The following is a 113202-nucleotide window of genomic DNA, read 5'->3' on the forward strand; positions in this document are numbered from 1 at the left end:
AGACGACGCCGTCGATCTCCGGCGCATCCGCCGCCGTGCGGCCGATGCCGCCTTCTGCGCTGACTTCGTCGATCAGCACCTTGAGGGTCTTGCCGACCTTGCGCTGGATGCGCTGCGCCGACACTTCCTCGGCGACTTCCATGAAGCGCGCGCGGCGCGCTTCGCGAACGTCGTCCGGCAGCGCGCCGTCCAGTTCGTTCGCGGTCGCGCCTTCGACCGGCGAATACGCAAAGCAGCCGACGCGATCGAGTTCCGCCTCGCGGATGAAGTCGAGCAGCGTTTCGAACTGCTCTTCCGTCTCGCCGGGGAAACCGGCGATGAACGTGCTGCGGATCGTCAGGTCCGGGCAGATCTCGCGCCACTTCTGCACGCGCTCGAGCACCTTCTCCGCGTTGGCCGGGCGCTTCATGCGCTTCAGCACTTCCGGATGCGCGTGCTGGAACGGCACGTCGAGATACGGCAGCACGTGGCCCTTGAACGGGCCTTCGGCCATCAGCGGAATGACTTCGTCGACGCTCGGATACGGATACACGTAGTGCAGGCGCACCCATGCGCCGTACTGCGCGGCGAGTTCGCCGAGCGCGGCGACGAGGTCGGTCATGCGCGTCTTGATCGGCTTGCCGTTCCAGAAGCCCGTGCGGTATTTCACGTCGACGCCGTACGCGCTCGTGTCCTGCGAGATCACGAGCAGTTCCTTCACGCCCGACTTGAACAGGTTCTCCGCCTCGAGCATCACTTCGGCGACCGGACGCGACACGAGATCGCCGCGCATCGACGGGATGATGCAGAACGTGCAGCGATGGTTGCAGCCTTCGGAGATCTTCAGGTATGCGTAGTGGCGCGGCGTGAGCTTGATGCCGGCGGCCGGCACGAGATCGACGAACGGGTCGTGCGGCTTCGGCAGGTGCGAATGCACGGCCTGCATCACTTCGCCCACCGCGTGCGGGCCGGTGACGGCGAGCACCTTCGGGTGGACTTCCTCGATGAGGTTCGAGCCGCTGGCGCTCGACTTCGCGCCGAGGCAGCCGGTGACGATCACCTTGCCGTTCTCGGTCAGCGCTTCGCCGATCGCATCGAGGCTTTCCTGCACGGCTTCGTCGATGAAACCGCAGGTATTGACGACGACGAGGTCGGCGCCGTCGTACGTGCCGGAGATTTCATAACCTTCGGCGCGCAGCTGCGTGATGATTTGTTCGGAGTCGACGAGGGCTTTCGGGCACCCGAGCGATACGAAACCTACTTTGGGGGACTGGGACATCTGGAATGTGGGGGCGTGGCGGCAAAAGCGTGAGTTTACAGCTATTTATGGGTCAGCGAGGCAAAACCGGCGGTCGCGACGCCGCGGATGGCGCCCCCAATATGCGGCGCACGCGATTGCATCGGGCCACTGCGGACTGTTGATCGTGCCCTTTCACGCCGGCGGCGATGAAGCGACCGATACGATCATCGCTGGCCACCGCGCGACAATCGCTCCGAAACCACCCCTCCGCCATGCGAAAATCCCGACATCCGCTCTCTTCACTTACCCAACGGGGTTCGCATGACCACGCACATCACGATCGAATTCACCGAGCACGCCACCGAAGCCATCGATGAGCAGACCAGCACCAGCTTTTCCTATGACCAGGGTGCCCATGTGCCGCAACCCGGCGACTTCGTCGAACTCGAGAATTCGCGGCAGACGTTTCTCGTGATCGGTCGCGTGTTTTCGCTCAAGGCCAACTACAGCGCCGTCAAGCTCGTGCTCGACCTGCCTCCGCACGACGACGAGCCGGGATTCCCGGCACTCTGACCCCATCCGGTCCGGTAACGTCGGCGTTGCCGCGGGCAATCGCAGACGTGCGGACCGCCTTGCGCGAAAATGCCCCCGCAACGGGAGCGTAAGCAAGCCCGCCGAATCGGGCTTCCGCGAATCCCGTCCGGCGCTCACGGGAACCGGGACGCTTGTTACGCGCTGATCCAGCGGCGCTAACTACGCACCAGCATGTCGCGGATGGCGACGCCCCGCCGAGGCCTTCAGCGCGCCGCCATAGCTCAAGCGCGTGCCGTCAGGCACGACATGTCCCGGTTGTGTTCGCTGCTGGTTGGAATTCGATCGACCGGACGACGGTCATGCCCGCCGCACGCGAGGGCACGGGCATTCGGTGCCGACGATCAAGAACGACCGTCGGCGACATCTTGCGGCAGTGAGCCACCAATCATCGTCGTGCCTGAGCACACGATCGGCCGCATCGCACCGCCGCACGCCGCGGCACCGGCCGTCCGGCGGCTTGCGCCGCGGCGGCCGGCTTGCCGCGCAAGCGTTACTTCTTCTCCGGCTCCGGCGCGCCCGGTTGCTTGAACGGGAACGTGCTGAACATCGACTTCGCCTGGTTCTGCATCTGCTCCTGCATCTGCACGAACATGTTCTTCGACTGCTCGATGTAGCTCGTCATCATCCCTTGCATCATCGGCGCCTGCATGTTCATGAACTGCGACCAGACTTCCGGATTCATCGCGTTGCCTTCGTACAGGTTCTTCGACTGATCGGTAAGCTTGTTCTGGATGTCGATGAACGCCTGGATGTTCTTTTCCAGGTACGTGCCCATCATGCCCTGCATCGCATGACCGTAGAAACGGATGATCTGCGACAGCATCGACGACGAGAACATCGGCACGCCGCCACTCTCCTCCTCGAGGATGATCTGCAGCAGGATGCTGCGCGTCAGGTCCTCGTTGGATTTCGCATCGACGACCTTGAAGTCCTCTTGTTCCAGCACGAGTTGCTTGACGTCGGTCAGCGTGATGTACGTGCTCGTCTCGGTATCGTAGAGCCGGCGGTTCGGGTACTTCTTGATGAGCCGCTCGGCCGTTTTCTTTGTAGTAGTCATGTAACGCCTTTGAGTGCAGCGTAGCGCAAGTGACAAATCCCCGCCTCCCGAATCCGGGAGGCGGGGGCTTTCGGAAACGCCAGGCCGCGCGGCCGAACCGGCCCGCGCAGCCGGACGTTCAGCCCATGTGCAGGCCGCCGTTCAGCGAGAAGTCGGCGCCCGTCGCGAAACCCGAGTCGTTCGACGCGAGCCACGCGACGATCGAACCGATTTCCTCCGGCCCGCCAAGACGACGCACCGGGATCGTCGCGACGATCTTCTCGAGCACGTCCGGACGGATCGCCTTCACCATGTCGGTGCCGATGTAGCCGGGCGAAACGGTGTTGACCGTCACGCCCTTCGTTGCGACTTCCTGCGCGAGCGACATCGTGAAACCGTGGATGCCGGCCTTCGCGGTCGAGTAGTTCGTCTGGCCGAATTGCCCCTTCTGGCCGTTCACCGACGAAATGTTGATGATCCGGCCCCAGCCGCGCTCGACCATGCCATCGATCACCTGCTTCGTCACGTTGAACAGGCTCGTCAGGTTGGTGTCGATCACGGCCGTCCAGTCTTCGTGCGTCATCTTGCGGAACACGACGTCGCGCGTGATGCCCGCGTTGTTGACCAGCACGTCGATCTCGCCGACTTCAGCCTTGACCTTGTCGAACGCTGCCTTGGTCGAGTCCCAGTCGCCGACGTTGCCTTCCGACGCGATGAAATCGTAGCCGAGCGCCTTCTGGTCCTCGATCCATTTCACACGGCGCGGCGAGTTCGGGCCGCAACCCGCGACCACCTTGAAGCCGTCTTTCAACAGACGCTGGCAGATGCTGGTGCCGATGCCGCCCATCCCGCCCGTTACGTACGCAATTCGCTGTGACATGAATCTCACTCCATTTTTTGGTTTCGAGAGCCGCCGGAGGCCCCTCTGACTTCACGTGGCGCCGGCCGAAGCCGCAATCGACCGGCGCACGGATTGGTTTGGCGTTGACGGACGGCCGGTTACGGACGTTCGACCGCGAGTGCAACACCCATCCCGCCGCCGATGCACAGCGACGCCAGCCCGCGCTTCGCATCGCGCTTGACCATCTCGTGCAGCAGCGTCACCAGGATCCGGCAGCCCGACGCGCCGATCGGGTGACCGATCGCGATCGCCCCGCCGTTCACGTTCACCTTCGACGTGTCCCAGCCCATCTGCTTGTGCACCGCCAGCGCCTGCGCCGCGAATGCCTCGTTGATTTCCATCAGGTCCAGGTCGCCCGGCGTCCAGCCCGCACGCTCCAGGCAACGGCGCGATGCCGGCACCGGCCCCATGCCCATCACGCTCGGATCCACGCCCGCATTCGCGTACGCCTTGATCCGCGCCAGCGGCGTCAGCCCCAGCGCCGCCGCCTTCTGCGCCGACATCACCAGCACCGCCGCCGCGCCGTCGTTCAGCCCCGACGCGTTCGCCGCCGTCACCGTGCCTTCCTTCGCGAACGCCGGCTTCAGACCCGCCAGCGATTCCGCCGTCACGCCGTGACGCACGAACTCGTCGGTCGCGAACTGCAGCGGCTCGCCCTTGCGCTGCGGAATCGACACCGGCACGATCTCGTCGTTGAAGCGGCCGGCCTTCTGCGCGGCTTCCGCCTTGTTCTGCGACAGGGCCGCGAACGCATCCTGCTCGTCGCGCGTGATCCCGTATTCCTTCGCGACGTTCTCCGCCGTGATGCCCATGTGGTACTGGTTGTACACGTCCCACAGGCCGTCGACGATCATCGTGTCGACCAGCTTCGCGTCACCCATCCGGAACCCGTCGCGCGAGCCCGGCAGCACGTGCGGCGCCGCGCTCATGTTTTCCTGGCCGCCCGCGATCACGATCTCCGCGTCGCCCGCCGCGATCGCGTTCGCCGCCAGCATCACGGCCTTCAGGCCCGAGCCGCACACCTTGTTGATCGTCATGCCCGGCACCGCACTCGGCAGGCCGGCCTTGATCAGCGACTGACGCGCCGGGTTCTGTCCCGAGCCTGCCGCCAGCACCTGACCCATGATCACTTCGCTCACCTGCTCGGGCTTCACGCCCGAGCGCTCCAGCACCGCGCGAATCACCGTCGCGCCCAGTTCCGGTGCCGCGATCTTCGCAAGCGAGCCGCCGAATTTGCCAACCGCGGTCCGCGCGGCCGATACGATCACTACGTCCGTCATTTCCCTTTCCTCCAGGCCCGCACGACACGGCGCATCGCTGCCGGCCCTGTTAAAAAAACTGCGGTGCACCGGACAGCGTGCGCTGCTGTCCGGCTTTCGTCAATCGCGCTGCAACACGTAACGGCCCGGCGCCGGCTCGATCACCGGGAACTGCGCGGAACCGGGTTTGGCGGGCGGCGCCACCTTGCGGCCGCCGTACTGGTCGAGCCACTCGACCCAGGTCGCCCACCAGCTGCCCGGCTGCTCGGTCGCCCCGGCAAGCCAGTCGTCCGCGGATTCGGGCAGGTCGCCGTCGTTGACCCAGAAGCTGCGCTTCTTCTTCGCCGGCGGATTGATCACGCCCGCGATGTGACCCGACGCACCCAGCACGAACTTCAGCGGCCCCGTCAGGATCGACGTCGACGCGTAGGCCGTCTGCCACGGCACGATGTGATCCTCGCGCGACCCGTAGATGAAGGTCGGCACGTCGATGCGCGACAGGTCGACGGATTCGCCGCACACGGTCAGCGCGCCCGGCACGCGGAGCTTGTTCTCGAGATAGGTATTGCGCAGGTACCACGCGTACATCGGACCGGGCAGGCTCGTCGAGTCGCTGTTCCAGTACAGCAGGTCGAACGCCGCGGGCGTGCGGCCCTTCAGGTAGTTGTCGACGACGTAGTTCCACACGAGGTCGTTCGGCCGCAGGAACGAGAACGTGTTCGCGAACTCGACGCCGCGCATCAGCCCCGGCGCCGTGCCGTTCTTGCCGCCGATGGTCTGCTCGCGCATCTGCACGTGCGCCTCGTCGACGAACACGTCGAGGATGCCGGTGTCGGTGAAGTCGAGCATCGCGGTCAGCAGCGTCATCGACGCGGCCGGATGTTCGCCGCGCGCGGCGAGCACCGCCAGCGCGGTCGCGAGCATCGTGCCGCCGACGCAGAAGCCGAGCGTGTTGATCTGCTCGCGGCCGCTGACCTGCTGCACCGCGTCGATCGCGGCGAGCAGCCCTTCGTTCATGTAGTCGTCCCACGTCTTGTGCGCGACCGACGCATCGGCGTTGCGCCACGACACGAGGAACACCTGATGGCCGCTCGACAGCGCATGCGCGACGAGCGAATTCTCGGGCTGCAGGTCGAGGATGTAGAACTTGTTGATGCACGGTGGCACGATCAGCAGCGGCCGCTCGAACACCTTGTCCGTCTTCGGCGAGTACTGGATCAGCTGGATCAGGTCGTTCTCGTAGACGACCGCGCCTTCGGTACACCCGAGGTTCTTGCCGACCACGAATTGCGATTCGTCGGTCTGCGAAATCTTGCCGCGCTGCATGTCGCCGAGCAGGTTCATCATCCCCTGCCGCAGGCTTTCGCCCTGCGTCTCGAGGATCGACTTCTGTGCATCGGGATTGAGCGCGAGGAAGTTGCTCGGCGCGGCGGCAGCCGTCCATTGCTGGACGGAGAAACGAATGCGTTCGCGCGTCTTCGGATCGGTCTCGAGCGCCTCGGCCAGTTCCTGCAGGTAGCGCGCGTTGAGCAGATACCACGCCGCCGCGAACGCATGCGCGGGCGAGGCCTTCCACGCATCCGAGCTGAAGCGGCGGTCCTTCAGTTCGGGCGACTCGAGCGTCGCGGCGGCCGCCTGCTGCATCAGCGTCACGCAGTCGCGCGCATAGTCGGCCTGCAACTTCTGGAGCCGTTCGGGCGAGATCGCGGCCGCCGGCAGCTTCAGCCCCGCGAACGGCGACGCCAGACCGCCGAAGCTGCTCAGATCGGGCATCGACGGCATCTGGAACGGAACCGAGGTCGGGAACTGGAATGCGGCGAACGGGTTCGCGGTGGTCGCCGCCGTTGCGGCGCGTGCCGGATCGGCGAAACCACGCCAGGCGTTCAGCCATGCTTCGAACATCTGCTGCATCGGCTGGACCGCCTGGCCGAATCCGGCGCTGCTTGCGGAAGTGCCCGCCTGAGCGGACGTCGACGAATTTTTCGATGCTGTCATTACCTGCCTTACCGGTGATTCGTGAGCGTCAATCGTGAAATCCTGCTCGCGCGCGGCGTGCCGGTGCGAGCCGGGCCGTCATGCTCTGGAGAGGCGTCTCCAGATTCTGCCGCAGTGCGGTACTTTTATCATTATCGTTTTCCCCATGTGAAGCCCTGCGTCAAACCACTGAACATTTCTGCTCGGAGATAATCCGCGCGCAACAGGCGGGACAAGGCTTCCGGCGAACCATAAAATATTTTGGTTGACTTGACTTCGGGATTATTCATTCGATTGTCCATGCAACGCCGCATTGCCGCGTCAATATCGAGATAACCCGATTTTGCAGCGCAACAAACCACGCGCGCAAGCGCGCGGTCAGTCGTCAATCGGCCAGCCAGATCGCCGCCGCCATGCGGCCGGTCACGCGGTCGCGCCGATATGAATAGAAGCGCGCTTGTTCGGTGACCGTGCAGGCGGACCCGCCGCTCACGTGCGCAACACCTGCACGCGCGAGGCGCAGGCGCGCGAGCGCATGGAGGTCGGCGAGGAACTTGCCGGGCGCGCCGTCGATCGCGACGAACGCTTGCCGCGTTTCATCATGCTCCGACTGCGCAGCCGTGTCGAGAAACGCGTCGCGCACGTCGGCGCCGACTTCGAACGCCTGCGGGCCGATTGCGGGCCCGAGGTACGCATGGACTTCATCCGCCCCGCCGCCGGCGAGCGCCGCGACGCGGGCCGCGGTCTGTTCAATGATGCCGGCCGCGAGCCCGCGCCAGCCTGCGTGCGCGGCGCCGACCGCCCGGCCGTGCGCGTCGCACAGCAGCACCGGCAGGCAATCCGCGATCATCACGACACAGACCGCGCCCGCACGGTCCGTCACGCTCGCGTCGGCCTGCACGGGCGCCGCGGCAGCCGACGCGGCCTCGATCACTTCGTCCGCGCGCACGATCCGCGCGCCGTGAACCTGCTCGAGCCAGGCCGCGCGCGACTGGCCGGCCAGCGCGAGCAAGCGCGCGCGATTCGCGGCGACATGGGTCGGATCGTCACCGGTATGCAAGCCGAGATTCATCCCGCCCGGCAACTCGGCGCCGTCCTGCCAGCGCCCGTAAGGACCGTCGCTCACACCGCCGTCGCGGGTCGTGATCAGCGCGCGAACGCGCGGTGACACCTGCCAGTCGGGCTGTACGCAGTCCTGCCACGTCAACGGCGCCAGGTTCGTCATCGGCACTCACTCCTCCTCGTCGTCCGGATCCGACTCGTCATCGTAATCCTCGTCGTGATCCTGATATTCGCCGGCGAAATCGTCATCGTCGTAGACGCCGTCGTCATCGTCGAATTCCTCGTCAGCCTGCCCGAAACCGAGGGCCGCGATCAGCGCGTTCATGTCGTCCGGCAACGGGCAGCGCCACTGCATCGTCTTGCCCGTGAGCGGATGCACGAGGCCGAGCCGCCATGCGTGCAGCGCCTGCCGCGCGAACCCGTCCGGCAGCGGCGCGACCGAGCGCTTGCCGCGCGCGCGCCCGTACACCGGATCGCCGAGCAGCGGATGCCCGATATGCGCGCAGTGCACGCGGATCTGGTGCGTGCGGCCGGTTTCGAGGTCGCACTGGATCGCGGACACCGGCTGACGTTGCCACAGGCATGTGTCAACCGTGCGGAAATGGGTGCGCGCGGGCTTGCCCGACGCACCGGTGACGACGGCCATGCGCGTGCGCTCGCGCGGGTCGCGGCCGATCGGCGCGTCGATCGTGCCGTCTTCGGGCATCGTGCCCCAGACGAGCGCGAAATAGCGGCGCTTCACCGTGCGCGCCTGCAACTGGCGCACGAGGTCGGTCTGCGCGGCAAGCGTGCGTGCGACCACCATCAGGCCGGACGTTTCCTTGTCGAGCCGGTGCACGATCCCGGCACGCGGCAGGCCGGCCGCGGCGTCGCCGTAGCGATGCAGCAGCCCGTTGAGAATCGTGCCGCTCCAGTTGCCGGCGGCGGGATGGACGACGACGCCGGCCGGTTTGTTGATGACGAGGAGCGCGTCGTCCTCGTAGATCACGTCGAGCGGCACCGGCTCCGGCGTGAACGCCAGTTGCTCCGGCAGCAGGTCGGGCACGAGCTCGATCCTGGCGCCGAGCGGCACCGGCTGGCGGATCTTCGCCGGCGCGCCGTCGATCAGCACGCGCTGCGCCTCGATCCAGCTCTGCAGGCGGCTGCGGGAGAATTCGGGGAATAGCTGGGCAAGCGCCTTGTCGAGGCGTTCGCCCGCGAGCGACAACGGCACTTCGACGACGCGCGGCGTCTCATCGGCCGCCGCGGACGGCACGACAGGCGGTTGCATCGCGCCTGCAGCCGGGCCGTCATCGGGAGAATCCCCCGATGCAGCGTCGGCGGGCCGATCGCTTGGGCTATAATCTTCGCGATTTGACTTGCCCCGCGGGGCATTCTGCGAACTTGAACGGGTCATTTAGACTGGGTCACCGAGACTTGAAGCTAGGACATGCGAGCATGATGAATTCGACCAAACGTACGGCCAAAACCGTCGCCGCCCGAGCTGCGGCGGTAGCGGCCGCGGCCCTCATCGCCGGCTGCCACGGCTTACCGCAGAAGCAGGACGAGACGGCTACCTGGTCGAACAACAAATTATACTCAGAGGCCCAGGACGCGCTGTCCGGCGGCGACTGGGGCAAGTGCGCGAAATATTTCGAATCGCTGCAAGGCCGCGATCCGTTCGGTCATTTCGCGCAACAGGCGCAGATCAACGTCGCGTACTGCAACTGGAAGGACAACGAAGCGGCAGCCGCCGACCAGGCCGTCGACCGCTTCATCCAGCTGCACCCGGATCACCCGGATATCCCGTACGCGTACTACCTGAAGGGGATGATCCACTTCAACGACGATCTTGGCCTGTTCGGCCGCTTCTCCGGCCAGGACATGAGCGAGCGCGATCCGCAGGCACTGCGCGAATCGTACGACGCGTTCAAGGTCGTCGTCGACCGCTACCCGAAGAGCAAGTATGCGCCCGACGCCGCGGCGCGGATGCGCTACATCGTCAACGCGCTCGCCTCGCACGAAGTACACGCGGCCGACTACTACTATCGGCGCGGCGCCTACGTCGCGGCAATCAACCGCGCACAGCTCGCGATCAAGGACTACAAGGGCGCGCCGGCGATCGAGGACGCGCTGCACATCATGATCCTGTCGTACGGCAAGCTGAACCAGCCGCAACTCGCGGAAGACACGAAGCGCGTGCTCGCGGGGACCTTCCCGGACAGCCCGTACATCACCGGCCACTCGCGCCCCGGCACGAAGAAGTCGTGGTGGCAGTTCTGAGCGACGCCCGCTGCACAAAAAAACCCGGCCATCGAGCCGGGTTTTCTATTGGCGCCGCCCGTAGCAGGCGGCGGTGCGTCACGCGCGCTTTTTCGCGCGATGTTCGTCGAAAAAGTCCTGCACGACCGCGATCTCGCGCGTGCGCTTGAACGGCGGCAGGCTCTGCCAGATCCGACGACCGTACGGCTTGTCGACAAGCCGCGTGTCGCAGATCATCAGCACGCCGCGATCCGTCTCCGCGCGAATCAGGCGGCCCGCGCCCTGCTTCAGCGTGATCACGGCCTGCGGCAGCTGGTGAACCGCGAACGGGCTCAAGCCCTTCTTGGTCAGCGCATCGAGTCGCGCGGCCAGCACCGGATCGTCGGGCGGCGCGAACGGCAGCTTGTCGATCACGACGAGCGACAGCGCATCGCCGCGCACGTCGACGCCTTCCCAGAAGCTCTGGCTGCCCACGAGGATCGCATTGCCGTACGAACGGAAGCGGTCGAGCAGCTCGGTTCGGCTGGCGTCGCCCTGCACCAGCAGCGGCGTGTTCCAGCCGCGCGACTCGATCACGTCGCGCAGCTTCGACGCGATCCGGTCAACCGCGCGCAGCGTCGTGCACAGCATGAAGACGCCGCCACCCGACGCCTCGATCGCCGGTAGCGCGGCATCGAATACGGCGTCGGTAAACGTCGGCGACGACGGCTGCGGCAGGTTGCGGGGCACGTACAGCAGGCCCTGCGTCTGATAGTCGAACGGGCTTGCGAGCGTCATCGAGCGCCGCGAGCTGAGGCCCATCTGGGCCGCGTAGTGCGTGAAGTCGCCGCGCACCGACAGCGTCGCCGACGTGAAGACCCACGCGCGCGGCACGCCGGCGCGCTGCTTCGCGAAGATCGGCGCGACCGACAACGGCGTCTCGTGCAGCTGGACGGTATGCGCGAACACTTCGACCCAGCGCACCTTCTCGTTCGGGTCGTCGGCAGCCGCCTTGTCGCCGGCCGCCGCGGCGTCGGCCTGCGCGGCCGCTTGCGCGGCACCGGGCGCGACCCAGCCCGCGAGCAGGTCCTGCAGCTCGCGCGCGCGCCGCAGGCACGCACCGAGCGATTCCGCCCGCTCGGCCTGGCTCGCGAGCGCCGATGCGAGCGCATCGAGCGCCGCTTCGAGCGCGTCGAGCGCGCCGAACATCGGGTGATCGTCGCCCAGTTGCGCGAGCGACATGCGCACGATCTGGTCATTCGCGAATGCGAGGCGCAGGTCGCGCGCCGCGCGTTCGAGATCGCCGCCGAGCTTCACCCACTCGACCGCATCACGCGCATGACTCAGGCCTTCGGCGACCGTGTCGCGTGCGAGTTCGAGGATCTGTGTGGTCGACAGCGTCTCGCCGAAGAACAGCGTCGCCGTCTCCGGCAGCTGGTGCGCCTCGTCGAAGATCACCGTGTTCGCGTTCGGCAGCAGCTCGGCCATCCCGGTGTCGCGCAGCATGATGTCCGCGAAGAACAGGTGATGGTTGACGACGACGACGTCGGCCTGCTGCGCCTCGCGCCGCGCCTGCATCACGAAGCACTCCTTGTAATGCGGGCACTCCTGGCCGAGGCAGTTGTCGCGCGTCGACGTGACCATCGACCACACCGGCGCCGTCTCCGGCACGCTCGCGAGCTCGGCCTTGTCGCCGCTTTTCGTGAGCTTCGCGAACCGGACGATTTCCTGCAGGTATGCGGTGTCCTGTCGCGACGGCAGGCGGCCGTTGTCGGCCGTGCGCTGCAGATAGTAATGGCACAGGTAGTTCGAGCGGCCCTTGAGCATCGCGACCGTCACCGGCACCGCGAGCGCGTTGCGCACGGTCGGGATGTCGCGCTGGAACAGCTGATCCTGCAGGTGCTTCGTGCCGGTCGACACGATCACCTTGCCGCCCCACAGCATCGCGGGCACCAGGTACGCATAGGTCTTGCCGGTACCGGTGCCGGCCTCGACGATCAGCGTGTTGTCGCCGGCGTCGCTGTCGGTGTCGGCCGCCGCACCGTCCGCGGCGGATTCGGCCGCCTTGTCGCCTTCGCCGAGACGGCGCGCCGGCCGCTTGCGGGTTTCGAAGATTTCCGGTTCGGGCAGACGGCGCGCGGACGCCTCCATCGCGGACGCGACCGCACGCGCCATCTCGATCTGCGACAGACGCGGATGATAGCCGTCGAGCGCGCGCGCAAGCAGTCCGCCTTCACCGAAGATCGTGTCGAGTTCGTCGACGCGCTTGCGGCTCAGCTCGAAGGTGCCTTCGGGCGCACGAACGCGCCCGGCAGACGACGCGTCACGCCGGGCATCGGGGTTGGCTTCAAGCGGTGAATTCAAGGCAAGCGTTCCTGTGTCCAGCGCCCAGGCGGCGCCGGCGCTTGCCAGGCCGCGCTCAGGCGCGCTTATCCGGTTCCAGCTGCGATTGCAGCAAAATGATTTTGTCCTTGGCCGCCAGCTTTTCCTTCTTCAGCCGGTGCAGCGTAATGTCGTCGATGTCGGAGTGTCCTTCCTTCAGCTCGATCTCTCGAGCGAGCTGCTGGTGCTGCTCCTGCAATGCTGCCAAACGGTTGTGCAATTCCTGCTGCTGTTCCGTGGGACGGTTTTGCATATGCGCCTCCTCATCGAAAGCAGCGCGCCGACTGGCGTGCCGGCACGCACGAGACTGGTCCGGATCAATCCAATACGTTACTGCCCCTGCTGCTGTTGCTGCTGCTTGGCCTTTTGGGCCGCTTCCTGCTGACGCCGCTCGACATCGGCCTTGTGCTGCGCGGCTTCCTTCTGCTTCTGCTCGTAGCGCGTGGCGTTGTCCGCCCGCTCCTGCGCCTTCTGCGCAGCCTGCTGGTGCGCCTGGTCGAGCTTGCGCTGGAAGTCGGCCTGCTTCTGGTCGTATGCCTGCTTGCTCGCGGCGTGCTGCGGCCCTTCCGCGCCGCGCTGCGCCTGCTTCACTGCATTCTGCTCCTGCTTGTCGCGGAATGCAGCCGCGTTCGCCGCATCGTTCGCCGCGCGCTGCGGCGCTTCCGCCGCATTCTGCGCCTGCTTCAGCGCCTGCTGCTGGTCGCGCTGCTGCGCCCGCACCGCACGCTGTTCGTCGTCGAGCGCGAGCTGCTCCTGGCGGATGCTCGCCCGCTCCTCGCGCATCCGGTCGCGCGCATTGCCGAGACAGTGATTGACGAAGAACTTGCTGTAGCAATCGTGCTCCGCCACGGCATAACGATAATCGTTTTCCGCGGAACGTTGATTGAGCACTTTTTGACGGGCGTCAAAATCCTGCGTGGCGGAGGCTGCGACGGGCACGGCGGCAGACGCGGTTGCGCCCGATGCCTGTGCGTACGCGACGGTGGACCCGGCGGACAAAGCCGCGGCAAGCGCTGCGCCGAGCGCGACGAGAGAAATGCGGGAAGTTGGCAACGTCGTAGGAAAGCTGCGGGACATGTGTCAAATTCTATCACCCCCGGCTGGACGCTCCGCCATTTATGGCAAAATGCCCCGCTTCACTCACCCGCGGCATCTGGTCCGGCGGGCCCGTCTCGCAGCCCGCCGCGCGCGGTCTGCCGGCCCGCGCCGCGATTTCAGCAGGCACATCATCCACGACATGACGGAAACCGTAGCACTCAAGATCGTACAGCGCATCGCCACCGAACTGTCCGTCCAGCCGCGCCAGGTCGCGGCGGCAGTGCAACTCCTCGACGAAGGCTCGACCGTTCCGTTCATTGCCCGATACCGCAAGGAAGTGACCGGCAACCTGGACGACACGCAACTGCGCCAGCTCGAGGAACGCCTCCTGTATCTGCGCGAACTCGAGGATCGCCGCGCGACGATCCTGTCGAGCATCGACGAACAGGGCAAGCTGACCGACGAACTGCGCGCCGCGATCGACGCGGCCGACAGCAAGCAGGTGCTCGAAGACCTTTATCTGCCGTACAAGCCGAAGCGCCGCACGCGCGCGCAGATCGCCCGCGAAGCCGGCCTCGAGCCGCTCGCGCAGGCGCTGCTCGCGAATCCGCTGCTCGACCCGCAGGCGGAAGCCGCCGCGTACGTCGATGCCGACAAGGGTGTCGCCGACGTGAAGGCCGCGCTCGACGGCGCGCGCGACATCCTGTCCGAACAGTTCGGCGAAACGGCCGAACTGCTCGGCAAGCTGCGCGACTACCTGCACAGCCAGGGCGTCGTGTCGTCGGCCGTGGTCGAAGGCAAGGAAAACGAGGAAGGCGAGAAGTTCCGCGACTACTACGACTACGCGGAGACGATCCGGACCGTGCCGTCGCACCGCGCGCTCGCGCTGTTCCGCGGCCGCAACGCCGGTGTGCTGACCGTCAAGCTGGGCCTCGGCGAGGAACTCGACGCGCAGGTACCGCATCCCGGCGAAGCGATGATCGCGCGCCATTTCGGGATCGCGAACCAGAGCCGTCCCGCCGACAAGTGGCTGTCCGACGTGTGCCGCTGGTGCTGGCGCGTGAAGGTGCAGCCGCACATCGAGAACGAACTGCTCACGCAACTGCGTGAAACGGCGGAAGCCGAGGCGATCCGAGTGTTCGCGCGCAACCTGAAGGATCTGCTGCTGGCCGCGCCGGCCGGCCCGAAGGCCGTGATCGGTCTCGACCCCGGCCTGCGCACGGGCGTGAAGGTCGCCGTGGTCGACCGTACCGGCAAGCTGCTCGCGACCGACACGATCTACCCGCACGAGCCGCGCCGCGACTGGGACGGCTCGCTCGCGAAGCTCGCGCGCATCGCCGCGCAGACGCAGGCGGAGCTGATCAGCATCGGTAACGGCACCGCGTCCCGCGAAACCGACAAGCTCGCGAGCGAGCTGATCTCGAAGCACCCCGAACTGCGGCTGCAGAAGATCGTCGTGTCGGAAGCCGGCGCGTCGGTCTACTCGGCGTCCGAGCTGGCCGCGAAGGAATTTCCGGAACTCGACGTGTCGCTGCGCGGCGCCGTGTCGATCGCGCGCCGCCTGCAGGATCCGCTCGCCGAGCTCGTGAAGATCGAGCCGAAGGCGATCGGCGTCGGCCAGTACCAGCACGACGTGAACCAGCGCGAACTCGCCCGCTCGCTCGACGCGGTCGTCGAGGATTGCGTGAACGCGGTCGGCGTCGACGCGAATACCGCGTCGGTCGCGCTGCTTGCACGCGTATCGGGCCTGAACGCCACGCTCGCGCGCAACATCGTCGACTACCGCGACGCGAACGGGCCGTTCCCGTCGCGCGACCATCTGCGCAAGGTGCCGCGTCTCGGCGACAAGACCTTCGAACAGGCGGCCGGCTTCCTGCGCATCAACGGCGGCGAGAATCCGCTCGACCGCTCGTCGGTCCACCCGGAGGCCTATCCGGTCGTCGAACGGATCCTCGCGAAGATCAGCAAGCGGATCGACGACGTGCTCGGCAGCCGCGACGCGCTGTCCGGACTGTCGCCGACGGAATTTGTTGACGAACGTTTCGGCCTGCCGACCGTGCGCGACATTCTGTCCGAACTCGAAAAACCGGGTCGCGACCCGCGGCCTGAATTCAAGACCGCAACGTTCCGCGACGGCGTCGAGAAGGTGTCCGATCTGATGCCCGGCATGCTCCTTGAAGGGGTCGTGACGAACGTCGCGGCATTCGGCGCGTTCGTGGATATCGGCGTGCACCAGGACGGTCTCGTCCACGTGTCGGCGATGTCGACGAAGTTCATCAAGGATCCGCACGAAGTCGTGAAGGCCGGCCAGGTCGTCAAGGTCAAGGTGCTCGACGTCGACGTGAAGCGCCAGCGCATTGCGCTGACGATGCGCCTCGACGACGAAGCGGCCGCGCCCGGCATGGCGCCGCGCAGCAGTCAGGATCGCGGCAATGCCGGCCGCGGCGCGGCCCGCCCGCAGCGTTCGCGCGAGCCGGAACCGGCCGGCGCGATGGCCGCGGCGTTCGCGAAGCTGAAGCGCTAAACGCGCGAAGGTCGTCGCCGCACGAAAAAAAGCCCGCCGACAGGCGGGCTTTTTCATGGCGTCGGCAAGCGCACTGCCGAATTGGGCCGCATCCGCGGCCCACGCGCGTCGGTCAGATCTCGATCTTGGTGCCGAGCTCGACGACGCGGTTCGCCGGGATCGAGAAGAAATCGGTCGGCTTCGCCGCGTTCTGATGCATCCAGGCGAACACGCGCTCGCGCCAGATCGACATGCCGGGCAGATGCGTCGGCACGACCGTTTCGCGCGCGAGGAAGAACGACGTGTCCATCAGCTCGAACGTCATGTCGTGCGAGCGGCCGAATTCCTCGAGCACGGCCTTCACGTCCGGTGTCTCGTTGAAGCCGTACTGGGCCTTGACGATGTACAGGCCGCCACCCGCATCGCGCGAACTCAGGCGCGTGTCGTCGCGCACGTACGGAATGTCGCGCGTGACGAACGTCAGGAAGATGGTCCGCTCGTGGAGCACCTTGTTGTGCTTCAGGTTGTGCAGCAGGCTGACGGGCACGAGCTTGTCGTTGCCGGTCAGGTAGATCGCGGTGCCCGACACGCGGTGCGGCGGATGCGCGAGCAGCCCCTGCAGGAACGGCTCGAGCGGGATACCGTCCGCGGCCGTGCGCTCCTTGACGATGTGGCGGCCCTTGTACCAGGTCATCAGCAGGAAGAACAGCAGCGCGCCGATGCCGATCGGCAGCCAGCCGCCCTGCGCGACCTTCAGCAGATTCGCGCCGAAGAAGCCCAGGTCGATCGCGAGGAACACCGCGATGATCGCGCCGACGAGCAGCCGGTTCCAGTTCCACACCTTCACCATCACGACGCACGCCAGCACGGTAGTGATGACCATCGTCGCCGTCACCGCGATACCGTACGCTGCCGCCAGGTTGTCGGAGCTCTTGAAGCCGATCACGATGCAGAGAATCACGAACAGCAGCAGCCAGTTCACCACCGGCACGTAGATCTGGCCGATCGCCAGCTCGGACGTATGCAGCACCTTCATGCGCGGCACGTAACCGAGCTGGATCGCCTGCGACGTCAGAGAATACGCGCCCGAGATCACGGCCTGCGACGCGATCACGGTCGCGACCGTCGACAGCACGACGAGCGGCAGCAACCCCCATTCGGGCGCCAGCAGGAAGAACGGGTTTTCGATCGCTTTCGGGTTCTGGATCAGCAGCGCGCCCTGGCCGAAGTAGTTCAGCACGAGCGACGGCATCACGAGCCCGTACGCGGCGAGACGGATCGGCTTCGCACCAAAGTGCCCCATGTCCGCGTAGAGCGCTTCCGCACCGGTCAGCACCAGCACGACCGAACCCAGCACGACGTAGGCCTGCAGCAGGTGGTCCGCCATGAACGACGCCGCGTAGTACGGATTGATCGCCGCCATGATGCCCGGCACGCGCACGATGTGGTACACGCCGAGTGCCGCGATCACGACGAACCACACGACCATGATCGGGCCGAATAGCTTGCCGACCAGTGCGGTGCCGTGGCGCTGGATCCAGAACAGCGCGATCAGGATCACGATCGTGATCGGCAGTACGAGGTGGGACAAGTGTGGCGTCGCGATTTCGAGACCTTCGACCGCCGACATCACCGAGATCGCCGGCGTGATCACCGCGTCCCCGTAGAACATGCACGCGCCGAATATCCCGAGCGCCATCAGCGCGCCCGCGACGCGGGTTTTCGAGTCGAGGGGCCGCAGCGACAGGGCCATCAGCGCGAGCACGCCGCCCTCGCCGTTGTTGTCGGCCCGCATCACGAACAGCAGATATTTGATACCGACCACCAGGATGATCGCCCAGAACAGCAGCGAGATCACCCCCAGAATCGAGCTTTCGGTCAGCGGGATGCCGTGTGCGGGGCTGAACGCCTCCTTCAGCGAATACAGCGGGCTGGTGCCGATGTCGCCAAACACGACGCCAATGGCCGCTATCGCAAGCGCCCGCATCGAGTGTTGGTGCGTCGAATGCGCATGGGCTGCGTCGGTCGCCTGGATCGTGTCGTTCATATGAAGCGTAATAATCGGGTCCGGTTCGGACAAAACGAGCGCTATTCTACTCGCGCCCCCCTGAAACACCGCCCTGCCGTGTTGCCCTGACACCACGTGATCCACGCCGCGCATGCAATCCCACGCAAGCTGTGGCAGGGCTGCCATCATAGCCGGGGCCGCGCCGCCTGCCTACCGCGAATGCCCGATCGCCGCGCCCGCCGGCGTGGCGCCCCAATGAAAAACGGCGCCGCAAGCGGCGCCGTAAAAGGCTTTCCTTCGATCGGCTGGGCGCTTACGCGCCCGAACCGTCGCGCTGCGAGCGACCACGCTTGATCCACGCCTCGATGTTGTGCGGACGAACAGTGTCCCACTCTTCGAACGGCTGATGAATCCACGGGTTCGTCGGCAGATACTGCGTGTGATAGTCGGGCTTCACCTTCGAGCAGCCCTTGTACCAGAGCACGGCCGAACGCACGGCCGTGACGGACGGATAGCGCTCCTTAAGGTGCTCCTGCACGCGCGCGAGCGTAACGCCCGAATCGACGAGATCGTCGACCAGCAGCACGTTGCCCGCGAGGTTGCCGCGCGTCATCGTGATGTACTGCGCGATGTCGAGCTCACCCTGCTCGGTGCCGGCCGCTTCGCGGTACGAACTCGTCGCGAGGATCGCGAGCGGAACGTCATAGATGCGCGAGAGCTGATCGCCGACCCGCAGACCGCCGCGCGCGAGGCACAGGATCTGGTCGAACTTCCAGCCCGATTCATGCACCTGAAGCGCGAGCAGCTCGATCAGACGATGGTATTCGTCCCAGCCTACCCACAGGTTCTTGTCGTCGTTGCGCGGATCGGTCATCAAGTCTGCCGCCGTCATCGTGATTTGCTGCGTCATGCTGAAAATTACACCTTGAACGGATGGCGGAGCAGGATCGTCTCGTCGCGATCCGGGCCGGTCGAAACCATGTCGACCGGCACGCCGGCCACTTCCTGGACACGGGTCAGGTATGCCTGCGCATTCGCCGGCAGCGCGTCCCACGTCTTGATGCCGACGGTGCTTTCCTTCCAGCCGGCGAAGGTTTCGTACACGGGCTCGCAACGTGCGACATCGGCCGCACCGCGCGGCAGGATGTCCACGTCCTTGCCGTCGATCTTGTAGCCCACGCACAGCTTGACTTCATCGAGGCCGTCGAGCACGTCGAGCTTCGTCATGCACAGGCCCGACACGCCGTTGATCTGGATCGAGCGGCGCAGTGCGGCTGCGTCGAGCCAGCCGGTGCGGCGCGGACGGCCGGTGACCGAGCCGAATTCCTTGCCGACGTTCGCCAGCGTGACGCCGACCTGTTCCTGACGCTGCGGGTTGTCCGCATCGTACAGCTCGCTCGGGAACGGGCCCGCGCCGACGCGCGTGCAATACGCCTTCGTGATGCCGAGGATGTAGTTCAGCTTCTGCGGACCGACGCCGGCGCCGGCCGATGCCGCACCCGCGACGCAGTTGCTCGACGTGACGAACGGATAAGTGCCATGGTCGATGTCGAGCAGCGTGCCTTGCGCGCCTTCGAACAGCAGGTTCTGACCGGCGTTGTTCGCGTCGTACAGGCGGCGCGACACGTCGGCCACCATCGGCTTCAGGCGATCGGCATAGCCGAGCATCGTGTCGAGCGTGGCCTGGAAATCGACGGCTGCGCCACCCAGGTACTGGGTCAGCACGAAGTTGTGGAAATCGAGGTTTTCGCGCAGGCGGTCGGCGAAGGTCTTCGCGTCGAACAGGTCCTGCACGCGCAGCGCGCGGCGGCCGACCTTGTCTTCGTACGCGGGGCCGATGCCGCGGCCGGTCGTACCGATCTTGCCCGCGCCCTTGCGCGCTTCGCGCGCCTGGTCGATCGCGATGTGGTACGGCAGGATCAGCGTCGTGGCTTCGGAAATGAACAGGCGATCGCGAACGTTCACGCCGGCTTCTTCCAGCTCGCCGATTTCCTTGAACAGTGCCTCGGGGGACAGGACGACGCCGTTGCCGATGTAGCAGGCGACGCCTTCACGCATGATGCCCGACGGAATGAGGCGCAAGATGGTTTTCTTGCCGCCGATGATGAGGGTGTGGCCGGCGTTGTGACCGCCCTGGAAACGCACGACGCCCTGAGCGTGGTCCGTCAGCCAGTCGACGATCTTGCCCTTGCCTTCATCACCCCATTGCGTTCCCACGACGACGACATTGCGCCCGGGAGTCACGTTCACTGCGCTGGCAGACATGTTGATTCGTTAGCTGGTTAAAAACGTATTCTACCTATGTTCGCGGGCGTTTCCGAATTTTTCCGTTTCGCTTCAACGATATGCACGCTGAACGACGGCCCGCGAACACCTGTTTAACGGGGTTCGACCACCCATGCGCCGTTGCGCTCGACGAGCGAACGGTCGCACGCGAATTCGTCGAGCACGTGGTCGTGCCCCGGCAATGCCTGGATCACCACCTCGCCCGCATCGCGCAGCGCCGCAACGGCCGCGCCCAGCGCATCGTCCTGCGCCCACGGCGCGAGAATCGCGGTGCCGCGCGCTTCGATCGGTGAAATGCGCGCGAGCTCGCGCAGGTCGAGCGAGAAGCCCGTCGCCGGGCGGGCGCGACCGTAAGCCTGCCCCACGTGGTCATAACGGCCGCCGCGCGCGATCGCGTTCGGCACGCCGTCGATGTACGCCGTAAACATCGCGCCGCTGTGGTACGCGTAGCCGCGCAGGTCGGCCAGATCGATCGCCACCTCGACGCCCTTCGCCTGGGCCGCGAGCTGCGCGAGATCGTCGAGCGCGCGCGTGATCTCGGGCAGCACCGGCAGCCGTGCGCGCGCCTCGTCGAGCACGCTCGCATCGCCGTACAGATGCGGCAGCGCACGCAGCGCCGCGCGCGTGTCGGCGCCGAGATCGTCGGTGAGTTCGTTCAGCAGCGGCACGTCCTTGCCCGACAGCGCGTCGTACAGCGACTCGCCACGCTCGGCGGCCTGCGCGTCGCGCGCGAGCAGCGCCGCGAGCACACCTGCATGGCAGAGGTCCAGACGGATTCGCGACAGCCCCGCGAGGTGCAGCGCGTCGAGCATCAGTTGCTGGATCTCGAGATCGGCTTCCAGCCCGGCATGCCCGTAGATTTCGGCGCCGATCTGAATCTGTTCGCGCGTCGCGTGCAGGCCGCGCGGACGCGTATGCATCACATGCCCCGCATAGCAAAGGCGCGTGACGCCCTGGCGGTTCAGCAGGTGCGCGTCGATGCGCGCGACCTGCGGCGTGATGTCCGCGCGCAGGCCGAGCGTGCGGCCCGACAGCTGGTCGACCAGCTTGAAGGTGCGCAGGCGCAGGTCGGTGCCGCCGCTCGTCAGCAGCGACTCGAGGTATTCGAGCAGCGGCGGCATCACCATTTCGTAGCCGTACGAACGGAAGCGGTCGAGCAGCCTGCGGCGCAGCTCCTCGATCTTGCGCGCTTCCGACGGCAGTACGTCGGCGATATTCTCGGGAAGTAACCAGGTCGACATCGGTACGGTCCTACGACGGGAAACAGGGCGCGACGCGCGCGCCACGAGATGAATCGGAAATCGGAATCGTGCGGAACGGACGGCGGATGCGCCGTCCGGTTCAGGTCTCCGTTCAGGTGGCGAGCAGCAGCAGGATGAGCCCCAGCGCCATCACGATGAGCCCGCCGATCCGGATATGATGCGGCGGCCGCTCCGCTATTCTACGAAACGTGTCGCGCCAGGCGACGGGAAACACGAAGGGAAACGCCCCCTCGATGATCAGCATCAGTGCTACCGCGAGCAACAACGAACCAGCCAGATCCATGCGAGCGACGGCGCCGCTCGACGCGGCGCCCCAAGGTCAGTGTTTGCGGGGAGCAGGTGCCGCCGGTGCGGCACCGCCCGTCGGGCTGCGCATGAAACGGAAAAACTCGCTGTCGGGATCGACAACGATGATGTCGTTGCGCTTGAAGGTATTCCGGTAAGCCTGCAGGCTCGCGTAGAACTGGTAGAACTGCGGATCGCGGCCGAACGCGTCGGCGGCGATCGACGCGGCCTTCGCATCGCCCTCGCCCTTGATCGTCTGCGCGGACTTGTACGCATTCGCGAGCACCGCCTGCTGTTCGCGTTCCGCATCGGCCTTGATCTGTTCGACATCCGCAGCGCCATCCGCGCGCACCTGGGCGGCCTGGGCGCGCAGCGCGGCAATCATCCGCTGATAGACGGCGTCAGCCTGCGCAGCCGGCAAGTCGACGCGCGTCAACTGGACATCGACCACGTCGACGCCGAAGCCGGATGCCTTCGCGCGCACCGCATCGCGAGCCGCATTGGCGATGTCTCGCTGTCCGCCGAGCGCGTCGTCGAGCGCGCGCTTGCCGAACGCGTCACCGAGCGCGCTCTTCAGCGCGCCGGCCAGACGCTCGGTGGCGGCGGCCGAGTCGCCGCCCGTTGCCGCGAAGTATTTCATCGGATCGCTGATCCGGTACTTGACCGCATAAGTGACGAGCAGATCGTGCTTGTCTTCGGTCGCCAGTTGCAGCGGATCCGATGATTCGAGCGATTGCAGGCGCGTGTCGATCAGCGTCGCCGTCTGCAGCGGCGGCGGCAGCTTGAAATGGATGCCGGGGCCCGCGAGTTCGGGCTGCGTGCCGTCGCGGCCCGACAGCACGGCCGTATGGCGCGGATCGACGGTCAGCACGGTCGACGACGCCGCGAAGGCGACGATCACGATTGCGACGACGAGCGCAATGATTCGGTTCATGTTCTGCGCTCCCGTTACTTCGTATCGTCTTCGCGCGAGCGGCTGCGGAACGCTTCGCGCGACCGCAGCACGTCGCTGCCCGGTGCGGGCGCCGCCGCGGCCGAAGCCGCGCTCGCGGGCACGCTCGCCGCCGCGGCGGCCGGAGCCGACGCTGCGTCGGGCGCAGATGCGCCGGCGGGCGTCGCGGCATTCGCGGTGCTCGTGGCGTTTTGGCGCCCCTGCTCGACGAGCTTGTCGAGCGGCAGGTACACGACGTTGCTGCCCTTGTTGCCGACAAACACCTTCGTCGCGTTCGAATAGATTTCCTGCATCGTCTCGAGGTACATCCGCTCGCGGATCACCGCGGGCGCCTTCGAATACTGCGCATAGACCTGCTTGAACCGGTCGGCGTCGCCTTCGGCCTCGGTGACCACGCGATCGGCATACGCCTTCGCTTCGTCGGCGAGTTTCGCGGCATCGCCCTGCGCCTTGGGCAGCAAGTCGTTCGCATAGGCCTGCGCGGTACGCTTGGCGGCCTCGCGGTCGTCGCGCGCCTTCGCGACTTCGGCGTACGCGGCTTGCGTCTGCTCCGGCGCCGCGACGCTCTGCATCGTGACGGCCGTGACCTCGAGCCCCGACTGATAGCGATCGAGATCGCGCTGGATCGCGGCGGACAGCTGCTCGCGCAGCGCGTCGCGGTCCTGGCTCAGCATGTCGGCTGCGCTGCGCGTGCCGACGATCGCGCGCACCGCGGCCTGGGCGGCCTGCGACACGCTGCGCTCGGGGTCGACGCTGCGGAACAGGTAATCGGTTGCCGAACGGATCCGGTACTGGACGACGAAACGCACGTCGACGATGTCGGCGTCGCGCGTCAGCATCGCGGCTTCCTTCACGTTCGCGAGACGCACGACGTTGTTGCGGCCGATCTCGATCGAACGAACCTGCGACGTGTCGACGATCTCGTGCGACGCGAACGGATACGGCGCGCGCCAGTGCACGCCCTGACCGACCGTGCCGGACAATTTGCCGAACTGCAGCACGACGCCCGTCTGGCCGTCCTGCACGACGAACAGCCCGCTGCCCGCGTAGACCGCGACCAGCACGCCGATCACGATGCCGACGCCGACGCGCGCGGCCCGGCCGTTGTCGGGCCGGAAGCCGTTGCCGCCCTTGCCGCCGAACAGGCCGCTCAGACGCCGGTTGAAGTTGCGCCACATCTCGTCGAGATCGGGCGGACCGTCACCGTCGCCACCGGGCGGACGCTTCGATTCGTTCGCACGCGGACGGGATGCGTCGTTGCCCTTGCCTTCGCCGCGTCCCCAGCGGGGATCGTTGTTCGACAGCAAGGCGCGCATCCGCCGCCAGGTACTCCGCTCGTTGTATTCGTTCACCAGAGTTTGTTCACCAGATGGGACGCCAGCGAACCGGCCGGGGCCGGTTAGCGCCCGTGTTCGGAAATCGTGTGGTCTTCGTGTGGTTCAGCGGGAGCGCCGTCGAGCGCGCCGTTGGGTAACGTCGCGCTGGAAAGGTGTTCCGCGGAGGCGATTTCGGCGATAGCGGCACGCAACGTGTCGAGACCCTGACCAGTGCGCGCGCTCAAAAAGACGCGCGAAATATTACCATACTCGTCGCGCTCGACCGCGTCGCCGCGGGCCGCCAGCTCGGGCACGGCGTCGATCTTGTTGAACACCAGCACCTGCCGGATCGTGTCCGCGCCGATTTCGTGCAGCACGCCGTTCACCTGCTCGATCTGTTCGAGCCGCACCGCGCTCGACGCATCGACCACGTGCAGCAGCAAATCCGCATGGATCGTTTCCTCGAGGGTCGCGCGGAACGCGGCAACCAGTTGGTGAGGCAGTTCGCGGATGAACCCGACCGTATCGGACACGACGATCTGGCCGACCTCGTCGCCCAGGTACACGCGCCGCGACGTCGTATCGAGCGTGGCGAACAGTTGATCGGCCGCATAGGCCTGCGCCTTCGTCAGCGCATTGAACAGCGTCGACTTGCCCGCGTTCGTATAGCCGACGAGCGACACCGACATCGTGCCGCTGCGCGCGCGCTGGCGACGCTGCGTGCTGTGTTGCCGGCGCAGCCGGTCGAGCCGCGACTTCAGCATCTTGATGCGCTCGCCGATCAGCCGGCGGTCGGTTTCGAGCTGGGTTTCGCCGGGGCCACGCAGGCCGATACCACCCTTTTGCCGCTCCAGGTGGGTCCACGCGCGAATCAGACGGGTCGACAGGTATTGCAGCTGCGCGAGCTCGACCTGCAGCTTGCCTTCGTGGCTGCGGGCGCGCTGCGCAAAGATATCGAGGATGAGACTCGTGCGATCGACCACCCGCCTGTTAAGCGCCTGCTCCAGGTTGCGTTGCTGAGCCGGCGCCAGTGCGTGGTTGAAGATGACGATTTCGACGTTGTGTGCGTCGCAGGCAAGCCGTAGTTCTTCGGCTTTGCCGCTGCCGATGAACATCTTGGCATCGGGACTGGCGCGACGACCCGTGAGGGTGACGGCGGGACGTGCCCCCGCACTTGAGGCGAGAAGACTGAGTTCTTCGAGACTGGCTTCGAAATCGGTCTTGCCGAAGTCGATGCCGACGAGCGCTGCGTTGATCAAATTATCGGGTGTCAAGATAAGGCGGCTGGCATCGGTCGCTCGCGGCGACCGGATGCCGGCCGCTGCGATAGGTTAGGACGTGGTGGCTTCCGCGTCCGGGTGGAAATTCACCGGGCGCGCCGGCACGACCGTCGAGATGGCGTGCTTGTAGACCATCTGGGTCACCGTATTACGGAGCAACACGACGTACTGGTCGAACGATTCAATGTTCCCTTGGAGCTTGATGCCGTTGACGAGATAGATCGAAACGGGAACGTGCTCTTTGCGCAGTGCGTTCAAAAACGGGTCTTGTAACAATTGCCCTTTGTTGCTCATGGCGTACTCCATCTTTTTTTGCAGGTTGATCTGAATTTGGCGCCGAAGAAAAAGAGATCCGGCGCCAATCGCTACACTATAGCTGATTTTGCCTGCCCCGCCCGGCAGCAGGCCATGCGGCCTATCCCTTGCGGGACGTGCGTGGCAGGCATGTTCAGCCCTTGTCCGCGTACGGATTGTTCGACGAACGGAACTCTATGCGCAATGGAGTCCCGGTCAGGGAGAAAGTTTCGCGGAATCGGTTTTCGAGGTAGCGCTTGTACGTTTCGGTCACCGCGTCGAGCGCGTTGCCGTGGATCACGATCAGCGGCGGATTCTGTCCGCCCTGGTGCGCGTAGCGCAGCTTCGGACGCACCGGACCGCGACGGCGCGGCTGCTGGAACTCGACGGCCTCGATCAGCGCGCGCGTGAGCTTCGGCGTCGGCAGTTTCGCCATGGCCGCCGCGTACGCATCGTCGACCGAGCGCATCAGCGCGCCGATGCCCGTCTTCTTCGCGGCCGAAATGTAGTGCGATTTCGCGAAGTCGAGGAATTTCAGCTTGCGGGTCAAATCCGCTTTCGCGCGATCGCGCGCGTGGTCGTCGAGACCGTCCCACTTGTTGACGCCGATCACGAGCGCGCGGCCCTGTTCGACGACGAAGCCGGCGATGTGCGCGTCCTGATCGGAAATGTCCTGCTGCGCATCCAGCAGAAGAATGACGACGTTCGCGTCGGAAATCGATTGCAGCGTCTTCACGACCGAGAATTTCTCGATCGCCTCGAACACCTTGCCGCGGCGTCGCAGGCCCGCCGTGTCGATCAGCGTGTATTTCTTGCCGTTACGCTCGAAGTCGACGTAGATCGAATCGCGCGTCGTGCCCGGCATGTCGAACGCGATCACGCGGTCCTCGCCGATCAGCGCGTTCACGAGCGTCGACTTGCCGACGTTCGGGCGGCCCACGATCGCGATCTTGATGCCGCGCGACGGATCGTCTTCGTCCGCTTCCTCGGGCTGGCCCGCGTACGCGACTTCCAGCGCCTCGTTGATCATGTCGGTCACGCCGTCGCCGTGCGCGGCCGAGATCGCGCGCGGATCGCCGAGGCCGAGCTCGTAGAAGTCCGTCGCGACCGCCGTGTACTTCATCCCCTCGGCCTTGTTGACGACCAGGAAGATCGGGCGGCCGGTCTTGCGCAGGTAGTCGGCGATCGACTTGTCCTGCGGCGCGAGCCCGTTACGGCCGTCGACGATGAATACGACCACGTCGGCTTCCTCGACGGCCTGCCGCGTCTGACGCGCCATCTGGTGCAGGATGCCGTCCTTCGCGACGGGTTCGAAGCCGCCGGTATCGACGACCAGGTACGGCCGTTCGCCGACCCGCCCTTCGCCGTAATGGCGATCGCGCGTGAGGCCCGGCAAGTCGGCGACCAGCGCATCACGCGAGCGCGTGAGCCGGTTGAACAGCGTGGATTTCCCCACATTGGGGCGCCCAACAAGGGCAATGACCGGTTTCATCTGTGTTTTCTACGGTGATGCGCAGCAGCGGGAGGCCCGCTGCTGCGGGCGGCTGCGCTGAATGAAAATATCACGAATTCGCGCCGCGCCGGATGCGCGCGCCGGGCGCGCGTTGCACGCCGTGGTCTTTCGTTTCGAACTGCCTTTCAAATACCGAGCGGCCGGGGACACCGGCCGCCTTCGTGTCGCGCGACCGCGGCGCGCGGGACCAGGCCCGTCGCGCCGCGATTGCGCCTGTTGCGTGCGCGTCAGCGCGGACGGAACCCGTACAGGCCGCCGTCCGTCGTCTGCACGACGAGCGTATTGCCCGCCAGGACCGGCGCCGCGGTAATCGCGCTGCCGTCGGTCTTCATCCGGGCGATGAAGCTGCCGTCCTCGCGCGACAGGAAGTGCACGAAGCCCTTGTAGTCGCCCATCACGACCGCATGGCCAAGCAGGTAAGGCACGCCGACGTCGCGGCTCTTCAGCTTGTCGTTGCGCCAGATCTGGTTGCCGCTCGCCGCGTCATAGGCCGTCACGACCGACCAGTCGTCGCCGCCGGCGACGACCGAATCGTCCTGCGCCAGGCCGCTGCGGCTCGAGAACGACTTTTCCCACAGCGGACGGCCCGAATTCGCGTCGAAGCAGCCGATCTGCCCCTGGAACGTAACCGCGCACGCTTCGGCACCCACGAGCGTCGGCGGACCGCTGACGTCGTTGATGCGCTCCACTTCGGTCACACCCTTCGGGAACGACACCGGAGTCTGCCAGAACGGTTCGCCCGTCTGCAGGTTGATCGCAACCAGACCGCCGCCGGGGAAGCCCGCCAGCACGGCCGCATCGCCCGCGAAGGTCATGCCGGCCGACACGCGCAGGTTCAGCGGCACCGCGCGGTTGCGGTAGTTCCACTTCTGCTCGCCCGTCTGCGCGTTGAACGCGATCACCTGGCCGTCGATCGTGCGCACGACCACGAGGCCGTTGCCGACCAGCGGCGGCGAGAAGATCTCGCCCTGCACGCTCGTCTTCCACAGCAGCTTGCCGTCGGGGCCGAGGACGAACACGCCGCCCTTGAGCGCGCCGACCGCGGTCAGGTTGCCGTCACTGCCGACACCGGCCGACAGGTCCGAACCGACTTTCGAGCGCCACAGCGTCTGGCCCGTCTTCGCGTCGATCTTCTCGACCGAACCGTTCTCACCCGCGGCATAGACGGCATCACCCACGGCCACCGGCGTGAACAGGTAGCGCCCGCCCTTGCCGACGCTCGCCTTCCAGACCTGTTGCACGTCCATGACGGGCTTGAACTCGGTGAGCGGCGTCGGCACGCGGCGCGCGTCCTTCGACGACGAGCAGGCCGCCAATGCCAGGACAGCCGCCGCGCAGGCTACGGGCACAGCGTAACGTTTCAGCAAATTCATCGGTTAGCGAAGCAGAGTTAAGAGGTTGAGGGGGCCGGAATCAGCCGCCGAGCGCGTCGAGCTTGAACTGCACGAGCTGGCGCGCGGACTGGTCGTCCTTCGACAGGCCATCGAGCGCAAGCTTGTACGCAGCGCGCGCGTCGTCGGTCTTGCCTTGCGCGGCCAGCAGATCGCCGCGGCGATCCGCCACGACGCCCTTGAATGCATCGACCGGCGTGCCGGACAGCAGCGCGAGGCCCGCATCGTACGCCTTCTCGTCGAGCAGCAGCGACGCGAGACGCAGCTTCGCGATCTGCTTGTACTCGTCATCCCTGGCGTGATCGACAGCCCATTGCAACTGTGCCTTCGCGCCGGCGGCGTCGCCTGCCGCGTAGAGTGTCTTCGCGGCCGACAGGGCCGTCATCTGCGCATACGGCGTGCGGCCGAACTTGTCTTCCATGTCGGCAGCCGCGCGGGCCATCGTCGCCTTGTCGTTCGCGGCGGCGGCCTTCTGGACCTGCTCGTACAACCCGGAAGCCTCGGCGGCCTGACGGCGCTGCCAGTAATTCCAGCCGTTGAAACCGGCCGCGACGACCAGCGCCGCGAGCACGATCCACGTGGTGAGGTTGCCCCAGCGGGCCCACCACGCCTTGACACTTTCAATCGATTCTTGTTCGTCGTGATAACTCATCGGCGAGCGATTCCTTCCTGTTCAGGCTTTTTCTTGTCGAGCGAATGCCAGCGCGATCAGTCGTCGCCGTCTTCGGCGGATGCAACCATCGCATTGATTAGGAATTCGGTCAAGCTTTCGACCGGTACGGTCTGCTGAACGTTCTTTTCCCCTTCCTCGCCTGCACCGCGCAGCGCTTTCACGCCCACCGTGCCGTTCGCGACCTCTTCTTCGCCGAAGATCACCGCGAACGCGGCACCGCTTGCATCGGCCCGCTTCATCTGCGACTTGAAGCTTGCCGGCGCGCCGTCGGCGCTGCAGTGGAAAATCACGTCAAGGCCCGTATCGCGCAGACGCTCGGCCGCGATGAACGCCTGTTCGCGCGCCGTCTCGCCCTGGTGCACCACGTACACGTCGACACCTTCCTGCTCGGGCACGAGATCCTCTTCCTTCAGCAGTTCGAGAATGCGCTCGATGCCCATCGCCCAACCGCATGCGGCGGTCGGCTTGCCGCCGAGCTGCTCGATCAGCGGATCATAGCGGCCGCCGGCCGCGACGGTGCCCTGTGCGCCGAGCTTGTCGGTCACCCACTCGAACACGGTCAGGTTGTAGTAGTCGAGGCCGCGCACGAGACGCGGGTTGATCTTGAACGGAATGTTGTTCGCGAGCAGCAGGCGCTGCAACCCTTCGAAGTGCGCACGCGATTCGTCGCCGAGGAAGTCGATCAGCTTCGGCGCGTTCTGCGCGATTTCCTGCAGCGCGGGATTCTTCGTGTCGAGCACGCGCAGCGGGTTCGTATACAGGCGGCGCTTCGCGTCCTCGTCCAGTACGTCAGCGAACTGCTCGAGGTACTTGATCAGTTCGACGCGGTGCGCGGCCCGCTCTTCCGCGAGGCCGAGCGAGTTGATCTCGAGCTTGATGCCGGTCAGCCCGAGGTCGTCCCACAGGCGCTGGCACATCATGATGATCTCGGCGTCCGCATCCGGGCCCGCGAAGCCGAGCGCCTCGACGCCGACCTGGTGGAACTGGCGGTAGCGGCCGCGCTGCGGACGCTCGTGACGGAACATCGGGCCGATGTACCACAGGCGCTTCGGGCCGTCGTACAGCATGTTGTGCTCGATCGACGCACGCACGACGGCCGCGGTGTTCTCCGGGCGCATCGTCAGGTTCTCGCCGTTCAGCGCGTCGGTGAAGCTGTACATTTCCTTCTCGACGATGTCCGTGACTTCGCCGATGCCGCGCGTGAAGAGCTGCGTGTGTTCGACGATCGGCGTGCGGATGTTCTGGTAGCCGTACGCGCGCAGCAACGATTTCACGGTAGCTTCGAAGAACTCCCACAGGCCGGCATCCTGCGGAAGGATGTCGTTCATGCCTTTGACACCGGTGAGCTTCTCGATCTTGCGTTTCTGTTCAGTCATCGTGTTGTGTGGACGAATTAATTCAGGGCTTCGGTGCGGCCGTAGTTGCGTGCGACGTAGTCGCTGACGATCTGCTGGAATTCCTCGGCGATCCGCTCGCCGCGCAGCGTCTTGACCTTCTCGCCGTCGATGAAGACGGGCGCGGCCGGGTTCTCGCCCGAACCCGGCAGGCTGATGCCGATGTTCGCGTGCTTCGATTCGCCCGGGCCGTTGACGATGCAGCCCATCACCGCGACGTTCATCTTCTCGACGCCCGGATATTCCTTGCGCCATACGGGCATCTGCTCGCGCAGGTAGGTCTGGATCTGCATCGCGAGCTCCTGGAACAGCGTGCTCGTCGTGCGGCCGCAGCCCGGACACGCGATCACCATCGGCGCAAACGAGCGCAGGCCCATCGTCTGCAGGATTTCCTGGCCGACGATCACCTCGCCCGTGCGCGGCGCGCCCGGTTCCGGCGTCAGCGAGATGCGGATCGTGTCGCCGATCCCTTCCTGCAGCAGCACGCCGAGCGCGGCCGTCGAGGCAACGATGCCCTTCGAGCCCATGCCGGCCTCGGTCAGACCGAGGTGCAGCGCGAAGCCGCAGCGGCGGCCGAGTTCGCGGTACACGGCGATCAGGTCCTGCACGCCGCTGACCTTGCACGACAGCACGATGCGATCACGGCCGAGACCGAGTTCGACCGCGCGCTCGGCCGAGCCGATCGCCGACTGGATCAGCGCCTCGTACATCACGCTTTGCGCGTCCCACGGCTGCGCACGCGCGCCGTTCTCGTCCATCATGCGCGCGAGCAGGTCCTGGTCGAGGCTGCCCCAGTTCACGCCGATCCGCACCGCCTTGTCGTACTTGGCCGCGGCTTCGATCATCAGCGCGAACTGCGTGTCGCGCTTCGCACCCTGGCCGACGTTGCCGGGATTGATCCGGTACTTCGACAGCGCTTCCGCGCAGCCCGGGTAGTCGCGCAGCAGCAGGTGGCCGTTGTAGTGGAAATCGCCGACGAGCGGCACGCTCACGCCCATCCGGTCGAGCTGTTCGCGGATCGCCGGCACGGCGGCCGCGGCCTCCGGCGTGTTGACGGTGATGCGGACCAGTTCGGAGCCCGCGTTCGCGAGTTCCTTGATCTGGATCGCCGTGCCGATCGCGTCGGCCGTGTCGGTATTCGTCATCGACTGGACGCGCACCGGCGCATCGCCGCCGATCGTCACGAGCTGCCCGCCCCAACGAACATCCACCGCATGCGACACGCGACGCGGCTGATGCCCGCCGAATACCGGCTCGGTTGAACAAATCTGACTGCTGCGTGGGGATTGAGCTTCGGATTGCATCGATAGATCCATTTACGCGGAATGCGCCGCGAAGCGGCGCATGAATTGAAAAAGCGCCGTGCCCTCGCGGCCTGTCCTGGACAGGCCCTCGCCACGGCGCTTGACGTCAGGGCAACGTGAACCGCGCCACGTTACCCCGCGCTGCCGAATATTTTGCCGGATCGACAGGTTTTCCGTCGAACGCGACCGCGTCCATGCCTGCCTTGTTGCCGATCGTGACCTTGAACGGCCCCTCGCCGGCGACCTGCTTCGTCTCGCCGGCCCGCACCAGCGCCGAGAACAGCTCCTTGCCGTTCTTGTCGCGCACGCTGAACCAGCAATCCTGCTTGACCTTCAGTTCGACCATCGACTGGCCTGCCGCCACCACGACGCTCGCGGGCTGGGCCGGCACGGCCGCGCCGCTCGCTGCAGCCGTCACGACGGGTTGCGATGCAGGCACCGCGACCGGCGGGGCCGGAACCGGCGCCGGTGCAGCCGATGCAACGACCTGCGGCGCCACGGCGGATGCCGCAACCTGCGCCGGGGCAACGTTGCCGGCTGCCGCCGACGCGCCGCCCGCGGCGGCCTCTTCGACCGAAGACGCCGCCGGCGCGCTGGCCGCCGACGCATGTTCGGTGTCGCTGCCCTTGAAACGCGCGAGCCAGCTCGACGAATCGCCGCCAGTGTGCCACATGAGCACCGCGACCACCGCGACGACGACGATCGCCGTCCCCCACAGCCACGGATGGTGGCGCGACGAGCCGCCGAGCGGAATCGACACACGGCCGCGCGGCAGATCCGTCCCCGACGACGCGGGCATCGACAGATCGACTTCCGGCACGCCGCGCTCGCGGCGCAACGCCTGTGCAAACGGCTCCGGATCGACGCCGAGCATCTTCGCGTAGCTGCGCACGACGCCGAGCGCGAACGTCACGCCGGGCAAATGGCTGATGTCGCCTGCCTCGAGCGCACGCAGCTTCTGCGGGGCGACCTTGAGCCGCGCCGACACGTCGTCGACCGTCCAGCCCTTCGCCTCCCGGAGCTGCGCCAACCGGCTGCCGACGGCCGCCAGCGTTTCCAACTCCGCCGGTGCCGGCTTCGCGGCATCCGTCTCTGCGCCGTTTGTCGGCTGCGGCTCACTCATCCTTGTCCTCGCGTCGATTCTTCTTCACTGGCGAGCGCCGCCGGCTCCCGCCGGCCGGCACCCGCAACTGTCCATATCATGCGCGGCGCCAGGGCGCCGCGACCGATCGCTATTCGCGTGTTGTACCGCCAAGAGGTTCGGGCCTCCGCGGCCAGGCCGCCCCGACCTGGCATCCCCGTCAAATCGCCCGAACTTCGATGATTTTTGCTGCTGCGCCCGTTCGCTCCGCCAGGCGCGTCCGGTCCTTCACGGCGCCGGCCAGCTGGCCGCACGCGGCGTCGATGTCGTCGCCGCGCGTCTTGCGCACGGTCGTGACGACTCCCGCGTCGATGAGGACCTGGGCAAAGCGCTTGATCTGCTCCGGCTTCGAGCGGATGAGGCCCGATTCCGGAAACGGATTGAACGGGATCAGATTGAACTTGCACGGAACGTCACGCGTGACGGCCAGCAGTTCGCGCGCATGCGCTTCGGTGTCGTTGACGCCGTCGAGCATGCAGTACTCGAAAGTAATGAAGTCGCGCGGCGCGACTTTCAGATAGCGCTGGCACGCGGCCATGAGCTCGCGAAGCGGATGCTTCTTGTTGAGCGGCACCAGCTCGTCGCGCAGCGCATCGTTCGGCGCGTGCAGCGAAACGGCGAGCGCGACCGGCAATTCGGCGCCGAGGCGGTCCATCATCGGCACCACGCCGGACGTCGACAGCGTGACGCGGCGGCGCGACAGGCCGTACGCGTTGTCGTCGAGCATCAGACGCATCGCGGGCACGACCGCGCTGTAGTTCAGCAGCGGCTCGCCCATGCCCATCATCACCACGTTGGTGACGACCCGTTCGGCCTTGCCGTTCGGACCGGGCGCGCGACCGAGCGACGCACGCAGTGCAAATTCGGCCATCCGGAGCTGGCCGATGATTTCGGCTGTCGACAGGTTGCGGGAGAAGCCCTGCTTGCCCGTCGAGCAGAAGCGGCAGTTGACCGCACACCCGGCCTGCGACGACACGCACAGCGTGCCGCGCGTCTCTTCCGGGATGAACACGGTTTCGACCGCATTGCCGTTTCCGACGTCGATCAGCCACTTGCGCGTGCCGTCGGTGGAAACGTGATCGCTGGCGATCTCGGGCATCACGATCGACGCACGGCCCTTGAGCTTTTCTCTCAGGGACTTCGCGAGATCGGTCATGCCGTCGAAATCGCCGGCGTTGTACTGGTGGATCCAGCGCTGCAACTGCTTGGCGCGGAACGGCTTCTCGCCGAGGCTGCCGCAGTACGCGACAAGACCCTCGGCATCGAAGTCGAGAAGATTGACGGAAGTTTCGCTCGTCATGATGTGCTGCCTTGCCGCTTGCGCTGAATCCTGCCTACTTGTTGCCAGCCAGGGCTTAGCGCGAGTAGACGTTCATTTCCGGGAAGAAGAACGCGATTTCGACCGCGGCCGTTTCGGCAGCGTCCGAGCCGTGCACGGCGTTCGCGTCGATGCTGTCGGCGAAGTCGGCGCGGATCGTGCCCTTTTCCGCCTTCTTCGGATCCGTCGCGCCCATCAGGTCGCGGTTCTTCAGGATCGCGCCTTCACCTTCCAGAACCTGGATCATCACCGGGCCCGAGATCATGAAATCGACGAGGTCCTTGAAGAACGGACGTGCTGCGTGAACCGCATAGAACTTCTCTGCGTCGCCACGCGACAGGTGAGCCATGCGCGATGCGACGATCTTCAGGCCGGCGCCTTCGAAACGGCTGTAGATCTGACCGATCACGTTCTTTGCCACCGCATCCGGCTTGATGATCGACAGGGTGCGCTCGATTGCCATAAAAACTCCAAAAAATTAAGAAGTTACAGGTTCAAATGAATCCGCTATTGTAGCACGATCCCGTGTATCATTGCGATTGAACCCTTACACGAATGAAAGGTTTCGAATCCATATGTTTTTGCGCCGCCCGCCATTGAAACCTCGCGGCGCGGAACGTATCTTAGCCATAGCTGCCCCGGTTTGCTGCGCCGCACACCGCGCGCGCCGAACCGGCCCCGGACGCCCACGCGTTCAATGTTAGGAGAAACCATGAACGACTATCCGTACAATTTCGGCCGCGGCGGTTCCGTCAGCACCGCCGAAGTTCGCAACCGCGTGCTGCGGAACACGTACTGGCTGCTCGCGCTGTCGATGGTGCCGACCGTGCTGGGCGCCTGGGTCGGCGTCGCGACGGGCTTCTCGCTGTTCGCGGCCACGAGCCCGATGATGAGCCTGCTCGCGTTCTTCGCGATCGCGTTCGGCTTCATGTTCGCGATCGAGCGGACGAAAAACAGCGCGGCCGGCGTGTTCGTGCTGCTCGGCTTCACGTTCTTCATGGGCCTGATGCTGTCGCGGCTGCTGAGCTTCATCCTCGGCTTCTCGAACGGCCCGTCGCTGATCATGCTCGCGTTCGGCGGCACCGGCATCATCTTCGCCGCGATGGCGACGATCGCCACCGTCAGCAAGCGCGACTTCTCGGGGCTCGGCAAGTGGCTGTTCATGGGCGTGATCGTGATCCTGCTGGCCTCGGTCGCGAATATCTTCCTGCATCTGCCGGCGCTGATGCTCACCGTATCGGTGCTCGCGATCGCGATCTTCTCGGCCTACATGCTGTTCGACGTCCAGCGCGTCGTGAACGGCGGCGAGACGAACTACATCTCGGCCACGCTCGCGATCTACCTCGACCTGTACAACGTGTTCACGAACCTGCTCGCGCTGCTTGGCATCTTCGGCGGCAACCGCAACTGACGTTCGCCGCACCCCATGAAAAACCGGCCCGCGGGCCGGTTTTTTTACGTCTGGCGTCCGCCCGCTCAGTCGCGCTCGAACAGCGCGATCGATTCGACGTGCGACGTATTCGGGAACATGTTCACGACCCCGGCGCCCTTCAGGCGGTAACCCGCCTCGTGCACGAGCAGGCCAGCGTCGCGCGCGAGCGTCGACGGGTTGCACGACACGTAGACGATACGCTTCGGCAGCGGGCCTTCGCCGCTCTGCGCGATTTCGGCCAGCGCCTTCGACACCGCGAGCGCGCCTTCGCGCGGCGGGTCGATCAGGAACTTGTCGAAGGCGCCGAGCGCACGGAGGTCGTCGCCCGTCACTTCGAACAGGTTCCGGCACGCGAACGTCGTGTGGCCATCGACGCCGTTTTCGCGCGCATTCGCCAGCGCGCGCGTCGTCAGCGTTTCGCTGCCTTCGATGCCCATCACCTCGCGCGACAGTCGCGCGAGCGGCAGCGTGAAGTTGCCGATCCCGCAGAACAGGTCGAGCACGCGATCGTCGCGCGACGGCGCGAGCAGGCGCAGCGCCCGGCCCACCAGCACGCGGTTGATCTGATGGTTGACCTGCGTGAAGTCAGTCGGCTTGAACGGCATGCGGATGCCGAACTCCGGCAGCGTGTAGTCGAGCGGCACGTCGAGTGGATAGAACGGCGTCACCGTGTCCGGGCCCTTCGGCTGCAGCCAGAACTGCACCTTGTGCTCGTCCGCGAACGCGCGCAGCAGCGCTTCGTCGTCCGCATTGATCGGCTCTAGCACGCGGAGCACCAGCGCCGTGACTTGCGAACCGACCGCGAGTTCGATCTGCGGCATCCGGTCGCGGATCGACAGCCCCTCGACCAGCCGGCGCAGCGGCACGAGCATTGCCGACACGTGCGGCGGCAGCACTTCGCAGCTCGTCATGTCGGCGACATAGCTGCTCTTCTTTTCGTGGAACCCGACCAGCACGCCGCCCTTCTTCGCGACGTTGCGCACGGTCAGGCGCGCACGATAGCGGTAGCCCCACGACGGGCCGTGGATCGGCGCGAACATCGTCTCGGCGCGCAGCTTCGACAGGTGCCACAGGTTGTCCTCGAGCACGCGCTGCTTGATCGCCACTTGCGCGCGCATGTCGAGGTGCTGCATCGAGCAGCCGCCGCAGGTGCCGAAGAACGCGCATTTCGGCTCCGTGCGCAGCACGCTCGGGCGCAGAATGTCGACAACGGTCGCCTGCTCGTAGCTCGGCTTGCGACGGTAGCTCGAATAGGTCACGCGCTCGCCGGGCAGCGCACCCTCGACGAAGATGACCTTGCCTGGCGTGCCGTCCTCGGTGACCGTGCGGCCGACACCGCGCGCTTCCATGTCGAGCGATTCGATCTCGAGAACCGGGGCAGGCCCGGGCGCGACGGGCGCATTTTTCGACTTGCGCGCAGAAGTGGGGACGGCTTCGGACACCAGCTTTTCCTGACAAACGTTGAAGAAGGCGAGATTGTAGACGACGACAGCCCGCATCGCCCGCTTTCATGGCGCAAGCGTCGATACGGATGCATCCACCGCGCCGCATCATGCACAAATGGGCCGCAGCCGGCCCGCAGGCGCGGCGTCTTGCCAGCCAACCGGCGGCACACGTTCTGCTCGGAGGACACTCTCTGCTCGCAGGAGACTCGACCATGCGACTGATCGACTGGAACATTCAATGGGGTCGGGACGCGGATGGCGTCGTCGACCTCGCGCGCACCATCGCCGCCGCCCGCCGGATCGGCGACTTCGACGTGCTGTGCCTGCAGGAAGTCACGAGCGGCTTCGGCGCGCTGCCCGGCCAGCCGGGCCCCAACCAGTTCGCCGAATTGGCGGCGTTGCTGCCCGGCTATACGATCGTCGATGCGATCGGCGCCGACTTGCCGCCGCTCGAACCCGGCGCGCCGCGCCGGCAGTTCGGCAATGCGATCGCGACACGGCTGCCGGTCGGACGCGTGCTGCGCCAGTTGCTGCCGTGGCCGGCCGACGCCGGCGCGCCGTCGATGCCGCGCGTCGCGCTGGAAGTCGAGCTGACGACGCCGTCCGGCGCGCTGCGGATCGTCACGACGCACCTTGAATACTATTCCGCGCGCCAGCGACTCGCACAGGTCGATGCGTTGCGCGCCCGGCACCGCGAAGCCTGCGCCCACGCCGACCAGCCCGCCCCGGCGGAGAATGCCGCGGGACCGTTCAGCGCGACCGGCCAGCCGCGCGACGCGATCATCTGCGGCGATTTCAACAGCGCGTTCGACAGCGATGCATACCGACGCCTGCTGGAGCCGATCGCGGACGCGCCGTCGTTCGTCGATGCCTGGATCGCCCGACACCCGGGCCACACGCCGCCGCCGACCGCCGGCGTCTACGACACGGTGCAATGGTCGGAGGGGCCGCTCGCGTGCGATTTCGTGTTCGTGACCGATACGCTGCTGCCGCGCGTCACGCGCTGCGAGATCGACGGCGACCTGCGCGAGTCGGATCACCAGCCGGTCGTGCTCGAACTCGAGGTCAATTGATCGCGGCCGCGACGCGGGCCGCCCGCGTCACGCGTCGAAGCCGGCCAGGTATTCGGCCCAATGCGACGCGGGCTCCTGCGCAAGCGAGTTCTTCACGAGCAGGATCTCGTCCGCATATTCGCTCGGCGTCAGGCCGCCGCGCATCAGCTGGAACCGGCAATACAGCAGGTAGGTGTTGACGACGTCGGTTTCGCAGTAGTTGCGGATTTCCTCGATCCGTCCGTCCTGGAACGCCGGCCACACCTGGCTGCCGTCCATCCCCAGCTTGCCCGGAAAGCCGCACAGCTTCGCGAGCGCGTCGAGCGGCGCGTTCGCACGCGCCTGATACATCGCGAGCACGTCCATCAGATCGGTATGCCGCGAGTGATAGCGCGCGATGTAGTTGTTCCACTTGAACTCGCGGTCGTCCTCGCCCAGGTCCCAGTAGCGCGTCGCGGGAATCCCGTGCACGAGCGCACGGTAATGGAGCACCGGCAGATCGAAGCCGCCGCCGTTCCACGACACGAGCTGCGGCGTGTATTTCTCGATCACGCGGTAGAACGACTGGATCAGCGTCGCCTCGTTGTCCTGGGGCGTGCCCAGCGAGCGCACACGGAAACCGTTGTTGTCGCGGAACACGCAGGAAATCGCCGCGATGCGCTGCAGGTGATGCGGCAGGAAATCGCCGCCGGTCTTCTCCCGGCGCGCGGCGAACGCATGTTCGGCCACCGCGGCGTCGTCGAGCGTCGCGGGCAGATCTTCCAGACGGCGAATGCCGTCGACATCGGGAATGGTCTCGATGTCAAAAACGAGAATCGGAGTCATCAGTTACAGAACGGCGTCCTTGCGCACGCCATTGGAGGCAAAGAACCGCTTGAGGCGCACCAGCGCTTCCTGCTGGATCTGCCGCACGCGCTCGCGCGTGAGCCCCATCTCGTCGGCCAGCTCCTCGAGCGTGGCCGGTTCGATGTGGTTCAGGCCGAAGCGGCGCTCGATCACGTGGCGGTGCTTGTCGGACAGACGTGACAGCCACGCGCGCGTGAGCGTCTCGAGTTCGCGGTGCTGCACCTCGGCGTCGGGCGACTGGCTCTGGTCGTCGGGCAGCAGGTCGAGCAGGCTGCTCGCGGGATCGAGGTCGAGCGGTGCGTCGAGCGATGCGGTGTGCTCGTTGAGCGCGAGGATGTCGGTGACTTCCTCGGCGGTCTTGCCGGTGAGATAGGCGATGTCGTCGATGCTGGCTTCGCGGCGTTCGGCCGCCTCGCCCGTCGACATCGAATTCTTTTCGAGGTGGCGCTTCGCGCGCAGCACCTGGTTCAGCTCGCGGATCACGTGCACGGGCAAGCGCACGGTGCGGGCCTGGTTCATGATCGCCCGCTCGATGCTCTGGCGGATCCACCACGTCGCATAGGTCGAGAAGCGAAAGCCGCGCGTCGGGTCGAATTTCTCGATCGCGTGCATCAGGCCGAGGTTGCCTTCCTCGATCAGGTCGAGCAGCGGCACGCCGCGGTTCAGGTAACCCTTCGCGATACTGACGACGAGACGCAGGTTGCGCTCGATCATCACCTGCCGCGCCTCGAATTCGCCGGCCTTCGCGAGACGCGAATAGCGCTGCTCCTCCTCGACGGTCAGGAGCGGCTTCACGCTGATGCGGTTCAGGTAATGCTGGATCGTGTCGGCCGTGAGCTCGGCCTGCAGCAATGCGCGGAAATCGTCGACGTCGGGAGCCGCTTCCGTACGGCCTTCGCGCTCGCCGTCGCCGTCCGCTTCGGCGTCGCTTGCCTCGATATCACGTTCGTTTTCCGCGACGTCGTCTTCGTCGTCCTTCGAAGCGCCAGCTCGCCCCACCGATGCTTGCGTGGCACGACTGATCTTCTCAGACTCGGCTTGCGGCTCGTGGCGCTTCGATTTCGGCATGGTCGTCTCGGTTATTGAGGCGGCAAATACTTCAGCGGATCGACAGGTTTACCCTGCCGGCGAACCTCGAAATGCAGCATCACGCGGTCAGCATCGCTGTTACCCATCTCGGCGATCTTCTGCCCCTTCGTCACCGCGTCCCCCTCTTTTACCATCAAAGCGCGATTATGTGCATACGCCGTGAGGTAAGTTGCATCGTGTTTGATGATAATGAGGTTGCCGTAGCCACGCAGGCCATTGCCCGAGTAGACGACGCGGCCATCGGCCGCCGCCTTCACGGGTTCACCGGACGTGCCGCCGATATTGACACCCTTGTTCTTCGCGTCGTCGAAACCGTTCAGCAGCGGCCCGCGCACGGGCCATGCGAACGTCACGGGGCCGCTCGGCGCCGCTGCCGTATCGCTCGATGCGGCGGCGGCAGCCGGCGGCGTGATCGCGGACGACGAGCCTGTGGCCGGCATCGCGGGACCGCTGCTGAGCGGCGCGGTCGCGACGGCGGCGCCGGCGATCGGCGCGGCAGCCGGCGAGCCGGCAACCGCGGCGCCGCCCGGCGGCGCGACGCGCAGCAGTTGGTCGACTTCGATCTGGTTCGGGTTCGTCAGGTTGTTCCACGCGGCGATGTCGCGATAGTTCTGCCCGTTCTCGAGTGCGATCCGGTACAGCGTGTCACCCGGTTTCACACGGTAAAAGCCGGGCGGCGGCGGGCCGAGCGGCACCGCCGGCTGCGCGGCAGCGGTCGTGCCGAGCGTTCCGGAGCGGTCGACGACGGGCGCGTTGTCGAGCCGCGTCGCACAGGCGGCCAGTAGCGTGGAGAACGCAGCCACACAGATCGCGCGCTGGGCGAACGTGAGCGGTTCCCTGGTTCGGTTGTTTTGCATCGCGCGCAACATACTCATCGGTTTCAAATCACTCCGGATTTTAAAGGGACAAAGAAAACGCGATCAAGCCGGGACTCTCGCCATTGCGCGGGCGCGACGCGCTCGACAAGCGTGAGCACCTGGTGCTGCCCGCTCTGCGCGCCGACCGGCGCGACGAGCCGCCCGCCGATCGCGAGCTGCTCGAGCAGCGCCTGCGGCACGTCGAGCCCCGCCGCCGCGATCACGATCGCGTCGAACGGGGCCGCGGACGGCAGGCCGACACGCCCGTCGCCATAATGCAAACGGATGTTCGGCACGCGCAGCGGCCGCAGGTTCAGCTTCGCGCGCTCATAGAGCGGCTTGATGCGTTCAATCGAATACACGTCGCGTGCCACGTGACTCAGCACCGCGGCCTGGTAGCCGCAACCGGTGCCGATCTCGAGGACGCGCTCGAGCGTGCGGCCGGCCATCGCGAGCTCGATCATGCGCGCGACGACCGACGGCTTTGAAATCGTTTGCTGGTGGCCGATCGGCAACGCGGAATCCTCATAGGCCTGCGTCGCGAGCCCCGGATCCACGAACATGTGGCGCGGTACCGCGGCCATCGCATCCAGCACGCGCGCGTCGGTCACGCCGTTCGCGCGCAGGCGTTCGACCATGCGCTCGCGCACACGTTCCGAGGTCAGCGCGAACGCGCCGGCCGGCGCGATGCTCGGCGCGGCCGGCTTCGGCATCGCGGGCTTCAGCACGGTCGGCTTCGGTGCGGTCGCAGGCTTCGCGGCGGTCGTGCCGGGCAGCGCGCGGGCAGCGCCCGTCTTCGCCACCGGCTTGAGCACGGCAGCGGGCTTGTCGGCGGCCTTCGGCACCGCGATCGCCGCATGGCGTTCACCGGACCGGACTTCCGATTTGCGTGGCGCTCGCTTGAGATCTTCGAGCGCGAGCGGGAACCGCTTCGCGCGCTCGCCGCTCATGAAGCCCGCCCGCCTGCGCGCGCCCATTCGCGCGTTGCAGGCAGCATTTGCGTATGCGTGAGATCGAGCTGCAGCGGCGTGATCGACACGAAACCGTTGGCGACGGCGTGGAAATCAGTACCTTCGCTCGCGTCCAGCGCCGCACCCGCGGCCCCGATCCAGTAAACCGGCTCGCCGCGCGGGTCGGTCTGGCGAATCACCGGCTGCGACGGGTGACGCTTGCCGAGGCGCGTGACCTTCCAGCCTTTCAGCTCGTCGTACGGCAGATTCGGAATATTGACGTTCAGCAGCGGCTGACCGGGTAGCGGATGCGCGAGGTAATGCTCGACGATTTCCGCGGCGACGCGCGCCGCGTTGGCCAGATGCGCCCAGCCCTTGTCGGCCAGCGAGAACGCGATGGCCGGCACGCCGAACATGATGCCTTCGGTGGCGGCCGCAACTGTCCCTGAATAGAGGGTGTCTTCGCCCATGTTCTGGCCGTTGTTGATCCCCGACACGACGAGGTCCGGACGCTCGTCGGCCATCCCCGTCAACGCGACGTGCACCGAATCGGTCGGCGTGCCGTTCACGTAGAAGAAACCCGTATTCGTCGCGCGCTGCACCGACAGCGGCCGCGACAGCGTGAGGGAATTCGACGCGCCGCTGCAGTTCTGCTCGGGTGCGATCACGGTGAGGTCGGCCAACGGCTGCAGCGCGTCGCTGAGCGCGCCGAGACCGGGGGCGAGATAGCCGTCGTCGTTGCTGAGTAGGATTCGCATCCGGCGATTGTAACCGAGGAAAGATGGCGCGAGAGCGACAGTCCGGCGGCGGCTGAGGGGCCCGCACGCAGCACGCGTATGCGGTGCGCCGCCGCATTGCGCGGCGGCGTTCCGCACACTCGGGAAAACGCCCGGCCACCCGGAAGAAAGTCCCGCCGGGGAAGCCCGGCGCGCATCGCCGCGGCTCGAGACGCTTCAGATCGCGCCGGCCTCGCGCAGCGCGGTGATCGCCTGCGCGTCGTAGCCGAGGCCGCGCAGCACCTCGTCGGTGTGCTCGCCGAGTTCGGGCCCGAGCCAGCGCGTTTCGCCCGGCGTGCCGGACAGCTTCGGCGTGATGTTCGGCAGCGGAATGTCGGTGCCGTCGGCCAGTTTGAAACGCTGGATCATCTGCCGCGCGACGAACTGCGGATCGGTGAACATGTCGGCGGCGCTGTAGATGCGCCCGGCCGGCACGTCGGCCGCGTTGAGCACGGCCAGCGCGTCGTCGATCGTGCGCGGCGCAAGCCACGCGGCGATCGCGTCGTCGATTTCCTGCGTGCGCGGCACGCGTCCGTCGTTCCGTGCGAGTGCGGGATCGTCGGCGAGGTCGTCGCGCTCGATCGCCTTCATCAGCCGCTTGAAGATCGGGTCGCTGTTGCCGCCGATCACGATGCTGCCGTCGCGACACGCGTAGGTGTTCGACGGCACGATGCCCGGCAGCGACGCGCCGGTGCGCTCGCGCACCATCCCGTATACGCCGTATTCGGGCACCACGCTTTCCATCATGTTGAATACCGCTTCATACAGCGCAACGTCGACCACCTGCCCCGCGCCGCCATTCACGTTGCGGTGGTGGAGCGCCATCAGTGCGCCGATCACGCCGTGCAGCGCGGCGATCGAATCGCCGATCGAGATGCCGATGCGCGGCGGCGGCAGATCCGGATAGCCGGTGATGTGACGCAATCCGCCCATCGATTCGGCGATCGCGCCGAAGCCGGGCCGGTCGCGATACGGGCCCGTCTGCCCGTAGCCGGACAGGCGCACCATCACGAGACCGGGGTTGTCGGCCGACAGCACGTCGTAGCCGAGGCCGAGCTTCTCGAGCAGGCCCGGGCGGAAGTTTTCGATCACGATGTCGGCCTCGCGCGCGAGCTGCCGCGCGATCGCCTTGCCGGCATCGGATTTCAGGTTGAGGGTGACCGATTTCTTGTTGCGCGCCTGGACCGACCACCACAGCGACGTGCCGCCCTGCTCCGGATGCAGCTTGCGCCACTTGCGCAGCGGGTCGCCGCCGTTCGGATCCTCGATCTTGATCACTTCCGCGCCGAATTCGGCACAGAGGCGCGACGCGAACGGCCCCGCGATCAGCGTCCCGAATTCGAGCACTTTGACGCCCGCGAGCGGGCCCTGGCTGGTGCTCATGTGTCTCCCTGGCATGAGGAACGGCGCCGCTCGCCGGCGGCGCCTGGCTTACATCGTGCGGCGGTCGAGCATCGCGCGGGCGATGGTGCCCGCGTCGACGTATTCGAGTTCGCCGCCGACCGGCACGCCGCGCGCGAGGCGCGTGACCGCGAGCCCGCGCGCCTTCAGCGTCTGGCCGAGGTAGTGCGCGGTGGCTTCGCCCTCGTTCGTGAAGTTGGTCGCGAGCACGACCTCCTTGACAATCCCGTCGGACGCGCGCCGCACGAGGCGGTCGAAATGGATTTCCTTCGGGCCGATCCCGTCGAGCGGGCTCAGCCGCCCCATCAGCACGAAATACAGCCCGCGGTACGTCATCGTCTGCTCGAGCATGATCTGGTCGGCCGGCGTCTCGACGACGCACAGCAGCGTCGGATCACGCTCGTCGTCGCTGCACACCTCGCAGATCTGCGCTTCCGTGAACGTATTGCACTTCTCGCAGTGCTGCAGGTGCTCGGTCGCGAACAGCAGCGACCGGCCGAGCCGCTCCGCGCCCTCCCGATCGTGCTGCATCAGGTGGTACGCCATGCGCTGCGCGGATTTCGGCCCGACACCGGGCAATACACGCAGCGCCTCGACGAGCGCGGACAGGGCGGACGGCTGTTTCATACGGTGGCTGGAGACTGGACGGGCTGAACGGACGCTGCGCTCAGAACGGCAGCTTGAAACCCGGGGGCAGCGGCAGGCCCGAGGTCATGCCGCTCATCTTCTCCTGCGACGTCGCTTCGGCCTTGCGTACGGCATCGTTGAACGCGGCCGCGACCAGATCCTCGAGCATGTCCTTGTCGTCCGCGAGCAGGCTCGGGTCGATCGCCACGCGACGCACTTCGTTGCGGCACGTCATCGTCACCTTGACGAGGCCGGCACCCGACTGCCCTTCGACTTCGATCTGCGCAAGCTGCTCCTGCATCTTCTTCATGTTTTCCTGCATTTGCTGCGCTTGCTTCATCAGTCCGGCGAGGTTGCCTTTCAACATGGGAATACTCCTTCTTGATCATGTGAAAACCGGCATGCGGCGCATGCCGGTCAATGTGTGCGGGCGTGATTGTGCCTGTCGCGGTGCGATTCGTTCAATGCAGCGTCGGCGGCGGGCCGTCCGGCACCGAATCGGCGAGCGGCCGCACCGAGCCTTCGACGATACGCGCGCCGAAATCACGCACGAGCTGCTGGACGAACGGATCGCCGTGGATCTCCTGCTCGGCCTCGCGCTGGCGGACCGCGCGTGCGGCCGCATCGAGCGCCGCCGCGGTGCGCCGCGCGGGCCCGACCTCGACCGCGACCTCGACAGGCTTGCCGAGTGCGTCGGCCAGCGCGGCTTTCAGCTTCGCGACCTGGGCGGCGTCCGCATACTGCGGCACCGGCACGGACAGCTTCAACGTCGTCGCGTCGACGGCCGTCAACTCGCTGTTGAACGCAAGCTGATACGCGACGCCCTTCAGCGGCAACCGTGCGGCCAGCGCCGGCCATTCGCCGTCGAAGCCGATCGGATCGAGCGCGATCGCGGGCGGCAGCGGGCGCGTGTCGACCGGACGGGTCTCCGCCGGCTTCGGCGCAATGCGCACGTCGTCGGGGCCGCTGTCGAATACCGGGACGAAGCCGTCGTCGGCCCCACCACCGAACATCTCGTCGGCGCTGAGCGGCACGTATTCGTCCGGCGGAATGTCTTCCCACGGCGGCGGCGCCTGGCGCGTGTCGGCAGCCTGCGGCGCGCGAGCCGCCGCACGCGGCGTCGGCACCTGCACGGCGGGACGCGATGGCGCCGGTTTGTCGACGGCCGGCTGGGCCGCGGCCGGCTTCGGCGCGGCGTCCGCCCGCGAGCGGTCGGATGACACACGCATGCCGGCATTGCGCAGCACGTCGAGTGCGGCAGCTGCGCCACCGCGGGCCGACGGGCGCGCGGCAGGCGCGGCACGCGGCGCCGGTTCGGCAGGCGCTGCAGGTTCATCGCTGTCCTTGGCGGCAGCAGGCAGTTCAGGTTCGTTGCGCACGGCCGGCGGCGCATCGCTCGCCGGTGCCGCCTGAGATGCCGGGTTCGCTTGCGGCTGCGGTGCGGCCGGCGCTTCGGTCGCAGCCGCTGCCGGCGTCGTCGCAACAGGCTTCACCGCGGACGATGTCACCGCATCGCCGGACTGGACCGGCGACGGACGCGCGGCGGGCGCGACCGGAGCGGCGGCCTGAGGACGTACTGCCTCCGCGGCTGCCGGTGTCGGTGCCGGTACGGGTACCGATGGCGACTTGGGCGCCGCAGCCGACGCAGCGGCAGCGGCCGCACGCGGCGCGGGCGCGGGTACGGCACGCGGCACGGCCGGCTGGCCACCCGGCGCACTGCCGGCGCCGACGGCCGGCTCGAACGCGAGCATCCGCAGCAGCGTCATCGTGAAGCCGGCGTATTCGTCCGGCGCGAGGCCAAGCTCCGCGCGTCCGACCGTCGCGATCTGATAGAACAGCTGAACCTGCTCGGGGCTCAGTGCCTCCGCGAAGCGGCGCAGGTCGGCCGCTTCCGGCCATTCCTCGAGCACCGAGCCAGGCGCGAACTGCGCCCATGCGATCCGGTGCAGCAGGCTCGCGAGATCCTGCAGCGCGGTGGAAAACGACAGGCTGCGCAGCGACATCTCGTCGGCGATCGTGAGGATCTCCGGGCCGTTGCCGGCCGCGAGCGCATCGAGCAAGCGCACCATGTAGGTCTGGTCGAGCGCGCCGAGCATGCCCGACACCGCCGATTCGGTCACTTCGTTCGCCGAATAGGCGATCGCCTGGTCGGTCAGCGAAAGCGCATCGCGCATGCTGCCCTGGGCGGCGCGCGCGAGCAGGCGCAGCGCCTGCTGCTCGAACGAGATCTGCTCTTCGCCGAGGATCCGCTCGAGATGCGACACGATGTGCCCGGCCGGCATCTGCTTCAGGTTGAACTGCAGGCAGCGCGACAGCACGGTGACGGGAATCTTCTGCGGATCGGTCGTCGCGAGGATGAACTTGACGTGCGACGGCGGCTCCTCGAGCGTCTTCAGCATCGCGTTGAACGCGTGGTTCGTCAGCATGTGCACTTCGTCGATCATGTAGACCTTGAAGCGCGCATCGACGGGTGCGTACACCGCGCGCTCGAGCAGCGCGGCCATCTCGTCGACGCCGCGGTTGCTTGCCGCATCCATCTCGACGTAGTCGACGAAGCGGCCTTCGTCGATCTCGCGGCACGCGCGGCACACGCCGCACGGCTGCGACGTGACGCCGGTTTCACAGTTGAGCGCCTTTGCGAAGATCCGCGACAGCGTCGTCTTGCCGACGCCGCGGGTTCCGGTAAACAGATAGGCGTGATGGAGACGCCCGTCGTCGAGCGCGTGCGTGAGCGCCCTGACGACGTGCTCCTGGCCGACGAGCGAAGCGAAATCCTTCGGACGCCACTTGCGTGCGAGAACTTGATAGGTCATCGGGAAATTGTATCAGTAACGCTGCGTCGCGCCGACACGCGAAACGGTGCGGGAAACGGGCAAAGCGCAGGAAAAACAGAGAATGACGCAGAAATAAAAAACGCCCAACGAACGGGGCGAGAGGAAAGGTGACGAGCCCAACCCTCGGCACTGGCAGAAAACGATTGTGGCTGCTTCGTTCCCGACCTGACCAGGTTCACCGCCCCACCATGCGAGGAGGCCCGTCACGGCATATTCTATCACCGCTTGCGGTCGAATGCGACCGTTTGTTCGCAACAATGCGAGCGATCGAGCAAACCGTCGCGCGCATGGGCGCATGCAGCCGGGGCGAGCAGACGGTGAATTACCGCGGCTCTTGTATTTTGCATGCGGGCCTCCACCTTCGGAACACAACGGTCGAACGGCGCGTCGTACCCCTACTCGCGTAGCGGCTACTATCGCCGCCCGCAGCAGATAGCAATTTAGGCTAATATGACGCCCGAACGACCCGCGAGCCGCGCCATGCAGCGCCTACGCCCTTCCTTCCGGAGAGCGGAGTGACCTGCCGCAGCGGCCGGCAGCCGTCAGGCCGCCGGAGCGCCGCAACGCGCCAAGCAGGCAGTCCCCGAACCGTAAGAGGTATTGACCCAATGAGCGAACAGATCAAACACATCAGCGACGCATCGTTCGAACAGGACGTCGTCAAATCCGACAAGCCCGTGCTCGTCGACTTCTGGGCCGAATGGTGCGGCCCGTGCAAGATGATCGCCCCGATCCTCGACGAAGTCGCGAAGGACTACGGCGACAAGCTGCAGATCGCGAAGATCAACGTCGACGACAACCAGGCGACGCCTGCGAAGTTCGGCGTACGCGGCATCCCGACGCTGATCCTGTTCAAGAACGGCGCGGCCGCCGCGCAGAAGGTCGGCGCGCTGTCGAAGTCGCAGCTCACCGCATTCCTGGACAGCCACCTGTAATACGGGCCGTTCCTCGGACGTGTTGTCAACCGACAACACGTCCGCCGCCAAGCCGCCGATCGGCCGCTCAGGCACGAATCAGCGTATGCTAGAATCAAAAAACGTCTACAAGACGCATTAAGTCTCAGAGCGCCTCCGCTCGCCCTCCTCCCTTATTTCTTTTCGTCGCTTCTCCTCCCTGGCGGGTTCTCCGTATGCATTTATCCGAGCTCAAGTCTCTGCACGTGTCCGAACTGATCGAAATGGCCAATGGCCTGGAGATCGAAAACGCGAACCGCCTGCGCAAGCAGGAGCTGATGTTCGCCATTCTCAAAAAGCGCGCCAAGACGGGAGAGACGATCTTCGGCGACGGCACGCTCGAAGTACTCCCGGACGGCTTCGGCTTCCTGCGCTCGCCGGAAATGTCGTACCTCGCGAGTACCGACGACATCTATATCAGCCCGTCGCAGATTCGCCGCTTCAACCTGCACACCGGCGACACGATCGAAGGTGAAGTCCGCACGCCGAAGGACGGCGAGCGCTACTTCGCGCTGGTGAAGGTCGACAAAGTCAACGGGCAGCCGCCCGAGGCCTCGAAACACAAGATCATGTTCGAGAACCTCACGCCGCTGCACCCGAACAAGCCGCTGGCGCTCGAACGCGAGATGCGCGGCGAAGAGAACGTCACGGGCCGCATCATCGACATGATCGCGCCGATCGGCAAGGGCCAGCGCGGCCTGCTGGTCGCGTCGCCGAAGTCGGGCAAGACCGTGATGCTCCAGCACATCGCACACGCGATCAAGCAGAACCACCCGGACGTCGTCCTGTTCGTGCTGCTGATCGACGAGCGCCCCGAAGAAGTGACCGAAATGCAGCGCTCGGTCGCCGGCGAAGTGATCGCGTCGACGTTCGACGAACCGGCCACGCGTCACGTGCAGGTCGCCGAAATGGTCATCGAGAAGGCCAAGCGCCTCGTCGAAATGAAGCACGACGTCGTGATTCTGCTCGACTCGATCACGCGTCTCGCACGCGCTTACAACACCGTGATCCCGGCATCGGGCAAGGTGCTGACGGGCGGTGTCGACGCGAACGCACTGCAGCGCCCGAAGCGCTTCTTCGGCGCGGCGCGCAACATCGAGGAAGGCGGCTCGCTGACGATCATCGGCACCGCGCTGATCGAAACCGGCAGCCGCATGGACGACGTGATCTACGAAGAGTTCAAGGGCACCGGCAACATGGAAGTGCACCTCGAGCGCCGCCTCGCGGAAAAGCGCGTTTATCCGTCGATCAACCTGAACAAGTCGGGCACGCGTCGCGAAGAAATGCTGATCAAGCCCGAGATCCTTCAAAAGATCTGGGTGCTGCGCAAGTTCATCCACGACATGGACGAAGTCGAGGCCATGGAATTCCTGCTCGACAAGATCCGTCAGACGAAGAGCAACTCCGAGTTCTTCGACCTGATGCGCCGCGGCGGCTGATTCCCCTCGCCCCGCAACGAATGGCCGCCCGCGCGTTTCGCCCGGCGGCCGTTTTTTTCGCCCCAACCTGTACGTGAACGTACAGGTTGATCTATAATCGCGCCATCGTCCCGACCGAAGCCCGCCACCCCTATGCCGAACGACGCCTCTCCCTCGCTGCTGACCGTGAGCGACGCCGCGTCGCGGCTCGGCGTCACGCCGCGCACACTGAAGTATTACGAGGAACGCGGACTCGTCACGCCGTCGCGCAGCGGCGGCCGCTATCGCCTTTACGATGCAGCCGATCTCGAACGCTTTGCCCGCATCCTGCGGCTGCGCGCACTCGGCTTTTCGCTGCACGGCATCACCGAGATGCTCAAGCGCCCGCTGGAAGAAACGGGCGACGGCCGGCGCCGCTATTCGGACGCGTCGCTGCGCGACATCCGCACGGGCCTTGCCGAGCAGATCGACACGCTCGACCAGCGGATCGCGGCCGTCCAGCGCGAACTGAAGGAAGCCGTCGCGCTGCGCAAGGAACTGCAGCACGACATCGATTACATCGAGCGGCGGCTCGCGGGCGAAAATCCCGACGCGCTGATCGCGCAGCGGCAGGCCCAAGCCGGCACGCGCCGCACGCGCAAGGACCGAGGATGAACGTCGCGCCCGGTCGCTCGCCGCTGTGGAGCCGCGCGAACCTGCGCGCGGACCTCTTCCCGTGGGCGCTCGCACTCGTCACCGGCATCGACTACTTCGACAACGCAGTCTTCTCGTTCTTCGCGAGCTACATCGCAGGCGGCATCAACGCGTCGCCCGATGAACTCGTGTGGTCATCCAGCGCCTATGCGGTCACGGCCGTGCTCGGCATCCTGCAACAGCAATGGTGGGTCGACCGGCTCGGACATCGCCGCTATGTCGCCGGCTGCATGCTGATGTTCTCGTGCGGCGCGATCGCGGCGGCATTCGCCGACACGTCGCTCGAGCTTGCGTTCGCGCGCGGCTTCCAGGGCTACTTCATCGGCCCGATGATGGGTGCGTGCCGGATCCTGATCCAGATCAGCTTCAAGCCGCAGGAGCGGCCGCCCGCCACGCGCGCGTTCCTGATCATGATCCTGCTCGGCAGCGCGCTCGCGCCGATCGTCGGCGGGCTGCTCGTCGCGCATTCGACGTGGCGCGCGCTGTTCGCGTGCACGGCGCCCGCGGGTATCGCGTTCGCGATCCTCGCCTTCCTCACGCTGCCCGATTCGGGCAGGACGCCCGACGACGGGCGCGGCTCCGGACATTTCTGGCCGTACATCGTGTTCGCGCTCGCGCAAGGCGCGCTGCAGATCGTGCTGCAGCAGGTGCACTACCAACTCTACAGCGGCTCGCCGACGCTGATCATGCTGACGCTCGTCGGCGTGGGCGCGCTCGCGTGGTTCGCCTATCACCAGTGGAACCATCCGACGCCCCTCGTGCGGCTGCATGCGTTTCGCGAGCGCACGTTCCAGGTCGGATTGCTGCTGTACATGTTCTATTACTACGAGTCGACCGGCTTCAGCTACCTGACCTCCCGCCTGCTCGAAGGCGGGCTCGGCTATCCGGTCGAGAACGCCGGGCGCCTGGTCGGCACGATGTCGCTGATCTCGGCGACCGCGCTGTTCGCCTACCTGCGCTATGCGAAGCACGTCACGCACAAGAAATGGTTCGTGGTGCCGGGTTTCGCGATCGCGATCACCGCCGCGCTGTGGATGACGCGGATGACGCCGCAAGTCGGCGAGGCCGCACTGATCGGCCCGCTGCTGCTGCGCGGGCTCCTGCTGCTGTTCATCGTGCTGCCGGTCGCGAACCTGACGTTTCGCATCTTCGCGATCGACGAATACACGCACGGCTACCGGCTGAAGAACATCGTGCGCCAACTGACGATCTCGTTCGCGACGTCGTCGGTGATCATCGTCGAGCAGCACCGGCTGGCCGTGCATCAGACGCGGCTCGTCGAACGCGCGAACGTGTTCGATCCGCTGTTCCAGCAGACCGTCGACGCCCTCACGCGCAGCTATGCGGCAGCCGGCCATGCACTGAACGACGCGCACGCCCTCGCGATCGCGTCGATCGCGCGGATGGTCGCGCAACAGGCGTCGTTCCTCGCGTCGCTCGACGGTTTCTATTTCCTCGCGGGCGTCGCGCTCGTCGGCGGCCTCTTCGCGGCATGGCAAAAAGAGATCGATTGAGTTAAAAGACAGGCTTTGGATCTTCCTGCGCTGCCTCCATGCTCTCGAAACTGACCCGCTGGTTCGACGACCGCCGCCGCGACCGCGCGCTGCGCAGCCATCCGATTGCCGATGCGTTGTGGCAGGACACGGTTGCGCGCCTGCCGTTCCTCGCCGCGCTGACGCCCGGCGACCTGGGCCGGCTGCGCGAGCTCACGAGCCTGTTCATCGCGAAGAAATCGTTTTCGACCGCGCACGGACTCGAGCTGACCGACGAGATGATCGTCGCGATCGCCGCGCAGGCATGCCTGCCCGTGCTGAATCTGGATTTGTCGCTGTACGACGGCTGGGTCGGCGTTGTCGTGTATCCGGGCGAATTCGTGATCCGCAAGACCGTGCAGGACGAGGACGGCGTCGTCCATGAAGTCGAGCAGGACGCGAGCGGCGAAGCGTGGGAAGGCGGCCCGGTGATCCTATCGTGGGAAGACGCGCAGATGACGGACGGCCGCGACGCGTACAACGTCGTGATCCACGAGTTCGCGCACAAGATCGACATGGTCAACGGCGAGGCCGACGGCTATCCGCCCCTTTTTCGCCGCTGGCACGCGCCGCACCTCGACGCGCAGGCCTGGGCCGACGTGTTCGAGCATGCGTACGACCAGTTCTGCGCACGCGTCGATGCGGTGCCGGACCGTGCGTGGGCGCGCTTCGAGCGGGAATCGCTGATCGATCCCTATGCGGCCGACCACCCGTCGGAATTCTTCGCGGTGTGCAGCGAAGCGCTGTTCGTGCGGCCGCGCGCATTCGAGTCCGAATTTCCGGAGCTGTACCGGCTGCTCGCGCGCTACTACCGGCAGGATCCGGCCCGGACGGGCGCCCTCGGCGCGTGATGAAAATTATTCGTCAACCATCTGATTTTCTGGCATAATCGCCGTTTTTCGACCTTAGGCAAGTGGCTCGCGCCGGGCTTGGCGTCGTCTGGCAGGCGCAATATGCGCTCCGACACGGCAAGCGGCGGGTTGGCTACCGCTCTCACCAAGGAAAGACCATGAAAGAAGGCATTCACCCGAACTACCGCGAAGTCGTCTTCCAAGACATGTCGAACGGCTTCAAGTTCATCACGCGCTCGACGATCCAGACGCGTGAAAACATCGAACTCGACGGCAAGACCTACCCGCTCGCCAAGATCGAAGTGTCGTCGGAATCGCACTCGTTCTACACGGGCCAGCAAAAGATCATGGACACGGCAGGCCGTGTCGAGAAGTTCAAGAACAAGTTCGGCGCACGCGCCAGCGGCAAACTCGCGAAGTAAGCTTCGCGCCGCATCCGGTGGTTGCAACGCACCGGTATCGCACAAAAGGGCAGCCCAGGCTGCCCTTTTTTGTCTCTGCTCGCCCGGCAACCGCCGGCCGGCGCCCTGAGGAACCCCCTGACGCGCAACATCCGGCACGTCTACAATGCCGGATGCTAGAAACCGGCTCGACCGCGCGCGCCCGCGCCGGCCGCCCATAACAAAACGCTCATCTGCATGAAGCCTGTCGTCCGTCTCACCGCCTCCGCCACGCGTGCGCTGCCGCGCTGGCTGCTGCTTACGCTCTGCCTCGTCTACGCGGCATTCGGCCTGTTCGGCCGGGACCCGTGGAAGAACGAAGACGCGGCGGGCTTCGGCGTGATGTGGACGATGGCCACCGGCAGCTGGCACGACTGGCTGCTGCCGAACCTGGTCGGCAAGTTCATCACCACCGACGGGCCGCTCGGCTACTGGCTCGGCGCGCTGTCGATCCGCGCGCTGGCGCCGTGGGTCGACGCGAGCAACGCGTCGCGCGTCGACACGGGCGTGCTGTTCTGTGTCGCGTGCGCGTTCGTCTGGTACGCCGCCTACCTGCTCGGCCGGCGCGCCGAGGTTCAGCCGTTCAAGTACGCATTCGGCGGCGAGCCGGAGCCGCGCGACTACGGCCGCACGCTCGCCGACGGCGCGCTGCTGATCCTTGTCGCATGCTTCGGGCTCGCGGAGCGCGGCCACGAAACGACGCCGCAGCTCGCCCAGTTCGCGTGGATCGCGATGCTCGTGTACGGCATCGTGCGCGGCATCGACAAACCGATGCAGGGCGCGCTGTGGTGGGGTGTCGCGATGGGCCTCGTCGCCCTGTCCGGCAACCCGGTGCTCGTGGTCGCGCTGCTCGCCGGCACGGCCGCGCTGTGGCTCGTCACGCCGGAGATGCGCAACCTGCGCCTGCCGCTGATCGGCGTGCCGCTCGCGGCCGCGATCTCCGCGCTGTGGCCGCTCGCCGCCTTCAACGCGGCGCCCGACGACGCCGCGTGGTTCTTCAACCAGTGGATCCACGGCAGCCTGATGCGCTTTTCGGGCCCGCCGACCGCGGTGCTCGGCTATGCGGCGAAGAACCTGCCGCTCTTCACGTGGCCCGCGTGGCCGCTCGCGATCTGGGCCTGGTGGAGCTGGGCCGGCATGCGCCGCCGCGCGCACATCGCGATTCCGCTGTCGGTCGTCGTGCCGCTCGTCGCGCTCGTGATCCTGCAGAGCCAGCAGTCGAACCGCATGTACATGCTCCTGCTGCCGCCGCTCGCGGTGCTCGCCACCTTCGCGCTGCCCACGCTCAAACGCGGCGCGATCAACGCGATCGACTGGTTCGCGGTGCTGAGCTTCACGATCCTCGGCACCTTCGTGTGGCTCGTGTGGCTCGCGTCGCTCACCGGCTTCCCGCATCCGCTCGCGCGCAACCTCGCGCGCCTCGTGCCGGGCTACGAGCCGCACTTCAAGATCCTGTCGTTCATCTGCGCGGTGATCGTCACCGTGTGCTGGTGCCTGCTCGCGCGCTGGCGCATCTCGCGCCAGCCGAAGGTGCTGTGGCGCAGCGTCGTGCTGTCGGGCGCGGGCACCACGCTGATGTGGGTGCTGCTGATGACGCTGTGGCTGCCGATCGTCAACTACGGCCGGACCTACAGCGACGTTGCGCAGCAGATCGCGTCGCATTTGCCGAAGGACTATGCGTGCATCTCGCCCGTGCGGCTCGGTGATGCGCAGATCGCGACCTTCGCGTACTTCGGCGACATGCACTTCGAATTCTCGGGCGAGTGCGACGTGATCCTGCGTCAGGACCGCGCGGACTTCGGCGAGCCGAGCGCGATGTCGCAATACGTGTGGCGTCTCGTGTGGGAAGGCCGCCGCGTTGCCGACCGCGACGAGCGCTTCCGCCTGTACGAACGCATCGAGCGGCCGACGACGCCCGTCAAGCGCCGTGGCCCGCGCCGCCGGACGGTCGATTGACGATGTTCGCCGACATCCGCCGGATCGTCGGTCTCGCATGGCCGGTGCTCGTCGGCCAGCTCGCGATCATCGCGTTCGGCGTGATCGATACGGCGATGGTCGGCCGCTACTCGGCCATCGACCTGGCCGCGCTCGGGCTCGGTTCGTCGATCTACGTGTCGATCTACATCGGGATGACGGGCATCCTGTCCGCGCTGCAGCCGATCACCGGGCAGCTGTACGGCGCCCGGCGCTACGCCGAGATCGGCGAGGAAGTCCGCCAGGCACTGTGGCTCGCGCTGTTGCTCGCGGTGCCCGGCTTCCTGCTGCTGCATTTTCCCGAACCGCTGCTGCACATCGCCCACGCGCCGCCCGCGCTGCACGAGCGCACCGTCGATTACCTGCGCATCCTGTCGTACGGGCTGCCGGCGAGCCTCGTGTTCCGGATCTACAACGCGCTGACCAACGCGGCCGGCAAGCCGCGCCTCGCGATGATCCTGCAGATCGGCGCGCTGCTGCTCAAGTTTCCGCTCAATGTGTGGTTCGTCTTCGGCGGCTTCGGCGTGCCGGCCCTCGGCGGCCCCGGTTGCGGGCTCGCGAGCACGCTGATCAACTGGGCGCTCGCGCTGATCGGCTTCACGCTGCTCGCGAAGCTCGACGTGTTCTCGCCGCTCGCGATCTTCTCGCGCTTTTGCTGGCCCGTATGGGTGCGCCAGAAGGCGATCCTCAAGCTCGGCGTGCCGATGGGCCTGTCGTACCTGATCGAGGTCACGTCGTTCACGTGCATGGCGCTCTTCATCGCACAGTTCGGCACGACGACGCTCGCCGGCCATCAGATCGCCGGCAACATCAGCGCGGTGCTGTACATGACGCCGCTGTCGATCGGCGTCGCGGCATCGACGCTCGTCGCCCGCGCGCTCGGTGCCGGCCGTCCGGACGAGGCGCGCCTGCTCGGCCGGCACAGCGTGATGCTCGCGTGCGGGATCGCGGCCGCGTACGGCGTGCTCGTGTTCACGCTGCGCCCGTTGATCGTCAGCGGCTACACGCCGAACCCGGCCGTGGTGGCCGCCGCGCTGCCGCTGGTCGCGATCGTCACCTGCTATCACTTCTTCGATGCGCTGCAGATCACGTCGGCATTCGTGCTGCGCGCCTACAAGGTCGCGGTCGTGCCGACCGTGATCTACGCGGTCGCGCTGTGGGGCGTCGGGCTCGGCGGCGGCTATGTGCTCGGCTTCGACATCGGCGGCATCGCGCCGGCATGGCTGACCGGTGCGCGCGGCTTCTGGTTCGCGAACACGATCAGCCTGATGCTCGCCGGTGCGGGACTCGCCCTCTACCTGCGCCGCGTCAGCCGCGCGCAGCTGTCCATCGACGCCTGACCCACGGCCCGCGGCCTACGCGTCCTCCAGCACGTCGGCCGCGTGATACGACGACCGCACGAGCGGGCCGGCAACGACTTCCCTGAAACCGAGCGCCAGCCCCTCGTCGCGCCACGCGGCGAACGCGTCGGGGCTCACGTAGCGCCGCACCGGCAGATGGTGCGCGGACGGTGCGAGATACTGGCCGAGCGTCAATACGTCGACCTCGTGCGCACGCAGATCGCGCAGTGTGTCGCGCACCTCGTCGTCGCGCTCGCCGAGCCCGAGCATCAATCCCGATTTCGTCACGAGCGTCGGCCGCGCGGCCTTCGCCTGTGCGAGCAGTTCGAGCGAGCCGCGATAGTCGGCGCCGGGCCGCGCCGCCCGGTACAGCGACGGCACCGTCTCGATGTTGTGATTGAACACGTCCGGCCACGCCGACGACAACGCCTCGAGCGCACGGGGAACGCGGCCCCGGAAATCGGGCGTCAGCACCTCGACGCCGATGCCCGGCACGCTCGCGCGCACCGCCGCGATGCAGGCGGCAAAATGCGCGGCGCCGCCGTCGCGCAGGTCGTCGCGATCGACCGACGTGATCACGACGTAGCGCAGCCCCAGCGCCGCGACTGCGGCGGCGAGCCGCACGGGCTCGCCGGGATCGAGCGGTTCGGGACGGCCGTGCGCGACATCGCAGAACGGGCAGCGCCGCGTGCACAGCCCGCCCATGATCATGAAGGTCGCGGTGCGCTGCGCGAAGCATTCGCCGATGTTCGGGCACATGGCCTCCTCGCACACGGAATGCAGCCGGTGATCGCGCAGCACGGCCGCCATGTCGGCGACCGCCCCGCTCATCATCGGCCGCGCCCGCAGCCACGGCGGCTTCGGCAGCGCCGCGCCGGCCGCGGGCTCGACGCGCACCGGAATGCGTGCGAGCTTGTCGCGGCTCCTCGCGCCCGGCTGGCCGAGCGCGGTAAGGCTGGGTCGTTCGAGCGCGGCGGCCATCGTCAGTCTCCGAGAAACGCGACGATCAGGCGGTTCACGTCGGCAGCCGCCTCCATCTGCACCATGTGACCGCTGCCCGCAATCACCTCGGCCCGCACGCCGTCCGGCAAGCCCTGCGCATGCTGCGCGGGAATCACCTGGTCGCGCTCGCCCCAGATCACCAGCGTGCGCGGCGCAAGGGACGCGACGCGGTCGCGGAACACGCGCCGCTGGGCCGCGCCATCGAACGCAGCATTCGCGATCTTCTCCAGCGCGGCCTGCACGCCTTCGAGGCGCTTGTACTTGACGAGGTCCTCGACCAGTTGCCGCGTGACGAGCGCGTGATCCGCGAACAGCGCACCGAGGTGCGGCTTCAGCGTATTGCGGCTGTTGCCGGCGACGAAGCCGTCGATGTAGCCGCGGTTGATGTCGGCGCCGAGCCCGGCGCTCGCGATCAGCGTCAAGGACGCCACGCGTTGCGGCGCACGCTCGGCCGCCGCCATCGCGACCGCGCCGCCCATCGAATGGCCGATCAGGTGCGCGCGGTCGATATGCTGCGCGTCGAGCAGCGCGAGCACCGCATCGGCCAGTTCGTCGAGGCTGCCGGTGTCGACGGCCTTGCCCGACTCGCCGTGCCCAGGTAAATCGAGCGCCCACACGGGCCGGTGCGCGGCGAGTTCCGCATGGTTGAACAGCCAGTTGTTCAGGTCGCCGCCGAAGCCGTGAATCAGCACGGCAGGCGTGCCCGTGCCATCGCCCAGCTTCAGGAACCGGACCGTGCGTCCGCCGATCTGCGCCTTCTCGGGCTGCGGGCCCCCGGCGTCGTCGGCCGCCGCGCTCGGCGTGAAATCGCGCTGGAATTCGGCGATCGCCGCATCGATGTCGGCATCGCTCGCGTCGGCCGTCGCCACCACGCCGAGCAGCGCACCGACCGGCAGCGTCTCGCCCTCCTGCGCGACCTGCCGGCGCAGCGTGCCGTCGAACGCGCACTCGACACCCGACGAGATCTTGTCGGTCTCGACGTCGAGCACTTCGTCGCCCTTCGTCACGCGCTCGCCGATTGCCTTCAGCCAGCCGTTGACCTGCCCCTGCTCCATCGACAGCCCCCACTTGGGCATCGTGATCATGTGAATCGACATCGTGTCAGCTCCTCGTCTTCAGTACCGCCTGCGCGATCGCATCGGCAGACGGGATATACAGGTCTTCCAGCACGCCGGCGAACGGCGTGGGTGTGTGCGGCGCGGTCACGAGCTCGATCGGCGCCTTGAGCGTCCGGAACGCACGCTGTGCGACGAGCGCGGCGATGTCGGTCGCGATCGAGCAGCGCGGGTTCGCCTCGTCGACGACCACCACGCGGCCGGTGCGCGCCGCGCTTTCGAGGATCGTTTCCTCGTCGAGCGGCGACGTCGTGCGCAGGTCGATCACGTCGACCTGGATGCCGTCCTTCGCGAGCTTCGCGGCCGCGTCGGTCGCGAGATGCACCATCCGGCCGTACGTGACGATCGTCGCGTCGTCGCCTTCGCGCACGACGTTCGCCTCGCCGAACGGAATCGCATAGGATTCCTCAGGCACGTCGCCTTCACGGGTATAAAGCAGCTTGTGTTCGAGGAAGATCACGGGATCGTCGTCGCGGATCGCCTGGATCAGCAGCCCCTTCGCGTCATACGGCGTCGACGGGCACACGACCTTCAGCCCCGGGATGTGCGTAAACAGCGACGTGAGCATCTGCGAATGCTGCGCGGCCGCGCGCAGACCGGCACCGTACATCGCGCGGATCACAACCGGCGTCACGGCCTTGCCGCCGAACATGTAGCGGAATTTCGCGGCCTGGTTGAAGATCTGGTCGAAGCACACGCCCATGAAATCGATGAACATCAGCTCCGCGACGGGCCGCATCCCGCATGCGGCCGCACCGACCGCCGCGCCGATGTAGCCCCCCTCCGACAGCGGCGTGTCGAGCACGCGCCCCGGAAACTTGTGGAACAGCCCCTTCGTCACGCCGAGTACGCCGCCCCACGCGTCGTCCTCGCCCGGCGCACCCGCGCCGCCTGCATTGTCCTCGCCCATCACGATCACGCTGTCGTCGCGCGCCATTTCCTGCGCGAGCGCCTCGTTGATCGCCTGCGAATAAGTGATCTTCCTTGCCATGTCTGTCTCCTGGGATATTCGGTTCGCCGTGCCGGCCGCCAACTGAGGGCTGCCGTGTCACATCGCATTCACGGGTACGACACGTACACGTCGGCCAGCAGGTCGGCCGCATCGGGCAGCGGCGCGGCCTTCGCCTGCGCGACCGCGTCGTCGATCAGCGTCTTCACCTGGGCATCGACGGCACGCAGCTCGTCGGTCGTCAGCGCTTCGGCGCGCACGACGCGCGTTTCGAAATGCTTCAGGCAGTCCTTCTCGTCGCGCAGCTTCTGCACTTCGCCCGGCGCGCGATAGGTCTGCGCGTCGCCTTCGAAGTGGCCGAAGTAGCGCGTGAACTTCACCTCGACGAGCGTCGGACCGCCGCCGCTGCGCGCGCGTGCGACCGCTTCGCCGAGTGCCTCGTGCACCGCGAAGAAGTCGAAGCCGTCGACGATCACGCCGGGCATCCCGAAGCCGTTCGCGCGATCGGCGATGTTGTCGGTCGCGACCGACCAGCTCGACGCCGTCGCTTCCGCATAGCCGTTGTTTTCGGCCACGAATATCGCCGGCAGCCGCCACACCGACGCGAGGTTCATCGATTCGAAGATCACGCCCTGGTTCGACGCGCCGTCGCCGAAGAAGCACACGCCGACCCCGCCGGTCTTCTTGTGCTTGGCCGCGAGCGCCGCGCCGCACACGAGCGGACCGCCGGCGCCGACGATCCCGTTCGCGCCGAGCATCCCCATCGACAGGTCGGCGATGTGCATCGAGCCGCCCTTGCCGTGGCAGACGCCCGTCTTCTTGCCGTAGATCTCGGCCATCATGCCGTGCACGTCGACGCCTTTCGCGATGCAGTGGCCGTGCCCGCGGTGCGTGGTCGCGACGTAGTCCTCGAGACCGAGGTGCAGCATCGTGCCGACCGCGGATGCCTCCTCGCCTGCATACAGGTGGACGAAGCCGGGGATTTCGCCGGTCGCGAACTCGACGTGCAGACGTTCCTCGAATTCGCGGATCGTGCGCATCAGCCGGTAGGCGTCCAGCAGCTTGTCCCTGCTGAGCTGTGTCGAAACGGTCATGTGTGTCTCCTGGTAGGTCTGACTGCGAATGCCGCCGCGGCAACGCCCCGGCGACGGATTGCACGGCCTGCGGCCGTCGGTGAAACGTGAAGCTGCCGTCAGTCGCGCCACGCGCCGGCGTCGCGCAACACCTGACGCGACGACGCGTAACGCAGCGTGCGGCCCACATCGACGGTCAGCGGCCCGCGCCAGTCGAGCGCGATCTCGTAGCGATCGCCGCGCGCGACCTCGATCTCGCGCTCGCCGTCGAACGCGAGCGTGCCGCGCTCGAACGGGATCGTCTGCCACGCACCCGGCTCGAGCCGCTCGCAGCTGCGCATCACGACGCGATCGACGCGGCCGGGTGCGATCGGCGCGACGAGCGGCGTGCCGGCCGCGTTGCCGTCGGCGGCGAAGCGCATCGCGAGCCCGTGCGGCGCGCTGCGCTCGAGCGGCGCCCACGCGCCGCCGAGCGCGGACAGGCCGATGCCGTCCGGCTCCGCGAAGGTCAGGTACAGGGCGTCGATGTCGTCGGGCCCCGAGATCGCCCGCGCGCCGATGAAGCGCTGGCGTGCCGCGCACACGTCGACGAGCGCGATCTCCTCGCGCCCCGCGTTCGCGCCCGCCACGCCGCGCACGACGAGCCGCTTGTTGCGCACGAACGCGATCTCGGCCGGCACGGCGCCGGTCGCGGCGAGTCCTGCCGCGATGCCCGCGACGGTCGCCTCGCGATGTTCGGGAAACGCATTGTTGGTGCCGGTGGACAGCGCGACGAGCGGCGTCGAGCCGCAGTGCGCGGCGACCGCGCGATGGGTGCCGTCGCCGCCGAGCACGACGATCAGCGCGACTTCCATCCGGCGCATGTAGGCAGCGCCGGCGTGCGTGTCGGCAACCGTGTCCGAGATCGGCAGGTCGACGAATTCGACGTCGGGCCAGCGTTCGTGCGGGGCAAGCGCGCGATGCGTATCGAGCGCACGCATCAGCAGCGTCGCGATGCCCGTCTTGTCGCGCAGGGTCAGCACGCGCTCGACGCCCATCGCGCCGAGGCCGGCAAGCAGGCGCACGACCATGTTGGCTTTTTCCGCGGTCGGGAACACGGATGCATGCGTCGTCAGGCGGCGAATGTCGCGCCCCGATGCGGGGTTCGCGATCACACCGACGGTCACGGGCGTCGTCACGGGCTTGTCTCCATCCAGTGGACCGGCGCTCGCGCACCAGCCCTTCATGTGTCGTCCGCCGTCATCGAGGGCAGCGGATCATCGTCGCCGACGCGATTGCGCCGGCATTGCCCGTCACATCTGCAAGCGGCGTGCCACCGCGTGTGCAACGTCCGCGAAACCCGCGTACAGGCTGGCTCGGCGGGGTACGCACGTCATCGGCACCTGCTGTCGGGCAGCTCGAAGCGCCGCGAAACAGGCCGGGCGTCTCACCTGGTCTATCCCTCGACACGGCGACTTCGGCGCGGTGATCGTCATTGCCGTTTGGCCGGCAAGCCACGCGCATCGCGGCATGGCACGCGCCGCCACGCTCCCGACCACCGTGTTGCCGGGCACGTCCGCGCGTCTCAGCTGCGCGAGACGGGCTGAGATGTCGGTGAGACGAACGTCTCAGGCCGCGCGCGTGCTGCGATGCAATGTGATCCGCTGCCGCGGATGTGCTACAAGAGCATCGAAATCCCCGCCGTACGGAACCGGAGCCGACCATGCCCTATGCCGTCCCCCAGGCCCAGCACGCCGACCGTGTGCTCGGCGCGCTCGCCGGGCGCCTGCCCGCGCCGGCCGATTCCGCGCGTCTCGTGTCGTCATGGCAGCGCTCGCTCGAGCGCTACGCGCTCGACCCCGCTTCGTCGATCGGCCCGCGCGTGCTGACCGCGGCCGAGTTGCGCGAGGTACGCGACAAGGAAGAGGCCTTCCTGCGCGCATCGGGCCAGTGCCTGACGCGCCTGCACGACATGATTCGGGTCGCCGACTATTGCGTGATGCTGACCGACGCGCATGGCGTGACGATCGACTACCGGATCGACCGCGAGCGCCGCAACGACTTCCGCCATGCGGGGCTGCACATCGGCTCGTGCTGGTCGGAAAGCGAGGAAGGCACCTGCGGCGTCGCGAGCGTGCTGACCGATCTCGCGCCGATCACCGTGCACAAAACCGACCACTTCCGCGCGGCGTTCACCACACTCACCTGCAGCGCGGCCCCGATCTTCTCGCCGGGCGGCGAACTGATCGGCGTGCTCGATGCGTCGGCCGTCCAGTCGCCCGACGGTCGCGACAGCCAGCGTCTCGTGTACCAGCTCGTGCGGCAGAGCGCGGCGCTGATCGAGGACGGCTATTTCGTGCACAGCACCGCGCAGCACTGGATATTGTTCGGGCATCCGAACCGTCACTACGTCGAGGCACAGCCCGAATGGCTGATTGCGTTCGACGAATGCGGCAATATCGTCGCCGCGAATCGGCAGGCGCGCGATGCGCTGCCGGCGCTGCGCGAACCGCGCCATATCGACGAGATCTTCGATGCAAGCGAGATGCCATTGCGCGACGCCGCGCGGCTCGATGCGATCGTCGCGCTGCGGCTGCGCGCGACCGGCGCGCCGCTCTATGCGCGATTGCGTGCCCCGCTACGGCGTGCCGGCCGCGAAACCGGCACGGCACGGGCCGCCCCCGCATCGCGCCGCCCCGGCACCGCGCAGCGCCACGTCGGCGCGCTGACGCCGTTCCTGCACAGCAGCGACGCGCGCGTCGCGCAGCAGGCCGAACTCGCGCTGCGGGTCGCGAGCAAGCGGCTGCCGATCCTCGTGCTGGGCGAAACCGGCGCGGGAAAGGAAGTGTTCGCCCGCGCGATCCACGACGCCGGCGCGCGGCGTGCGCGACCGTTCGTCGCGGTCAACTGCGGCGCGCTGCCCGAGGCCCTGATCGAAAGCGAGTTGTTCGGCTATGCGGCCGGCGCGTTCACCGGCGCGCGCAAGCACGGCGCGCGCGGCAAGATCGCGCTCGCCGACGGCGGCACGCTGTTCCTCGACGAAATCGGCGACATGCCGCTCACGCTGCAGACGCGCCTGCTGCGCGTGCTCGCCGACGGCGAGGTCGTGCCGCTCGGCAGCGACACGCCCGTGCGCGTCGATCTCGACGTGATCTGTGCGACCCACCGCGATCTCGCGCGGATGGTGGCCGACGGCACGTTCCGCGAGGACCTGTATTACCGGTTGAGCGGCGCGACGTTCGAGCTGCCGCCGCTGCGCGAGCGCGCGGACGTGTGCGACGTGATCGCCACGGTGTTCGCCGAGGAGGCGCAGGCGACGGGCCACGTGCTCACGCTCGACCCGACGCTCGCCGCGCAGCTCGCCGCCTATCCGTGGCCCGGTAACGTGCGCCAGCTGCGCAACGTGCTGCGCTATGCGTGCGCGGTATGCGACGCCGCATGCGTGACGCGGCGCGACCTGCCGGCCGATCTCGCCGCGCAACTCGGCGCCGGTCCGGCCGGCGCCCTGCCGGACGACGAACGCGGCCGCATCGTCGCGGCGCTCACCGCGCATCGCTGGCGGCCCGACGCGGCCGCGCAGGCGCTCGGCATCTCGCGCGCGACGCTGTACCGGCGCATCGCCAAGCACCGGATCGTCGCGCCGCACCGCATCTGATGCCTGCGACGCATCGGCACGCTTCGCATCACGCCGTGTGCTCGGCCGCTTCAGTCGCGGCGCCGTCCTCGCCGAGCGCGTCATCGCGCCGCGTGAACACCTCGTGCGCGGCAAACAATGCGTTCAGCGCGGCCGGGAACCCCGCGTAGACGGCCATCTGCATGAACACCTCGACGATCTCGGCGCGCGTGCAGCCGACGTTCAGCGCGGCCTCGATATGCACCTTCAGTTGCGGCTGCGCATTGCCGAGCGCAGCCAGCGCGGCGATCGTCGCAATCTCGCGCGCTTTCAGGTCGAGCTGCGGCCGGCTGTAGATATCGCCGAAGCTGAACTCGACGATCAGCCGCCCGAAGTCGGGCGCGATCGGCGCGAGCGCCGCGATCACGCGCTCGCCCACTTCGCCGTCGATTTCCTTCAGCTTGTTCCAGCCGCGCATATAGCGGTCTTCAACGCGTTGTTCCATGGTGTCCGTCCTGTTCAGAGGGTGAATGAGTAGGATTCGCCCGTCGTTCCGTCTCGCGTTCCTGCGTCTCGTAGTACGCGATCTTGTCGCCGATCGCGTCGAGGCTCGCCTGCAGCTCCGCGATATGCGCGCGCACCGCATCGCGATGCGCGGCCAGCAACCGCCGCCGCTCACCGAACGTCGACTCGCCTTGCGAGCGCAGCGCTGCGAACTGCTGCATCTGCGCGATCGGCATGCCGGTCGCCTTCAGGCGCATCACGAAGGCAAGCCAGTCAAGGTCGGCCGGTGCATAGAGCCGGTGCCCGGCCGCCGTGCGCGAAATCGCGCGCAGCAGGCCGGCCTGCTCGTAATACCGCAGCGTATGCGTCGACACGCCGGTCAGTTCGGCGACTTGCCCGATCGTCAGCGGACCGGCGGCGGAAGGTTTGGATACGGTTTTCGACATGGCAGGAACAAGGTTAGGAGTTAGAGTTCACTCTAAGTCAAGCATCGTCGCACGGCCATATCAAATAATTTGCAGTCCGCGCCGCAGACAACATCTCGGACACCGTAAAGAATGGTCAAAACCGCTGCCCGGCGCAGCTTTCTGTCTTTACAGCGGCGCAAGCCTTCAGCAAGATTCGGTCATCGCCTGTCTTAAAAAGGGCACGCATTTGTCCTATGCTTAACGGCGACGCCCGGCCGGGTCTCGTCCAGTCGTCCGTTGCAACGCCCATTCATCCGTCAGAACCAGGGAGCCCTTGCCATGCTGAAAAAGCTGCTGATGCTGTTCGTCGCGCTGTCGCTGTCGCTTGCCGCCGGCCTCGCCACGGCCGTCGAAGTCAACACGGCCGACCAGGCCGCGCTCGAATCGGTGAAGGGGCTCGGGCCCGTGAAGTCGAAGGCGATCATTGACGAACGCACCAAGAACGGCCCGTTCAAGGACGCGGACGATCTCGCGAACCGCGTGAAGGGTCTCGGCACGAAGTCGGTCGGGCATCTCGAGGAAAACGGCCTGACGGTCGGCGGCTCGTCGACGCCGCCGAAGGGCGTGAAGCTGTCGAAGCCGGCCGCGACGACGTCGGCGACCACGTCGGCCACGACGTCGGCAGGCACCGCATCGACGCCGACGACCGCGACGACCGGCACGACGGCGACCGCACCGGCCGCCAGCGCGCCGGAAGCGGCGGCCAAGCCCGCCAAGAGCAAGCGCGCATCGAAGAAAGAGAAGGCGGCCGCAGCCGCGGCGGCATCCGCCGACGCGGGCGCGAGCGCGCCGGCCGCGGCGTCGTCCACGAAGGCGACCAAGGGGTCGAAGAAGAAGAGCAAGAAGGACAAGGCAGCCTCCGCCGCCGCGGCGTCGGGCGCCTGATGTGCGCCGCGCGCGCGACGGCGTGCGCGCGGCATTCGATCAACGGGCGCCGTTGCTGCGGCGCCCTTTTCAGTGAAGGTGAAGAACCATGGGTCTCCTCGACATCGTTGGCGGTCTGATCGGCGGCCAGGCCGGCGGCAACTCGCAAAGCGCGCTCATCACGACCGCGCTCGAATTCATCAACAACCAGCCGGGCGGCCTGAACGGCCTGATCGAGAAGTTCAAGGCCGGCGGCGCCGGCGACATCATCGGCTCGTGGGTCGGCACCGGCGAAAACCAGCCGATCTCGGGCGACACGCTGCAGAACGTGCTCGGCTCCGACGTCGTCGGCGCGCTCGCGACCAAGGTCGGCATCGATCCGTCGCAGGCCTCGTCGATCCTCGCGCAAGTGCTGCCGCACGTCGTCAACGGCGCGACGCCGAACGGCGAAGTGCCGGCTGGCGGCCAGGTCGATACGTCGAACGTGCTCGGCACGCTCACGCAACTCGCCGGCATGTTCGGCGGCAACAAGCAGGCCTGAGCCCGCACCGCACCGGCTGACGGCCCGGGCAGCAGTTCCGGCCGCTCCATATGCAAACACCCCGCCTGAGCGGGGTGTTTGTTTTTGCGCGCCCGGCGCGAACCGGGCGGGCGGCCGATCAGCGGCGATCAGTGCACGACGCGGTCGAACACGAACTCGCCGTCGTTGACGTCGACCGGGATCACGTCCTTCGGGCCGAAGCGGCCCGCGAGGATCAGCTTCGCGACCGGGTTCTCGATCTCCTGCTGGATCGCGCGCTTCAGCGGCCGCGCGCCGAACACCGGATCGTAGCCGACCTTCGCGATCTGTTCGAGCGCCGCCGGCGACACGTCGAGCGCCATGTCGAGCTTCGCGAGCCGGTCGTGCAGGCGTGCGAGCTGGATCTTCGCGATCGATTCGATGTTGCTGCGATCGAGCGCGTGGAACACGACGACGTCATCGATCCGGTTCAGGAACTCCGGACGGAAGTGCTGTTTCACCTCGATCCACACGGCGTCCTTGATCTCTTCCTGCGGCGCACCCGTCATCGCCTGGATCACCTGCGAGCCGAGGTTCGACGTCATCACGATCACCGTGTTCTTGAAGTCGACCGTGCGCCCCTGCCCGTCGGTCATGCGACCGTCGTCGAGCACCTGCAGCAGCACGTTGAACACGTCCGGATGCGCCTTCTCGATCTCGTCGAGCAGGATCACGCTGTACGGCTTGCGGCGCACGGCTTCCGTCAGGTAGCCGCCTTCCTCGTAGCCGACATAGCCCGGCGGCGCGCCGATCAGCCGCGCGACGCTGTGCTTCTCCATGAACTCGCTCATGTCGATGCGGATCAGGTGCTCTTCCGAATCGAACAGGAACGACGCCAGCGCCTTGCACAGCTCGGTCTTGCCGACACCCGTCGGGCCGAGGAACAGGAACGAGCCGTACGGACGGTTCGGATCGGCGAGACCCGCGCGCGAACGACGGATCGCATCCGCGACCGCGCTGATCGCCTCGTGCTGGCCGACCACGCGCTCGTGCAGCTTTTCCTCGATGTGCAGCAGCTTCTCGCGTTCGCCCTGCATCATCCGCGACACCGGAATCCCGGTTGCACGCGACACGACTTCCGCGATTTCTTCCGCGCCGACCTGCGTGCGCAGCAGACGCGGACGCGTCGGGTTGTGCTGCTCCTGCTCTTCGGCCTGCGTGACCTGCTTCAGTTGCGACTCGAGTTGCGGCAGCTTGCCGTACTGCAGTTCGGCGACCTTCTCCAGCTTGCCTTCACGCTGCAGGCGCACGATGTCGGCCCGCACCTTCTCGATCTCTTCCTTGAGCTGCGCGCTACCCTGCACCGCGGCCTTCTCGGCGGTCCAGATCTCCTCGAGGTCCGCATATTCGCGGCCGAGACGGTCGATCTCTTCCTCGATCAGCTGCAGACGCTTCTGCGACGCTTCGTCCTGCTCCTTCTTCACGGCCTCGCGCTCGATCTTCAGCTGAATCAGACGACGGTCGAGCTTGTCCATCTCTTCGGGCTTCGAATCGATTTCCATCTTGATCTTCGACGCAGCCTCGTCGATCAGGTCGATCGCCTTGTCCGGCAGGAAACGGTCGGTGATGTAGCGGTGCGACAGCTCGGCCGCGGCGACGATCGCCGGGTCGGTGATGTCGACGCCGTGGTGCAGTTCGTACTTCTCCTGCAGCCCGCGCAGGATCGCGATCGTCGCCTCGACGCTGGGCTCGTCGACGAGCACCTTCTGGAAGCGGCGCTCGAGCGCGGCGTCCTTCTCGATGTACTTGCGGTATTCGTCGAGCGTGGTCGCGCCGATGCAGTGCAATTCGCCGCGCGACAGCGCCGGCTTCAGCATGTTGCCCGCGTCCATCGCGCCTTCGGCCTTGCCGGCGCCGACCATCGTGTGGATCTCGTCGATGAACACGATCGTCTGGCCTTCGTCCTTCGCGATGTCGTTGAGCACGGCCTTCAGGCGCTCCTCGAACTCGCCGCGATACTTCGCGCCGGCGAGCAGCGCGGCCATGTCGAGCGACAGCACGCGCTTGCCCTTCAGCGTCTCGGGCACTTCGCCGTTGACGATCCGCTGCGCGAGCCCTTCGACGATCGCGGTCTTGCCGACGCCCGGCTCGCCGATCAGCACCGGGTTGTTCTTGGTGCGGCGCTGCAGGATCTGGATCGAGCGGCGGATTTCGTCGTCGCGGCCGATCACCGGGTCGAGCTTGCCCGCACGGGCGCGCTCGGTCAGGTCGACCGTGTATTTCTTCAGCGCCTCGCGCTGGCTTTCGGCGTCCTGGCTGTGCACCTGCGAGCCGCCGCGCACCGCGGCGATCGCGGCTTCGAGCGACTTGCGCGTGAGGCCGTGCTGGCGGGCGAGCTTGCCTGCTTCACCCTTGTCGTCGGACACGGCGAGCAGGAACATCTCGCTCGCGATGAACGTGTCGTTGAGCTTCTGTGCTTCCTTGTCGGCCTGGTTCAGCAGCCCGGCCAGCTCGCGGCCGATCTGGATGTCGCCGCCCGTGCCCGTCACTTGCGGCAGGCGCGAAATGGCCTCGTTCAGCGCGCCTTGCAGCGCCTGCACGTGAACGCCGGCGCGCGACATCAGCGAGCGGGCGGAGCCGTCGTGCTGCGCGACCAGCGCCGCCAGCACGTGAACCGGTTCGATGTATTGATTGTCGCGGCCTGCCGCAAGGCTTTGCGCGTCTGCCAGTGCTTCCTGGAACTTGGTGGTGAGCTTGTCGATTCTCATTTAGTCGAGACCTCCAATTTTCGATTAACACCAAGATGAGGATGCTTATGCGGGTTTCAAGCGAAATTCGGGTTGATTCAGCGCAAAAAACACCCGGTGCACACACAGCGGCCCGCGGGCGCACGGCAGCCGGATGCGGAGGTGGCGCCGGCGTGTCAGCCAGCCTTCGACGGTGCTTGCGCGGATGCCGGTGCGTCATCCCCGGACGGCTCGGCACGCACCAGCGCGATCGGGCGAATGCCCAGCAGGGTGGCGAGCGGCAACGCGGGTTCGGCCAGCTCGCCGAGCGTGTGGCCGTCGAGTTCGGCGAAGAACGCATCGCGCGCGGCCGCCAGCACGCCCTTGAGGCGGCACTGCGGCTCGATCACGCAGCCGCGCGTGTCGCCGCCGTCGGCCGAAAAGCAGCCGACCAGCGCGAAATCGCTCTCGGTCGCGCGCACGACCTGCCCGACCGTCAGCTTCAGCGAGTCGGGGAACAGTCGCAGCCCGCCGTTGCGGCCGCGGACGGTATCGACCCAGCCGAGCTCACCGAGCTGCTGGACGACTTTCATCAGATGGTTCTTGGAGATGCCGTAGGCGTCCGAGATCTCCTGGATCGTCGCGAGCCCCTCGCCGCGCACGGCGAGATACAGCATGACGCGCAGCGAGTAGTCGGTGTAGTCGGTGAGTCTCATGAGCGAATACGGAAAATGATCGATCGTGTCCCGATCATGCGGACGGGGTCGATCGGAGCGCGCCGGACCGGCTGTCGGGAGCGCTTGAAGGCGCCGGGTTGCCGGGACGGCGTGCGCGCAATAAGATGCATGGAATCCACGCATTTTTCAGGCATTGGTCGACGCTATTTTGCGTCAAAATCCGGTCGGCGTCCTGCGCATTGCCCGCGCTGCCGCGCCGACGGCCCCCGCCAACGCCCCGATTTTCCGCCCCTTTTTGCGATGACTGCCCTGTCCGCCTCGCCCGATACCGCGCCGGCCCGCCCGCGCGACGCCGAACCGACCGAAGACAATATCCGCGACCTCGTGTACGCGTTCTACGACCGCGTGCGCGCCGATCCGCTGCTCGGGCCCGTGTTCGACGCGAAGCTGGACGGCCGCTGGGACGACCATCTGCCGAAGATGGTCAGCTTCTGGTCGAGCCTCGTGCTCGGCACCAAAGGCTATCGCGGCAACGTGCAGCAGGCGCACCAGCCGCTCGACGGGATAGAACCCGCGCATTTCAGCCGCTGGCTGTCGCTGTTCCTGAAGACCGTCGAGGGGCGCTACACGCCGCCCGCGGCGGTCCGCTTCATGGAACCCGCGCTGCGGATCGCGCAGAGCCTGCAGTTGAGCCGCTTCGGCTGGGACTATCAGATTCCGCCCGAGCAGCAGGCGCTGCTCGATGCGATCGCGCCGCGCCGCCGGGATGCGGGCGATGATTCTCACGCGCTGCCGTCGCGCGCCCAAGGCGAGCCGTTTCCGACGAAGATCATCGGGCGCAGCGTCGATCCGGACGCCTGACACGGCGATTCACGGCGCTTGAACGCTGCAGCGCTCGAGCGCCCGCGGCACAATGCCGCACGCCGCGCTCAGCGCGGCGTGTTGCCCGATTCGACGCCCCAGCGCGCGAGCGCCGCATCGTCGGCGCTGCGGGCATCGACCCAGCGTTCGCCGTCCGGTGTCGTTTCCTTTTTCCAGAACGGCGCCTCGGTCTTCAGGTAATCCATCACGAACTCGCACGACGCGAACGCGTCGCCGCGGTGCGACGCGACTGTAGCAACCATCACGATCTGGTCGAGCGGCAGCAGCCGGCCGACGCGATGCACGATCGCGACGTCGATGCCGGGCCAGCGCCGGCCGGCCTCGGCGGCGATCTTCTCGAGCGCCTTCTCGGTCATCCCCGGATAGTGCTCGAGCTCCATCGCGGCGACCGAATCGCCTTCGTTCAGGTCACGCACCGTGCCGACGAAGCACGCGACCGCACCGATTTTCGGGTTGCGCGCGCGCAATGCCGCCACTTCGGCGTTCAGGTCGAAATCGTCGGTCTGGATTCGTATCGTTGCCATGACAAACCCCTCAACCGCCTGTCACCGGCGGAAAGAACGCGACCTCGCAGCCCTCGGTGAGCCGCGTGTCGGGGTCGGTCATCTCGTGATTGCACGCCATGCGCAACGCGCGCCCTTCGGCGAGCGTCTCGGCCCACGCGCCGCCGCGCAGGCGCAGCCATGCGCGCACGTCGCCGACGGTCGTCACACCGTCCGGCACGTCAGCCTGCTCATCGGACACGCCCAGCGCCTCGCGCACGCTTGCAAAGAATTTCAGCTGAATCTTCATAGGTCGGGAAGCCGTCGCGTTACGACAGCAGTTCGGAAAACGGAATGAAACGCACGGTCTCGCCCGCGCTGATCGCGTGCTGCGGCGGATTGTCGATCAGGCCATCGCCCCAGACCGTCGACGTCAGCACCGCCGAACTCTGGTTCGGGAACAGGTCGAGGCCGCCGGCCGCGTTGACGCGCGCGCGCAGGAATTCGTTGCGCCGGTCGCCCTTGCTTTGCAAGAAGTCCGCCCGCAGCGACAGCGCGCGCGGCGCGACGTCGCGCACGCCCGACAGGCGCAGCAGGAACGGCCGCACGAACAGCAGGAACGTGACGAAGCTCGACACGGGGTTGCCCGGCAGCCCGATGAAGTGCGCGTCGGGACGCTCGTCGCCGCGGCGCACCGCGCCGAACGCGAGCGGCTTGCCGGGCTTCATCGCGATCTGCCACAGCGAGAGCCGCCCTTCGGCCTCGACGGCCGGCTTCACGTGATCCTCGTCGCCGACCGATACGCCGCCACTCGTCAGGATCACGTCGTGATCGCGCGCGGCCTCGCGCAGCGTGTCGCGGGTCGCGGCGAGCGAGTCGGGCACGATCCCGTAGTCGGTCACGTGGCAGCCGAGCCGCTCCAGCAACCCGCGCAGCGTGAAGCGGTTCGAGTTGTAGATCGCGCCGGGCTTCAGCGGCTCGCCCGGCATCGTCAGTTCGTCGCCGGTGAAGAACACCGCGACCCGCAGCCGCCGCGCGACCGACAGCCGCGCGCAGCCGACCGAGGCGGCCAGGCCGAGCGCCTGCGGCGTGAGCCGCGTGCCGGCCGGCAGGATCACCGAACCCTGGCGGATGTCCGCGCCCTGCGCGGTGATCCATTCACCGGCCTTCGGCGTATGCAGGATTTCGACCGCGTCGCCGTCGGCCGACGCCTGTTCCTGCATCACGACGGCGTCGGCGCCGGGCGGCACCGTCGCACCGGTGAAGATCCGTGCGGCCGTGCCCGCCGCGAGCGGCGCGGCCGGATGGCCGGCCGGGATCCGCTGCGACACCGGCAGGCGCCGATCGCCGTGCAGCAGGTCGGCGACCCGCACCGCATAGCCGTCCATCGCGCTCGTATGCATCGGCGGCACGTCGAGCGGCGAGCTCACGTCGGCCGCCAGCACGCGGCCGAGCGCATCGAGCGTGGCGACGGTTTCGGCGCCGGGCAGCGGCTTCGCGGCTTCGAGCAGCGCGGCGAGCGCTTCCGCGGTCGACAGCATCGGCGCGCGCGGCGCCACGGAATTCGGGTTCGACATCGATGGAATCGGGGGATCGTTGGCGTCAATACGTCATTGTAGCGACGCCATCGCGCGCACGTGCGATATGGCGGACATGCGACAACTGTGATCGGCGCGAACGCGCGGCACTGACACTTGTTTCGCGCGGCATCGGACGACCTCCGCGCGGCCGCCACCAAACAAAACGGCCGGAACCCCGATCCGTGCGACGAATCGGCATTCCGGCCGTCCTGCGCCGCCGGGCCTGAACCCGGCAGCCCGGCGCTGCGTTACGCGCCCGTGTGCGCGGCGATGAAGTCCTTCACCTGTTGCGCGTCGGCCTTCACGACCTCGAAACGCTGCGGCAGCGCCTCGAGCCCGTCGAATGCGGCCGGCCGCTCGGCTTCACGATCGAGCGCTTCGCGGATCGTCTCGCCGAACTTGATCGGCTGGGCCGTCTCGAGCACGACCATCGGCACGCCCGCGTCGAGATGCTCGCGCGCGACCTTCACGCCGTCGGCCGTGTGCGTATCGATCATCGTGTCGTAGCGCGAGAACACGTCGCGGATCGTCGCGATGCGGTCCGTGTGGCTGCTGCGGCCCGACACGAAGCCGAACTCGGCCACGCGCGCGAAATCGCCGCTCGCCGCGAGGTCGAAACCGCCCTTCTCCTCGACGTCGCGGAACAGCTGCATCACGCGTGCCGGATCGCGGCCGAGCAGATCGAACACGAAGCGTTCGAAGTTCGACGCCTTCGAGATGTCCATGCTCGGGCTGCTCGTGTGATACGTGTTCTCCGCGCTGCGCACGCGATATGCGCCGGTGCGGAAGAATTCGTCGAGCACGTCGTTCTCGTTGGTCGCGACCACGAGCTTCGCGATCGGCAGGCCCATCATCCGCGCGATGTGACCCGCGCAGACGTTGCCGAAATTGCCCGACGGCACTGTGAACGACACCTGCTCGTCGTTGGACTGCGTCGCCGCGAAATAGCCCTTGAAGTAGTACACGACCTGCGCGACCACGCGTGCCCAGTTGATCGAGTTGACCGTGCCGATCTTCTGCTGCGCCTTGAACGCGTGATCGTTCGACACGGCCTTCACAATGTCCTGGCAGTCGTCGAACACACCTTCGACCGCGAGGTTGAAGATGTTCGGATCCTGCAGGCTGAACATCTGGGCCGTCTGGAACGCGCTCATCTTCTTGTGCGGCGACAGCATGAACACGCGCACGCCGGCCTTGCCGCGCATCGCGTATTCGGCCGCGCTGCCCGTGTCGCCCGACGTCGCGCCGAGAATGTTCAGCGCCTCGCCGTGCTTCGCGAGCGTGTACTCGAACAGGTTGCCGAGCAGCTGCATCGCCATGTCCTTGAACGCGAGCGTCGGGCCGTTCGACAGTTCGAGCAGCGACAGCGCCGTGCCGTTCTCGGTGCCGAGCGTCTTCAGCGGCGTGATGTCGGACGCGTTCTCGCCATGGCGCGTGTTGCTGTACACGACGGCCGTATACGTGCGGCGCGTGATCGCGCGCAGGTCGTCGGCCGGCACGTCGTCGCAGAACTTCGACAGGATCTCGAATGCGAGATCCGCGTACGACAGCGCGCGCCAGCGCGCGAGTTCGTCGGCCGACACCTTCGGATACTCGGCCGGCAGGTACAGCCCGCCGTCCTTCGCGAGACCGCCGAGCAGGATGTCGGAGAACGTGTGGCGCTCGCCGATGCCGGCGCCGCGCGTGGAGATGTAGTTCATGTCGTTCCTGGTCCTCAGTTCAGCGCTTCCATGCGCAGCTTCGTCACCTTCGAGACCACCGTCGCGAGGCTTTCGATTTGTGCGATCGCCTTGTTGACGTGCTTCTCGAGCGTCTCGTGCGTGATCAGGACGATGTCGGTTTCGCCGTTCGCGTCGTCGACCTGCTCCGATTCCTTCTGCAACAGCGCGTCGATCGAGATGCCCGTCTCGGCGAGAAGGCGCGTGATGTCCGCGAGCACGCCCGTCTGGTCGGCCACGCGCAGGCGCAGGTAGTAGCCGCTCGTCACTTCCTCGATCGGCAGGATCGGCGTGTTCGACAGGCTGTCCGGCTGGAACGCGAGATGCGGCACGCGATGCTCGGGGTCGGCCGTATGCAGGCGCGTGACGTCGACGAGATCCGCGACGACCGCCGACGCGGTCGGTTCCGCGCCCGCGCCCTTGCCGTAGTACAGCGTCGTGCCGACCGCGTCGCCGTGCACGACGACCGCGTTCATCGCGCCTTCGACGTTCGCGAGCAGGCGCTTCTCGGGAATCAGCGTCGGATGCACGCGCAGCTCGATACCGTTTTCGGCGCGGCGCGTGATGCCGAGCAGCTTGATCCGGTAGCCGAGCTCTTCCGCGTAGCGGATGTCGGTCGCGTCGAGCTTGCTGATGCCTTCGACGTACGCGCGGTCGAACTGGACCGGCACGCCGAATGCGATCGCGCTCATGATGGTCGCCTTGTGCGCGGCGTCGATGCCTTCGATGTCGAAGGTCGGATCGGCTTCCGCGTAGCCGAGCTCCTGCGCGGCCTTCAGCGCGGTCGCGAAATCGAGCCCGCGATCGCGCATTTCCGACAGGATGTAGTTCGTCGTGCCGTTGATGATGCCCGCGATGTACTGGATGCGGTTGGCGGTCAGGCCTTCGCGCAGCGCCTTGATGATCGGAATGCCGCCGGCGACGGCCGCCTCGAACGCGACCATCACGCCCTTCGCGCGCGCGGCTTCGAAGATCTCGGTGCCGTGCACCGCGAGCAGCGCCTTGTTCGCCGTCACGACGTGCTTGCCGTTCGCGATCGCGCGCAGCACGAGCTCGCGCGCGATGCCCGTGCCGCCGATCATCTCGGCGATGATCGCGATCGACGGATCGTCGACGACCGCGTTGAAATCATCGGTGATTTGCGCGCCGCCGGCGTCACCGCCGAGCGCGGCCTGCGCCTTGGCCGGGTTGCGCACGGCAATGCGCGCGACCTCGATGCCGCGCCCCGCGCGGCGCTTGATTTCTTCCTGGTTGCGGTTCAGCACCGTGAAGGTGCCGCTGCCGACGGTGCCGAAGCCCAACAGGCCAACTTTGATCGGTTCCATGCTGCGTGTGGTCGATGAGTAAGAATGAATGATTGAATGCCGGGGGACCCCGTCCGCTCAGACGGAATGGCGCTTGCGGTAGCCGTCGAGGAAGCGTGCGATCCGGTTGATCGAATCGGTCAGGTCGTCGAGGTTCGGCAGGAACACCACGCGGAAGTGATCCGGGGCCGCCCAGTTGAAGCCCGTTCCCTGCACGAGCAGCACACGCTCCTCGAGCAACAGGTCGAGGATGAACTGCTGGTCGTTCTGGATCGGATAGAGCTTGGGATCGAGGCGCGGGAACATGTACAGCGCGGCCTGCGGCTTCACGCAGGTCACGCCGGGAATCGACGTGAGCATGTCGTACGCGAGCTCGCGCTGCTTGTACAGGCGCCCGCTCGGCACGATCAGCTCGTTGATGCTCTGATAGCCGCCGAGCGCGGTCTGGATCGCGAACTGCCCGGGCACGTTCGCGCACAGGCGCATCGACGACAGGATCCCGAGGCCTTCCAGGTAATCCTTCGCGCGCCGGCGATTGTCGCCGCCCAGGCCCGACACGGCCATCCAGCCCGCGCGATAGCCGCACGAGCGATAGCTCTTCGACAGGCTGTTGAACGTGACGGTGATCACGTCTTCCGACAGCGAACCCAGCGCGGTGTGCTCCAACCCATCGTAGACGATCTTGTCGTAGACCTCGTCGGCGAACACGATCAGCCCGTGCTCGCGCGCGATCCCGAGCAGCTCGAGCAGCAATTCGTCGGAATAAAGGGCGCCCGTCGGGTTGTTCGGGTTGATCACGACGATCGCCTTGGTGTTCGGCGTGATCTTGCGGCGGATGTCGTCGAGGTCGGGCATCCAAGCGTTCTGCTCGTCGCACACGTAATGCACGGGCGTGCCGCCCGACAGGCTCACGGCGGCCGTCCACAACGGATAGTCGGGCGCCGGCAGCAGCACCTCGTCGCCGTCGTTCAGGAGCGCCTGGGTCGCCATCACGATCAGTTCGGACGCGCCGTTGCCGATGTAGATGTCGTCGAGGCCGACGCCGACGACGCCCTTCTGCTGCGTGTAGTGCATCACGGCCTTGCGGGCCGAGAACACCCCCTTCGAATCCGAATAGCCGGACGACGCCGGCAGGTTGCGGATCATGTCCTGGATGATCTCGTCCGGCGCGTCGAACCCGAACGGCGCGAGGTTGCCGATGTTCAGCTTGATGATGCGGTGGCCTTCTTCCTCGAGGCGCTTCGCGTGCTCGAGCACCGGGCCACGGATGTCGTAGCAGACGTTGAGCAGCTTGTTCGACTTCTGAATCGGTTTCACGACGACACGGTTCCTGGGTTGGCCTTGCGGCCGGGGGACGGGATCAAAACTGGAGAGCGGACGGTCTGTGCGCGCTGTCTAGACTGGGAAAAAGCGGGCGGTCGGACGGCGCTTGTGACGACGCACGACGCAAGTGGCGCCCGGGGGCGACCAAAAAGTTATAATTTAGCGGATTTTGGCTGACTTTCGCAATGCACCATGGCCGCTCCGGGCCCGCGCCGTCAGGCGTCCCGTGTGCGCCGGCTCGCGAAACCGGCCGCCCGGGCCCGTGCGGCCCGTGACAGACACTCCCCTACGGAAACCGCGGATTACCGATTTGAAACTGCACCAGGACGCGAGCGGCGCGCTCAACACCGTCACCGGCTACGGCCCCGATTATGTCGACGTCAACCTCCAACGCCACGAAGGGAGCGTCATCGTGCTGCCCAGCGCACCGGTACGGGACTGGCCGGTGTCGTCGTTCGACGCACTGGCGCCCGAGCATTTCGCGATGCTGCTCGACCCGGCGCCCGAACTCGTGATCTTCGGCAGCGGCGCGCGGCTGCGCTTCCCGCATCCGCGGCTCGTGGCCGCGCTCACGGCCAGGCGGATCGGCGTCGAGACGATGGATTTCCAGGCCGCCTGTCGCACCTACAACATCCTGATGGCCGAGGGCCGCAAAGTCGCCGCCGCGCTCTTAATTGAACGTTAATCCCCGATGCGGTAAAACACGGGCCGGCGCACCGGGTCGATCCCCGGATCATCATCCGGATCGATACCCGGCAGGCCGCCCGCCCCCGGCACGACCCGCCGGCGGCCCATCACAACAACCAACAGGCTGAAAATCCATGAACGATACGCCGTCGAGGCTACCGCTCAATCGCATCACGCTCGCCCTTCTGTTCATCGCGCTCGCGATCGTCTGGTTCGCGCCGCTCGGGCTGCGCCACCTGATCCCGAGCGACGAAGGCCGCTACGCGGAGATGGCCCGGGAAATGTTCGTCACCGGCGACTGGATCACGCCGCGCTACAACGGCTACAAGTATTTCGAGAAGCCGCCGCTGCAGACCTGGCTGAATGCGCTGACGTTCGCGTGGTTCGGCATCGGCGAATGGCAGGCGCGCCTCTATACGGGCCTCGCCAGCTTCGCCGGCGTGCTGCTCGTCGGCTTCACCGGCGCGCGCCTGTTCAACCCGTTGTCGGGCTTCCTCGCGGCCGTCGTGCTCGCGTGCTCGCCGTACTGGAACCTGATGGGCCACTTCAACGCGCTCGACATGGGGCTCGCGTTCTGGATGGCGCTGTCGCTCTGCTCGCTGCTGCTCGCGCAGCGCCCCGGGCTGCGCGCGGGCGCGGTGCGCGGCTGGATGTGGGCGTGCTGGGCCGCGATGGCGTTCGCCGTGCTGTCGAAAGGCCTCGTCGGCCTGATCCTGCCCGGCGCCGTGCTGGTGCTCTATACGCTGGTTGCCCGCGACTGGGCGCTGTGGAAGCGGCTCTATCTGGTGAGCGGCCTCGTGATCTTCTTCGCGATCGTCACGCCGTGGTTCGTGCTCGTCCAGCAGCGCAACCCCGAGTTCTTCAACTTCTTCTTCATCGTCCAGCAGTTCCGCCGCTACCTGACCCCGGAACAGAACCGCCCGGGCCCGCTCTACTACTTCGTGCCGGTGCTGCTGGTCGGCTTCCTGCCGTGGCTGTCGGTGGCGTGGCAGAGCATCCGCCACGCGCTGCGCATGCCGCGCCAGCCGAACGGTTTCTCCCCGATGCTCGTGCTGCTGATCTGGAGCGCGTTCATCTTCGTGTTCTTCAGCGTGTCGCATTCGAAGCTGATCTCGTATGTGCTGCCGATCGCGCCGGCGCTCGCGCTGATGATCGGCGCGTACCTGCCGCTGATCACCGCGGAGCGGTTCCGGCGCCACCTGCTCGGCTATCTCGTGTTCATCGTCGTCGCGGCGTTCGGGATCATCTTCCTCGCGTACCAGGGTGACGCCCGCACGCCGAACGCGCTGTACCGCACGTTCCAGATCTGGCTGTACGCGGGCCTCGCGGTCGCGGCCGCGCTGACGCTGGCCGCCGCCTGGCTGAACCGCCGTGTGGGCGTCGCGGCCGCGATCACCGCGTTCGGCGCCGCGTGGCTCGCGTTCGGCACGATCGGCGGCACCGGTCACGACGAGTTCGGCCGCTACAGCTCGGGCGCGCTGCTCGCGCCCGCCGTGCGCGCCGAACTGGCGAAGTTGCCGCCCGACACGCCGTTCTACTCGATCGAGATGCTCGATCACACGTTCCCGTTCTATATGGGCCACACGACGATCATGGTCCAGCGCCAGGACGAGCTCGCCTTCGGAATCTCCGTCGAGCCGAACAAATGGATCCCGACCGTCGACCAATGGATCGAACGCTGGAAGCAGGAAACCCATGCGCTCGCGATCATGCCGCCCGGCCAGTACGACACGCTGGTCAAGCAAGGCGTGCCGATGCGCGTGATCGCGCGCGACAACCGCCGCGTGATCGTCGAGAAACCGCAATCGTAAGGACGCCCACCGCATGAATCCCGTTTCGCTCGTCTGCATCATCACCGGCGTGATGCTCAACGCCTGTGCGCAACTTCTGCTGAAAGCCGGCGTCAACGCAGTTGGACACTTCGAATTCAGCCGCGCGAACATCATCCCGGTCGGCCTGAAGATCGCAACCCAGCTGCCGATCATCGGCGGCCTCGCCTGCTACGTGCTGAGCGTCGTCGTCTGGATTCTCGGGCTGTCGCGGGTCGACGTGTCGATCGCGTATCCGATGCTGTCGCTCGGCTACGTGGTCAACGCGTTCGCAGCGTGGTACCTGTTCGGCGAAGTGCTGTCGGTCCAGCGGCTCATCGGCATCGGCATCATCCTGATCGGCGTGCTCGTGCTCGCGCGCAGTTGAGCGTGCCCGGCGGGCCCAGGTGCACTCATGCGCATTAAGCGTCCGCCTACAAAAAATCACGGTACGAATCCGCCAACCGGTGTTTAATGCCGGTTTCGGGCCGGATCGCCCGACCCCTTTATTACACGCCATTACAGGCTAACGTGTTCATGAGCCAGACTACCGCTCCGTTTCTGCCGTTCACCCGCCCCGAGATCGATGAGGAAACCATCCAGGGCGTCGTCGAAGTGCTGCGCTCGGGCTGGATCACCACCGGCCCGCAGAGCCAGAAATTCGAAGCCGCGCTGTCCGAGTATTGCGGCGGGCGTCCGGTCCGCGCGTTCAATTCGGGCACCTGCACGCTCGAGATCGGCCTGCGCATCGCGGGCGTCGGCCCCGGCGACGAGGTGATCACGACGCCGGCAACGTGGGTGTCGACCAGCAACGTGATTCTCGAGACCGGCGCGACGCCCGTGTTCGCCGACATCGACCCGGTCACACGCAACATCGACCTCGACAAGCTCGAGCAGGCGATCACGCCGCGCACCAAGGCGATCATCCCGGTCTACCTGGCCGGCCTGCCGGTCGACATGGACCGCCTGTACGCGATCGCGCGCGCGCACAACCTGCGCGTGATCGAGGACGCCGCGCAGGCGCTCGGCTCGACGTGGCAAGGCAAGCGCATCGGCGCGCTCGGCGACATCGTGTCGTTCAGCTTCCACGCGAACAAGAACCTGACGACGATCGAAGGCGGCGCGCTCGTGCTGAACAACGAGGACGAGGCGACGCTCGCGCAGAAGTACCGGCTGCAGGGCATCACGCGCACCGGCCTGGACGGGATGGACTGCGACGTGCTCGGCGGCAAGTACAACCTGACCGATGTCGCCGCGCGCGTCGGCCTCGGCCAGCTGCCGCACCTCGAGCGCTTCACCGCGCAGCGCCGCGCACTCGCGCGCGCGTATTTCGCCGCGCTCGGCGACGGCCCGGCCGTGAAGCTCGGCCTCGGCCTGCCCGTCGCCGATTTCGAGAACAGCAACTGGCACATGTTCCAGGTCACGCTGCCGCTCGACCGGCTGTCGATCTCGCGCGCCGATTTCATGGCGCAGATGAAGGAACGCGGGATCGGCACGGGCGTCCACTACCCGGCCATCCATCTTTTCACGCTGTATCGTGCGCGCGGCTTCAAGGAGGGCATGTTCCCCCACGCCGAACGGTACGGCGCGTCGACCGTCACGCTGCCGCTCTTCACGCAGATGACGGAAGACGACGTGCGTCGCGTGGCCGACGCCATCAACCAGATTTGCGATCAATACGGAAAATAAGCGTACATGAATCACCTTGAAGCACGCGCCGGGCATCCGGGCGCCGCGAACCCGGAGGTATCGGTCATCATCCCCGTGTACAACGAGGAAGACGGCCTGGCTGCGCTGTTCGCGCGGCTCTACCCGGCACTCGACGCACTCGGCACGTCGTACGAAGTGATCCTGATCAACGACGGCAGCCGCGACCGCTCGGCCGCGATGCTCGCAGACCAGTTCCACGTGCGCCCCGACACGACGCGCGTCGTGCTGCTCAACGGCAACTACGGTCAGCACATGGCGATCCTCGCCGGCTTCGCGCAGTCGCACGGCGATATCGTCATCACGCTCGATGCCGACCTGCAGAACCCGCCGGAGGAAATCGGCAAGCTGATCGAGAAGATGCGCGAGGGCTACGACTACGTCGGCTCGATCCGCAAGCAGCGTCAGGACAGCCTGTGGCGGCGCAAGGCGTCGCAGATGATGAACCGGCTGCGCGAGCGCATCACGCGGATCAAGATGACCGACCAGGGCTGCATGCTGCGTGCGTACAGCCGCCGCATCATCGACACGATCAACGTGTGCGGCGAAGTCAACACGTTCATTCCCGCGCTCGCCTACACGTTCGCGCAGAACCCGACCGAAATCGAGGTCGCGCACGAGGAACGCTTCGCGGGCGAGTCGAAGTACTCGCTGTACAGCCTGATCCGGCTGAACTTCGACCTCGTGACGGGCTTCTCGGTCGTGCCGCTGCAGTGGCTGTCGTTCATCGGCGTGATCCTGTCGCTCGGCTCCGCCGCGCTGTTCGTGCTGCTGCTCGTGCGCCGCTTCATCGTCGGCGCGGAAGTGCAAGGCGTGTTCACGCTGTTCGCGATCACGTTCTTCCTGCTCGGCGTGATCATCTTCGCGCTCGGCCTGCTCGGCGAATACGTCGGCCGCATCTACCAGCAGGTGCGTGCGCGGCCGCGCTACCTGATCCAGGCCGTGCTCGAACAGCACGACGGGATGCCGGCGGTGCCGGGCACGAACCGCACGGGGGCGGCGCGATGAAGCCGCGCGCCGTCGTCTTCGCGTATCACAACGTCGGCGTGCGCTGCCTGCAGGTGCTGCTGGCACGCGGCGTCGACGTCGCGCTCGTCGTCACGCACGAGGACAACCCGAACGAGAACATCTGGTTCGGCAGCGTCGCATCCGTCGCCGCCGAGCACGGGATTGCGGTCGCCACGCCGGCCGACCCCGCCGACCCGGCGCTGCGCCGCGCGGTGTCCGACGCGCAGCCGGACTTCATCTTCTCGTTCTATTACCGCCACATGCTGCCGGTGGACCTGCTCGCGATCGCGCCGCGCGGCGCGTACAACATGCACGGTTCGCTGCTGCCGAAATACCGGGGTCGGGTACCGACCAACTGGGCCGTGCTGAACGGCGAAACGGAAACCGGCGCGACGCTGCACGAGATGGCCGCGAAACCGGACGCCGGCGCCATCATCGGCCAGACCGCGGTGCCGATCCTGCCGGACGACACCGCCGCGCAGGTGTTCGACAAGGTGACGGTCGCCGCCGAGCAGACGCTCTGGCGCGTGCTGCCCGCGCTGCTCGCGGGCGAGGCGCCGCACCTGCCGAACGAGCTCGCGAGCGGCAGCTACTACGGCGGCCGCAAGCCGGAAGACGGCCGGATCGACTGGTCGAAACCGGCCGCGCAGGTCTACAACCTGGTGCGCGCGGTCGCGCCCCCATATCCGGGCGCATTCACCGACGTCGGCGACACACGCTTCGTGATCGCCCGCGCGCGCCTCGCGGCGCCCGGCAGCGCCGCCGCCGTGGCTGCGGCAGATTTGCCGCCCGGCCTGCACGTAAGCGATAATGCGCTATTCGGCGTCTGCGGCGACAGTCGCGCCCTATCCATTCTCGAGCTGTGGCAGCAGCGCGACGGCAGCGAAACCGTCGTGACGCCCGCGGAATTCGCGCAGTTCATTCATTCTTCCCGTCATTCATGAAAGCAAAAAAAGTCCTGATCCTGGGTGTGAACGGCTTCATCGGCCATCACCTGTCGAAGCGCATTCTTGAAACCACCGATTGGGAAGTGTTCGGCATGGACATGCAGACCGATCGGCTGGGCGACCTCGTCAACCACGAGCGGATGCACTTCTTCGAAGGCGACATCACGATCAACAAGGAGTGGGTCGAGTATCACGTGAAGAAGTGCGACGTGATCCTGCCGCTCGTGGCGATCGCGACGCCCGCGACCTACGTCAAGCAGCCGCTGCGCGTGTTCGAGCTCGACTTCGAGGCGAACCTGCCGATCGTGCGTTCGGCCGTCAAGTACGGCAAGCACCTCGTGTTCCCGTCGACCTCCGAGGTCTACGGCATGTGCTCGGACGAGCAGTTCGATCCGGACGCATCGGCGCTCACCTACGGCCCGATCAACAAGCCGCGCTGGATCTACGCATGCTCGAAGCAGCTGATGGACCGCGTGATCTGGGGCTACGGGATGGAAGGCCTGAACTTCACGCTGTTCCGCCCGTTCAACTGGATCGGCCCGGGCCTCGACTCGATCTACACGCCGAAGGAAGGCAGCTCGCGCGTCGTCACGCAGTTCCTCGGCCACATCGTGCGCGGCGAGAACATCAGCCTCGTCGACGGCGGCTCGCAGAAGCGCGCGTTCACCGATATCGACGACGGCATCAGCGCGCTGATGAAGATCATCGACAACAAGAACGGCATCGCGTCGGGCAAGATCTACAACATCGGGAATCCGAAGAATAACTTCTCGGTTCGCGAGCTCGCGCACAAGATGCTCGAACTGGCCGCCGAATACCCGGAATACGCCGGCTCCGCGAAGCAGGTGCAGCTCGTCGAGACGACATCGGGCGCCTACTACGGCAACGGCTACCAGGACGTGCAGAACCGCGTGCCGAAGATCGACAACACGATGCAGGAACTCGCATGGGCGCCGCAATCGACGTTCGACGACGCGCTGCGCAAGATCTTCGAAGCGTATCGCGGCCATGTCGCCGACGCGCGCGCGCTGGTCGAGCAGAACTGACGACGGGACGCTCGCTTGGCTCGTATCGTCCTCAAGATCGACGTCGACACGCTGCGCGGCACGCGCGAAGGCGTGCCTAACCTCGCACGCATCTTCGACCGCTTCAGTGCGCGCGCGACCTTCCTCTTCAGCCTCGGGCCCGATCACACGGGCTGGGCGCTGCGGCGCGTGTTCCGCCCGGGCTTCCTGAAGAAGGTGTCGCGCACGTCGGTGGTCGAGCATTACGGCGTGAAGCAGCTGATGTACGGCGTGCTGCTGCCGGCCCCCGACATCGGCCGCCGTGCGATCGCCGACATGCGCGCGATCCACGAGGCCGGCTTCGAATGCGGGATCCATACGTGGGATCACGTGTACTGGCAGGACAACGTGCGCGTGCGCGATCGCGACTGGACCGCACGTGAAATGCAGAAGAGCCACGCGCGCTTCATCGACATTTTCGGCGCACCGCCCGTCACGCACGGCGCGGCCGGCTGGCAGATGAACGACTCCGCATTCGAGCAGATCGACGCATGGGGGATGCGCTACGCATCCGACGGTCGCGGCCATTCGCCGTACCTGCCCGTGGTCGGCGGCCGCACGCTGTCGCACGTGCAGATGCCGACCACGCTGCCGACGCTCGACGAAGTGCTCGGTATCGACGGCATCGACACGCACAACGTCGCCGCGCACATCCTGAAGTTCACGCAAGCCAATCCGCACGACCAGGTGTTCACGCTGCACGCGGAACTGGAAGGCCAGAAGCTCGCGCCGGTGTTCGAACAGCTACTCGCCGGCTGGCGCGCGCAGGGCCATACGTTTGCGACGATGGGCGACTACCACGCGACGCTGGACCGCGACTCGCTGCCATCGTACCCTGTCACGTGGGGCGAAATCCCCGGCCGCTCCGGCGAACTGATCGTCCAGCCCGACTGAGCGTGCGCGCGCGCCGGCACGCTGCCCCGCCCTCGCGGCGTGCCGCGGCGCCCCCGCCGAACCGCGCCGCCCGAGCGGCGCCTTTCCATAACAACAGGAGAAACACGTGTCCGTCGAAGTTGACCGTCAAGTTCCCGATTTCACCGCACCGGCTACGGGTGGCGACATTTCGCTGTCCGACCTGAAGGGCAGGAAGCTCGTCCTGTATTTCTATCCGAAGGACAACACGCCGGGCTGCACGACCGAAGGCCTGCAGTTCCGCGATCTCTATCCGAAGTTCAAGAAGGCTGGCGCCGAAGTCATCGGTGTGTCGCGCGACAGCCTGCGCTCGCATGACAATTTCAAGGCAAAGCTCGAGCTGCCGTTCCCGCTGATTTCCGATGCCGACGAAGCGCTGTGCGCGCTGTTCGATGTCATCAAGATGAAGAAAATGTATGGCAAGGAAGTGCGCGGAATCGAGCGTTCGACGTTCCTGATCGACGCCGACGGCGTGCTCCGCCAGGCATGGCGCGGCATCAAGGTGCCCGGCCACGTGGACGACGTGCTAAGTGCTGTACAAGCGCTTTGAGCCGCGCTATATTGGGCCGCAATGAATGCCAGTTCGCCCCATATTTCTCGTAGCTGCGCCGGTGCCCGTTGCGTTGCTTCCCGGCACCTGACGCGCATCACGACGGTATCAGCCGAGCCGCATGTCCCGGTCCACGGGGCAGCGGCTTTTTTTATGGACTGCGTGCCGGCTCTCGGTCCGGCCGTCATCTCGTCAAGGAGTTGACCGACACTTAGGCGAACCGGCTCGACGAAATTCCTGTGCGCCACCGCGCGCAAACTGCATGCGTCTACGTCACGCAGGATGCGATCAGCGGCGCACTTCATGCGACACGATTCCTCCCGAGGGACACCATGCCTTTGCCTACCCCCCCCAGCAAGCTCGGCAGCCTGCTGCCGCCCGACGAATACAAGGCGAAAGCGCGGCCCGCGAAAGCCGCGAAGAAGTCCGCCGAAGGGGACGCATCCACAGCCGGTGACTACGGTCCGGCCAGCGTGGCCCAACCGATGACCGAAGCCGCGAACACGACCGCACCGCTGCGCGCCGTCGCGTCGTCGGAGCACGACACCGCAAGCACGCCCGCACGCGGCCGCAAGACCCGGCAGACGGCTGCACTGCTGCAGCCGATGCCGGCGCCGGCCGTGCCGGCGGCACCCGCTGCCCCCGCTGCCCCCGCCGCGCCGGTCGTTGCACGCAACGACAAGCCGGCCGCCGGCAAACCGTCCGCGGCGCCCGCGCGCGATGCCGGCGCCGCGACGAAGTCGCGCAGCCGCAAGCCGGCCGAAGCCGAACTGCAGAAGCTGTTCGTGCTCGACACCAACGTGCTGATGCACGACCCGAGCAGCCTCTTCCGCTTCGAGGAACACGACGTCTATCTGCCGATGATGACGCTCGAGGAACTCGACAACCACAAGAAGGGGATGTCCGAAGTCGCGCGCAACGCCCGCCAGGTGAGCCGCACGCTCGACGCGCTGGTCGCCGACGGCGGCCCGATCTCGGCCGGCATTCCGCTGTCGCGCCTCGGCAGCCGCGAGGCACTCGGCCGCCTGTACTTCCAGACGAAGCTCGCGGACATCGCGCCGATCGAAGGCCTGCCCGAAGGCAAGGCCGACAACCAGATCCTCGGCGTCGTGCGCGCGCTGCAGCGCGACCGGCCGGACCGCCAGGTCGTGCTGGTGTCGAAAGACATCAACATGCGGATCAAGGCGCACGCGCTCGGCCTGCCCGCTGAAGACTACTTCAACGACCAGGTACTCGAGGACAAGGATCTCCTCTACAACGGCGTGCGCGAACTGCCGCAGGATTTCTGGACCAAGCACGCGAAGGGCATGGAGAGCTGGCAGGACACGAAGACGGGCACGACGTACTACCGCGTGACCGGCCCGCTCGTCGCGTCGATGCTCGTCAACGAGTTCGTCTATCTCGAGCCGCAGAACGGCGAGCCGACGTTCCACGCGATCGTCCGCGAGCTGAACGGCAAGGCGGCGCTGCTGCAGACGCTGCGCGACTACAGCCACCACAAGAACAACGTGTGGGGCATCACCGCGCGCAACCGCGAGCAGAATTTCGCGCTGAACCTGCTGATGAACCCCGAGATCGACTTCGTCACGCTGCTTGGCCAGGCCGGCACCGGCAAGACGCTCGTCGCGCTCGCGGCCGGCCTCGCGCAGGTGCTCGACGACAAGCGCTACAACGAGATCATCGTGACGCGTGCGACCGTGCCCGTCGGCGAGGACATCGGTTTCCTGCCCGGCACCGAGGAAGAGAAGATGCAGCCGTGGATGGGTGCATTCGACGACAACCTCGAGGTGCTGCAGAAGACCGACGACGCGGCCGGCGAATGGGGCCGTGCGGCGACGCAGGAGCTGATCCGTTCGCGCCTGAAGGTGAAGAGCATGAACTTCATGCGCGGCCGCACGTTCGTCGACAAGTACCTGATCATCGACGAAGCGCAGAACCTGACGCCGAAGCAGATGAAGACGCTCGTGACGCGCGCGGGCCCCGGCACGAAGATCGTGTGCCTCGGCAACATCGCGCAGATCGACACGCCTTACCTGACCGAAGGCAGCTCGGGCCTGACCTACGTCGTCGACCGCTTCAAGGGCTGGGGCCACAGCGGCCACGTGACACTCGCGCGCGGCGAACGCTCGCGGCTCGCCGACTACGCGTCGGACATCCTGTAACGCGCGACCGGCGCCTCGCCGGCCGTCGACGCCACGCGGCGCTCCGTTTCCGGAGCGCCGTTTTTATTTTTGGGGTCGGAAACGTTGGTCATGTCTCGTAACGCAACAACCTCACTTACGCGCGAAACTTCAAGTAAATTCTCAGGAATGGTTGCCTAAGCCCCGCCGGAACGTCTACCATCGGGTCTGTCTGTTGTCATACGATTGGCGAGCGCGCCGCGCTCGTCCGCCTTCTCATGCTTCGAATCTGGGTTCCCGTCGCCGTCGTTTCTCTGCTCGCGGCCTGCTCCAGCGTGCCGCCGCAGTCGGCATCGCGCACCTCCGGCATGAAGATCACCACCCCGCGCGCGTTCCCGCCGCCCGCCAATTTCCCGAAATTCGTCGATCACAGCGTCGGCCAGGAAGAAATCTCGATCCAGGCGATGAGCCTTGTCGGCGTGCCGTATCGTTGGGGCGGCAACACGCCGACGAGCGGTTTCGACTGCAGCGGGCTCGTGCGCTACGTGATCGGCCGCGCGGCCGACGTGAACCTGCCGCGCACGACCGCCGACATGAGCAGCCGCGGCGTGTCGATCGACCCCGAAGCGGTAGCGCCGGGCGATCTGATCTTCTTCAATACGACCGGACGCCCGCACTCGCACGTCGGCATCTATGTCGGCAAGCTGCGCTTCGTCAACGCGCCGTCGACCGGCGGCACCGTGCGGCTCGATTACCTGACGAACCCGTACTGGGCCAAGCGCTTCGACGGCATTCGCCGTGTCGCGCCGCCGCGCGGCACACCGGCACCGTTCGATACGCCGACCTACGAGGCACGCCGCGACGCGCCTACGGCCACACCGGCCGCTGTCGTGACCGCCGCCGCGCCACGGCAGCCCGCCTATGCCACTGCGCAAGCCAGCGCGGCCCCGTCTCCCGCTCCGGTCGCGCAAGCCGCGGCGGTCGTATCGACCGCCGCGGTGGCTCCGGCGGCCACGCCCGCCGCCGATCCGTACGAACCGCCGCCGCGCGTGCAGGCCGCCCGGCAGCAGACAACCGCCGCGAACGGCGACATGCCTGTCCCGACCGCGAATGCAGCGCCGGCCGGCCCGGCAGAGGTCGGCACGCAGATTCCGACGACGGCGCTGACCGCCGCCCAGGCCGCCGCGTTCGACGACGAACCGCCGGCCACCGCCGCGCCGTCGGCGCGCACCGTCGAGCCCGTGCAGGTGTTGCGTGCATCGACGCAATCCGCGCCCGTCAGCGCGCGCACCGGCACCGCGGACGATCCGATCGCCCGCTTCGCGAACGGCAGTTACTGACCCGGTTCATCCTCGGCGGCAACCGCATCATTCGCCGCACTTTTTCCGACCACCAAAGAAAATGCGCCGCAACCTTTCGGTTGGCGGCGCATTTCGTGTCGAGGCGGCAGCGTCGGAATCAGAAGATCTGGTGCCCGACCCACCATCCGCCGGCCGCGATCAGCGCGGATGCCGGAATCGTCAGCACCCATGCCCACACGATGTTGCCGGCAACGCCCCAGCGCACAGCCGACAGCTTCTGCGTCGCGCCGACACCGACGATCGCACCGGTGATCGTGTGCGTGGTCGACACCGGAATACCGAGGAACGACGCGATGAACAGCGTGATCGCCCCGCCGCTTTCGGCACAGAAACCGCCGACCGGCTTGAGCTTCGTGATCTTCTGGCCCATCGTGCGCACAATGCGCCAGCCGCCGAACAACGTGCCGAGGCCCATCGACAGGTAGCACGCGCCGATCACCCACGCGGGCGGCGCATCGGACGTCGCCGATGCATAGCCCGACGCGATCAGCAGCATCCAGATGATGCCGATCGTCTTCTGTGCGTCGTTGCCGCCGTGACCCAGGCTGTACAAGCCGGCCGACAACAGCTGGAACCGCCGGAAGCGCCGGTCGACCTTGCTTGGCGCGGTGCGGAAATACAGCCACGACACGCCGAGCATGAACAGCGAACCGAGAACGAAGCCGAGCAGCGGCGAAATGAAGATGAACGCGACGGTCTTCATCAGGCCGTCGATGTTCAGCGCGCTCCAGCCCGACTTCGCGAGCGCCGAGCCGACGAGGCCGCCGATCAGCGCGTGCGACGAACTCGACGGGATCCCGTAGTACCACGTGATCACGTTCCAGCCGATCGCGCCGATCAGCGCGCCGAACACGACGTAGTGGTCAACGATCTCCGGATCGATCGTGCCTTTGCCGACCGTCTGCGCCACCTTCAGGTGGAAGATGAAATACGCGATGACGTTGAACGCCGCCGCGAACACGACGGCCTGCTGGGGCTTCAGCACGCCGGTGGACACCACGGTGGCGATCGAGTTCGCCGCGTCGTGGAAGCCGTTCATGAAGTCGAATACGAGCGCGACGAGCACCAGCGTCGCGACCATCCATAGGGCGAGTTGTATCGAATGCATCGTGGTCCGCTCAGGCGTTTTCCAGCACGATGCCTTCGATGATGTTCGCGACGTCCTCGCACTTGTCGGTGATCTCTTCGAGCAGCTCGTAGATCGCCTTCAGCTTGATGAGCGTCTTCACGTCGTCTTCCTCGCGGAACAGCTTCGACATCGCCGAGCGCAGCACGCGATCGGCCTCCGACTCCCAGCGGTCGATCTCTTCGCATTGCTTGAGGATCTGCGCCGACTGCTTCATGTCGGACAGCATGCCGACGGCCTGCTGCACGTGCTGGGCCGACTGCGTGACGATGTGCGCGAGCTGGCTCGCCTCGGAGGTGACGGACCGCACGTCGTACAGCGACACGGCCGTCGCGACGTCTTCCATCAGGTCGAGGATGTCGTCCATCGTCGTGATCAGCTTGTGGATCTCGTCGCGATCGAGCGGCGTGATGAAGGTCTTGTGCAGCAGATCGATCGCTTCGTGCGTCAGCTTGTCAGCGGCCTTCTCGGCAGTCTGCACGTTTTGCTTGTGAATCTCGGCGTCGGCGAGATTGTCGATCAGCAGTTCGAGCTCGCGGCCACCGGAAACGATGTGCTTCGCGTGCGCGTTGAAGAGTTCAAAGAACTTGCCCTCGGTGGGCATGAATCGACCGAACATGGGATTCCTGAGAGATTGTCAAACTACTGTCACGAAAACGGGCGACATTGTACCGTTTCCGGTCGGGCCGCGCCGCGCGCATATGCGCACGGCGGGATTGGATACAACGCTTGGCGATTTAGGGCTTTACATCCGGCGTTACTCGCCGTAGAAGGTCTGCGCCCCTGCAAAGTTGTCGAACTTCGTGAATTGCCCCAGGAACGTGAGCCGAACGGGGCCGATCGGACCGTTACGCTGCTTGCCGATGATGATTTCGGCCGTGCCCTTGTCGGGGCTGTCCGGGTTGTAGACTTCGTCGCGATAAATGAACAGGATCACGTCCGCATCCTGTTCGATTGCGCCCGATTCGCGCAAATCGGACATCACCGGACGCTTGTTCGGACGCTGTTCGAGGCCGCGGTTCAGCTGCGACAGTGCGATCACCGGCACGTCCAGCTCCTTAGCCAGACTCTTCAGCGATCGCGAGATTTCCGAGATTTCGGTCGCGCGGTTCTCGCCCTGCGACGAACCCGACATCAGCTGCAGGTAGTCGACGATGATCAGGCCGAGCTTGCCGCATTGCCGTGCGAGACGCCGCGCGCGCGAGCGCAATTCCATCGGGTTCAGGCCGCCCGTCTCGTCGATGAAGAGCTGCGCCTCGCTCATCTTCTGCACCGCGTGCGTCAGTTTCGGCCAGTCCTCGTCGCTCAGGCGACCGGTACGCATCCGGTGCTGGTCGAGCCGGCCGATCGAGCCGAGCATACGCATCACGAGCTGGGTGCCCGGCATTTCCATCGAGAACACCGCGACCGGCAGCCCGTACTCGACCGCGACGTATTCGCCGATGTTCATCGAGAACGCCGTCTTACCCATCGACGGGCGCCCTGCGACGATGATCAACTCACCGCCGTGCATCCCGGACGTCATCCGGTCGAGGTCGACGAAACCCGTCGGCGTGCCCGTGACGTCGCTCGGATTCGCGGTGTGGTACAGCGTGTCGATGCGCTCGACGACCTGCGTGAGCAGCGGACCGATCTCGAGGAAGCCCTGGTTGCCGCGCGCGCCTTCTTCCGCGATCGAGAACACCTTCGATTCGGCTTCGTCGAGCAGCTGGCGGACTTCCTTGCCCTGCGGATTGAACGCGTCGGCCGAGATTTCGTCGGCGACCGACACGAGCCGGCGCAGCACCGCACGGTCGCGCACGATTTCCGCATAGCGGCGGATGTTGGCCGCACTCGGCGTGTTCTGCGCGAGTGCGTTCAGGTACGCGAGGCCGCCGACGTCGTCGGCCTTGCCGGACGTGGTCAGCGCTTCGTACACGGTCACGACGTCGGCCGGGCGCGTCGACGCGATCAGCCGGCCAATGTGCTCGTAGATGATCCGGTGGTCGTAGCGATAGAAATCGCCCTGCGACAGGAAGTCGGCAATCCGGTCCCATGCCGCGTTGTCGAGCAACAGGCCGCCGAGCACCGACTGCTCGGCTTCGACCGAGTGCGGCGGGACTTTCAGCGATTCGATTTGAGGATCTTGCGGCGCGTTCATGGGTTGGGATTATCGCGAATAACCTACGACGTTACTAGAGACGGGCGCCGACGAACAGGCAATAAAAAAGGCAGGCCCCGGTTGCCCGGGCGCCTGCCCTTGTCCGGACAGCGGAAGCCGCCCGGGAAGCTTGCGTACGACGCTTACGCGTGGTCGCCGATCACGTTGATCGTGACGTCGACGACGACGTCCGTATGCAGCGCGACCTGAACCGTGTGCTCGCCGATCATCTTCAGCGGGCCTTCCGGCATGCGAACCTGCAGCTTCTCGACTTCGTAACCTGCCTTCTTCAGCAGTTCAGCGACGTCGCCGTTCGTGACCGAGCCGAACAGACGGCCGTCAACGCCCGACTTCTGCGTGATTTCGAACGATTGGCCGTTCAGCTTCTCGCCGACTGCCTGCGATGCCGCCAGCTTCTCAGCGGCGACCTTTTCGAGTTCAGCGCGGCGAACTTCGAATTCGGCGATCGCTTCCTTCGTTGCACGGCGAGCCTTGCGGTTCGGGATCAGGAAGTTGCGAGCGTAACCGTCCTTGACCTTGACGATGTCGCCGAGGTTACCCAGATTGGCGACTTTTTCCAACAGAATGATTTGCATTCGAATTCTCCTTATTGCGTCGCCTGATTACGCCTTGTGCTGATCGGTGTACGGCAGCAGCGCGAGGAAACGCGCACGCTTGATTGCCGTATCCAGCTGACGCTGATAGTGCGCCTTCGTACCCGTCAGACGAGCCGGCGTGATCTTGCCGTTTTCGCCGATGAAGTCCTTCAGCGTTTCCGTGTCCTTGTAGTCGATCTGATCGACGCCGGCTGCCGTGAAACGGCAGAACTTCTTGCGCTTGAAGAGCGGGTTTTGTTGCTGACGACGCTTGTCGAATTTCTTACCAGTCGGGCGGGGCATGATTTCAGTCCTTTCCAATGTCCTGCAATGCTGTGATGTGAAACACCAAGGTTCTCGCGTTGCGGCTTTTCTTTGCCAGGAAGCCCGTGAACAGCGTTTCGACGCCCATTTCACGACTTTCCAGCCTGCCGCTCGCCTCACCGGCCGCCACCGCCTCGATCGTCATTTCGACCTGACGGGGAATGCCTGCTTCGACGACTTCCGTGCGGTGGTGCAACGTGGCGCTTGCGATCGGAACACCTGCCGGCGTATATCGCACCGGTGCGCGTTCGACGACGCTCGCCGTCAATTGCAACCTGTTCACGTGAGTAGCGCGCTCCTTGATGGCTTAATGAATGACGAACTTAAGCCTGCGCTTCGGTCGGCTGAGCAGCAGCCGCCTTCTTGGCTTCTTCGCGCTGAACTTCCTTCATCATCGGCGACGGGCCGGTCTCGGCCTTCTTCATCTTGACGATGAGGTGGCGCAGCACGGCGTCGTTGAACTTGAACGCGTGTTCGAGTTCGTCGAGCGTCGTCTGGTCGCACTCAATGTTCATGCAGACGTAGTGAGCCTTCGCGAGTTTCTCGATCATGTAGGCCAGTTGGCGACGGCCCCAGTCTTCGACACGGTGGATCTGGCCGCCGTGCGTCGTGATCGTGGTCTTGTAACGCTCGATCATCGCGGGCACTTGCTCGCTTTGATCGGGGTGCACGATGAATACGATTTCGTAATGACGCATTACACACTCCTTGTGGATTGAAGCCACCCGGGCGTCTGAACCGGTGTGGCAAGTGAGAAGCCGAAGATTCTAACCCGGATACAGGGCGCATGCAACATCGATCGACGATTTCGGACCGGATTCGGCCATGTTTTCAAAGACTTGAACCCGCGCCAACGGTCGAACGGCGGCTCGCGTGCCCCTCGGGAATCGGGGGCGGAGCATCACGCGCGGGTGACGGGCCGCCGCCGCGGCCCGCCGTCACTCGCTGCGCGCCCCGCCAAGCCGCGCGTCGAGCGCCGTTCTGAACGCGGCCAGCGCCGACGGCTCGGCGTCGGTCACGGCCCACCAGGTCATCCCCGCCGCCTCCCAGCGGTCGAGCGCATAGCCCTGCGACACGGTCGCGTACGGCGCCGTCTCCCCGCCGACGCCCGCCGGCCGCACGTACACGTCGATCACGTGCTGCCGGTATCGGTACACGAGTACCGCGACGCGGCGCCGCCCGACGTAGTCGAGCCGGCCGCCCGCGAGCGGGAAGCCGCTCACCGACAGGTCCTCGACCGGCGGCGCATAGTCGAGCCGGCCGTTGAACCACGGCTTGACCGTATGCCGGTCGGTCGAGATCACGTCGATGTCGCGCGCCGACAGGCCGGCCCGCACGTGGCTCGCGACCAGCTCGTCGACCGTCTGGCCGGTTGCGGCGTGGCGGGCGGACAGCGCCATCCCGGCCGCCGCGGCGAGCGCGACCACCAGCGCCACGCCCCAGCCGAGCCCGGGCAACGCCGTGACGCGCGACCCCGGCCCGGCAGAGGCCGGGCGAGCCGATACGCCGCGTCCGGCCGGCCAGGAGAACCAGCGGCGACCGCTCGATCGAGGCCGCGGCCGCGCCGTCGCATCGGGCTCCGGCGCCGCAGGGCCCGGCCCGCACTCACGCGCGCCGCCTGGCGCCGGCAGCGCCGCGAGGAGGCTCGCCCGCAGCGCATCGGGCGCGCGGTGATAATCGGCCTGCCGCACGGCCCGCCCCAGCACGACGATCCGCTCGCGTTCGCGACGGCACGCATCGCACCCCTCGACATGCCGCTGGACGCGCAACGCATCGGGCGCCGACAGCTCGCGGTCGACGTCCGCGTCCAGCAATGCTCGCGTTTCGTTACAGTCCATCGATCGCCTCCGATGCGGTTCCGCTCGCCGACGCACGTCCCGGCGCGGGTCCGGACGGCGGCACCTGCGTGCCGCCCAGCAGCGCGGCAAGCCGGCGCCGGCCGCGCGAGAGCCGCGACATCACCGTGCCCACCGGCAAGTCGGCGATCGCCGCGATCTCGCGGTAGCTCAAATCCTCCATCTCGCGCAGCACCAGCACCTCGCGGTATTCGGGCGGCAGCTTCGCGAGCGCCGCGTTCACGAGCCGCACGTTCTCGCCACGCAGCAGCTGCGCGAGCGGATCCCCGGGCGCCGGCTGCCAGTCGTCGGGCACCTCCGTGTCGTCGAGCGTGTCGGGCAGTGCAACCTCGTGCGCGTGGGTGCGGCGGCGCCACTCCGTGTACCAGGTGTGGCGCACGATCGTCAGCAGCCACGGCCGGGCGTTGTCGCCGCGGCACGAGTCGACGAAGCGCAGCGCGCGCATGCACGCGTCCTGGACGACGTCGTCCGCGTCGCCCGGGTTGCCGCTCAGCCAGCGGGCGAGGTTGTACGCGGCGTCGAGATGCGGCAGCACGAGCGCGCGAAACCGCTCGCCGCGCGCGACCGCGTCATCCTCCGCCCGTTCGTCGACCGCCTGTCCGGCTTGCCCCACATGGCCTCCCTGGTCCCGGCGGCCGAAGCCGCGCTCGTCTCGCGTCCGTGCTCGCGCCCGATGCCCGGACAGACCGGCAGCGTGCGCACTCGATGACCTTACCGCCGCTGAACCGAGTTTATTCCCGCATGAAGCCGGTGAAGCGCAAAAAATGCCCGGACCTGCCGCACCCGTTACGGCGTGCTGCTCCAGTAGCCGGGCCGCGCATACGCTTCGCGCAGGTAGTCGATGAAGTAGCGCACGCGCGCGGGCACGTAGCGCTGCTGTGGATAGACCGCGAGGATGTCGTAGTCCGGCAGCGCGTATTCGTCGAGCACCGTCTCGAGTTCGCCCGTCTCGAGCTGGGCGGCGATTTCCCAGGTCGAGCGCCAGCCGAGCCCGAGGCTCTCGGCCACCCAGCGATGCAGCAGCTCGCCGTCGTTGCAGTCGAGATTGCCGGCCACCCGCATCGTCACGATCTTGCCGTGGCGCTGGAAATACCAGCCGCGGTTCTGGCCGCCCTGCAGGTTGAATGCGAGACAGTTGTGCTTGAGCAGGTCGTCCAGCGACTTCGGCCGGCCGTGACGGCGGAAATAGTCGGGCGTGCCGCACACGACGCGCCGGTTCGACGCGAGCTTCACCGCGACGAAGTTCGGGTCGACCGAGCCGCCGATCCGGATCGACAGGTCGTAGCCTTCGCGCACCAGATCGACCACGCGATCGGTCAGGTTGAACGACAGTTGCATTTCCGGCTTGTCGACGAGGAAACCGGGTGCGTGCGGCGCGACGTGCTTGCGGCCGAACGCGGCCGGCGCGGACACGATCAGGTGCCCGCTGACCGCACGCCGCCCGGCGGCCAGCTCGTTCTCGGCCTGGTCCCATTCGGACAGCAGCCCGCGGCAGCGCTCGAGGAACGCTGCGCCCTCCTCGCTGACCACCAGCCGTCGCGTCGAGCGGTACATCAGCTTCACGCCGAGGCGCTTCTCGAGCGCGTCGATGCGCCGCCCGAGCACCACCGGCGACACGCCCTCCTCGAGCGCCGCCGCCGCGAGGCTGCCCGCGTCCGCGACCCGCACGAACGTCTCGATCTGCTTGAAACGATCCATCTCCTGTCTCCGTCCCGGCGTCGACGCCGGCGGGAAGCCCCGTCCGGCCGTCATTCCATACTTTTAGTTTCGAAATAAGCGACTTCGGCTGATCTTATCAAACCTTTCCTGCGTCCCTAAAGTGTTCCCAACAGACCGATTCGCAAGATCCACACATTCAAGGAGACATTCATGGCCAAGATGAGAGCCGTCGACGCAGCCGTACTCGTGCTCGAGAAGGAAGGCATCCAGACCGCGTTCGGCGTGCCGGGCGCAGCAATCAACCCGTTCTATTCCGCGATGCGCCAGTCGGGCGGCATCAGCCACGTGCTGGCCCGCCACGTCGAAGGCGCGTCGCACATGGCCGAGGGCTTCACGCGTGCCGCGCCCGGCAACATCGGCGTGTGCATCGGCACGTCGGGCCCCGCCGGCACCGACATGATCACCGGCCTGTACTCCGCATCGGCCGACTCGATTCCGATCCTCGCGATCACGGGCCAGGCACCGCGTGCACGCCTGTACAAGGAAGACTTCCAGGCCGTCGACATCGAGTCGATCGCGAAGCCCGTCACCAAGTGGGCCGTCACCGTGCGCGAACCGGCGCTGGTGCCGCGCGTGTTCCAGCAGGCGTTCCACCTGATGCGCTCGGGCCGTCCGGGTCCGGTGCTGGTCGACCTGCCGATCGACGTGCAGCTCGCCGAAATCGAATTCGACATCGACACGTATGAACCGCTGCCGGTCTACAAGCCCGCGGCGAGCCGCGCGCAGATCGAGAAGGCGCTCGCGATGCTCAACGACGCGGACAAGCCGCTGATCGTGTCGGGCGGCGGCGTGCTCAACGCGGCGGCCGAAGACCTGCTCGTCCAGTTCGCCGAAACGATCGGCGTACCGGTGATCCCGACGCTGATGTCGTGGGGCGCGATTCCGGACGACCACCCGCTGATGGCCGGCATGGTCGGCCTGCAGACGTCGCACCGCTACGGCAACGCGACGATGCTCGCGTCCGACTTCGTGCTCGGCATCGGCAACCGCTGGGCGAATCGCCACACCGGCAGCGTCGAGGTTTATACGAAGGGCCGCAAGTTCGTGCACGTCGACATCGAGCCGACCCAGATCGGCCGCGTGTTCGGCCCGGATCTCGGCATCGTGTCCGACGCGAAGGCCGCGCTCGAGCTGTTCGTCGCGGTGGCACAGGAATGGAAGGCCGCCGGCAAGCTGAAGGACCGTAGCGCGTGGGTGTCCGAGTGCCAGGCGCGCAAGCGCACGCTGCAGCGCAAGACCCACTTCGACAACGTGCCGGTCAAGCCGCAGCGCGTGTACGAAGAGATGAACAAGGTGTTCGGCCGCGATACCTGCTACGTCAGCACGATCGGCCTGTCGCAGATCGCCGCCGCGCAGTTCCTGCACGTGTTCAAGGCACGCAACTGGATCAACTGCGGCCAGGCAGGCCCGCTCGGCTGGACGATCCCCGCCGCGCTCGGCGTGCGTGCGGCCGATCCGACCCGCCCGATCGTCGCGCTGTCCGGCGACTACGACTTCCAGTTCATGATCGAAGAGCTGGCCGCCGGCGCGCAATTCAAGCTGCCGTACGTGCACGTGGTGGTGAACAACTCGTACCTCGGCCTGATCCGCCAGGCCCAGCGCGCGTTCGACATGGACTACTGCGTGCAGCTCGCGTTCGACAACGTCAACGCACCGGAGCTGAACGGCTATGGCGTCGATCACGTGGCGGTCGCCGAAGGCCTCGGCTGCAAGGCGCTGCGCGTGTCGAAGCCGGAAGAGATCGAGCCGGCGCTGAAGCAGGCGCAGGCGCTCGCACAGGAGTTCAGCGTGCCGGTCGTCGTCGAAGTGATCCTCGAGCGCGTGACGAACATTTCGATGGGCACCGAAATCGACGCGATCAACGAGTTCGAGGAACTCGCCGAGAAGGCCGAGCACGCGCCGACCGCGATCTCGATGCTCGACTGATCCGCACGCCATTTTTTGACTGACCGACCGAAGAGGCTTAGCTCATGCCGAAGTTTGCTGCAAACCTGACCATGCTGTTCAACGAAGTGCCGTTCCTCGATCGCTTCAAGGCGGCCGCGGACGCAGGCTTCGACGCCGTCGAGTTCCTGTTCCCGTACCCGTACGCGAAAGAGGAACTCGCCGAGCCGCTCGAGACGCACCGCCTGCGCCTCGTGCTGCACAACCTGCCCGCCGGCAACTGGGACCAGGGCGAGCGCGGCATCGCGTGCCTGCCCGATCGCGTCGGCGAGTTCCAGGAAGGTGTCGGCCGTGCGATCGAGTACGCGAAGGCGCTGAAGGTGCCGCAGCTGAACTGCCTCGTCGGCATCCCGTCGGCGAGCACGGCGCGCGACAAGACCTTCGTCACGATCGTCGACAACCTGCGCTTCGCCGCCGATGCGCTCAAGCGCGAAGGCATCCGCCTGCTGGTCGAGCCGTGCAACAGCTTCGACATCCCGGGCTTCGCGCTGAACCGCTCGTCCGAAGGGCTCGACGTGATCCGCGCGGTCGGCTCGGACAACCTATTCCTGCAGTACGACATCTATCACATGCAGCGCATGGAAGGCGAACTGGCCGCGACGATCGAACGCAACCTCGCGTCGATCGGCCACGTCCAGCTCGCGGACAACCCGGGCCGCAACGAGCCGGGTACGGGCGAGATCAACTACGCGTTCCTGTTCGCGCTGCTCGACCGGCTCGGCTATGCCGGCTACGTCGGCTGCGAATACAAGCCCCGCACCACCACGACGGAAGGCCTCGGCTGGCTGCAAAGCGTCGCCGGCTGCGCACCGGGCTCGGCGCGCCGCGCCGCCTGAGATCCGCCCTTCCCCACCTACGCCCCTATAGGAGACTTTCACATGGCAACCATCGGATTCATCGGCCTCGGCATCATGGGCGCGCACATGGCGCGCAACCTGCTCAAGGGCGATCATCAGCTCGTCGTGAACGGTGCGTTCCCGGTGCCGGACGACCTGCGCGCGAGCGCGAAGGTCGTCGCGAACTCGACCGAAGTCGCGCAGAACGCGGACATCATCATCTCGATGGTGCCGGATACGCCCGACGTGCGTAATGTGCTGTTCGCCGACGACGGCGTGGCAAAGGGCCTGACGGCCGGCAAGCTCGTGATCGACATGAGCTCGATCTCGCCGCTCGACACGCAGCAATTCGCAAAACAGATCAACGCGCTCGGCTGCGACTACCTCGACGCGCCGGTGTCCGGCGGCGAAGTCGGTGCCCGCGAAGCGACGCTCACGATCATGGTCGGCGGCCCGGAGCAGGCCTTCGAGCGCGCGAAGCCGCTGTTCGAGAAAATGGGCAAGAACATCACGCTCGTCGGCGACAACGGCGCGGGCCAGACCTGCAAGGTCGCGAACCAGATCATCGTCGCGCTGAACATCGAAGCGGTCGGCGAAGCGCTGCTGTTCGCCGCGCGCTCGGGCGCCGATCCGGAGCGCGTGCGACAGGCGCTGATGGGCGGCTTCGCCGCGTCGCGGATCCTCGAAGTGCACGGCGCGCGCATGACGAAGCGCACGTTCGATCCGGGCTTTCGCATCGAGCTGCACCAGAAGGATCTGAACCTCGCGCTCGACGGCGCACGCAAGCTCGGCCTCGCGCTGCCGCACACGGCGAGCGCGCAGCAACTGTTCAGCGTGTGCGCGTCCCACGGCGGCAAGACATGGGATCACTCGGCACTCGTGCGTGCGCTCGAGATCATGTCGAACTTCGAAATCGGCCAGACGCCGGCCGCATAACGCGGATGCAGCGGCGCGCGTTTCGCTGCAACGGCGAACGCGCGCGGGCGCAGCGCGGCGAATACTCGCGATCCGGCCGCGGCCGGTCGTATCGGTGCGCGAACACGCGCGCATCACGGTGGGGCGCCCCGCCGCGCATCGCTAACCGCGTGCGCGACGGGGCGAAAAACGCCGCTCTGGGCTGAGAGCGGCGTGGTGGGGTCCGCAGCGGCACCCGGCGGCGCCGGGGAAGCCTTGGTCGGTCAGACGTCGTCGTCGGGTGTCCGCCTGTCGGATTTCGCGTATTACATTTCTTTACGTTCAGGCGTGCGATTTTTCATGCAATCGTCGCGATGAACGCCTACACTTTCGCCACGCCTTTCGAGAAATCCGCCGCGCCTGGCGCTCACTCCAGTGAGTGCGCTCAGCGCGGTGTTTTTTTCGCCACTTCACGGCGCGTTTTCTTTTCAACCACCTAGGGAGTGCAGCGATGGGTCTTCTTTCGTTTATTAAAGAGGCGGGTGAAAAACTGCTGGGTCATGCTGACGCGCAAGCAGCGGAAGATCCGAATGCGGCGAACCAGACCGCCGCCGATGCGATCAAGAACTACATCAGCTCGCAGGGTCTCGATACGTCGAATCTGACCGTCGCGTTCGACGGCGCGTCGCGCACCGTCACACTGTCGGGCAGCGTCGGCGACCTCGACACGAAGGCGAAGGTCAAGGTCGCGGCCGGCAACGTGCAAGGCGTCGCGGGCGTCAACGACGACGATCTGCAGCCGGACGATCCGGAAGTTCAGTACCATGACGTGAAGCCGGGCGATACGCTGTCGGCGATCGCGAAGGAAGTGTACGGCGACGCGAACAAGTACCCGGCGATCTTCGAGGCGAACAAGCCGATGCTGTCGAGCCCGGACCGGATCTATCCGGGCCAGAAGCTCGTGATTCCGCCGCAGTCCTGAGCAATCGCCCGGCACTGACGCAAAAAAGGCAGGCCATTGGCCTGCCTTTTTTTCATGCGCGCCGCGTGCCGCCCGATCGGCGGCCACCGGTCACAGCGTGTCGAATGCGCGTTGCAGCGCATCGCGCCCTTGAATGCCGTTCGCGAGCGCCAGCATCAGCAGCACGCGTGCCTTGAACGGGCTCAGCGATCCGGTGCTCACGAAACCGAGCGCCTCGTCGTTCGCGGCGCCGTTGCGCATCACGTGCCCCGAGCCGACCCGCGACGCGCGCACCACCGTGACGCCGGCATTCACCGCATCGGCGAGCGCTGCCTGCAGCGTCGCATGGATCGACCCGTTGCCGGTGCCCGCGACGACGAGGCCGCGCACGCCGGCCGCGACAAGTGCGTCGACGGCCGTGCGCGTCACGCCCGCATAGCTCGCGACGACTTCGACCGGCGGCCACGCCGCGGCGATCACCAGTTGCGCATCGCGCGCGCGCGTCACGCGGCGCGCGAATTCGACGCGGCCGTCCTGTACCCAGCCGAGCGCGCCCAGTTCCGGCGACTGGAATGCGTCGACCGCATAGGTGCTCGTCTTCACGACGTCACGCGCGCCGTGAATCCGGTTGTTGAACGCGACGAGCACGCCCTGCCCGCGCGCGGCCGGATGGGCGGCGACCGTCACTGCGTTCAGCAGGTTCAGCGGGCCGTCGGACGACAGCGCGGTGGCCGGCCGCATCGCGGCCGTCAGCACGACCGGCTTGTCGCCGGTCACGACCAGATGCAGCGCGTACGCGGTTTCCTCGAGCGTGTCGGTACCGTGGGTGATCACGATGCCGTCGATCGCCGGATCGGCCATCAGCGCGTCGATGCGCGCGGCGAGCGTATTCCACAGCGGCAGCGCGAGATCCTTGCTGTCGATGCTGGCGACCTGCTCGGCGTCGATGCGCGCGACCGACGCGAGCGCCGGCACCGCGTCGAGCAGGAAATTGACGCCGAGCGCGCCGGCCTGGTAGCCGGCCGTGCTGGCGGCGTCCGGCGCGGCGCCGGCGATCGTGCCGCCGGTGGCAAGTACGGCGATGCGCGGCAGGGCCGACGACGACGAAGGGGATGCGGGGTTCGGAGTATTCATGGCCGCGATTGTAATGGCTCGCGGCCGGCATCCGACAGGTTCCGCGTGTATGGCCCGGGCCGACGCCCCCGCGTCATGGTTTGTCCCGATCACCGGCGCGCGCACGCACCGTCAACGGCTACGCGACCCGCCGCGTTATACGAATGCCGTTTTGGTGTTTTCACATTGATTTGCCATAATCGGAGCGCGCGGCGCGATGCGACCCTGTTCCCGTTGCGCCGGGCTTCGTGACGGCGTCGATATAAAGCGCAATTCACCCCATGGGAGTGTCGAAATGAAAATCCAATCGCTCGTAGCCGCAGTGCTTCTCGGCGGCATGCTGGCTTCCCCCGCTTTCGCGGCGAACAGCCAGCAGGACAAGATGAAGGCCTGTAACACCCAGGCCGCAGGCAAGACGGGCGACGAACGCAAGGCGTTCATGAAGGACTGCCTGTCGACCAAGCCCGCGAAGGCAATGACGCAGCAGGAAAAGATGAAGGCATGCAACACGCAGGCCACCGGCAAGAAGGGCGACGACCGCAAGACGTTCATGAAGAGTTGCCTGAGCAGCCAGCCGGCCGCCTGAGTTCCGGCGCTCCCGCACGAATGCCGCGCACCGCTTCGGCGAGCGCGGCTTTTTTGTTTTCGTTGCACACGCATCGACGCGCGCGATGCGCCCCGATGCGCCGGCGCACCGTCCGGCGGCATCGCCACGCCGACGCCGCGATACGTTGCGCCGCCCTCCCGCCCCGCTTTCCGGGCGCGCCGTGCGAATGCCGCCACATGGTGCGGCAATTCGCCGCGATTTCTTCTATGATGGCTGCAACGCGGCCCATCCAAGTACAAGAAGCGCCATCGGGCCGCCCTCGAGCCGGACGCGCACGCCGCGTCAAACGGAGGCATGGATGGCATGGAGACAACACCGCTGGTTCCGCCGCTGGCTGATCGTGATCGTGTTCTGGGCCGTGCCCGTCGCGATCGTCGCCGTGCGCGAGATCCGCGAGGAAATGGCGTACAACAAGGCCGACCTGGAGCTCGCGCTGACCACCTGGCAGCTCACCGACGCGCAGCAGGCCGCCGGCGCCGCCGCGAAGTGCCACGGGGATCCTGATGCGGCACGGGCGGCCGGCTGCCCGGCCGACGTGCTGAGCGCCAACGCGGCTCGCCAGCAGGCGGCCCGCGACGAATACCTGGTGCGCCGCAATACGCTCGCGGGTTATCTGTGGCATGCGTTCGTCGGCTACTGGGTCGTGCCGGCCGCATTCCTGTTCGCGTGCGGGGTCGTGATCGCACTGATCCGCCGTGCGCTGCGGCGCCCGCCGATCAAGCCGCCCGCTCCGCCGGCGCCCCCCGTCACGCATTGACGCGCAGACCCGCCTTCCCTTTCCCGCCGGCCGCCTGCCGTCGCCCGGCGCGCGACGCATCGCCGCATGCGCGCCGGGCCATCCGTTGGCGTGCCGCGACACCCCCGATCGATTTGACGCTTTTTCACGTCGCAACGAAAAGAGGCTGTAATCCGCTGTGATATAACTGCCGACGTGATCCGCTCCCTGAGCGAGACTCACTCCGAACGTCATCCGATGGAGAAGAACGATGCAAAAACGGAATCTTGTGCTGAAAGCCGCCGCGGCGCTCATCGTCGGTAGCCTCGCGCTCACCGGTTGCACCACCACCCCGGACAAGCCGGACAACGCCGCGACCAACGCATCAAAGCGTCAAGCGATCGACTCGAGCGTCGATGCCACGCTGTCGCGCATGTATTCCACGGTCAAGGGTTCGCGTGAGCTCGTCGCGAAGTCGCGCGGCGTGCTGGTGTTCCCGAACGTGCTGCAGGCCGGCTTGATCGTCGGCGGCCAGTCCGGCAACGGCGCGCTGCGCGTCGGCGGCAGCACCGTCGGCTACTACAACACGTCGTCGCTGTCGGTCGGCCTGCAGGCCGGTGCGCAGTCGAAGGCGATCGTGTTCCTGTTCATGACGCAGGAAGCGCTCGACGAATTCCGCGGCTCGGACGGCTGGGCAGCCGGCGCTGGCGCTTCGGTCGCGCTCGTGAAGATGGGTGCGAACGGCGCAGTCGATTCCAACACGGCCACCGCACCGGTCCAGGTCGTCGTGCTGACGAACGCAGGCCTGATGGGCGACGTGTCGATCAACGGCACGAAGGTCACGAAGCTCAAGATCTGACGCTGACGCCATGCCCGTGCACATCGTGCGCGGGCCATGCGCAAACGGCGATGTCCTTGCGGGCATCGCCGTTTTTTTATCCGCCCGCGTCGCGCGTCAGGTCGTCGAGTCGATCACCTTGAAGCGCGAGCGCTTCTGCGCGCGGATCACCGACTGGTAGACGTCGACGTACTGCTGCGCCATCCGGCGCGACGTGAAGCGCTGCTCGAAGCGCTGCCGCACGCGCGTGCGCGGCAGCAGGTGCAGCCGGTTCACGGCGGCCACCGCGCTGATTTCATCCTCCACGATGAAACCCGACACGCCCTCGTCGATCACTTCCGGCACCGCGCCGCGATTGAATGCGATCACCGGCGTGCCGCACGACATCGCCTCGATCATCACCAGCCCGAACGGCTCCGGCCAGTCGATCGGAAACAGCAGCGCATGCGCGCCCGACAGGAATTCGGCCTTCTGATGATCGGCGATCTCGCCGACGAATTCGACGTGCGGCAACGCGAAAAGCGGCTTGATCTCGTTATCGAAGTACTCCTCGTCGGCCGCATCGATCTTCGCGGCGATCCGGATCGGCAGCCCGCACTGGCGGGCAATCCGGATCGCCGTGTCGACGCGCTTCTCCGGCGAGATGCGGCCCAGGAACGCGAGATAGCCCGGCTCGACGGGCTGCGGCATGTACATCGTCTCGGGCAGCCCGTGGTAGACCGTCGTCAGCCACTTCGCCTGCGGCAGCGGCTGGCGTTGCGAGTTGGAAATCGAGATCACGGGCGCCGTGTTGAACGTGTCGAACACCGGCTGCTGCTCGGGCAGGTCGAGCCGGCCGTGCAGCGTCGTCATGTACGGCGTTTCCTGCCGGTTGAAGACCGAGAACGAGTAGTAGTCCATGTGGAAATGGAGCACGTCGAAGTCCTTCGCGCGGCGCGCGACCGTCTCCATCAGCAGCATGTGCGGGGCGACCCGGTCGCGGATCGACGAATCGAGCCGCAGCGCGCGCGGCCACACGGGTTCGAGCTTCGCCCGGGTCGTCGAATCGCCGCTGGCGAACAGCGTCACATCATGGCCGAGATCGACGAGCGCCTCGGTGATGTAGGACACGACGCGCTCCGTGCCGCCGTAAAGCTTTGGCGGCACCGATTCGGTCAGCGGGGCGATCTGGGCAATTCTCATGGTCCACGTCTCCTGTGTCCTGTCCGTTGCCGCACGGCCGGCGGGCGTTTGCGCTGTCGCGCCCGCCCCGCTTTCATGCGGCGCCGGCCGGCATGGCGCCAGCCGAATATCTCATTATTATTCGCGATCCCGAGACAGGGAACCGTCCGTCTTTCATTTTATGGGTGTTGTTACAGACCGGATACATTCCGCTCGTCGCGCCCGGTCTTCGGGAGCGCCGCCGCCGGGGCCCTTCATGGGGCGAAAATCGTCATCGAACGCACGCCGCCATGCCGGTCAACGCGACGGCCACTTCCATGCCGGCAGGTCGCGCGTGTCGGCATCCACGAGCGCGGTCGCGCCCAGCTGCTTGTCGAGCACCAGCGATTCGCAGCCGGCCTCGCGCTCGAGCGTCGCGATGAGCCGCGCCGCATGCGACACGACCAGCACCTGCGAACGCTGCGCGGCCTGCGCGATCAGGCGGCCAAGCGCCGGCAGCAGATCGGGATGCAGGCTCGTCTCCGGTTCGTTCAGCACCATCAATGCCGGCGGCCGCGGCGTCAGCAGCGCGGCCGCGAGCAGCAGGTAGCGCAGCGTACCGTCGGACAGTTCGGCGGCGGCGAGCGGCCGCAACAGCCCCGGCTGACGCATCAGCACGTCGAAGCGGCCGCGGCCGCCCGGATTGTCGATCTCGACCGACGCACCGGGAAACGCGTCGTCGATCGCCGCATCGAGTGCCGCGCCGTCGCCGATTTCGCGAATCGTCTGCAGCGCGGCGGCCAGATCGGCGCCGTCGTCCGCCAGCACCGGCGTATGGGTGCCGATATGCGACTGCCGGGCCGGCGCCTGCGCGTCGGTCCGGAAATGGTCGTAGAAGCGCCACGAGCGGATCCGCTCGCGCACCGCGATCATCTCCGGCGCGCCGGTCGGATCGGCGAACTCGGTCATCATGCTGTCGAAGCTCGCGACCGGCTGCGGAACCGTCCGCCAGTCGCCCGACGCGGTGCGCGTGCGGATCTGCGCGCCCTGCCGGTCGACCAGCAGCGTCGACGGGCGCGGCAGCGCGCCGCCCCAGATGCATTCGCGCTTGACCACCGGATCGAGCGCGAACTGCGAATGGCTCGGGACCGGCAGGCCGAGATCGATCGAATAGCCGAAATCGTCGCACGCGAAGCCGAGCCTCAGGCTCACGGGCCCCTTGCGCACCGTGCCGGTCACCGGCACGTCGCCGGCCAGCATCGCGCGCGAGAAGCGCTCGGGGCCGGCCCACAGCGTCGACGGCAATCCGCCCTCGCGCGCGAGCGACGGGATCACGCGGCCCTGCGCGGTGTCGGCGAGCAGGCGCAGCGCACGGTACACGCTCGACTTGCCGCTGCCGTTCGGCCCGGTGACGACGTTGAGCGCCGCGAGCGGCACGATCAGCTCACGCAGCGAGCGGTAATTGGCGATGGCGAGCGTGTTCAGCGCGGTCATGGTGACGGAAGGCGGGCCACGCGTTCAGCGGCCTTCGACGGCCTGCGGATCGGCGGCGGTGTTGGCCGCCGTGCTGGCGGCGGGCTGCCGCGCATGCGGCCGGTCGGGATTCGGCGCGTCCGGTGCGGAATCGTGCGGATACAGCTCCATCCGGCTGCGCGGCAGGCATTGCGGAAAACGCGCCTGCAGATACGCGATCAACCCCTCGCGCACGCGGCAGCGCAGGTCCCAGCACGACGACGAATCGACCGCGCTGACGAGCGCACGCAACTGCATCGCGCGCTCGGTCGCGTCGGTCACCTGCAGTACCTGTACGCGCCCGTCCCACTCGGGCGCCGCCTGGACCAGCCGCGCGAGCTCCTCGCGCAACGGCGCGAGCGGTGTACTGTAGTCGACCGACAGGTACACCGTGCCGATGATTTCCGCGCTGCTGCGCGTCCAGTTCGTGAACGGATTCTCGATGATCCACTGCAGCGGCACGACGAGGCGCCGCTGGTCCCACAGCCGCACCGACACGAACGAGCCGGTGATTTCCTCGATGCGGCCCCACTCGCCCTGGATCACGACGACGTCGTCGAGCCGGATCGGCTGCGTGAGCGCGATCTGCAGCCCGGCGATCAGGTTGCCGAGCACCGGCCGCGCGGCGATACCGGCGACCAGGCCGGCGACGCCGGCCGATGCCAGCAGGCTCGCGCCGACCTGGCGCACGTTCGGGAACGTCATCAGCGCGGCGCCCGTGCCGATGATCACGATCAGCACCATGACGGTTCGCACGAGCACCTTGGCCTGCGTGTGGATGCGCCGCGCGTGGAGATTGTCGGCCGTATCCATCGGATGGGCCTGGATGATCGCGTCGCCGACGCCGGCCGCGAGCCGCACCAGCAGCCAGGTCAGCGACACGATCGAGCCGACCGCGGCCGCGGTGCACATTCCGCGCACGAACGACATGCCCTCGTCCGCCTGGATCCACAGAAACTCGAGCGCGAGCAGCGCGAGCGTGACGAGCGACGGTTTGTCGATATAGCGCAGGATCACGCTCATCAGCGGATACGGCTGCGCGACGCGCTTGACGATGCGTGCGCCGAGACGATGCACGATCAAGACGACAAGCACGACGATGACCGACACGATCAGCGTGCCGAGCCACGAATGCAACGGCGCATCGGCGATGCGCTGCAGTTCCTCGATTGAAATCATCGGCGCCCGGGATGCTTCGGTTATGAGGCGCGGCGGCCTCGTCCTGGATGCGTCGGCGACGTCCGGGCCGCATGCGCGCCCGGATCCGGCGTCAGATCAACTGCCGCCCCTGCAGGGGAACGCCTTGCCGAGACCGAGCGACACCGCGGTGCTCGCGTTGTAGTCGGCCAGCTTCGGGTTCTCCGCGATGTACTTGCGCACCGCGTCGGTCATCTGCTGCGCCCGGATGTCGGGCGGCAGGCAGAAATACTGCCCGACGCGCGGCCCGGTGGTGCCGCCGATCGCGTCGATGGTGTTGTAGACGCCGTCGGCAGCGCCTTCGATGTAGGCCGCGCACGACGCCCGCGACTTGACGTCCGTCTTCGCGCACAGCCGGTCGAGATCCGCGCCCGTGAAAGCCGCCGCCGACAACGGCACGGCAAACGCCGCGGCACAAAACATAGCCCGCAACATGGTGTTCCTTATGTCAATGCGGCCCCCAGGCCGCTCGCTGCGCTGACCGGCACGGCGGCCGGACACCCGCTGCCGGCCGGGTTCCGGCCGGGCGGGCGCGCCCTGCCGCCGCGCCGAAACCGTCATTTTGCACTCTTTTGGGCATCGGCCGGCGCCGATGCGCCGACACGCACCGTCCGCTTGCTCAGGATGTCGATCGCGTCCGGCGCCTTGTAGTGCTTCGCGAACTCGAGCGCCGTGATGCCGAGCTGATTCTTCACCTGCGGATCGGCGCCCTGGTCGAGCAGCAGATTGACCGTCGTCGCATGGTTGCCGCGGGCGGCCATCATCAGCGGCGTCGTGCCGTTCGGCGACGCCGTGTCGATATACGCGTCGTGGTCGAGCAGGACCTTGACGACCGCGTCCTGGCCGTTGGTGGCCGCGTAGTGCAGCGGCGCCCAGCCCTTCTTGCTGACTTCCGCGCCCTTGTCGATCAGCAGCTTGACGAGGCCGACATCACCGTTCAGCGATGCGAGCATCAGCGCGTTCTCGCCGGCCTTGTCTTCCTTCTCGAGGTCGACGTTCGGCGTCGTGGCGATCGCGGTGGCGACCTTGTCGGACTTCTCGCGCGCGGCGATCACGAGGATCGGGTCGCCGTTCGGCGCGAGCGTGTTCGGATCGAGCTTGCCGCTCTTCAGCTGCTTGCCGATGTCGTCGATGTCGTCGAACTTGACCGCCTTGACGATCGCGTCGAGCGACTCGGCATGCGCGCCGGCGACGGCAAACAGGCCGCTCGCGACAAGCGCGGCGGTGACGAGGGCGCGCTTGGGCAGGTATGTGGTCGGCTTCATCATTGTTGTGGGCTCCTTCCCTGGGTTGTCGGCTGGCCGCGCGTCATGAGCGGGCGATCTTGAACAGCCGGAAAAAGTTCTGCGTCGTCGCATCGGCCAGCGCCTCGACGGCGATCCCGCGCTCGGATGCGATAAAACGTCCGACATGGCTGACGTACGCAGGTTCATTCGGCTTGCCGCGATACGGCACCGGCGCGAGGTACGGCGAGTCGGTTTCGATCAGCAGCCGCTCGAGCGGCACGCGCCGCGCGACGTCCTGCACGTCGGTCGCGTTCTTGAACGTGACGATGCCCGACAGCGAGATATGAAAGTTCTGCGCGAGCGCCTGCTCGGCGACGGCCCACGGCTCGGTGAAGCAGTGCATCACGCCGCCGGGCACGTCCGCGCGCTCCTCGGCCATGATCCGCAGCGTGTCTTCCGACGACGAGCGCGTATGGATGATCAGCGGCTTCATCGTCGCGGTCGCCGCGCGGATATGCGTGCGAAAGCGTTCGCGCTGCCATTCCATGTCGGCGATCGAGCGGCCCTCGAGGCGGTAGTAGTCGAGGCCCGTCTCGCCGATCGCGACGACCTTCGGGTGCGCGGCCAGCTCGATCAGTTCCGCGAGCGTCGGCTCCCGTGCGTCCTCGTGATCGGGATGCACGCCGACCGACGCATAGACGTTGTCGTGCGCCTGCGCGATCGCGAGCACGTCGGGCAGCGTCTCGAAGTCGACCGACACGCACAGCGCATGCGTGACGTCGTGCTCGCGCATGTTCTCCAGCACGGCAGGCAGCCGGTCGGCGAGACCCTTGAAATTGATGTGGCAGTGAGAATCGACGAACATCGTGTTTCCTGAATACGTAAGACGGGCGCTCAGGCGCTCGCCGGCAATCGTTTCCCCACCCGAAGGAAACAATACGCGCTCACGCGAACATTTCCCGATAACCGAGAAACAGTTCCTCGAATACGAGCCGGGCGTTGAGCGGATGGTTCTCGACCGTCCGCTGGCGCGTCACGGCCTTCATGAAGCGCGCGAACGCGTTCGCGTCGACCGCCTCCGCGCAACGCGCGAGCGCGGCCGCCTGCATCGGGAAGTAGCGCGGCGCGCCCGCCATGCGCTGCGCGAGCAGATCGTACAGCCAGCGCTGCAGCCAGCCGAGCACCAGCGGCACCGGCAGCTTCTGCAGCGTCTCGCCGCAGGCGAACGGATCGCACGCGGCGCCGGCCGCGAGCTGGCCGAGCGTGAAATCGCGCAGCGGGCGGTTCTCGTCGCTCGCGAGCGCCAGCGCGGCGAGCGGCGCGCCGCCCGCTTCGGCGAGCAGCGCACGCGCATCGTCGACGCCCCGCGCCGCGAGCCACGCCGCGGCCGCGTCGGGCGCCGGCGCGGTCATCGGCCACTGCCGGCAGCGGCTGATGATGGTCGGCAACAGCCGGTCGATGCGGGCCGACACCAGCAGGAACACGACGCCCGACGGCGGCTCCTCCAGTGTCTTCAGCAGCGCGTTCGACGCGGCGACGTTCAGCGCCTCGGCCGGATACAGCACGACGACGCGCGCGCCGCCACGGTGTGAACCGACCCCGCAGAAATCGAGCAACGCACGCACCTGCTCGATCTTGATCTCCTTGCTCGGCGCGCGCGTCTTCTTGCCGCCTTCATCGGCGTCGGCCGGCTTCGCATCGTCGGCCGCGCCCGGCGCTTCGCCCGCGAGCACCTCGGGCAGCACGATCCGGTAGTCCGGATGGTTGCCCTGCGCGAACCACGTGCAGGCCGCGCAGGTGCCGCACGGCTCGCCGTTCGGCTGCGGCGCTTCGCACAGGAAGCCCTGCGCGAGATGCTGCGCGAACTGCAGCTTGCCGATCCCGGCCTGGCCGTGCAGCAGCAACGCATGCGGCCATTGCGGGCGCAGTTGCTGCAAGCGGTTCCAGTCGTCGGTCTGCCACGGATAGATCATGTGGTGCGTTCCTTCGGGTTACAGCGCGGCGAGCACGCGTTCGAGCTGCTGGCGGATCTCGGGAATCGACTGCGTCGCGTCGACGATCGCGAAGCGGTGCGGCGCCTCTTCCGCGCGCCGCAGGTATTCGCCGCGGGTGCGCGAGAAAAACGCGTCCGACTCGCTTTCGAACTTGTCGGGCATGCGCACGGCGCCGCGGCGCTCGCTCGCCACCTGCGGCGCGACGTCGAACAGCACCGTCAGGTCGGGCTGGAAGCCGCCCTGCACCCAGCGCTCGAGCGTCTCGAGCTTGTCGCGCGGCAACCCGCGGCCGCCACCCTGGTACGCGAACGTCGCGTCGGTGAAGCGATCGGACACAACCCAGTCGCCGCGCGCGAGCGCGGGCTCGATCACGAGCGCGAGGTGTTCACGCCGAGCCGCGAACATCAGCAGTGCTTCGGTCTCGAGAT

107 protein-coding genes, 1 other RNA gene and 1 pseudogene (2 of these 109 cut by a window edge) are annotated in these 113202 nt (G+C 66.8%); 35 read left to right on the forward strand and 74 right to left on the reverse strand.

Features of this window, described 5'->3' with window-relative positions:
- Positions 1 to 1258 carry the 5' portion of a 30S ribosomal protein S12 methylthiotransferase RimO gene (gene rimO, locus LMA02_RS09060; protein ID WP_006754352.1) on the reverse strand. 104 nt of this gene lie to the left of the window's left edge, so only the first 1258 of its 1362 coding nucleotides appear in the window; the start codon lies at positions 1256 to 1258; its stop codon lies beyond the left edge, outside the window.
- A gap of 282 nt (positions 1259 to 1540) precedes the next feature.
- On the opposite strand from rimO, the gene LMA02_RS09065 reads away from it, so the two are divergent.
- Positions 1541 to 1792 carry a hypothetical protein gene (locus LMA02_RS09065; RefSeq protein ID WP_006754350.1) on the forward strand — a complete coding sequence of 84 codons (252 nt, stop codon included), beginning with the start codon at positions 1541 to 1543 and terminating at the stop codon, positions 1790 to 1792.
- A gap of 511 nt (positions 1793 to 2303) precedes the next feature.
- On the opposite strand, the gene phaR is transcribed toward LMA02_RS09065, so the two are convergent.
- From phaR to LMA02_RS09100, 7 genes are all read right to left on the reverse strand, one after another.
- Complete coding sequence (gene phaR / locus LMA02_RS09070; protein ID WP_228904418.1) at positions 2304 to 2870, reverse strand: polyhydroxyalkanoate synthesis repressor PhaR; 567 nt, start codon at positions 2868 to 2870, stop codon at positions 2304 to 2306.
- 118 nt (positions 2871 to 2988) lie between these two features.
- Positions 2989 to 3729: a 3-ketoacyl-ACP reductase gene (locus LMA02_RS09075; protein ID WP_006754348.1), complete on the reverse strand. Its 741-nt coding sequence runs from the start codon at positions 3727 to 3729 to the stop codon at positions 2989 to 2991.
- A gap of 119 nt (positions 3730 to 3848) precedes the next feature.
- A complete protein-coding gene (locus LMA02_RS09080) occupies positions 3849 to 5030 on the reverse strand; it encodes an acetyl-CoA C-acetyltransferase (protein WP_166723199.1) in 1182 nt (393 codons plus the stop codon).
- A 99-nt stretch (positions 5031 to 5129) separates the two neighbouring features.
- On the reverse strand, positions 5130 to 7004 hold the full coding sequence (phaC, locus tag LMA02_RS09085; protein WP_228904420.1) for a class I poly(R)-hydroxyalkanoic acid synthase: 1875 nt from the start codon (positions 7002 to 7004) through the stop codon (positions 5130 to 5132).
- A gap of 131 nt (positions 7005 to 7135) precedes the next feature.
- Complete coding sequence (locus LMA02_RS09090; protein WP_228904421.1) at positions 7136 to 7273, reverse strand: hypothetical protein; 138 nt, start codon at positions 7271 to 7273, stop codon at positions 7136 to 7138.
- 95 nt (positions 7274 to 7368) lie between these two features.
- Positions 7369 to 8208 (reverse strand): peptidoglycan editing factor PgeF, encoded by an 840-nt coding sequence (pgeF, locus tag LMA02_RS09095; protein ID WP_228904422.1) that lies wholly within the window; start codon positions 8206 to 8208, stop codon positions 7369 to 7371.
- A gap of 6 nt (positions 8209 to 8214) precedes the next feature.
- The gene (locus LMA02_RS09100) at positions 8215 to 9441 is read right to left on the reverse strand and encodes an RluA family pseudouridine synthase (RefSeq protein ID WP_228904423.1); all 1227 of its coding nucleotides are present in this window, start codon (positions 9439 to 9441) and stop codon (positions 8215 to 8217) included.
- 41 nt (positions 9442 to 9482) lie between these two features.
- Here LMA02_RS09100 and LMA02_RS09105 point away from each other — a divergent pair, with 41 nt between their 5' ends.
- Complete coding sequence (locus LMA02_RS09105) at positions 9483 to 10307, forward strand: outer membrane protein assembly factor BamD (RefSeq protein WP_006755093.1); 825 nt, start codon at positions 9483 to 9485, stop codon at positions 10305 to 10307.
- Between the two features lie 78 nt (positions 10308 to 10385).
- Here LMA02_RS09105 and LMA02_RS09110 read toward each other — a convergent pair whose 3' ends face one another.
- The 3 genes from LMA02_RS09110 to LMA02_RS09120 all read right to left on the reverse strand — a co-directional run bounded on the left by LMA02_RS09110 (position 10386) and on the right by LMA02_RS09120 (position 13724).
- Complete coding sequence (locus LMA02_RS09110) at positions 10386 to 12629, reverse strand: ATP-dependent DNA helicase (RefSeq protein ID WP_228904424.1); 2244 nt, start codon at positions 12627 to 12629, stop codon at positions 10386 to 10388.
- A 55-nt stretch (positions 12630 to 12684) separates the two neighbouring features.
- The gene (locus LMA02_RS09115; protein ID WP_006755091.1) at positions 12685 to 12900 is read right to left on the reverse strand and encodes a YdcH family protein; all 216 of its coding nucleotides are present in this window, start codon (positions 12898 to 12900) and stop codon (positions 12685 to 12687) included.
- Positions 12901 to 12977: 77 nt separating this feature from the next.
- Positions 12978 to 13724 carry a hypothetical protein gene (locus tag LMA02_RS09120; RefSeq protein ID WP_228904426.1) on the reverse strand — a complete coding sequence of 249 codons (747 nt, stop codon included), beginning with the start codon at positions 13722 to 13724 and terminating at the stop codon, positions 12978 to 12980.
- 160 nt (positions 13725 to 13884) lie between these two features.
- Here LMA02_RS09120 and LMA02_RS09125 point away from each other — a divergent pair, with 160 nt between their 5' ends.
- On the forward strand, positions 13885 to 16209 hold the full coding sequence (locus LMA02_RS09125; RefSeq protein WP_228904428.1) for a Tex family protein: 2325 nt from the start codon (positions 13885 to 13887) through the stop codon (positions 16207 to 16209).
- Between the two features lie 112 nt (positions 16210 to 16321).
- Here LMA02_RS09125 and LMA02_RS09130 read toward each other — a convergent pair whose 3' ends face one another.
- The 17 genes from LMA02_RS09130 to ndk form a co-directional block, all read right to left on the reverse strand.
- Positions 16322 to 18235 carry a potassium transporter Kup gene (locus tag LMA02_RS09130; protein ID WP_228904429.1) on the reverse strand — a complete coding sequence of 638 codons (1914 nt, stop codon included), beginning with the start codon at positions 18233 to 18235 and terminating at the stop codon, positions 16322 to 16324.
- 274 nt (positions 18236 to 18509) lie between these two features.
- Positions 18510 to 19106 carry a phosphoribosyltransferase gene (locus LMA02_RS09135; RefSeq protein ID WP_166723190.1) on the reverse strand — a complete coding sequence of 199 codons (597 nt, stop codon included), beginning with the start codon at positions 19104 to 19106 and terminating at the stop codon, positions 18510 to 18512.
- 8 nt (positions 19107 to 19114) lie between these two features.
- Positions 19115 to 20461: an adenylosuccinate synthase gene (locus LMA02_RS09140; protein WP_228904431.1), complete on the reverse strand. Its 1347-nt coding sequence runs from the start codon at positions 20459 to 20461 to the stop codon at positions 19115 to 19117.
- Positions 20462 to 20574: 113 nt separating this feature from the next.
- Positions 20575 to 21723, reverse strand: a complete 1149-nt coding sequence (locus tag LMA02_RS09145; protein ID WP_166723188.1) for an ATP phosphoribosyltransferase regulatory subunit — start codon at positions 21721 to 21723, stop codon at positions 20575 to 20577.
- Between the two features lie 112 nt (positions 21724 to 21835).
- Complete coding sequence (locus LMA02_RS09150; protein WP_006755322.1) at positions 21836 to 22027, reverse strand: DUF2065 domain-containing protein; 192 nt, start codon at positions 22025 to 22027, stop codon at positions 21836 to 21838.
- A gap of 36 nt (positions 22028 to 22063) precedes the next feature.
- Entirely contained in the window at positions 22064 to 22963 is a 900-nt protein-coding gene (hflC, locus tag LMA02_RS09155) for a protease modulator HflC (protein ID WP_228904433.1), read from the reverse strand.
- 14 nt (positions 22964 to 22977) lie between these two features.
- A complete protein-coding gene (hflK, locus tag LMA02_RS09160) occupies positions 22978 to 24333 on the reverse strand; it encodes an FtsH protease activity modulator HflK (protein ID WP_228904435.1) in 1356 nt (451 codons plus the stop codon).
- 47 nt (positions 24334 to 24380) lie between these two features.
- Positions 24381 to 25556, reverse strand: coding sequence for a GTPase HflX (hflX, locus tag LMA02_RS09165; RefSeq protein ID WP_174959440.1), 1176 nt, complete (start codon positions 25554 to 25556; stop codon positions 24381 to 24383).
- A 72-nt stretch (positions 25557 to 25628) separates the two neighbouring features.
- Positions 25629 to 25871 carry an RNA chaperone Hfq gene (gene hfq, locus LMA02_RS09170; RefSeq protein ID WP_006754897.1) on the reverse strand — a complete coding sequence of 81 codons (243 nt, stop codon included), beginning with the start codon at positions 25869 to 25871 and terminating at the stop codon, positions 25629 to 25631.
- Positions 25872 to 26025: 154 nt separating this feature from the next.
- The gene (gene der / locus LMA02_RS09175; protein ID WP_006754898.1) at positions 26026 to 27363 is read right to left on the reverse strand and encodes a ribosome biogenesis GTPase Der; all 1338 of its coding nucleotides are present in this window, start codon (positions 27361 to 27363) and stop codon (positions 26026 to 26028) included.
- 248 nt (positions 27364 to 27611) lie between these two features.
- A complete protein-coding gene (bamB, locus tag LMA02_RS09180) occupies positions 27612 to 28757 on the reverse strand; it encodes an outer membrane protein assembly factor BamB (RefSeq protein ID WP_228904438.1) in 1146 nt (381 codons plus the stop codon).
- Positions 28758 to 28797: 40 nt separating this feature from the next.
- Entirely contained in the window at positions 28798 to 29427 is a 630-nt protein-coding gene (locus LMA02_RS09185; RefSeq protein ID WP_175730877.1) for a tetratricopeptide repeat protein, read from the reverse strand.
- Positions 29428 to 29483: 56 nt separating this feature from the next.
- The gene (hisS, locus tag LMA02_RS09190) at positions 29484 to 30824 is read right to left on the reverse strand and encodes a histidine--tRNA ligase (protein WP_126227980.1); all 1341 of its coding nucleotides are present in this window, start codon (positions 30822 to 30824) and stop codon (positions 29484 to 29486) included.
- Positions 30825 to 30841: 17 nt separating this feature from the next.
- Complete coding sequence (gene ispG / locus LMA02_RS09195) at positions 30842 to 32146, reverse strand: flavodoxin-dependent (E)-4-hydroxy-3-methylbut-2-enyl-diphosphate synthase (protein WP_228904440.1); 1305 nt, start codon at positions 32144 to 32146, stop codon at positions 30842 to 30844.
- Positions 32147 to 32252: 106 nt separating this feature from the next.
- Positions 32253 to 33269, reverse strand: coding sequence for a helix-turn-helix domain-containing protein (locus LMA02_RS09200; RefSeq protein ID WP_228904441.1), 1017 nt, complete (start codon positions 33267 to 33269; stop codon positions 32253 to 32255).
- Between the two features lie 178 nt (positions 33270 to 33447).
- Positions 33448 to 34587, reverse strand: a complete 1140-nt coding sequence (rlmN, locus tag LMA02_RS09205; protein ID WP_006755776.1) for a 23S rRNA (adenine(2503)-C(2))-methyltransferase RlmN — start codon at positions 34585 to 34587, stop codon at positions 33448 to 33450.
- Between the two features lie 55 nt (positions 34588 to 34642).
- Complete coding sequence (ndk, locus tag LMA02_RS09210; RefSeq protein WP_006755775.1) at positions 34643 to 35068, reverse strand: nucleoside-diphosphate kinase; 426 nt, start codon at positions 35066 to 35068, stop codon at positions 34643 to 34645.
- 249 nt (positions 35069 to 35317) lie between these two features.
- Here ndk and LMA02_RS09215 point away from each other — a divergent pair, with 249 nt between their 5' ends.
- Positions 35318 to 36016: a Bax inhibitor-1/YccA family protein gene (locus LMA02_RS09215; RefSeq protein ID WP_228904443.1), complete on the forward strand. Its 699-nt coding sequence runs from the start codon at positions 35318 to 35320 to the stop codon at positions 36014 to 36016.
- Between the two features lie 65 nt (positions 36017 to 36081).
- Here the strand turns inward: LMA02_RS09215 and rlmD are convergent, their stop codons facing one another.
- Positions 36082 to 37536 (reverse strand): 23S rRNA (uracil(1939)-C(5))-methyltransferase RlmD, encoded by a 1455-nt coding sequence (gene rlmD, locus LMA02_RS09220; protein ID WP_324251164.1) that lies wholly within the window; start codon positions 37534 to 37536, stop codon positions 36082 to 36084.
- 158 nt (positions 37537 to 37694) lie between these two features.
- Between rlmD and LMA02_RS09225 the strand changes: the two genes are divergently transcribed.
- Positions 37695 to 38555, forward strand: a complete 861-nt coding sequence (locus tag LMA02_RS09225; protein ID WP_228904447.1) for an endonuclease/exonuclease/phosphatase family protein — start codon at positions 37695 to 37697, stop codon at positions 38553 to 38555.
- Between the two features lie 27 nt (positions 38556 to 38582).
- Here LMA02_RS09225 and LMA02_RS09230 read toward each other — a convergent pair whose 3' ends face one another.
- The 10 genes from LMA02_RS09230 to ffs form a co-directional block, all read right to left on the reverse strand.
- Positions 38583 to 39359, reverse strand: coding sequence for a 3'-5' exonuclease (locus tag LMA02_RS09230; protein WP_006755578.1), 777 nt, complete (start codon positions 39357 to 39359; stop codon positions 38583 to 38585).
- A 3-nt stretch (positions 39360 to 39362) separates the two neighbouring features.
- Positions 39363 to 40448, reverse strand: a complete 1086-nt coding sequence (rpoS, locus tag LMA02_RS09235; RefSeq protein WP_166725480.1) for an RNA polymerase sigma factor RpoS — start codon at positions 40446 to 40448, stop codon at positions 39363 to 39365.
- An 11-nt stretch (positions 40449 to 40459) separates the two neighbouring features.
- Positions 40460 to 41344 carry a peptidoglycan DD-metalloendopeptidase family protein gene (locus tag LMA02_RS09240; RefSeq protein WP_228904449.1) on the reverse strand — a complete coding sequence of 295 codons (885 nt, stop codon included), beginning with the start codon at positions 41342 to 41344 and terminating at the stop codon, positions 40460 to 40462.
- Between the two features lie 5 nt (positions 41345 to 41349).
- Entirely contained in the window at positions 41350 to 42276 is a 927-nt protein-coding gene (locus LMA02_RS09245; RefSeq protein WP_228904451.1) for a protein-L-isoaspartate(D-aspartate) O-methyltransferase, read from the reverse strand.
- Positions 42273 to 43034 (reverse strand): 5'/3'-nucleotidase SurE, encoded by a 762-nt coding sequence (gene surE / locus LMA02_RS09250; RefSeq protein WP_228904452.1) that lies wholly within the window; start codon positions 43032 to 43034, stop codon positions 42273 to 42275. Before surE ends, LMA02_RS09245 begins: the two co-directional genes overlap by 4 nt.
- Before the next feature lie 195 nt (positions 43035 to 43229).
- A complete protein-coding gene (locus LMA02_RS09255; RefSeq protein WP_228904454.1) occupies positions 43230 to 44435 on the reverse strand; it encodes a CaiB/BaiF CoA transferase family protein in 1206 nt (401 codons plus the stop codon).
- Between the two features lie 48 nt (positions 44436 to 44483).
- On the reverse strand, positions 44484 to 45080 hold the full coding sequence (gene recR, locus LMA02_RS09260; protein ID WP_151068233.1) for a recombination mediator RecR: 597 nt from the start codon (positions 45078 to 45080) through the stop codon (positions 44484 to 44486).
- A gap of 40 nt (positions 45081 to 45120) precedes the next feature.
- The gene (locus tag LMA02_RS09265; protein ID WP_006755698.1) at positions 45121 to 45447 is read right to left on the reverse strand and encodes a YbaB/EbfC family nucleoid-associated protein; all 327 of its coding nucleotides are present in this window, start codon (positions 45445 to 45447) and stop codon (positions 45121 to 45123) included.
- Positions 45448 to 45541: 94 nt separating this feature from the next.
- The gene (locus tag LMA02_RS09270; protein ID WP_228904456.1) at positions 45542 to 47893 is read right to left on the reverse strand and encodes a DNA polymerase III subunit gamma/tau; all 2352 of its coding nucleotides are present in this window, start codon (positions 47891 to 47893) and stop codon (positions 45542 to 45544) included.
- Between the two features lie 127 nt (positions 47894 to 48020).
- Positions 48021 to 48119: signal recognition particle sRNA small type (gene ffs, locus LMA02_RS09275), an RNA gene on the reverse strand.
- Between the two features lie 403 nt (positions 48120 to 48522).
- On the opposite strand from ffs, the gene trxA reads away from it, so the two are divergent.
- The 8 genes from trxA to LMA02_RS09315 all read left to right on the forward strand — a co-directional run bounded on the left by trxA (position 48523) and on the right by LMA02_RS09315 (position 57115).
- Positions 48523 to 48849, forward strand: a complete 327-nt coding sequence (trxA, locus tag LMA02_RS09280) for a thioredoxin TrxA (RefSeq protein WP_006402348.1) — start codon at positions 48523 to 48525, stop codon at positions 48847 to 48849.
- 194 nt (positions 48850 to 49043) lie between these two features.
- Positions 49044 to 50306, forward strand: coding sequence for a transcription termination factor Rho (gene rho / locus LMA02_RS09285; RefSeq protein WP_006753675.1), 1263 nt, complete (start codon positions 49044 to 49046; stop codon positions 50304 to 50306).
- A 132-nt stretch (positions 50307 to 50438) separates the two neighbouring features.
- Positions 50439 to 50939, forward strand: coding sequence for a MerR family transcriptional regulator (locus LMA02_RS09290; protein WP_228904458.1), 501 nt, complete (start codon positions 50439 to 50441; stop codon positions 50937 to 50939).
- Positions 50936 to 52492, forward strand: coding sequence for an MFS transporter (locus LMA02_RS09295; RefSeq protein ID WP_228904460.1), 1557 nt, complete (start codon positions 50936 to 50938; stop codon positions 52490 to 52492). Before LMA02_RS09290 ends, LMA02_RS09295 begins: the two co-directional genes overlap by 4 nt.
- Before the next feature lie 38 nt (positions 52493 to 52530).
- Positions 52531 to 53361, forward strand: coding sequence for a zinc-dependent peptidase (locus LMA02_RS09300; RefSeq protein WP_105834117.1), 831 nt, complete (start codon positions 52531 to 52533; stop codon positions 53359 to 53361).
- A 158-nt stretch (positions 53362 to 53519) separates the two neighbouring features.
- Complete coding sequence (locus LMA02_RS09305; protein WP_006761151.1) at positions 53520 to 53783, forward strand: type B 50S ribosomal protein L31; 264 nt, start codon at positions 53520 to 53522, stop codon at positions 53781 to 53783.
- Positions 53784 to 53999: 216 nt separating this feature from the next.
- Positions 54000 to 55757: an ArnT family glycosyltransferase gene (locus LMA02_RS09310; protein WP_228904463.1), complete on the forward strand. Its 1758-nt coding sequence runs from the start codon at positions 54000 to 54002 to the stop codon at positions 55755 to 55757.
- A gap of 2 nt (positions 55758 to 55759) precedes the next feature.
- On the forward strand, positions 55760 to 57115 hold the full coding sequence (locus tag LMA02_RS09315) for an MATE family efflux transporter (RefSeq protein WP_228904465.1): 1356 nt from the start codon (positions 55760 to 55762) through the stop codon (positions 57113 to 57115).
- Positions 57116 to 57130: 15 nt separating this feature from the next.
- On the opposite strand, the gene lipA is transcribed toward LMA02_RS09315, so the two are convergent.
- The 5 genes from lipA to LMA02_RS09340 form a co-directional block, all read right to left on the reverse strand.
- On the reverse strand, positions 57131 to 58096 hold the full coding sequence (lipA, locus tag LMA02_RS09320; RefSeq protein WP_228904467.1) for a lipoyl synthase: 966 nt from the start codon (positions 58094 to 58096) through the stop codon (positions 57131 to 57133).
- Between the two features lie 2 nt (positions 58097 to 58098).
- Positions 58099 to 59214 carry an acetoin dehydrogenase dihydrolipoyllysine-residue acetyltransferase subunit gene (locus LMA02_RS09325; RefSeq protein ID WP_228904469.1) on the reverse strand — a complete coding sequence of 372 codons (1116 nt, stop codon included), beginning with the start codon at positions 59212 to 59214 and terminating at the stop codon, positions 58099 to 58101.
- Between the two features lie 4 nt (positions 59215 to 59218).
- The gene (locus tag LMA02_RS09330) at positions 59219 to 60223 is read right to left on the reverse strand and encodes an alpha-ketoacid dehydrogenase subunit beta (RefSeq protein WP_105785799.1); all 1005 of its coding nucleotides are present in this window, start codon (positions 60221 to 60223) and stop codon (positions 59219 to 59221) included.
- A 68-nt stretch (positions 60224 to 60291) separates the two neighbouring features.
- Positions 60292 to 61275, reverse strand: a complete 984-nt coding sequence (locus tag LMA02_RS09335) for a thiamine pyrophosphate-dependent dehydrogenase E1 component subunit alpha (protein ID WP_006753665.1) — start codon at positions 61273 to 61275, stop codon at positions 60292 to 60294.
- 98 nt (positions 61276 to 61373) lie between these two features.
- Positions 61374 to 62432, reverse strand: a complete 1059-nt coding sequence (locus tag LMA02_RS09340; RefSeq protein WP_228904471.1) for an ATP-NAD kinase family protein — start codon at positions 62430 to 62432, stop codon at positions 61374 to 61376.
- Between the two features lie 524 nt (positions 62433 to 62956).
- Here LMA02_RS09340 and LMA02_RS09345 point away from each other — a divergent pair.
- Positions 62957 to 64888, forward strand: a complete 1932-nt coding sequence (locus LMA02_RS09345; protein WP_228904473.1) for a sigma-54-dependent Fis family transcriptional regulator — start codon at positions 62957 to 62959, stop codon at positions 64886 to 64888.
- 28 nt (positions 64889 to 64916) lie between these two features.
- Here LMA02_RS09345 and LMA02_RS09350 read toward each other — a convergent pair whose 3' ends face one another.
- Both LMA02_RS09350 and LMA02_RS09355 read right to left on the reverse strand, forming a co-directional pair.
- Positions 64917 to 65351, reverse strand: a complete 435-nt coding sequence (locus tag LMA02_RS09350; protein WP_228904475.1) for a carboxymuconolactone decarboxylase family protein — start codon at positions 65349 to 65351, stop codon at positions 64917 to 64919.
- Positions 65335 to 65796, reverse strand: coding sequence for a MerR family transcriptional regulator (locus LMA02_RS09355; RefSeq protein ID WP_228904477.1), 462 nt, complete (start codon positions 65794 to 65796; stop codon positions 65335 to 65337). The genes LMA02_RS09350 and LMA02_RS09355 overlap by 17 nt, the downstream gene beginning before the upstream one ends.
- A 300-nt stretch (positions 65797 to 66096) precedes the next feature.
- On the opposite strand from LMA02_RS09355, the gene LMA02_RS09360 reads away from it, so the two are divergent.
- Positions 66097 to 66702 carry a ComEA family DNA-binding protein gene (locus LMA02_RS09360; protein ID WP_228904483.1) on the forward strand — a complete coding sequence of 202 codons (606 nt, stop codon included), beginning with the start codon at positions 66097 to 66099 and terminating at the stop codon, positions 66700 to 66702.
- Positions 66703 to 66790: 88 nt separating this feature from the next.
- Positions 66791 to 67222 (forward strand): YidB family protein, encoded by a 432-nt coding sequence (locus LMA02_RS09365; RefSeq protein ID WP_166724682.1) that lies wholly within the window; start codon positions 66791 to 66793, stop codon positions 67220 to 67222.
- 128 nt (positions 67223 to 67350) lie between these two features.
- Here the strand turns inward: LMA02_RS09365 and clpB are convergent, their stop codons facing one another.
- Both clpB and LMA02_RS09375 read right to left on the reverse strand, forming a co-directional pair.
- Positions 67351 to 69948, reverse strand: coding sequence for an ATP-dependent chaperone ClpB (clpB, locus tag LMA02_RS09370; RefSeq protein ID WP_228904485.1), 2598 nt, complete (start codon positions 69946 to 69948; stop codon positions 67351 to 67353).
- A 155-nt stretch (positions 69949 to 70103) separates the two neighbouring features.
- Complete coding sequence (locus LMA02_RS09375) at positions 70104 to 70622, reverse strand: Rrf2 family transcriptional regulator (protein ID WP_228904488.1); 519 nt, start codon at positions 70620 to 70622, stop codon at positions 70104 to 70106.
- Between the two features lie 261 nt (positions 70623 to 70883).
- Between LMA02_RS09375 and LMA02_RS09380 the strand changes: the two genes are divergently transcribed.
- Positions 70884 to 71444 carry a group III truncated hemoglobin gene (locus LMA02_RS09380; RefSeq protein ID WP_228904489.1) on the forward strand — a complete coding sequence of 187 codons (561 nt, stop codon included), beginning with the start codon at positions 70884 to 70886 and terminating at the stop codon, positions 71442 to 71444.
- Positions 71445 to 71512: 68 nt separating this feature from the next.
- On the opposite strand, the gene LMA02_RS09385 is transcribed toward LMA02_RS09380, so the two are convergent.
- From LMA02_RS09385 to LMA02_RS09410, 6 genes are all read right to left on the reverse strand, one after another.
- A complete protein-coding gene (locus LMA02_RS09385; RefSeq protein ID WP_006755405.1) occupies positions 71513 to 71989 on the reverse strand; it encodes a molybdenum cofactor biosynthesis protein MoaE in 477 nt (158 codons plus the stop codon).
- Positions 71990 to 71999: 10 nt separating this feature from the next.
- Complete coding sequence (moaD, locus tag LMA02_RS09390) at positions 72000 to 72257, reverse strand: molybdopterin converting factor subunit 1 (RefSeq protein WP_228904492.1); 258 nt, start codon at positions 72255 to 72257, stop codon at positions 72000 to 72002.
- 19 nt (positions 72258 to 72276) lie between these two features.
- Complete coding sequence (gene glp / locus LMA02_RS09395) at positions 72277 to 73524, reverse strand: gephyrin-like molybdotransferase Glp (protein ID WP_228904494.1); 1248 nt, start codon at positions 73522 to 73524, stop codon at positions 72277 to 72279.
- Positions 73525 to 73775: 251 nt separating this feature from the next.
- The gene (thrC, locus tag LMA02_RS09400) at positions 73776 to 75227 is read right to left on the reverse strand and encodes a threonine synthase (protein ID WP_228904495.1); all 1452 of its coding nucleotides are present in this window, start codon (positions 75225 to 75227) and stop codon (positions 73776 to 73778) included.
- 14 nt (positions 75228 to 75241) lie between these two features.
- Complete coding sequence (locus LMA02_RS09405; RefSeq protein WP_175752059.1) at positions 75242 to 76570, reverse strand: homoserine dehydrogenase; 1329 nt, start codon at positions 76568 to 76570, stop codon at positions 75242 to 75244.
- Between the two features lie 57 nt (positions 76571 to 76627).
- On the reverse strand, positions 76628 to 77866 hold the full coding sequence (locus tag LMA02_RS09410) for a pyridoxal phosphate-dependent aminotransferase (protein WP_006754745.1): 1239 nt from the start codon (positions 77864 to 77866) through the stop codon (positions 76628 to 76630).
- 316 nt (positions 77867 to 78182) lie between these two features.
- Here LMA02_RS09410 and LMA02_RS09415 point away from each other — a divergent pair, with 316 nt between their 5' ends.
- From LMA02_RS09415 to LMA02_RS09455, 9 genes are all read left to right on the forward strand, one after another.
- Positions 78183 to 78557, forward strand: coding sequence for an Mth938-like domain-containing protein (locus LMA02_RS09415; RefSeq protein WP_228904498.1), 375 nt, complete (start codon positions 78183 to 78185; stop codon positions 78555 to 78557).
- 136 nt (positions 78558 to 78693) lie between these two features.
- Positions 78694 to 80370 carry a glycosyltransferase family 39 protein gene (locus tag LMA02_RS09420; RefSeq protein ID WP_228904500.1) on the forward strand — a complete coding sequence of 559 codons (1677 nt, stop codon included), beginning with the start codon at positions 78694 to 78696 and terminating at the stop codon, positions 80368 to 80370.
- 13 nt (positions 80371 to 80383) lie between these two features.
- Positions 80384 to 80755, forward strand: coding sequence for an SMR family transporter (locus LMA02_RS09425; protein ID WP_006754748.1), 372 nt, complete (start codon positions 80384 to 80386; stop codon positions 80753 to 80755).
- Between the two features lie 149 nt (positions 80756 to 80904).
- Entirely contained in the window at positions 80905 to 82056 is a 1152-nt protein-coding gene (locus LMA02_RS09430; RefSeq protein ID WP_166724693.1) for a DegT/DnrJ/EryC1/StrS family aminotransferase, read from the forward strand.
- A gap of 6 nt (positions 82057 to 82062) precedes the next feature.
- Positions 82063 to 83082 carry a glycosyltransferase gene (locus LMA02_RS09435; RefSeq protein WP_228904502.1) on the forward strand — a complete coding sequence of 340 codons (1020 nt, stop codon included), beginning with the start codon at positions 82063 to 82065 and terminating at the stop codon, positions 83080 to 83082.
- Positions 83079 to 84026, forward strand: a complete 948-nt coding sequence (locus LMA02_RS09440; RefSeq protein WP_228904503.1) for a formyltransferase — start codon at positions 83079 to 83081, stop codon at positions 84024 to 84026. Before LMA02_RS09435 ends, LMA02_RS09440 begins: the two co-directional genes overlap by 4 nt.
- A complete protein-coding gene (locus tag LMA02_RS09445) occupies positions 84023 to 85075 on the forward strand; it encodes a bifunctional UDP-4-keto-pentose/UDP-xylose synthase (protein ID WP_166724696.1) in 1053 nt (350 codons plus the stop codon). Before LMA02_RS09440 ends, LMA02_RS09445 begins: the two co-directional genes overlap by 4 nt.
- 15 nt (positions 85076 to 85090) lie before the next feature.
- Positions 85091 to 85987: a polysaccharide deacetylase family protein gene (locus LMA02_RS09450; RefSeq protein ID WP_228904505.1), complete on the forward strand. Its 897-nt coding sequence runs from the start codon at positions 85091 to 85093 to the stop codon at positions 85985 to 85987.
- A 106-nt stretch (positions 85988 to 86093) separates the two neighbouring features.
- Positions 86094 to 86555, forward strand: a complete 462-nt coding sequence (locus LMA02_RS09455; protein WP_031403668.1) for a peroxiredoxin — start codon at positions 86094 to 86096, stop codon at positions 86553 to 86555.
- Between the two features lie 192 nt (positions 86556 to 86747).
- On the opposite strand, the pseudogene LMA02_RS35390 reads toward LMA02_RS09455, so the two are convergent.
- Positions 86748 to 86992: pseudogene (locus tag LMA02_RS35390) on the reverse strand (hypothetical protein); the annotation flags it as partial.
- Here LMA02_RS35390 and LMA02_RS09460 point away from each other — a divergent pair.
- Together LMA02_RS09460 and LMA02_RS09465 are read left to right on the forward strand one after the other, a co-directional pair.
- Positions 86888 to 88717: a PhoH family protein gene (locus LMA02_RS09460; RefSeq protein WP_228904509.1), complete on the forward strand. Its 1830-nt coding sequence runs from the start codon at positions 86888 to 86890 to the stop codon at positions 88715 to 88717. The pseudogene LMA02_RS35390 and the gene LMA02_RS09460 sit on opposite strands and share 105 nt — an antisense overlap.
- A 236-nt stretch (positions 88718 to 88953) precedes the next feature.
- Positions 88954 to 90015, forward strand: coding sequence for a C40 family peptidase (locus LMA02_RS09465; RefSeq protein WP_228904516.1), 1062 nt, complete (start codon positions 88954 to 88956; stop codon positions 90013 to 90015).
- A gap of 118 nt (positions 90016 to 90133) precedes the next feature.
- On the opposite strand, the gene LMA02_RS09470 is transcribed toward LMA02_RS09465, so the two are convergent.
- The 10 genes from LMA02_RS09470 to LMA02_RS09515 form a co-directional block, all read right to left on the reverse strand.
- Positions 90134 to 91144, reverse strand: a complete 1011-nt coding sequence (locus tag LMA02_RS09470) for an inorganic phosphate transporter (protein WP_228904518.1) — start codon at positions 91142 to 91144, stop codon at positions 90134 to 90136.
- A 10-nt stretch (positions 91145 to 91154) separates the two neighbouring features.
- Positions 91155 to 91781 (reverse strand): DUF47 domain-containing protein, encoded by a 627-nt coding sequence (locus LMA02_RS09475; RefSeq protein ID WP_166724699.1) that lies wholly within the window; start codon positions 91779 to 91781, stop codon positions 91155 to 91157.
- A 138-nt stretch (positions 91782 to 91919) separates the two neighbouring features.
- Positions 91920 to 93302 carry a replicative DNA helicase gene (locus LMA02_RS09480; protein ID WP_166724700.1) on the reverse strand — a complete coding sequence of 461 codons (1383 nt, stop codon included), beginning with the start codon at positions 93300 to 93302 and terminating at the stop codon, positions 91920 to 91922.
- A gap of 143 nt (positions 93303 to 93445) precedes the next feature.
- Positions 93446 to 93898 carry a 50S ribosomal protein L9 gene (rplI, locus tag LMA02_RS09485; protein WP_166724701.1) on the reverse strand — a complete coding sequence of 151 codons (453 nt, stop codon included), beginning with the start codon at positions 93896 to 93898 and terminating at the stop codon, positions 93446 to 93448.
- A 27-nt stretch (positions 93899 to 93925) separates the two neighbouring features.
- Positions 93926 to 94201 carry a 30S ribosomal protein S18 gene (gene rpsR, locus LMA02_RS09490; RefSeq protein WP_011657068.1) on the reverse strand — a complete coding sequence of 92 codons (276 nt, stop codon included), beginning with the start codon at positions 94199 to 94201 and terminating at the stop codon, positions 93926 to 93928.
- Between the two features lie 4 nt (positions 94202 to 94205).
- Positions 94206 to 94505 (reverse strand): primosomal replication protein N, encoded by a 300-nt coding sequence (priB, locus tag LMA02_RS09495; protein ID WP_011657069.1) that lies wholly within the window; start codon positions 94503 to 94505, stop codon positions 94206 to 94208.
- A gap of 40 nt (positions 94506 to 94545) precedes the next feature.
- A complete protein-coding gene (rpsF, locus tag LMA02_RS09500; protein ID WP_006755436.1) occupies positions 94546 to 94920 on the reverse strand; it encodes a 30S ribosomal protein S6 in 375 nt (124 codons plus the stop codon).
- 240 nt (positions 94921 to 95160) lie between these two features.
- Positions 95161 to 96060, reverse strand: a complete 900-nt coding sequence (locus tag LMA02_RS09505; protein WP_228904520.1) for a zf-HC2 domain-containing protein — start codon at positions 96058 to 96060, stop codon at positions 95161 to 95163.
- Positions 96050 to 96691: an RNA polymerase sigma factor gene (locus tag LMA02_RS09510; RefSeq protein ID WP_228904523.1), complete on the reverse strand. Its 642-nt coding sequence runs from the start codon at positions 96689 to 96691 to the stop codon at positions 96050 to 96052. The genes LMA02_RS09505 and LMA02_RS09510 overlap by 11 nt, the downstream gene beginning before the upstream one ends.
- A 173-nt stretch (positions 96692 to 96864) precedes the next feature.
- A complete protein-coding gene (locus LMA02_RS09515) occupies positions 96865 to 97776 on the reverse strand; it encodes a LysR family transcriptional regulator (protein ID WP_006755064.1) in 912 nt (303 codons plus the stop codon).
- 171 nt (positions 97777 to 97947) lie between these two features.
- Here LMA02_RS09515 and gcl point away from each other — a divergent pair, with 171 nt between their 5' ends.
- From gcl to lysM, 4 genes are all read left to right on the forward strand, one after another.
- Positions 97948 to 99723, forward strand: coding sequence for a glyoxylate carboligase (gcl, locus tag LMA02_RS09520; RefSeq protein WP_126228012.1), 1776 nt, complete (start codon positions 97948 to 97950; stop codon positions 99721 to 99723).
- A 44-nt stretch (positions 99724 to 99767) separates the two neighbouring features.
- Positions 99768 to 100577 (forward strand): hydroxypyruvate isomerase, encoded by an 810-nt coding sequence (gene hyi / locus LMA02_RS09525; RefSeq protein ID WP_228904524.1) that lies wholly within the window; start codon positions 99768 to 99770, stop codon positions 100575 to 100577.
- A 42-nt stretch (positions 100578 to 100619) separates the two neighbouring features.
- Complete coding sequence (locus LMA02_RS09530; RefSeq protein WP_228904526.1) at positions 100620 to 101513, forward strand: 2-hydroxy-3-oxopropionate reductase; 894 nt, start codon at positions 100620 to 100622, stop codon at positions 101511 to 101513.
- Positions 101514 to 101982: 469 nt separating this feature from the next.
- Complete coding sequence (gene lysM / locus LMA02_RS09535; protein ID WP_166725586.1) at positions 101983 to 102453, forward strand: peptidoglycan-binding protein LysM; 471 nt, start codon at positions 101983 to 101985, stop codon at positions 102451 to 102453.
- A gap of 90 nt (positions 102454 to 102543) precedes the next feature.
- Here lysM and LMA02_RS09540 read toward each other — a convergent pair whose 3' ends face one another.
- A complete protein-coding gene (locus LMA02_RS09540) occupies positions 102544 to 103566 on the reverse strand; it encodes an asparaginase (protein WP_228904528.1) in 1023 nt (340 codons plus the stop codon).
- Between the two features lie 274 nt (positions 103567 to 103840).
- On the opposite strand from LMA02_RS09540, the gene LMA02_RS09545 reads away from it, so the two are divergent.
- The 3 genes from LMA02_RS09545 (at position 103841) to LMA02_RS09555 (ending at position 105726) form a co-directional block, all read left to right on the forward strand.
- Positions 103841 to 104131, forward strand: a complete 291-nt coding sequence (locus LMA02_RS09545; protein WP_174388134.1) for a PsiF family protein — start codon at positions 103841 to 103843, stop codon at positions 104129 to 104131.
- 319 nt (positions 104132 to 104450) lie between these two features.
- Positions 104451 to 104909, forward strand: a complete 459-nt coding sequence (locus LMA02_RS09550; protein ID WP_228904531.1) for a hypothetical protein — start codon at positions 104451 to 104453, stop codon at positions 104907 to 104909.
- A 229-nt stretch (positions 104910 to 105138) separates the two neighbouring features.
- On the forward strand, positions 105139 to 105726 hold the full coding sequence (locus tag LMA02_RS09555; protein ID WP_006761880.1) for a YSC84-related protein: 588 nt from the start codon (positions 105139 to 105141) through the stop codon (positions 105724 to 105726).
- Positions 105727 to 105822: 96 nt separating this feature from the next.
- Here LMA02_RS09555 and LMA02_RS09560 read toward each other — a convergent pair whose 3' ends face one another.
- The 8 genes from LMA02_RS09560 to tmk all read right to left on the reverse strand — a co-directional run.
- Positions 105823 to 106887, reverse strand: a complete 1065-nt coding sequence (locus tag LMA02_RS09560; RefSeq protein ID WP_228904533.1) for a glycosyltransferase family 4 protein — start codon at positions 106885 to 106887, stop codon at positions 105823 to 105825.
- 276 nt (positions 106888 to 107163) lie between these two features.
- Positions 107164 to 108339 carry an AAA family ATPase gene (locus LMA02_RS09565; RefSeq protein ID WP_228904535.1) on the reverse strand — a complete coding sequence of 392 codons (1176 nt, stop codon included), beginning with the start codon at positions 108337 to 108339 and terminating at the stop codon, positions 107164 to 107166.
- A 24-nt stretch (positions 108340 to 108363) separates the two neighbouring features.
- Entirely contained in the window at positions 108364 to 109536 is a 1173-nt protein-coding gene (locus LMA02_RS09570; protein WP_228904537.1) for a mechanosensitive ion channel family protein, read from the reverse strand.
- Positions 109537 to 109632: 96 nt separating this feature from the next.
- The gene (locus tag LMA02_RS09575; RefSeq protein WP_006755340.1) at positions 109633 to 109989 is read right to left on the reverse strand and encodes a Rap1a/Tai family immunity protein; all 357 of its coding nucleotides are present in this window, start codon (positions 109987 to 109989) and stop codon (positions 109633 to 109635) included.
- A 122-nt stretch (positions 109990 to 110111) separates the two neighbouring features.
- Positions 110112 to 110822 carry an ankyrin repeat domain-containing protein gene (locus LMA02_RS09580; RefSeq protein ID WP_228904540.1) on the reverse strand — a complete coding sequence of 237 codons (711 nt, stop codon included), beginning with the start codon at positions 110820 to 110822 and terminating at the stop codon, positions 110112 to 110114.
- A gap of 40 nt (positions 110823 to 110862) precedes the next feature.
- Positions 110863 to 111645, reverse strand: a complete 783-nt coding sequence (locus LMA02_RS09585) for a TatD family hydrolase (RefSeq protein ID WP_228904542.1) — start codon at positions 111643 to 111645, stop codon at positions 110863 to 110865.
- 79 nt (positions 111646 to 111724) lie between these two features.
- Positions 111725 to 112753: a DNA polymerase III subunit delta' gene (locus LMA02_RS09590; RefSeq protein ID WP_228904544.1), complete on the reverse strand. Its 1029-nt coding sequence runs from the start codon at positions 112751 to 112753 to the stop codon at positions 111725 to 111727.
- A gap of 18 nt (positions 112754 to 112771) precedes the next feature.
- A protein-coding gene (gene tmk / locus LMA02_RS09595; protein ID WP_006755651.1) for a dTMP kinase crosses the window boundary here: on the reverse strand, positions 112772 to 113202 show its 3' portion. The gene runs 190 nt beyond the window's last position; 431 of the gene's 621 nt are visible here — the last part of the coding sequence; the start codon falls outside the window, past its right edge; the stop codon is at positions 112772 to 112774.

The sequence above is a fragment of the Burkholderia sp. B21-005 genome (assembly GCF_020843965.1).
Taxonomy (GTDB): domain Bacteria; phylum Pseudomonadota; class Gammaproteobacteria; order Burkholderiales; family Burkholderiaceae; genus Burkholderia; species Burkholderia ambifaria.

Bases quoted from the DNA above. Each gene is read 5' to 3' on its own strand.
- LMA02_RS09530 (WP_228904526.1), top strand. From the start codon at position 100,620: ATGGCAACCATCGGATTCATCGGCCTCGGCATCATGGGCGCGCACATG.
- pgeF (WP_228904422.1), bottom strand. From the start codon at position 8,208: ATGACGAACCTGGCGCCGTTGACGTGGCAGGACTGCGTACAGCCCGAC.
- LMA02_RS09325 (WP_228904469.1), bottom strand. From the start codon at position 59,214: ATGTCGATTCACATGATCACGATGCCCAAGTGGGGGCTGTCGATGGAG.
- rpsF (WP_006755436.1), bottom strand. From the start codon at position 94,920: ATGCGTCATTACGAAATCGTATTCATCGTGCACCCCGATCAAAGCGAG.
- LMA02_RS09380 (WP_228904489.1), top strand. From the start codon at position 70,884: ATGACTGCCCTGTCCGCCTCGCCCGATACCGCGCCGGCCCGCCCGCGC.
- LMA02_RS09185 (WP_175730877.1), bottom strand. From the start codon at position 29,427: ATGAGTTATCACGACGAACAAGAATCGATTGAAAGTGTCAAGGCGTGG.
- hyi (WP_228904524.1), top strand. From the start codon at position 99,768: ATGCCGAAGTTTGCTGCAAACCTGACCATGCTGTTCAACGAAGTGCCG.
- LMA02_RS09240 (WP_228904449.1), bottom strand. From the start codon at position 41,344: ATGAGTATGTTGCGCGCGATGCAAAACAACCGAACCAGGGAACCGCTC.
- LMA02_RS09330 (WP_105785799.1), bottom strand. From the start codon at position 60,223: ATGGCAAGGAAGATCACTTATTCGCAGGCGATCAACGAGGCGCTCGCG.
- rlmD (WP_324251164.1), bottom strand. From the start codon at position 37,536: ATGCGGGCTGTCGTCGTCTACAATCTCGCCTTCTTCAACGTTTGTCAG.
- glp (WP_228904494.1), bottom strand. From the start codon at position 73,524: ATGTCGAACCCGAATTCCGTGGCGCCGCGCGCGCCGATGCTGTCGACC.
- moaD (WP_228904492.1), bottom strand. From the start codon at position 72,257: ATGAAGATTCAGCTGAAATTCTTTGCAAGCGTGCGCGAGGCGCTGGGC.
- hisS (WP_126227980.1), bottom strand. From the start codon at position 30,824: ATGACTGAACAGAAACGCAAGATCGAGAAGCTCACCGGTGTCAAAGGC.
- ispG (WP_228904440.1), bottom strand. From the start codon at position 32,146: ATGCAATCCGAAGCTCAATCCCCACGCAGCAGTCAGATTTGTTCAACC.
- ndk (WP_006755775.1), bottom strand. From the start codon at position 35,068: ATGGCAATCGAGCGCACCCTGTCGATCATCAAGCCGGATGCGGTGGCA.
- LMA02_RS09315 (WP_228904465.1), top strand. From the start codon at position 55,760: ATGTTCGCCGACATCCGCCGGATCGTCGGTCTCGCATGGCCGGTGCTC.
- LMA02_RS09245 (WP_228904451.1), bottom strand. From the start codon at position 42,276: ATGAGCGGCGAGCGCGCGAAGCGGTTCCCGCTCGCGCTCGAAGATCTC.
- LMA02_RS09580 (WP_228904540.1), bottom strand. From the start codon at position 110,822: ATGATGAAGCCGACCACATACCTGCCCAAGCGCGCCCTCGTCACCGCC.
- LMA02_RS09265 (WP_006755698.1), bottom strand. From the start codon at position 45,447: ATGTTGAAAGGCAACCTCGCCGGACTGATGAAGCAAGCGCAGCAAATG.
- LMA02_RS09115 (WP_006755091.1), bottom strand. From the start codon at position 12,900: ATGCAAAACCGTCCCACGGAACAGCAGCAGGAATTGCACAACCGTTTG.
- LMA02_RS09150 (WP_006755322.1), bottom strand. From the start codon at position 22,027: ATGGATCTGGCTGGTTCGTTGTTGCTCGCGGTAGCACTGATGCTGATC.
- LMA02_RS09270 (WP_228904456.1), bottom strand. From the start codon at position 47,893: ATGACCTATCAAGTTCTCGCACGCAAGTGGCGTCCGAAGGATTTCGCT.
- LMA02_RS09445 (WP_166724696.1), top strand. From the start codon at position 84,023: ATGAAAGCAAAAAAAGTCCTGATCCTGGGTGTGAACGGCTTCATCGGC.
- LMA02_RS09335 (WP_006753665.1), bottom strand. From the start codon at position 61,275: ATGACCGTTTCGACACAGCTCAGCAGGGACAAGCTGCTGGACGCCTAC.
- LMA02_RS09385 (WP_006755405.1), bottom strand. From the start codon at position 71,989: ATGGCAACGATACGAATCCAGACCGACGATTTCGACCTGAACGCCGAA.
- surE (WP_228904452.1), bottom strand. From the start codon at position 43,034: ATGCGAATCCTACTCAGCAACGACGACGGCTATCTCGCCCCCGGTCTC.
- rpoS (WP_166725480.1), bottom strand. From the start codon at position 40,448: ATGCCGAAATCGAAGCGCCACGAGCCGCAAGCCGAGTCTGAGAAGATC.
- hflC (WP_228904433.1), bottom strand. From the start codon at position 22,963: ATGAACCGAATCATTGCGCTCGTCGTCGCAATCGTGATCGTCGCCTTC.
- phaC (WP_228904420.1), bottom strand. From the start codon at position 7,004: ATGACAGCATCGAAAAATTCGTCGACGTCCGCTCAGGCGGGCACTTCC.
- LMA02_RS09100 (WP_228904423.1), bottom strand. From the start codon at position 9,441: ATGACCCGTTCAAGTTCGCAGAATGCCCCGCGGGGCAAGTCAAATCGC.
- rho (WP_006753675.1), top strand. From the start codon at position 49,044: ATGCATTTATCCGAGCTCAAGTCTCTGCACGTGTCCGAACTGATCGAA.
- LMA02_RS09505 (WP_228904520.1), bottom strand. From the start codon at position 96,060: ATGGACTGTAACGAAACGCGAGCATTGCTGGACGCGGACGTCGACCGC.
- LMA02_RS09555 (WP_006761880.1), top strand. From the start codon at position 105,139: ATGCAAAAACGGAATCTTGTGCTGAAAGCCGCCGCGGCGCTCATCGTC.
- LMA02_RS09575 (WP_006755340.1), bottom strand. From the start codon at position 109,989: ATGTTGCGGGCTATGTTTTGTGCCGCGGCGTTTGCCGTGCCGTTGTCG.
- LMA02_RS09305 (WP_006761151.1), top strand. From the start codon at position 53,520: ATGAAAGAAGGCATTCACCCGAACTACCGCGAAGTCGTCTTCCAAGAC.
- LMA02_RS09075 (WP_006754348.1), bottom strand. From the start codon at position 3,729: ATGTCACAGCGAATTGCGTACGTAACGGGCGGGATGGGCGGCATCGGC.
- LMA02_RS09480 (WP_166724700.1), bottom strand. From the start codon at position 93,302: ATGAACGCGCCGCAAGATCCTCAAATCGAATCGCTGAAAGTCCCGCCG.
- LMA02_RS09295 (WP_228904460.1), top strand. From the start codon at position 50,936: ATGAACGTCGCGCCCGGTCGCTCGCCGCTGTGGAGCCGCGCGAACCTG.
- LMA02_RS09350 (WP_228904475.1), bottom strand. From the start codon at position 65,351: ATGGAACAACGCGTTGAAGACCGCTATATGCGCGGCTGGAACAAGCTG.
- rlmN (WP_006755776.1), bottom strand. From the start codon at position 34,587: ATGACGAGCGAAACTTCCGTCAATCTTCTCGACTTCGATGCCGAGGGT.
- LMA02_RS09145 (WP_166723188.1), bottom strand. From the start codon at position 21,723: ATGTCGACCTGGTTACTTCCCGAGAATATCGCCGACGTACTGCCGTCG.
- lysM (WP_166725586.1), top strand. From the start codon at position 101,983: ATGGGTCTTCTTTCGTTTATTAAAGAGGCGGGTGAAAAACTGCTGGGT.
- LMA02_RS09570 (WP_228904537.1), bottom strand. From the start codon at position 109,536: ATGATTTCAATCGAGGAACTGCAGCGCATCGCCGATGCGCCGTTGCAT.
- LMA02_RS09515 (WP_006755064.1), bottom strand. From the start codon at position 97,776: ATGGATCGTTTCAAGCAGATCGAGACGTTCGTGCGGGTCGCGGACGCG.
- LMA02_RS09345 (WP_228904473.1), top strand. From the start codon at position 62,957: ATGCCCTATGCCGTCCCCCAGGCCCAGCACGCCGACCGTGTGCTCGGC.
- LMA02_RS09230 (WP_006755578.1), bottom strand. From the start codon at position 39,359: ATGACTCCGATTCTCGTTTTTGACATCGAGACCATTCCCGATGTCGAC.
- LMA02_RS09560 (WP_228904533.1), bottom strand. From the start codon at position 106,887: ATGAGAATTGCCCAGATCGCCCCGCTGACCGAATCGGTGCCGCCAAAG.
- trxA (WP_006402348.1), top strand. From the start codon at position 48,523: ATGAGCGAACAGATCAAACACATCAGCGACGCATCGTTCGAACAGGAC.
- LMA02_RS09290 (WP_228904458.1), top strand. From the start codon at position 50,439: ATGCCGAACGACGCCTCTCCCTCGCTGCTGACCGTGAGCGACGCCGCG.
- der (WP_006754898.1), bottom strand. From the start codon at position 27,363: ATGAAACCGGTCATTGCCCTTGTTGGGCGCCCCAATGTGGGGAAATCC.
- LMA02_RS09405 (WP_175752059.1), bottom strand. From the start codon at position 76,570: ATGGAACCGATCAAAGTTGGCCTGTTGGGCTTCGGCACCGTCGGCAGC.
- LMA02_RS09105 (WP_006755093.1), top strand. From the start codon at position 9,483: ATGATGAATTCGACCAAACGTACGGCCAAAACCGTCGCCGCCCGAGCT.
- LMA02_RS09540 (WP_228904528.1), bottom strand. From the start codon at position 103,566: ATGAATACTCCGAACCCCGCATCCCCTTCGTCGTCGTCGGCCCTGCCG.
- LMA02_RS09080 (WP_166723199.1), bottom strand. From the start codon at position 5,030: ATGACGGACGTAGTGATCGTATCGGCCGCGCGGACCGCGGTTGGCAAA.
- LMA02_RS09125 (WP_228904428.1), top strand. From the start codon at position 13,885: ATGACGGAAACCGTAGCACTCAAGATCGTACAGCGCATCGCCACCGAA.
- LMA02_RS09255 (WP_228904454.1), bottom strand. From the start codon at position 44,435: ATGAGCACCAGCCAGGGCCCGCTCGCGGGCGTCAAAGTGCTCGAATTC.
- LMA02_RS09310 (WP_228904463.1), top strand. From the start codon at position 54,000: ATGAAGCCTGTCGTCCGTCTCACCGCCTCCGCCACGCGTGCGCTGCCG.
- LMA02_RS09375 (WP_228904488.1), bottom strand. From the start codon at position 70,622: ATGAGACTCACCGACTACACCGACTACTCGCTGCGCGTCATGCTGTAT.
- LMA02_RS09120 (WP_228904426.1), bottom strand. From the start codon at position 13,724: ATGTCCCGCAGCTTTCCTACGACGTTGCCAACTTCCCGCATTTCTCTC.
- clpB (WP_228904485.1), bottom strand. From the start codon at position 69,948: ATGAGAATCGACAAGCTCACCACCAAGTTCCAGGAAGCACTGGCAGAC.
- LMA02_RS09550 (WP_228904531.1), top strand. From the start codon at position 104,451: ATGGCATGGAGACAACACCGCTGGTTCCGCCGCTGGCTGATCGTGATC.
- LMA02_RS09135 (WP_166723190.1), bottom strand. From the start codon at position 19,106: ATGACGCAGCAAATCACGATGACGGCGGCAGACTTGATGACCGATCCG.
- LMA02_RS09440 (WP_228904503.1), top strand. From the start codon at position 83,079: ATGAAGCCGCGCGCCGTCGTCTTCGCGTATCACAACGTCGGCGTGCGC.
- thrC (WP_228904495.1), bottom strand. From the start codon at position 75,227: ATGAACTACATCTCCACGCGCGGCGCCGGCATCGGCGAGCGCCACACG.
- LMA02_RS09090 (WP_228904421.1), bottom strand. From the start codon at position 7,273: ATGAATAATCCCGAAGTCAAGTCAACCAAAATATTTTATGGTTCGCCG.
- LMA02_RS09465 (WP_228904516.1), top strand. From the start codon at position 88,954: ATGCTTCGAATCTGGGTTCCCGTCGCCGTCGTTTCTCTGCTCGCGGCC.
- LMA02_RS09365 (WP_166724682.1), top strand. From the start codon at position 66,791: ATGGGTCTCCTCGACATCGTTGGCGGTCTGATCGGCGGCCAGGCCGGC.
- hfq (WP_006754897.1), bottom strand. From the start codon at position 25,871: ATGAGCAACAAAGGGCAATTGTTACAAGACCCGTTTTTGAACGCACTG.
- LMA02_RS09435 (WP_228904502.1), top strand. From the start codon at position 82,063: ATGAATCACCTTGAAGCACGCGCCGGGCATCCGGGCGCCGCGAACCCG.
- rplI (WP_166724701.1), bottom strand. From the start codon at position 93,898: ATGCAAATCATTCTGTTGGAAAAAGTCGCCAATCTGGGTAACCTCGGC.
- LMA02_RS09585 (WP_228904542.1), bottom strand. From the start codon at position 111,645: ATGTTCGTCGATTCTCACTGCCACATCAATTTCAAGGGTCTCGCCGAC.
- LMA02_RS09460 (WP_228904509.1), top strand. From the start codon at position 86,888: ATGCCTTTGCCTACCCCCCCCAGCAAGCTCGGCAGCCTGCTGCCGCCC.
- LMA02_RS09420 (WP_228904500.1), top strand. From the start codon at position 78,694: ATGAACGATACGCCGTCGAGGCTACCGCTCAATCGCATCACGCTCGCC.
- LMA02_RS09425 (WP_006754748.1), top strand. From the start codon at position 80,384: ATGAATCCCGTTTCGCTCGTCTGCATCATCACCGGCGTGATGCTCAAC.
- gcl (WP_126228012.1), top strand. From the start codon at position 97,948: ATGGCCAAGATGAGAGCCGTCGACGCAGCCGTACTCGTGCTCGAGAAG.
- LMA02_RS09565 (WP_228904535.1), bottom strand. From the start codon at position 108,339: ATGACCGCGCTGAACACGCTCGCCATCGCCAATTACCGCTCGCTGCGT.
- bamB (WP_228904438.1), bottom strand. From the start codon at position 28,757: ATGAATTTGCTGAAACGTTACGCTGTGCCCGTAGCCTGCGCGGCGGCT.
- LMA02_RS09200 (WP_228904441.1), bottom strand. From the start codon at position 33,269: ATGAGTGAGCCGCAGCCGACAAACGGCGCAGAGACGGATGCCGCGAAG.
- rpsR (WP_011657068.1), bottom strand. From the start codon at position 94,201: ATGCCCCGCCCGACTGGTAAGAAATTCGACAAGCGTCGTCAGCAACAA.
- LMA02_RS09140 (WP_228904431.1), bottom strand. From the start codon at position 20,461: ATGTCTGCCAGCGCAGTGAACGTGACTCCCGGGCGCAATGTCGTCGTC.
- LMA02_RS09355 (WP_228904477.1), bottom strand. From the start codon at position 65,796: ATGTCGAAAACCGTATCCAAACCTTCCGCCGCCGGTCCGCTGACGATC.
- LMA02_RS09225 (WP_228904447.1), top strand. From the start codon at position 37,695: ATGCGACTGATCGACTGGAACATTCAATGGGGTCGGGACGCGGATGGC.
- LMA02_RS09545 (WP_174388134.1), top strand. From the start codon at position 103,841: ATGAAAATCCAATCGCTCGTAGCCGCAGTGCTTCTCGGCGGCATGCTG.
- LMA02_RS09215 (WP_228904443.1), top strand. From the start codon at position 35,318: ATGAACGACTATCCGTACAATTTCGGCCGCGGCGGTTCCGTCAGCACC.
- phaR (WP_228904418.1), bottom strand. From the start codon at position 2,870: ATGACTACTACAAAGAAAACGGCCGAGCGGCTCATCAAGAAGTACCCG.
- LMA02_RS09470 (WP_228904518.1), bottom strand. From the start codon at position 91,144: ATGCATTCGATACAACTCGCCCTATGGATGGTCGCGACGCTGGTGCTC.
- lipA (WP_228904467.1), bottom strand. From the start codon at position 58,096: ATGGCCGCCGCGCTCGAACGACCCAGCCTTACCGCGCTCGGCCAGCCG.
- LMA02_RS09430 (WP_166724693.1), top strand. From the start codon at position 80,905: ATGAGCCAGACTACCGCTCCGTTTCTGCCGTTCACCCGCCCCGAGATC.
- LMA02_RS09300 (WP_105834117.1), top strand. From the start codon at position 52,531: ATGCTCTCGAAACTGACCCGCTGGTTCGACGACCGCCGCCGCGACCGC.
- LMA02_RS09590 (WP_228904544.1), bottom strand. From the start codon at position 112,753: ATGATCTATCCGTGGCAGACCGACGACTGGAACCGCTTGCAGCAACTG.
- LMA02_RS09475 (WP_166724699.1), bottom strand. From the start codon at position 91,781: ATGTTCGGTCGATTCATGCCCACCGAGGGCAAGTTCTTTGAACTCTTC.
- LMA02_RS09360 (WP_228904483.1), top strand. From the start codon at position 66,097: ATGCTGAAAAAGCTGCTGATGCTGTTCGTCGCGCTGTCGCTGTCGCTT.
- recR (WP_151068233.1), bottom strand. From the start codon at position 45,080: ATGAAACAGCCGTCCGCCCTGTCCGCGCTCGTCGAGGCGCTGCGTGTA.
- LMA02_RS09130 (WP_228904429.1), bottom strand. From the start codon at position 18,235: ATGAACGACACGATCCAGGCGACCGACGCAGCCCATGCGCATTCGACG.
- LMA02_RS09065 (WP_006754350.1), top strand. From the start codon at position 1,541: ATGACCACGCACATCACGATCGAATTCACCGAGCACGCCACCGAAGCC.